The organism is Jeotgalibaca dankookensis (assembly GCF_002005405.1).
Taxonomy (GTDB): domain Bacteria; phylum Bacillota; class Bacilli; order Lactobacillales; family Aerococcaceae; genus Jeotgalibaca; species Jeotgalibaca dankookensis.
The window spans coordinates 922743-1038085 of sequence record NZ_CP019728.1; the positions used below are offsets into that span (position 1 = coordinate 922743).

General features: G+C 37.4%; 105 protein-coding genes, 20 tRNA genes, 3 rRNA genes, 2 pseudogenes, 1 riboswitch and 1 other annotated feature (2 of these 132 cut by a window edge). Of the genes and pseudogenes, 21 read left to right on the forward strand and 109 right to left on the reverse strand.

The genetic code is table 11. The features are described 5' to 3' along the window. Positions 1 to 169, reverse strand: the start of a protein-coding gene (locus BW727_RS04490) for a DUF2187 family protein (RefSeq protein WP_062471749.1). The gene continues 170 nt to the left of window position 1, outside the view; only the first 169 of its 339 coding nucleotides appear in the window; the start codon lies at positions 167 to 169; its stop codon lies off the left edge, out of view. A gap of 155 nt (positions 170 to 324) precedes the next feature. On the opposite strand from BW727_RS04490, the gene BW727_RS04495 reads away from it, so the two are divergent. After that, positions 325 to 398, forward strand: a tRNA-Arg gene (locus tag BW727_RS04495). Between the two features lie 305 nt (positions 399 to 703). Here the strand turns inward: BW727_RS04495 and BW727_RS04500 are convergent. From BW727_RS04500 to comGA, 21 genes are all read right to left on the reverse strand, one after another. Then, positions 704 to 1942, reverse strand: coding sequence for a methionine gamma-lyase family protein (locus BW727_RS04500; RefSeq protein ID WP_062471752.1), 1239 nt, complete (start codon positions 1940 to 1942; stop codon positions 704 to 706). Then, positions 1929 to 3155, reverse strand: a complete 1227-nt coding sequence (gene hflX, locus BW727_RS04505; RefSeq protein WP_233418550.1) for a GTPase HflX — start codon at positions 3153 to 3155, stop codon at positions 1929 to 1931. The genes BW727_RS04500 and hflX overlap by 14 nt, the downstream gene beginning before the upstream one ends. 41 nt (positions 3156 to 3196) lie before the next feature. Then, positions 3197 to 4126 carry a tRNA (adenosine(37)-N6)-dimethylallyltransferase MiaA gene (gene miaA, locus BW727_RS04510; protein ID WP_077795748.1) on the reverse strand — a complete coding sequence of 310 codons (930 nt, stop codon included), beginning with the start codon at positions 4124 to 4126 and terminating at the stop codon, positions 3197 to 3199. Further along, a complete protein-coding gene (locus BW727_RS04515; protein ID WP_159443129.1) occupies positions 4119 to 4856 on the reverse strand; it encodes a glycerophosphodiester phosphodiesterase in 738 nt (245 codons plus the stop codon). Before BW727_RS04515 ends, miaA begins: the two co-directional genes overlap by 8 nt. A 19-nt stretch (positions 4857 to 4875) precedes the next feature. Further along, on the reverse strand, positions 4876 to 6552 hold the full coding sequence (recN, locus tag BW727_RS04520; RefSeq protein WP_062471761.1) for a DNA repair protein RecN: 1677 nt from the start codon (positions 6550 to 6552) through the stop codon (positions 4876 to 4878). Between the two features lie 18 nt (positions 6553 to 6570). Then, positions 6571 to 7407, reverse strand: coding sequence for a TlyA family RNA methyltransferase (locus tag BW727_RS04525; protein WP_062471764.1), 837 nt, complete (start codon positions 7405 to 7407; stop codon positions 6571 to 6573). A 2-nt stretch (positions 7408 to 7409) separates the two neighbouring features. After that, a complete protein-coding gene (locus BW727_RS04530) occupies positions 7410 to 8324 on the reverse strand; it encodes a polyprenyl synthetase family protein (protein ID WP_062471767.1) in 915 nt (304 codons plus the stop codon). A gap of 16 nt (positions 8325 to 8340) precedes the next feature. Then, a complete protein-coding gene (locus tag BW727_RS04535; protein WP_062471769.1) occupies positions 8341 to 8565 on the reverse strand; it encodes an exodeoxyribonuclease VII small subunit in 225 nt (74 codons plus the stop codon). Beyond that, positions 8555 to 9901 carry an exodeoxyribonuclease VII large subunit gene (xseA, locus tag BW727_RS04540; RefSeq protein ID WP_062471772.1) on the reverse strand — a complete coding sequence of 449 codons (1347 nt, stop codon included), beginning with the start codon at positions 9899 to 9901 and terminating at the stop codon, positions 8555 to 8557. The genes BW727_RS04535 and xseA overlap by 11 nt, the downstream gene beginning before the upstream one ends. Before the next feature lie 9 nt (positions 9902 to 9910). After that, positions 9911 to 10756, reverse strand: coding sequence for a bifunctional methylenetetrahydrofolate dehydrogenase/methenyltetrahydrofolate cyclohydrolase FolD (gene folD, locus BW727_RS04545; RefSeq protein ID WP_062471774.1), 846 nt, complete (start codon positions 10754 to 10756; stop codon positions 9911 to 9913). A gap of 87 nt (positions 10757 to 10843) precedes the next feature. Then, positions 10844 to 11302 (reverse strand): transcription antitermination factor NusB, encoded by a 459-nt coding sequence (gene nusB / locus BW727_RS04550; protein ID WP_062471778.1) that lies wholly within the window; start codon positions 11300 to 11302, stop codon positions 10844 to 10846. After that, positions 11299 to 11721 carry an Asp23/Gls24 family envelope stress response protein gene (locus BW727_RS04555; RefSeq protein WP_062471781.1) on the reverse strand — a complete coding sequence of 141 codons (423 nt, stop codon included), beginning with the start codon at positions 11719 to 11721 and terminating at the stop codon, positions 11299 to 11301. The genes nusB and BW727_RS04555 overlap by 4 nt, the downstream gene beginning before the upstream one ends. 26 nt (positions 11722 to 11747) lie before the next feature. Beyond that, positions 11748 to 12308 carry an elongation factor P gene (gene efp, locus BW727_RS04560; RefSeq protein ID WP_062471784.1) on the reverse strand — a complete coding sequence of 187 codons (561 nt, stop codon included), beginning with the start codon at positions 12306 to 12308 and terminating at the stop codon, positions 11748 to 11750. 64 nt (positions 12309 to 12372) lie between these two features. After that, a complete protein-coding gene (locus BW727_RS04565) occupies positions 12373 to 13434 on the reverse strand; it encodes a M24 family metallopeptidase (RefSeq protein ID WP_062471787.1) in 1062 nt (353 codons plus the stop codon). Positions 13435 to 13556: 122 nt separating this feature from the next. Beyond that, on the reverse strand, positions 13557 to 13871 hold the full coding sequence (locus BW727_RS04570) for a hypothetical protein (RefSeq protein ID WP_062471790.1): 315 nt from the start codon (positions 13869 to 13871) through the stop codon (positions 13557 to 13559). Then, positions 13864 to 14304, reverse strand: coding sequence for a competence type IV pilus minor pilin ComGF (comGF, locus tag BW727_RS04575; RefSeq protein WP_062471793.1), 441 nt, complete (start codon positions 14302 to 14304; stop codon positions 13864 to 13866). Before comGF ends, BW727_RS04570 begins: the two co-directional genes overlap by 8 nt. Continuing rightward, a complete protein-coding gene (locus BW727_RS04580; RefSeq protein WP_062471796.1) occupies positions 14285 to 14599 on the reverse strand; it encodes a hypothetical protein in 315 nt (104 codons plus the stop codon). The genes comGF and BW727_RS04580 overlap by 20 nt, the downstream gene beginning before the upstream one ends. Further along, complete coding sequence (locus BW727_RS04585; protein WP_062471799.1) at positions 14580 to 15029, reverse strand: prepilin-type N-terminal cleavage/methylation domain-containing protein; 450 nt, start codon at positions 15027 to 15029, stop codon at positions 14580 to 14582. Before BW727_RS04585 ends, BW727_RS04580 begins: the two co-directional genes overlap by 20 nt. After that, entirely contained in the window at positions 15026 to 15310 is a 285-nt protein-coding gene (gene comGC / locus BW727_RS10840; RefSeq protein ID WP_062471801.1) for a competence type IV pilus major pilin ComGC, read from the reverse strand. The genes BW727_RS04585 and comGC overlap by 4 nt, the downstream gene beginning before the upstream one ends. Next, positions 15311 to 16366 carry a competence type IV pilus assembly protein ComGB gene (gene comGB / locus BW727_RS04590; protein WP_159443130.1) on the reverse strand — a complete coding sequence of 352 codons (1056 nt, stop codon included), beginning with the start codon at positions 16364 to 16366 and terminating at the stop codon, positions 15311 to 15313. It lies immediately after the preceding gene. Next, positions 16320 to 17369 carry a competence type IV pilus ATPase ComGA gene (gene comGA / locus BW727_RS04595; RefSeq protein WP_335617524.1) on the reverse strand — a complete coding sequence of 350 codons (1050 nt, stop codon included), beginning with the start codon at positions 17367 to 17369 and terminating at the stop codon, positions 16320 to 16322. The genes comGB and comGA overlap by 47 nt, the downstream gene beginning before the upstream one ends. 139 nt (positions 17370 to 17508) lie before the next feature. On the opposite strand from comGA, the gene BW727_RS04600 reads away from it, so the two are divergent. Further along, a complete protein-coding gene (locus BW727_RS04600) occupies positions 17509 to 18396 on the forward strand; it encodes a YitT family protein (RefSeq protein ID WP_062471807.1) in 888 nt (295 codons plus the stop codon). Between the two features lie 41 nt (positions 18397 to 18437). Here the strand turns inward: BW727_RS04600 and BW727_RS04605 are convergent, their stop codons facing one another. From BW727_RS04605 to BW727_RS04620, 4 genes are all read right to left on the reverse strand, one after another. After that, entirely contained in the window at positions 18438 to 19115 is a 678-nt protein-coding gene (locus tag BW727_RS04605; protein WP_062471811.1) for an ABC transporter ATP-binding protein, read from the reverse strand. Then, a complete protein-coding gene (locus BW727_RS04610; protein ID WP_062471814.1) occupies positions 19115 to 20239 on the reverse strand; it encodes an ABC transporter permease in 1125 nt (374 codons plus the stop codon). Before BW727_RS04610 ends, BW727_RS04605 begins: the two co-directional genes overlap by 1 nt. Before the next feature lie 86 nt (positions 20240 to 20325). Next, the gene (locus BW727_RS04615; RefSeq protein ID WP_062471817.1) at positions 20326 to 20904 is read right to left on the reverse strand and encodes a TetR/AcrR family transcriptional regulator; all 579 of its coding nucleotides are present in this window, start codon (positions 20902 to 20904) and stop codon (positions 20326 to 20328) included. Positions 20905 to 20975: 71 nt separating this feature from the next. Continuing rightward, on the reverse strand, positions 20976 to 21710 hold the full coding sequence (locus BW727_RS04620) for a YebC/PmpR family DNA-binding transcriptional regulator (protein WP_062471821.1): 735 nt from the start codon (positions 21708 to 21710) through the stop codon (positions 20976 to 20978). Between the two features lie 138 nt (positions 21711 to 21848). Here BW727_RS04620 and BW727_RS04625 point away from each other — a divergent pair, with 138 nt between their 5' ends. The 3 genes from BW727_RS04625 to BW727_RS04635 all read left to right on the forward strand — a co-directional run bounded on the left by BW727_RS04625 (position 21849) and on the right by BW727_RS04635 (position 27615). Then, positions 21849 to 23663: a M3 family oligoendopeptidase gene (locus BW727_RS04625; RefSeq protein WP_062471823.1), complete on the forward strand. Its 1815-nt coding sequence runs from the start codon at positions 21849 to 21851 to the stop codon at positions 23661 to 23663. 95 nt (positions 23664 to 23758) lie between these two features. Continuing rightward, positions 23759 to 24733 (forward strand): oxygen-dependent tRNA uridine(34) hydroxylase TrhO, encoded by a 975-nt coding sequence (gene trhO, locus BW727_RS04630; RefSeq protein WP_062471825.1) that lies wholly within the window; start codon positions 23759 to 23761, stop codon positions 24731 to 24733. Between the two features lie 125 nt (positions 24734 to 24858). Beyond that, positions 24859 to 27615, forward strand: a complete 2757-nt coding sequence (locus BW727_RS04635) for a transglycosylase domain-containing protein (RefSeq protein WP_062471828.1) — start codon at positions 24859 to 24861, stop codon at positions 27613 to 27615. Between the two features lie 67 nt (positions 27616 to 27682). Here the strand turns inward: BW727_RS04635 and ccpA are convergent, their stop codons facing one another. Beyond that, positions 27683 to 28696: a catabolite control protein A gene (gene ccpA / locus BW727_RS04640; protein ID WP_062471831.1), complete on the reverse strand. Its 1014-nt coding sequence runs from the start codon at positions 28694 to 28696 to the stop codon at positions 27683 to 27685. A gap of 193 nt (positions 28697 to 28889) precedes the next feature. Between ccpA and BW727_RS04645 the strand changes: the two genes are divergently transcribed. Then, positions 28890 to 30014, forward strand: a complete 1125-nt coding sequence (locus BW727_RS04645) for a M24 family metallopeptidase (RefSeq protein ID WP_062471834.1) — start codon at positions 28890 to 28892, stop codon at positions 30012 to 30014. Positions 30015 to 30064: 50 nt separating this feature from the next. Here the strand turns inward: BW727_RS04645 and BW727_RS04650 are convergent, their stop codons facing one another. Continuing rightward, on the reverse strand, positions 30065 to 30544 hold the full coding sequence (locus tag BW727_RS04650) for a YtxH domain-containing protein (protein ID WP_062471836.1): 480 nt from the start codon (positions 30542 to 30544) through the stop codon (positions 30065 to 30067). 29 nt (positions 30545 to 30573) lie between these two features. Next, complete coding sequence (locus tag BW727_RS04655) at positions 30574 to 31035, reverse strand: DUF948 domain-containing protein (protein WP_305067149.1); 462 nt, start codon at positions 31033 to 31035, stop codon at positions 30574 to 30576. 204 nt (positions 31036 to 31239) lie between these two features. Here BW727_RS04655 and BW727_RS04660 point away from each other — a divergent pair, with 204 nt between their 5' ends. Beyond that, positions 31240 to 32148 (forward strand): mechanosensitive ion channel family protein, encoded by a 909-nt coding sequence (locus BW727_RS04660; RefSeq protein ID WP_062471839.1) that lies wholly within the window; start codon positions 31240 to 31242, stop codon positions 32146 to 32148. A gap of 27 nt (positions 32149 to 32175) precedes the next feature. Here the strand turns inward: BW727_RS04660 and cbpB are convergent, their stop codons facing one another. From cbpB to racE, 4 genes and pseudogenes are all read right to left on the reverse strand, one after another. After that, a complete protein-coding gene (gene cbpB / locus BW727_RS04665) occupies positions 32176 to 32661 on the reverse strand; it encodes a cyclic-di-AMP-binding protein CbpB (protein WP_062471842.1) in 486 nt (161 codons plus the stop codon). Positions 32662 to 32717: 56 nt separating this feature from the next. Further along, positions 32718 to 33242: a YfcE family phosphodiesterase gene (locus BW727_RS04670; RefSeq protein ID WP_062471844.1), complete on the reverse strand. Its 525-nt coding sequence runs from the start codon at positions 33240 to 33242 to the stop codon at positions 32718 to 32720. A gap of 14 nt (positions 33243 to 33256) precedes the next feature. Further along, positions 33257 to 33850 (reverse strand): annotated as a pseudogene (locus BW727_RS04675) (XTP/dITP diphosphatase); the annotation flags it as partial. A 15-nt stretch (positions 33851 to 33865) separates the two neighbouring features. Continuing rightward, the gene (gene racE, locus BW727_RS04680) at positions 33866 to 34690 is read right to left on the reverse strand and encodes a glutamate racemase (RefSeq protein ID WP_227807227.1); all 825 of its coding nucleotides are present in this window, start codon (positions 34688 to 34690) and stop codon (positions 33866 to 33868) included. Positions 34691 to 34776: 86 nt separating this feature from the next. On the opposite strand from racE, the gene BW727_RS04685 reads away from it, so the two are divergent. Next, positions 34777 to 35079, forward strand: coding sequence for a P-II family nitrogen regulator (locus tag BW727_RS04685; protein WP_062471854.1), 303 nt, complete (start codon positions 34777 to 34779; stop codon positions 35077 to 35079). 259 nt (positions 35080 to 35338) lie between these two features. Here BW727_RS04685 and trxA read toward each other — a convergent pair whose 3' ends face one another. From trxA to BW727_RS04735, 10 genes are all read right to left on the reverse strand, one after another. Beyond that, complete coding sequence (trxA, locus tag BW727_RS04690) at positions 35339 to 35650, reverse strand: thioredoxin (protein WP_062471857.1); 312 nt, start codon at positions 35648 to 35650, stop codon at positions 35339 to 35341. A 70-nt stretch (positions 35651 to 35720) separates the two neighbouring features. Then, positions 35721 to 38099 (reverse strand): endonuclease MutS2, encoded by a 2379-nt coding sequence (locus BW727_RS04695; RefSeq protein ID WP_062471860.1) that lies wholly within the window; start codon positions 38097 to 38099, stop codon positions 35721 to 35723. 32 nt (positions 38100 to 38131) lie between these two features. After that, a complete protein-coding gene (locus BW727_RS04700) occupies positions 38132 to 38686 on the reverse strand; it encodes a CvpA family protein (RefSeq protein WP_062471863.1) in 555 nt (184 codons plus the stop codon). Between the two features lie 4 nt (positions 38687 to 38690). Continuing rightward, entirely contained in the window at positions 38691 to 39155 is a 465-nt protein-coding gene (gene zapA, locus BW727_RS04705) for a cell division protein ZapA (protein WP_062471866.1), read from the reverse strand. Between the two features lie 113 nt (positions 39156 to 39268). Then, positions 39269 to 41683, reverse strand: a complete 2415-nt coding sequence (pheT, locus tag BW727_RS04710) for a phenylalanine--tRNA ligase subunit beta (protein WP_062471869.1) — start codon at positions 41681 to 41683, stop codon at positions 39269 to 39271. 3 nt (positions 41684 to 41686) lie between these two features. After that, positions 41687 to 42736 (reverse strand): phenylalanine--tRNA ligase subunit alpha, encoded by a 1050-nt coding sequence (pheS, locus tag BW727_RS04715; protein ID WP_062471872.1) that lies wholly within the window; start codon positions 42734 to 42736, stop codon positions 41687 to 41689. A gap of 312 nt (positions 42737 to 43048) precedes the next feature. After that, the gene (locus BW727_RS04720) at positions 43049 to 43384 is read right to left on the reverse strand and encodes a winged helix-turn-helix transcriptional regulator (RefSeq protein ID WP_062471875.1); all 336 of its coding nucleotides are present in this window, start codon (positions 43382 to 43384) and stop codon (positions 43049 to 43051) included. A 28-nt stretch (positions 43385 to 43412) separates the two neighbouring features. Continuing rightward, positions 43413 to 43952 carry an HD domain-containing protein gene (locus tag BW727_RS04725; RefSeq protein WP_062471878.1) on the reverse strand — a complete coding sequence of 180 codons (540 nt, stop codon included), beginning with the start codon at positions 43950 to 43952 and terminating at the stop codon, positions 43413 to 43415. Positions 43953 to 44026: 74 nt separating this feature from the next. Further along, positions 44027 to 44767, reverse strand: a complete 741-nt coding sequence (locus BW727_RS04730) for a TrmH family RNA methyltransferase (RefSeq protein ID WP_062471881.1) — start codon at positions 44765 to 44767, stop codon at positions 44027 to 44029. 69 nt (positions 44768 to 44836) lie between these two features. Next, on the reverse strand, positions 44837 to 46162 hold the full coding sequence (locus BW727_RS04735; protein ID WP_062471884.1) for a peptidoglycan DD-metalloendopeptidase family protein: 1326 nt from the start codon (positions 46160 to 46162) through the stop codon (positions 44837 to 44839). Positions 46163 to 46470: 308 nt separating this feature from the next. Here BW727_RS04735 and BW727_RS04740 point away from each other — a divergent pair, with 308 nt between their 5' ends. Both BW727_RS04740 and BW727_RS04745 read left to right on the forward strand, forming a co-directional pair. Further along, positions 46471 to 46755 carry a DUF4298 domain-containing protein gene (locus BW727_RS04740; RefSeq protein WP_062471887.1) on the forward strand — a complete coding sequence of 95 codons (285 nt, stop codon included), beginning with the start codon at positions 46471 to 46473 and terminating at the stop codon, positions 46753 to 46755. A 4-nt stretch (positions 46756 to 46759) separates the two neighbouring features. Continuing rightward, the gene (locus tag BW727_RS04745) at positions 46760 to 47065 is read left to right on the forward strand and encodes a DUF4298 domain-containing protein (protein WP_062471890.1); all 306 of its coding nucleotides are present in this window, start codon (positions 46760 to 46762) and stop codon (positions 47063 to 47065) included. A 44-nt stretch (positions 47066 to 47109) separates the two neighbouring features. Here the strand turns inward: BW727_RS04745 and pepV are convergent, their stop codons facing one another. The 3 genes from pepV to BW727_RS04760 are packed head-to-tail and all read right to left on the reverse strand — an operon-like array spanning position 47110 to position 51018. After that, positions 47110 to 48513, reverse strand: coding sequence for a dipeptidase PepV (gene pepV / locus BW727_RS04750; protein WP_062471893.1), 1404 nt, complete (start codon positions 48511 to 48513; stop codon positions 47110 to 47112). Between the two features lie 46 nt (positions 48514 to 48559). Further along, positions 48560 to 49288 (reverse strand): pseudouridine synthase, encoded by a 729-nt coding sequence (locus BW727_RS04755; RefSeq protein ID WP_062471896.1) that lies wholly within the window; start codon positions 49286 to 49288, stop codon positions 48560 to 48562. 14 nt (positions 49289 to 49302) lie between these two features. Further along, on the reverse strand, positions 49303 to 51018 hold the full coding sequence (locus BW727_RS04760; protein ID WP_062471899.1) for a putative polysaccharide biosynthesis protein: 1716 nt from the start codon (positions 51016 to 51018) through the stop codon (positions 49303 to 49305). 241 nt (positions 51019 to 51259) lie between these two features. On the opposite strand from BW727_RS04760, the gene BW727_RS04765 reads away from it, so the two are divergent. Next, positions 51260 to 52459, forward strand: coding sequence for a LysM peptidoglycan-binding domain-containing protein (locus tag BW727_RS04765; RefSeq protein ID WP_062471902.1), 1200 nt, complete (start codon positions 51260 to 51262; stop codon positions 52457 to 52459). 46 nt (positions 52460 to 52505) lie between these two features. Here the strand turns inward: BW727_RS04765 and leuS are convergent, their stop codons facing one another. Then, positions 52506 to 54920, reverse strand: coding sequence for a leucine--tRNA ligase (gene leuS, locus BW727_RS04770; protein WP_062471904.1), 2415 nt, complete (start codon positions 54918 to 54920; stop codon positions 52506 to 52508). A 70-nt stretch (positions 54921 to 54990) separates the two neighbouring features. Continuing rightward, positions 54991 to 55185, reverse strand: a binding site (T-box leader). 44 nt (positions 55186 to 55229) lie between these two features. After that, positions 55230 to 56687 (reverse strand): LysM peptidoglycan-binding domain-containing protein, encoded by a 1458-nt coding sequence (locus tag BW727_RS04775; protein ID WP_062471907.1) that lies wholly within the window; start codon positions 56685 to 56687, stop codon positions 55230 to 55232. A gap of 85 nt (positions 56688 to 56772) precedes the next feature. Between BW727_RS04775 and mnmM the strand changes: the two genes are divergently transcribed. After that, positions 56773 to 57354 carry a tRNA 5-(aminomethyl)-2-thiouridylate-methyltransferase MnmM gene (gene mnmM, locus BW727_RS04780; RefSeq protein ID WP_062471910.1) on the forward strand — a complete coding sequence of 194 codons (582 nt, stop codon included), beginning with the start codon at positions 56773 to 56775 and terminating at the stop codon, positions 57352 to 57354. Between the two features lie 16 nt (positions 57355 to 57370). On the opposite strand, the gene metK is transcribed toward mnmM, so the two are convergent. Beyond that, positions 57371 to 58573 carry a methionine adenosyltransferase gene (gene metK / locus BW727_RS04785; RefSeq protein ID WP_062471912.1) on the reverse strand — a complete coding sequence of 401 codons (1203 nt, stop codon included), beginning with the start codon at positions 58571 to 58573 and terminating at the stop codon, positions 57371 to 57373. A gap of 205 nt (positions 58574 to 58778) precedes the next feature. Here metK and BW727_RS04790 point away from each other — a divergent pair, with 205 nt between their 5' ends. Continuing rightward, positions 58779 to 59594 (forward strand): hypothetical protein, encoded by an 816-nt coding sequence (locus BW727_RS04790; RefSeq protein WP_062471915.1) that lies wholly within the window; start codon positions 58779 to 58781, stop codon positions 59592 to 59594. A 215-nt stretch (positions 59595 to 59809) separates the two neighbouring features. Continuing rightward, positions 59810 to 61054 carry an ISL3 family transposase gene (locus BW727_RS04795; RefSeq protein ID WP_472382584.1) on the forward strand — a complete coding sequence of 415 codons (1245 nt, stop codon included), beginning with the start codon at positions 59810 to 59812 and terminating at the stop codon, positions 61052 to 61054. Between the two features lie 139 nt (positions 61055 to 61193). On the opposite strand, the gene BW727_RS04800 is transcribed toward BW727_RS04795, so the two are convergent. From BW727_RS04800 to BW727_RS04925, 26 genes are all read right to left on the reverse strand, one after another. Then, positions 61194 to 61264 (reverse strand) — tRNA-Gly (locus BW727_RS04800). Between the two features lie 22 nt (positions 61265 to 61286). Continuing rightward, a tRNA-Phe gene (locus BW727_RS04805) sits at positions 61287 to 61359 on the reverse strand. A gap of 9 nt (positions 61360 to 61368) precedes the next feature. Continuing rightward, positions 61369 to 61441: transfer RNA gene (locus BW727_RS04810), tRNA-Met, on the reverse strand. Positions 61442 to 61486: 45 nt separating this feature from the next. Further along, a tRNA-Ser gene (locus tag BW727_RS04815) sits at positions 61487 to 61576 on the reverse strand. A gap of 43 nt (positions 61577 to 61619) precedes the next feature. Beyond that, positions 61620 to 61691 (reverse strand) — tRNA-Glu (locus tag BW727_RS04820). 17 nt (positions 61692 to 61708) lie between these two features. Continuing rightward, positions 61709 to 61796: transfer RNA gene (locus tag BW727_RS04825), tRNA-Ser, on the reverse strand. Between the two features lie 12 nt (positions 61797 to 61808). Next, positions 61809 to 61882 (reverse strand) — tRNA-Ile (locus tag BW727_RS04830). 10 nt (positions 61883 to 61892) lie between these two features. Then, positions 61893 to 61963: transfer RNA gene (locus tag BW727_RS04835), tRNA-Gly, on the reverse strand. Position 61964: 1 nt separating this feature from the next. After that, positions 61965 to 62040 (reverse strand) — tRNA-Asp (locus BW727_RS04840). 41 nt (positions 62041 to 62081) lie between these two features. After that, positions 62082 to 62154 (reverse strand) — tRNA-Met (locus BW727_RS04845). Positions 62155 to 62169: 15 nt separating this feature from the next. After that, a tRNA-Met gene (locus BW727_RS04850) sits at positions 62170 to 62243 on the reverse strand. An 18-nt stretch (positions 62244 to 62261) separates the two neighbouring features. Beyond that, positions 62262 to 62334: transfer RNA gene (locus BW727_RS04855), tRNA-Ala, on the reverse strand. A 7-nt stretch (positions 62335 to 62341) separates the two neighbouring features. Continuing rightward, positions 62342 to 62415, reverse strand: a tRNA-Pro gene (locus BW727_RS04860). Positions 62416 to 62425: 10 nt separating this feature from the next. Next, positions 62426 to 62499: transfer RNA gene (locus BW727_RS04865), tRNA-Arg, on the reverse strand. 11 nt (positions 62500 to 62510) lie between these two features. Then, positions 62511 to 62582 (reverse strand) — tRNA-Gly (locus BW727_RS04870). Positions 62583 to 62586: 4 nt separating this feature from the next. Continuing rightward, positions 62587 to 62659, reverse strand: a tRNA-Thr gene (locus BW727_RS04875). A 6-nt stretch (positions 62660 to 62665) separates the two neighbouring features. Beyond that, positions 62666 to 62747 (reverse strand) — tRNA-Leu (locus tag BW727_RS04880). A gap of 30 nt (positions 62748 to 62777) precedes the next feature. After that, positions 62778 to 62850: transfer RNA gene (locus BW727_RS04885), tRNA-Lys, on the reverse strand. Positions 62851 to 62894: 44 nt separating this feature from the next. Continuing rightward, positions 62895 to 62967: transfer RNA gene (locus tag BW727_RS04890), tRNA-Val, on the reverse strand. 13 nt (positions 62968 to 62980) lie between these two features. Further along, positions 62981 to 63096 (reverse strand): 5S ribosomal RNA (rrf, locus tag BW727_RS04895). Positions 63097 to 63196: 100 nt separating this feature from the next. Then, positions 63197 to 66114 (reverse strand): 23S ribosomal RNA (locus BW727_RS04900). A 191-nt stretch (positions 66115 to 66305) separates the two neighbouring features. Further along, a 16S ribosomal RNA gene (locus BW727_RS04905) occupies positions 66306 to 67859 on the reverse strand. The 16S, 23S and 5S rRNA genes sit together here with 19 tRNA genes alongside, the layout of an rRNA operon. 403 nt (positions 67860 to 68262) lie before the next feature. Next, complete coding sequence (locus BW727_RS04910) at positions 68263 to 69609, reverse strand: glucose-6-phosphate isomerase (protein WP_062470069.1); 1347 nt, start codon at positions 69607 to 69609, stop codon at positions 68263 to 68265. A gap of 30 nt (positions 69610 to 69639) precedes the next feature. Next, complete coding sequence (locus BW727_RS04915) at positions 69640 to 70041, reverse strand: hypothetical protein (protein WP_062470073.1); 402 nt, start codon at positions 70039 to 70041, stop codon at positions 69640 to 69642. 26 nt (positions 70042 to 70067) lie between these two features. Continuing rightward, positions 70068 to 70460 carry a CvfD/Ygs/GSP13 family RNA-binding post-transcriptional regulator gene (locus BW727_RS04920; RefSeq protein ID WP_062470076.1) on the reverse strand — a complete coding sequence of 131 codons (393 nt, stop codon included), beginning with the start codon at positions 70458 to 70460 and terminating at the stop codon, positions 70068 to 70070. Between the two features lie 93 nt (positions 70461 to 70553). Beyond that, positions 70554 to 71141 carry a peptidylprolyl isomerase gene (locus BW727_RS04925; RefSeq protein WP_062470079.1) on the reverse strand — a complete coding sequence of 196 codons (588 nt, stop codon included), beginning with the start codon at positions 71139 to 71141 and terminating at the stop codon, positions 70554 to 70556. A 138-nt stretch (positions 71142 to 71279) separates the two neighbouring features. Between BW727_RS04925 and BW727_RS04930 the strand changes: the two genes are divergently transcribed. Genes BW727_RS04930 through BW727_RS04940 form a run of 3 tightly spaced genes read left to right on the forward strand, consistent with a single transcriptional unit; the run spans position 71280 to position 73309 of the window. Beyond that, a complete protein-coding gene (locus tag BW727_RS04930) occupies positions 71280 to 71768 on the forward strand; it encodes a divergent PAP2 family protein (RefSeq protein ID WP_062470082.1) in 489 nt (162 codons plus the stop codon). A 20-nt stretch (positions 71769 to 71788) separates the two neighbouring features. Continuing rightward, positions 71789 to 72778, forward strand: a complete 990-nt coding sequence (locus tag BW727_RS04935; protein ID WP_149025727.1) for an NAD(P)/FAD-dependent oxidoreductase — start codon at positions 71789 to 71791, stop codon at positions 72776 to 72778. A gap of 24 nt (positions 72779 to 72802) precedes the next feature. Next, positions 72803 to 73309: a phosphatidylglycerophosphatase A family protein gene (locus tag BW727_RS04940; RefSeq protein WP_062470085.1), complete on the forward strand. Its 507-nt coding sequence runs from the start codon at positions 72803 to 72805 to the stop codon at positions 73307 to 73309. A gap of 29 nt (positions 73310 to 73338) precedes the next feature. Here the strand turns inward: BW727_RS04940 and BW727_RS04945 are convergent, their stop codons facing one another. From BW727_RS04945 to BW727_RS04965, 5 genes are all read right to left on the reverse strand, one after another. Continuing rightward, positions 73339 to 73953: a TIGR01906 family membrane protein gene (locus BW727_RS04945; RefSeq protein ID WP_077795756.1), complete on the reverse strand. Its 615-nt coding sequence runs from the start codon at positions 73951 to 73953 to the stop codon at positions 73339 to 73341. Further along, entirely contained in the window at positions 73950 to 74729 is a 780-nt protein-coding gene (locus BW727_RS04950) for a TIGR01457 family HAD-type hydrolase (RefSeq protein ID WP_335617529.1), read from the reverse strand. The genes BW727_RS04945 and BW727_RS04950 overlap by 4 nt, the downstream gene beginning before the upstream one ends. Before the next feature lie 14 nt (positions 74730 to 74743). After that, positions 74744 to 75394 (reverse strand): YutD family protein, encoded by a 651-nt coding sequence (locus tag BW727_RS04955; protein ID WP_062470090.1) that lies wholly within the window; start codon positions 75392 to 75394, stop codon positions 74744 to 74746. Further along, positions 75391 to 76794 carry a bifunctional metallophosphatase/5'-nucleotidase gene (locus tag BW727_RS04960; RefSeq protein WP_062470094.1) on the reverse strand — a complete coding sequence of 468 codons (1404 nt, stop codon included), beginning with the start codon at positions 76792 to 76794 and terminating at the stop codon, positions 75391 to 75393. Before BW727_RS04960 ends, BW727_RS04955 begins: the two co-directional genes overlap by 4 nt. 61 nt (positions 76795 to 76855) lie before the next feature. Beyond that, positions 76856 to 77299, reverse strand: a complete 444-nt coding sequence (locus BW727_RS04965) for a MarR family winged helix-turn-helix transcriptional regulator (protein WP_062470096.1) — start codon at positions 77297 to 77299, stop codon at positions 76856 to 76858. A 185-nt stretch (positions 77300 to 77484) separates the two neighbouring features. Here BW727_RS04965 and BW727_RS04970 point away from each other — a divergent pair, with 185 nt between their 5' ends. Next, the gene (locus BW727_RS04970; protein WP_062470099.1) at positions 77485 to 78459 is read left to right on the forward strand and encodes an NAD(P)H-quinone oxidoreductase; all 975 of its coding nucleotides are present in this window, start codon (positions 77485 to 77487) and stop codon (positions 78457 to 78459) included. Between the two features lie 40 nt (positions 78460 to 78499). Here BW727_RS04970 and epsC read toward each other — a convergent pair whose 3' ends face one another. From epsC to ppdK, 4 genes are all read right to left on the reverse strand, one after another. Continuing rightward, entirely contained in the window at positions 78500 to 79291 is a 792-nt protein-coding gene (gene epsC, locus BW727_RS04975) for a serine O-acetyltransferase EpsC (protein WP_077795757.1), read from the reverse strand. Positions 79292 to 79296: 5 nt separating this feature from the next. Continuing rightward, complete coding sequence (gene cysK / locus BW727_RS04980; RefSeq protein WP_062470102.1) at positions 79297 to 80229, reverse strand: cysteine synthase A; 933 nt, start codon at positions 80227 to 80229, stop codon at positions 79297 to 79299. Between the two features lie 128 nt (positions 80230 to 80357). Beyond that, on the reverse strand, positions 80358 to 80798 hold the full coding sequence (locus BW727_RS04985; RefSeq protein ID WP_062470105.1) for a hypothetical protein: 441 nt from the start codon (positions 80796 to 80798) through the stop codon (positions 80358 to 80360). 102 nt (positions 80799 to 80900) lie between these two features. Next, a complete protein-coding gene (ppdK, locus tag BW727_RS04990) occupies positions 80901 to 83540 on the reverse strand; it encodes a pyruvate, phosphate dikinase (RefSeq protein WP_227807229.1) in 2640 nt (879 codons plus the stop codon). A 147-nt stretch (positions 83541 to 83687) separates the two neighbouring features. Between ppdK and BW727_RS04995 the strand changes: the two genes are divergently transcribed. Further along, positions 83688 to 84317 (forward strand): helix-turn-helix transcriptional regulator, encoded by a 630-nt coding sequence (locus tag BW727_RS04995; protein ID WP_062470107.1) that lies wholly within the window; start codon positions 83688 to 83690, stop codon positions 84315 to 84317. A 13-nt stretch (positions 84318 to 84330) separates the two neighbouring features. Then, positions 84331 to 85182 carry a pyruvate, water dikinase regulatory protein gene (locus BW727_RS05000; protein WP_062470110.1) on the forward strand — a complete coding sequence of 284 codons (852 nt, stop codon included), beginning with the start codon at positions 84331 to 84333 and terminating at the stop codon, positions 85180 to 85182. Between the two features lie 70 nt (positions 85183 to 85252). On the opposite strand, the gene BW727_RS05005 is transcribed toward BW727_RS05000, so the two are convergent. From BW727_RS05005 to BW727_RS05025, 5 genes are all read right to left on the reverse strand, one after another. Continuing rightward, positions 85253 to 86347: a glycerol dehydrogenase gene (locus BW727_RS05005; protein ID WP_062470112.1), complete on the reverse strand. Its 1095-nt coding sequence runs from the start codon at positions 86345 to 86347 to the stop codon at positions 85253 to 85255. Positions 86348 to 86429: 82 nt separating this feature from the next. After that, a complete protein-coding gene (locus BW727_RS05010; protein ID WP_062470117.1) occupies positions 86430 to 87173 on the reverse strand; it encodes an alpha/beta hydrolase in 744 nt (247 codons plus the stop codon). 85 nt (positions 87174 to 87258) lie between these two features. Further along, a complete protein-coding gene (locus BW727_RS05015; RefSeq protein ID WP_062470120.1) occupies positions 87259 to 87603 on the reverse strand; it encodes a zinc ribbon domain-containing protein YjdM in 345 nt (114 codons plus the stop codon). A 77-nt stretch (positions 87604 to 87680) separates the two neighbouring features. Further along, on the reverse strand, positions 87681 to 89510 hold the full coding sequence (locus tag BW727_RS05020; RefSeq protein WP_062470123.1) for a heavy metal translocating P-type ATPase: 1830 nt from the start codon (positions 89508 to 89510) through the stop codon (positions 87681 to 87683). Between the two features lie 96 nt (positions 89511 to 89606). Next, positions 89607 to 89710: riboswitch (NiCo riboswitch) on the reverse strand. 280 nt (positions 89711 to 89990) lie between these two features. Beyond that, positions 89991 to 91508 carry a SulP family inorganic anion transporter gene (locus BW727_RS05025; RefSeq protein ID WP_077795758.1) on the reverse strand — a complete coding sequence of 506 codons (1518 nt, stop codon included), beginning with the start codon at positions 91506 to 91508 and terminating at the stop codon, positions 89991 to 89993. A gap of 196 nt (positions 91509 to 91704) precedes the next feature. Between BW727_RS05025 and BW727_RS05030 the strand changes: the two genes are divergently transcribed. Then, positions 91705 to 92007 (forward strand): helix-turn-helix domain-containing protein, encoded by a 303-nt coding sequence (locus BW727_RS05030; protein ID WP_062470125.1) that lies wholly within the window; start codon positions 91705 to 91707, stop codon positions 92005 to 92007. Positions 92008 to 92077: 70 nt separating this feature from the next. Here the strand turns inward: BW727_RS05030 and BW727_RS05035 are convergent, their stop codons facing one another. From BW727_RS05035 to BW727_RS05120, 20 genes and pseudogenes are all read right to left on the reverse strand, one after another. Beyond that, the gene (locus BW727_RS05035; protein ID WP_062470126.1) at positions 92078 to 93739 is read right to left on the reverse strand and encodes an ABC transporter permease; all 1662 of its coding nucleotides are present in this window, start codon (positions 93737 to 93739) and stop codon (positions 92078 to 92080) included. Then, complete coding sequence (locus tag BW727_RS05040) at positions 93736 to 94821, reverse strand: ABC transporter ATP-binding protein (RefSeq protein ID WP_062470128.1); 1086 nt, start codon at positions 94819 to 94821, stop codon at positions 93736 to 93738. Before BW727_RS05040 ends, BW727_RS05035 begins: the two co-directional genes overlap by 4 nt. Positions 94822 to 94832: 11 nt before the next feature. After that, complete coding sequence (locus BW727_RS05045) at positions 94833 to 95873, reverse strand: ABC transporter substrate-binding protein (RefSeq protein WP_062470132.1); 1041 nt, start codon at positions 95871 to 95873, stop codon at positions 94833 to 94835. A gap of 93 nt (positions 95874 to 95966) precedes the next feature. After that, positions 95967 to 96734: a response regulator transcription factor gene (locus BW727_RS05050; protein WP_062470137.1), complete on the reverse strand. Its 768-nt coding sequence runs from the start codon at positions 96732 to 96734 to the stop codon at positions 95967 to 95969. 1 nt (position 96735) lies between these two features. Further along, entirely contained in the window at positions 96736 to 98385 is a 1650-nt protein-coding gene (locus tag BW727_RS05055; protein WP_062470140.1) for a sensor histidine kinase, read from the reverse strand. 243 nt (positions 98386 to 98628) lie between these two features. Then, complete coding sequence (locus BW727_RS10775; RefSeq protein ID WP_233418539.1) at positions 98629 to 99285, reverse strand: MFS transporter; 657 nt, start codon at positions 99283 to 99285, stop codon at positions 98629 to 98631. Continuing rightward, positions 99282 to 99479, reverse strand: coding sequence for a hypothetical protein (locus BW727_RS10780; protein WP_233418540.1), 198 nt, complete (start codon positions 99477 to 99479; stop codon positions 99282 to 99284). Before BW727_RS10780 ends, BW727_RS10775 begins: the two co-directional genes overlap by 4 nt. 58 nt (positions 99480 to 99537) lie before the next feature. Beyond that, positions 99538 to 99831: pseudogene (locus tag BW727_RS10785) on the reverse strand (MFS transporter); the annotation flags it as partial. Positions 99832 to 100019: 188 nt separating this feature from the next. Continuing rightward, complete coding sequence (locus BW727_RS05065; protein WP_227807231.1) at positions 100020 to 103121, reverse strand: glycoside hydrolase family 2 TIM barrel-domain containing protein; 3102 nt, start codon at positions 103119 to 103121, stop codon at positions 100020 to 100022. A 38-nt stretch (positions 103122 to 103159) separates the two neighbouring features. Then, on the reverse strand, positions 103160 to 104605 hold the full coding sequence (locus BW727_RS05070) for a sialidase family protein (protein ID WP_062470143.1): 1446 nt from the start codon (positions 104603 to 104605) through the stop codon (positions 103160 to 103162). 212 nt (positions 104606 to 104817) lie between these two features. Further along, complete coding sequence (locus BW727_RS05075) at positions 104818 to 105801, reverse strand: ribose-phosphate diphosphokinase (RefSeq protein ID WP_149025729.1); 984 nt, start codon at positions 105799 to 105801, stop codon at positions 104818 to 104820. 91 nt (positions 105802 to 105892) lie between these two features. Further along, positions 105893 to 107326 (reverse strand): bifunctional metallophosphatase/5'-nucleotidase, encoded by a 1434-nt coding sequence (locus BW727_RS05080; RefSeq protein ID WP_062470149.1) that lies wholly within the window; start codon positions 107324 to 107326, stop codon positions 105893 to 105895. Between the two features lie 115 nt (positions 107327 to 107441). Then, positions 107442 to 108440 (reverse strand): tRNA dihydrouridine synthase, encoded by a 999-nt coding sequence (locus BW727_RS05085; protein ID WP_062470152.1) that lies wholly within the window; start codon positions 108438 to 108440, stop codon positions 107442 to 107444. Positions 108441 to 108632: 192 nt separating this feature from the next. Next, positions 108633 to 109643 (reverse strand): LacI family DNA-binding transcriptional regulator, encoded by a 1011-nt coding sequence (locus BW727_RS05090; protein WP_062470155.1) that lies wholly within the window; start codon positions 109641 to 109643, stop codon positions 108633 to 108635. A gap of 6 nt (positions 109644 to 109649) precedes the next feature. Beyond that, positions 109650 to 110489: a carbohydrate ABC transporter permease gene (locus BW727_RS05095; protein ID WP_062470157.1), complete on the reverse strand. Its 840-nt coding sequence runs from the start codon at positions 110487 to 110489 to the stop codon at positions 109650 to 109652. Next, positions 110489 to 111331, reverse strand: a complete 843-nt coding sequence (locus tag BW727_RS05100; protein WP_062470160.1) for a carbohydrate ABC transporter permease — start codon at positions 111329 to 111331, stop codon at positions 110489 to 110491. The genes BW727_RS05095 and BW727_RS05100 overlap by 1 nt, the downstream gene beginning before the upstream one ends. Positions 111332 to 111442: 111 nt before the next feature. Further along, positions 111443 to 112804: an ABC transporter substrate-binding protein gene (locus tag BW727_RS05105; protein ID WP_062470162.1), complete on the reverse strand. Its 1362-nt coding sequence runs from the start codon at positions 112802 to 112804 to the stop codon at positions 111443 to 111445. Positions 112805 to 113226: 422 nt separating this feature from the next. Then, positions 113227 to 114621, reverse strand: a complete 1395-nt coding sequence (sufB, locus tag BW727_RS05110) for a Fe-S cluster assembly protein SufB (protein ID WP_062470165.1) — start codon at positions 114619 to 114621, stop codon at positions 113227 to 113229. Further along, on the reverse strand, positions 114618 to 115073 hold the full coding sequence (gene sufU / locus BW727_RS05115; protein WP_062470168.1) for a Fe-S cluster assembly sulfur transfer protein SufU: 456 nt from the start codon (positions 115071 to 115073) through the stop codon (positions 114618 to 114620). The genes sufB and sufU overlap by 4 nt, the downstream gene beginning before the upstream one ends. Continuing rightward, on the reverse strand, positions 115060 to 115343 hold the end of the coding sequence (locus BW727_RS05120; RefSeq protein WP_062470171.1) for an aminotransferase class V-fold PLP-dependent enzyme. 949 nt of this gene lie beyond the right edge of the window; 284 of the gene's 1233 nt are visible here — the last part of the coding sequence; the start codon falls outside the window, past its right edge — the gene reads right to left on this strand; the stop codon is at positions 115060 to 115062. The genes sufU and BW727_RS05120 overlap by 14 nt, the downstream gene beginning before the upstream one ends.

Sequence of the window (115343 nt, forward strand, 5' to 3'; positions counted from 1 at the left end):
GGATCTTATCGCCAACATCTGGACGAATGGATTCTTTAATGCGGTCTACTACCTCTAGAGCTTCTTCGTAAGAGACACCCAGTAAGCTTGCAATTCGTGAATTGCTGGTACCTTTACGCAACTGTGTTTCAACCATTGTCTTCGTTTCCGAAGAAATCTTTTTAGCCATAAGTCGATCTCCTCACTTTTCATATATGAACGCCAATCGTTATCCTCTTTTCATTATAGCATAGTTTTGTATATTTATGAAAACAATAAAAATAAGTGTTGACACTCAGTCAATAGTTTTATATAATTGTAATTGTTCTGGTTCAGGACTATATTGTCTCAGTAGCTCAGTAGGATAGAGCATTCGCCTTCTAAGCGAACGGTCGGGGGTTCGAATCCCTCCTGAGACGTAACGCAATCTTAAAGAACATTTAAGGTTATCCAAGTCATTGATTTAACAAGGTTTTCATTAACCTTTGTTAACTCGGTGACTTTATTTTTTTTAGTAGTTTTCTCAAATAAATTTTCTATCGAAGTAACCAAACATCTATACCAAAAAATCCTATCCACATATTACCTTGAGTATATCCTTTGTATTTGTCTCAAGATATTTATCTATATATGTGAGTTAAATATATAGATATAATAGTTGTTAACTTCAAAGATAAAAAATACGACCCAGATTTTTTTTAATCTGGGTCGTGTTTTTTAATATTTATAATTTTTCTGGAAAAACTTCTTCTACTGCAGCTGTTACAGCTAATTTAATATGTTCAAAAGTTAAGCCACCTTGTAGATAAAGGAGATAAGGCGGACGGATAGGACCATCGGCTGAAAGTTCTATACTTGCTCCTTGGATAAAGGTTCCGGCTGCCATAATAACTTGATCTTCGTAACCTGGCATTGCTGCTGCAATTGGAGTTACATTCGAATCAACAGGTGAATATTTTTGAATCACTTGGGCAAACCTAATCATTTCTTCTTTAGAAGGAAGTGCCACCATTTGAATGAGATCAGTACGAGGATCATTCCATTTTGGAGTGGATTCAATACCCAACTCTTCCAGTAAGGCTGCAGTGTAAACAGCACCCTTCACTGCTTCACCAACGACGTGAGGAGCCAAAAATAGTCCTTGATACATTTCTAAAAGACTATACAAGGTTGCCCCTGCTTCTCGTCCAATCCCTGGACTCGTTAAACGATACGCACACTTTTCTACTAGGTCTTCTCTACCAACAATGTAGCCACCCATTTTAACAATCCCGCCACCTGGGTTTTTAATGAGCGATCCCGCTATCAAGTCTGCTCCCACTTCTAGCGGTTCGCGTGTTTCTACAAATTCTCCGTAACAATTGTCTACAAAGAAAATAGCATTGGGTGCGTGTGGTTTAATTGTTTGAATAATTTTTTCAATGTCATCGATGGTAAAGGACGGACGATCCGCATAACCACGTGATCGTTGAATACCAATCATTTTAGTTTTTTCTGAAACCCGTTCTAGTACGGTATCAAAATCCACTCCGCCATTTTCTAAGAGGTCAATGTGTTGGTAACCGATATTGTATTCTTTTAAAGAACCAATGCCATTACCAGTCAACCCAACAATATCTAACAAGGTATCATAGGGCTGCCCCGTCACATACATGAGTTCATCATCAGGACGCAATACACCCAGTAAAGCGGTTGAGATAGCATGCGTTCCTGAAATAATTTGTGAACGAACTAAGGCTGCTTCTCCTTTAAAAACGTCCGCATAAAGGGCTTCTAACGTTTCGCGACCCATATCGTCATAGCCATAACCCGTACTTGGTGTGAAGTGATAGTCACTCACATTATTTTTACGAAAACCGTCAAGCACTTTCTTTTGGTTATCCAAGGCTATTTTTTGAATTCTTTTAAAGGTAGGTTGAATTTGTTGGTCTACCTTTTCTACTATATTTTCAATCTTCGTCATCTAAACCTTGCTCTCCTAACCATTTTGAATTTTCTTTCGCAAAACCACTCACAATGTATTCATTTGTTTTTTCATTTAACTCGAGTGATTCGACAAAAGTCTCTTGCTGAATCTGATTTAACTTGAATCCACCATCTAATAAAGAAACTGTTACTTGGTAAGGAACCAGCATTTTTTTAATTTCTTGCCATAGAAATTCTTTTAGTCGTTCAATATCTTCTGGATTTAAAGCAGAAATAACGATATTTGGATGTAATTTCGGTTGAAAATCTGGGTGCATTAAATCCTTCTTGTTATAAACCGTTACAATCGGAATTTCTTCCATCTCTAGTTCATCAATAAGGTTCATAACCGTTTCTTCTTGTTGACCAACGAACTCTTGTGAACTGTCAACAACATGTAAAAGTAAATCAACTCCTTTGCTTTCTTCTAGCGTCGATTTAAAAGCATGTACGAGTTGGGTTGGCAAGTTCTGAACGAAACCTACCGTATCCGTTAGAGTAGCTTGGAATTGGTTGGGAAAGGTCATTTTCCGTGTTAAAGGATCTAGCGTCGCAAACAAAAGATTTTCTTCATACGTTTCAGCATCGGTTAAACGATTTAACAAGGTAGATTTTCCAGCATTAGTATAGCCAATTAAGCCAATTTGGAAAACATGACTCTCTTGTCGTTTAATCCGCGAGCGACGACGATGTTTTTCGGTTTCAGCTAGTTCTTTTTTTATTTCTGTAATTTGTTTATTAATGTGTCGGCGGTCTGTTTCTAATTGTGTTTCACCGGGTCCACGCGTTCCAATACCAGCTCCCAAACGAGACATGTTCACACCCTGGCCCGTTAAGCGTGGGAGCAAGTAATTCAGTTGTGCAAGAGAAACTTGCATCTTTCCTTCTTTACTTGATGCCCGCATGGCAAAAATATCTAAAATAAGCTGAATACGGTCAATAATTTTGCAGTCAATGACTTCTTGAATATTACGCATATTCCGGGGGGAGAGCTCTTGTTCAAAAATAACTGTGGTTGGCTCTAACTCTTCCACTAAATGTTTTAATTCATCGAGTTTTCCCTTACCAATAATTGTGCGCGGGTCATGACGGTCTCTTTTTTGGGTGAGTGTTGCAACCACTTCTCCCTGTGCCGTTTCAGTGAGTTGCTTTAGTTCTTCTAGTTCATATTCAAATAACTCATTAGATTGTCTGGTTTGAACACTTACCAAGATAACTTTCTCTTTTTTATGTGCTGTTTCGATGATGTCACCTACTTTCTAAAATCTTCGATTAACTGTTCTACTTTCTCTAAATAATCATCATTACTTACGTCAAACCAATGAACTGCTTCCATTCGATTCCGGAACCAGGTTAATTGCCGTTTCGCGTAACGACGAGAATTTTGCTTGACATTTTCTAAAGCTTCTTCAAAAGAAATTTCTCCTGAAAAATATGGAAACCATTCTTTATAACCAATACCTTTATGTGCTTGATTGAGGTCACGATCAGCTAATTCATACAAGACTTTAGCTTCTTCTAATAAACCGGTTTCGACCATTTGATCCACTCGCTGATTGATTCGATTATAGAGAATTTGGCGGTCACTATTCAAAGCAATTAATAAAGCATTATACTTTGACGTTTTTACACTGTCAGTTTGACTTGAAAAAGGTTTACCACTTACGTGAATCGACTCTAAAGCGCGAACGACACGGCGGGAATTATTCGGATGAATATTGGCGGCTGCTTGGGGGTCAATTGCTTCTAGCTGTGACCACAAGCCATCAGCTCCTTTTTCGACCAGCTCTATTTCTAATTTTCGACGGTAATCCCTATCTTCACCACCTTGTCCAAATTTCATATCGTAAAGCAAACCTTGAATATACAAACCAGATCCGCCAACAAGAATAGGCAACTTCCCTTTTTTATGAATAGCGGCAATAGCTAATTCAGCTGCTTTTTTAAAGTCGCTAGCTGTATAAGGCTCATGTAAATCAACAATATTAATGAGATGATGAGGAACACCAGCCATTTCTTCCGGTGTCACTTTGGCGGTACCAATATCAAGATGACGGTAGACTTGCAATGAGTCCCCATTAATCACTTCGCCTTGGTATTTTTTCGCTAAATGAATGCTCAAAGCGGTTTTACCTACTGCCGTTGGGCCCATAATCACAACAACTTTTTTCTTTTCACTCACCTTGGACTCTATCCCTCACTCTCAATGCGCGATTTGGATAATCTGTTATAATCGCATCCACATTTTTATTTAAACAATACCCTAAATCGAATAACCGATTAACGGTCCATAAACGGATAGGAATTTTTCTTTTATTATTTTTTATCATATCATTCACTAGTCTATGGCTACCATGCCACGCTTGAATAGGATGACCGTTTGGTAAAAAGGCTTTTTGTGCACCACGTTTTTTTAATAGGATAGCAATTTCCGCATTTGGGACCAGTCCGATTACTTTCTGCAAACTTTGAACATTAAAACTTGAATAAACAACCTGATAATCTGGTTGGTAGCGTTCAACTAAGTCCACAACCGTTTCTTCAAGCAAAGGATAGGCGATTTTATCAGTTTTGAGTTCGATATTGAGCATCCCTTTGAAACGAGAAACCTTTAATAATTGAAGAACTTCTTCTAAGCTAGGGATTCTCGCACCGGTAAATCGCTTGTTAAACCAGCTACCGGCATCTAATTGCTGTAATTCTTGATAAGTCTTTCGATAGACATAACCTTCACCGTTACTGGTTCGATTAACTGTTTCGTCATGAATAACGACAGGAACTAGATCCTGTGAAAGATGAACATCTAATTCGATGCCATCACAATTCGACTTTAAAGCTGCTCGAAAGGACTCCAACGTATTTTCAGGAGCAGTCCCTTTACTGCCACGATGGGCGATAATTTTCGTTCGCACTAAAGGTCCCTCCTTCACTTTATTTTTTTGCTAAATCCAAGAGTTCTTCTGCATGTGCTAAGGATAATTCTGTTATTTCTGTACCAGCTAACATCCTAGCCACTTCATTGGTACGTTTTTTACCTACAATTTTGAAAACATGCGTAAACGTTCTTTCCTCAACAACGTCCTTTTCAATATAAAAATGATTGTCCGCAATCGCTGCGACTTGAGGGAGATGCGTTATACATAAAACTTGGGAGTGCTCAGAAACAAGATGGATTTTATTGGCAATAGCTTGAGCTACCCGACCGCTAACTCCTGTGTCTACCTCATCGAAAATGATACTAGTAATTTCCTGGTTCTGCGTGAAAATAGCTTTCATAGCAAGCATCATTCGCGATAATTCACCACCACTCGCTATTTTAGCAAGTGGTTTAGGTGGTTCCCCAACGTTAGGAGCAATATAAAACTCTACGGCATTCAAACCATCGGGATGAATCACTTCCTCTTCTTCAAAAACGACATAGAAAGTTGCTTTTTCCATATAGAGTGCTTTGAGCTGTTCTTGAATTTCTGTTTCTAAGTTATGAGCGATTTTTTGACGTTTGGTTTTTAATTGACGCCCTTTTGCATATAAATCTATTTCGGCAGCTTCATAACGTGTAGCCAATTTTTCAAGGTAACTTTCTTTATTGGATATCATATCTAATTCCAAAGAAATCTTTTCATAGTAGTCTTTAATTTCTTCAATAGAACTGCCATATTTGCGTTTGAGTTGTTTTAGCAATTCTAATCTGACTTCAATTTCATTTAAACGCGCTTCATCGTACGTCATTTCGTCTATCTCGTCACGAACCGTTGTGGCCACATCTTGTAGTTGAAAATAAGCTTCTGAAATACGCTTCGTTAAGTCTTGGTAAGTTGGACTTAGTGACTCAATACGTTCAATTGCTCCTAGTCCGACTCCAATTTGATCCAATCCATTGCCATCTTCGCCCTCAAGTGCATTATAAAGAGTGGTAAGTCCTTGTAAAATACGCTGATAATTAGCTAAAAGGTTTCTTTCTTCAATTAACGCTTCTTCTTCGGCATCATTTTGGAGATTAGCACCCTCAATTTCACTAATTTGAAAAGTCAGCAAGTCGATGCGTTGGATATTTTGTTGCTCATCTAAGAGTAAACGATCCCGTTCTTGTTTGACTCCAATAAAAATTTGATAGGTATCCTGATAACTAGCGATTAACCGTCCCAACTCTGAATCGCCAAATTGATCCAGTAAGTCTAAATGTTTAGCTGGGTTCATTAACTCTTGATGCTCATTTTGCCCATGAATATCAATCAAATGAGCAGCAATTTCTCTTAAAACTGATACAGTCACAATAGTCCCGTTGACGCGGGCAACGTTTTTTCCACTACTACTCAGCTCACGTTGAAGTAAAATTTGGTCCGGTTCATAACTAATACCGTATTCTTCCATCAAAGAGGCAAGCTGGGAGGATTCAGGCATTTGAAACAAGCCTTGAATGACTGTTTTATCTTCCCCGTGGCGAATGAAGTCCGCACTCCCTCGCCCACCAGCTAATAAGCCAACCGCATCAATGATAATTGATTTTCCGGCGCCTGTTTCCCCTGTCAAAACAGTCATTCCTTGCTCAAAACTGATTTGAAGGGTATCGATAATAGCGAAATTTTTTATAGATAGTTCTTGCAGCATGGCAATTCTCCTTTAATATCAATGAATACGAACGGTATGGTTCTTCAATTGACTATGAGCATCTTCGATGACTCTGGAAATAGAAACATCCGCTGCGATGCTTCCTTCGTCTTCCTCTACTGAGACAAAATGTGCAATAAATTCAATATTCCCTGTCCCGCCGGTAATCGGTGAAAAATCAATCCCTCTAACATCAAAACCAGTATGGTTAGCGAATGTTAATATATTTTTAAGGACCTCTTTATGAATCAGTGGATCTGAAACAATTCCTTTTTTACCTACTTTTTCTTTACCCGCTTCAAATTGCGGTTTAATTAAAGCAACGGCAGATCCACCAATTTTGAGGATTTGCTTTAAGACCGGTAGAATAATACGTAAGGAAATAAAAGAAACATCCATACAAGCAAATTCAGGTTGCCCCTCTTTAAAGTCTTCTAATTTACTATACCGAAAATTTGTCTGTTCCATCACAGTTACCCGGTCGTCGTTACGGATTTTCCAATCTAGTTGGTTGGTACCCACGTCAAGCGCGTAACAATGTTTGGCCCCATTTTGTAAAGCCGCATCTGTAAATCCCCCGGTTGAAGAGCCAATATCGAGGACAATTTTATCTGCTACCGAGATTTCAAAAACAGTGAGGGCTTTTTCTAATTTTAAGCCACCGCGGCTAACATATTTTAGTGTTTCGCCTTTTATATGTAGCTGTACCGTTACAGGTACTTTTTCGCCTGCTTTGTCATAACGTAAGTTATTTTGGTCGTAAATTTGTCCTGCCATAACCATCCGTTTCGCTTTTTCTCTTGAATCAGCTAAACCTTGTTGAACTACTAATAAATCAATCCGTTCTTTTTCCATATCTAGGCCTCTGTTTCTATTCTTACATAATCTAACATTTTAATCAGTGTTTCCAAACTTTCCATATTAAAAAGCTGACTATCCACTGATTTTTTAACTTGATTAATCTCATTAGTGGCTGCAACAATTTGTTTATTCAGTTGTGCCATACTCTCTTTTAAACCGAGCAAGGAAGGATAAGTATTCTTCTCAAGCTCAGCGTCATTGCCAGCTCGTTTACCTGATTCATCTTGACTATAGACAACGTCTTTTAAATCATTATGAATTTGATAGGCTAGCCCTAAGTGCTTGGCATAGTTTAATAAGGAAGTAGATGCATTAACAGGCACATCTGCTAACAAACTACCTGCGGAAATTGCATATTCAATTAAAGCACCCGTTTTTTGGACGTGAATATTTTCCAGTTCTTCTAGTGTTAATGTTTTTCTTTCTCCTTCAATGTCATTCATTTGTCCAGACACCATGCCTTTAGGACCGGAAGCAAAAGCTAGGTTCTTTGCTAATTGCACACGTTTTTTATTGGATAGCTCTTCTTGATTCAAAATCAAAGAAAAGGCAGCGGTTAACAATGCATCCCCTGCTAATATAGCGATTCCCTCGTTAAATTTTTTGTGTGTTGTTAATTTACCACGTCGATAATCATCGTTATCCATTGCCGGTAAATCATCGTGAATGAGAGAATAAGTGTGGATCCACTCTAAGGCTGCCGCAACTGGAAAGGCTTCTGTTAAATTTCCCTTTCCAAATTCAACTACAGCCAGAAGTAGCATGGGTCTAAAACGTTTTCCACCCGTAGACAAGGAATATGTCATAGCTTCTTTTAAAGTTAAAGAGTCATCTGCATAGTCATTCACTGCTTCTATTAGATACGTTTCAAAAACAGTCATTTGTTGTGCTAAACTCATCTTATTTTCCATCGTGTCAGCCCTCCTTTTATTCAACTTCTTCAAATGTTTGAACGGACCCATCGGGTGAAATCATTTTAGTTAATGTTTTTTCTGCGTTGTTTAGGGTGTCTTGACAATATTTACTTAATGCCATGCCTTCTTGAAATTGCTCCAATGCATCTTCTAAGGGAACATCTCCCGATTCTAATTTTGTTACAATTGCTTCTAATTTATTCATTGCTTCATCAAATGTTAAATCTTCAATCTTCATTATTTTGCTCCTTGATCTCTTTGACTTGTGTTGTAACTATCCCATCTGCCAGGTGTACAGCTAAAACTTGCCCTGGAGAAACATCTGTTACTGATTTTAAAATTCTATCTTCAAAACTAACATAGGCATAGCCGCGATTCATTATTTTTAAAGGACTTAATAAATCAAGAGAAGCCATTGTATGTGCAAGTTTTTGATTTTTATTTTTTAAGTAATCACGCATCGCAGTTGTTAACGTTTGATCTAAACTTTGCCATTCCTTTTGTAAAGTCATAACTTGGTTGATTGGATTCATACTGTGCAATTGAAGCTCCAATCGGCTATGGGCATGTCTTTCTTTCTCAAATTGTTTACTAAACGCATATTGGATTCTACTTGTATACTGGTCTACTTTCATAAGGTGCCCTTCATAAAGACGCTTAGGTTGTCTAAAAATATAAGACTGCATCATTCTATTTAAAGTTTCCCGACGGACGGCAACTTTATTTCGAATTGCTTGGTATAAGCGTTGCTCTTCTTTATTTATCGTTAGGAGAAGCTCAGTTAAAACTGGCACCGATAGTTCTGCAGCAGCCGTTGGGGTTGCTGCTCTGACATCTGCGGCTAAGTCAGACAAGGTGGTATCTGTTTCATGACCAACCGATGAAATAACTGGAATGGTCATGTCTACGATTTGACGAATAACCGCTTCTTCATTAAAGGACCATAAGTCTTCAATCGATCCACCTCCGCGACCCATAATTACGAGGTCGTAGTCAGCTTTTTCGTTCACACGTTTTAAGTTTGTAACGATACTTTGAACAGAGTCTTTTCCTTGTACAACTGTTGGATATAATTCTATTTGCACGATTGGATAACGCCTGTTAATGGTTGTCATAATGTCTCGAATGACGGCTCCACTTGGGCTCGTTAATACAGCTATTCTTTTAGGATAACGAGGCAACTGCTTTTTAGGTCGCGTAAACAACCCTTCTTTTGATAAACGCTCTCTTAACTCAACATAAGCTTGATAGAGAGCGCCCACACCATCTGGCTCTATATGTTCAATGATAATGTTATAGCTACCACTTGGCTCATAAACATTGATACGGCCGACTAAAAGAACCTTCATGCCATCTTCTAAATTAAATTTCAAGCGACTGAATTCGCGCTTGTACATCACAGCGGAAATAACCGCCTTCTCATCTTTAATATTAAAATATTGATGGTTGGGTCTTTTACGATAGTTTGAGACCTCACCAGTCAAATATACGCGTTCTAAATAAGGATCAGCATCAAATTTTCGTTTAATGTACTTGGTCAATGCTGTAACCGTTAAATATTCTTGTTCAGCCACTTAAACACCTCAATCTTTTTCAACTTTCTGAATGGTTTGCTCGAGTAACATGGTAATCGTCATAGGGCCCACGCCACCTGGTACAGGCGTTACATAACTAGCAATTCCATCAATCGCTTCTGTATTCACATCTCCTATTAATTTACCAGCTGCATCTCGATTCATACCAACATCGATTACTATTGCACCTTGTTTGACATAATCGGCGTCCACTAAGTGACCTTTTCCGATTGCAACTACCAGAATATCCGCTTCTTTTGCTAATGCTTTTAAATTTTGGGTATGTGAATGGGCAATCGTAACCGTAGCATTTTCATTCATCAGCATTAATGCCATTGGCTTCCCAACAATATTACTACGACCAATAACGAGTGCTTTTTTACCTTCAAAGGCAATATCATAACTCTTTAACAAAGTCATAATTCCATACGGGGTACACGGTAAAGTACTTTCATTTCCTAATAAAAAATTTCCCATATTCATTGGATGAAAACCATCCACGTCTTTTTCATAATCAATGCTGCGTAAGATTTTTTGTTCATCTATTTGTTTTGGTAAAGGTAGTTGTACTAAAATACCATGAACGCTCTTATCTGCGTTTAGTGTTTGAATAATTGTTAAAAGTTCACTTTCACTAGTCGTTTCAGGTAGACGAATTACGTCAGATTTAATTCCTACTTTATGAGCGCGTCTTTCTTTATTGCGCACGTACACTTGACTTGCTTTATCTTCACCAACTAGAACAACAGTCAGTCCCGGTACTTTACCCTCTTCTCGTAACCGGTCCACTCGATTTTTCATGGCTTTTTGCATCTTATCAGCCAAGTCTTTCCCTCTTAAGTATTGTGTTTGCATTCGTTTCACTCCCTGAACAATTTATCTTATTCTATCATATTAACCGGAGCAACCAAACTCCTTTAACCATAAGAAAAACCTTAATGATTAATCATTAAGGTTTTTTGCTTCTTTCATTAGATTTGATAAGACACCATTAATAAATTTACGGGAACTATCTTCACAATATTTTTTGGCCAATTCAATTGCTTCATTCAAAGCAACTGCTTGAGGAACTTCTTCGTTATTAGCAAATACCATTTCATAGGTTGCCATTTGTAAAATAATAACATCTGCTTTTGCTAAACGTTCCAATTTAAATTTCTTTAAATAAGGTTTGAAGGCTTCGTTAATAGCAGATTCATTGTCTAACACACCGTCAACCAAATTTCTTAAGTAAGGTTCATTCGGTAGGGCAGCTTGTTCATCCGTATCCTCTAAGTCACTAAGAAGTGCCATCTTGATTGCTTCGTCACGTTCTAATTCTGGGTTTGATCTTATTTGAAAGATTGCTTGGAGAGCTTTCTCTCGAATTTGATGGCGATTTAGTAAAGGGGAAAGACTCACACGCGCTCCTCCAATCCTTTATTGAAATTCATTTTTTCTTTTTCAATTTCACGAGGTGTCACTAACCCCAAGACATGAACATTGACCATATTAACTTCTAGCTCGCTCATGAAGAAAATTTGTTCCTTAATTTTTGTTTGCATTTTCAGAGCAACATTTGGAACCGATACGCCATATTTTAAGTAGCAGTAAACATCAACAGACAGTCCATGTTCGTCGGTATTTAAATGAATTCCCTTATTATGAGACGAGCGACCCAATAGTTCATTTACGCCACTCTTAAAAGACCCTTGCATCGCATAAACACCTTCAATTTCACTGACTGTAATGCCAGAAATAATTTCCAGTACTTCAGGTGCAATTTCAATTTTTCCAAGACCATCATTTTTTTCTTCTAATGGGATATTTACTTCTTCCACCCTATTCAGCTCCTCTTCTTTTTTGATTATTGGCCTCTTGATACATATGATCCATCTTCTGTGTTAATCACTAGTTTGTCACCAGCATTAACAAAGAAAGGAACGTTTACACTTAGGCCAGTTTCCATTTTAGCTGGTTTAGAACCACCAGATGCGGTGTCCCCTTTAATCCCTGGCTCCGTTTCAGCTACCGTCAAGGTTACTGTGTTTGGCAATGAAACACCTAGTGTTTCAGATTCATACATAATCAAATGAACTTCCATATTTTCGAGTAAGTAATTTAACTCATCTTTTATTTGTGCTTCATTTAGTTCAACTTGTTCATAATTTTCTGAGTCCATAAAGACATGGGAATCACCTGATGCATAAAGATATTGCATTTTACGATTTGAAATGTGAGCACGGCCAACTTTTTCTCCTGCACGGAAGGTTTTTTCTTGAATAGCACCGGTGCGGAGGTTTTTTAGTTTTGAACGTACAAAGGCTGCACCTTTACCAGGTTTAACGTGTTGGAAATCTACAACTTTCCATAGACCACCGTCCATTTCAATCGTAAGGCCTGTTTTAAAATCATTAACTGATATCATAATAAATCCTCCTGAGTCATACTTTTTCTTAGTTTACCACAGAACAGTGGCTTCTAGCTATCATTTATAGAATAATTAACTCTTTTGGTGAAAAGGTCAATACTTCATTTCCATCCTTAGTAATTAATAAATCATCTTCAATTCTAACGCCACCCAGCCCATCAATATAAATACCAGGTTCGTTTGTAATCACATTATTTTCTACAAGTACATGAGGTGACTTCATTGACGTATTTGGTCCTTCATGAATTTCTAGACCAATACCATGTCCATTTGAGTGTCCAAAGTTCTCTCCATAACCTTTTTTGGTGATGTAGTCGCGTGCAATCGCATCCACTTCAATACCGGTCATGCCAGCTTTTGCTTGTTCATTTACTCGTAATTGTGCTTGTAAGACAATATCATAAATTTCTTTTAATTTTGGATCAGGTTGGCCAACGGAGACCGTACGCGTCATATCAGATACGTATCCTTTATAGTAACAGCCAAAGTCTAGCGTTACAAAATCACCTTGTTCAATCAGTTTATCACTCGCAACACCGTGCGGCATCGCAGAACGGTAGCCACTTGCGACAATCGTTTCAAACGAGACACCACTTGCTCCTTTTTCTCGCATAAAAAAGTCAAGTTTGTTCGCGATTTCGATTTCTGAAATACCTGGCTTGATGTGGTCAAGAATATAGGTAAAGGCTGCATCAGAGATTGCACACGCATCCTTAATCAATTGTATTTCTTCTTCATCTTTTACTTGGCGAAGTTCTTCAATATAACCAGACGCAGGTACTAAGTCGCTCGCTAGCATACTTTCCAATTCATCATAATCTCTAAATGATACAAAGGCATCTTCAAAGCCAAGTGTTTCTATTTTATTTTCATCAACGATTTTTTCAACTTCTTTAAAAATAGGCCCCGCATTGCGAACGATTGTAAACCCCTTAGCTTGATCTGCTGCTTGTTTCGTATAGCGGAAATCCGTTACAAAATAAGCTTTTTCTTGTGTTACCACTGCTAAACCAGTAGTTCCAGTAAAATTAGAGATATAGCGTAAGTTATATGGACTGGTTACTAAAATCGCATCCATTTTTTCTTCTTTTAAAACCGCTTGTAGTTTTGATAGTCTAGTCATTTTCTACATCCTTTCTCTTTAAAAAATCATTCTTAACTATTATAACAAAGAAAGGTATGTTAAGGGGAAAAAATGATACTTGCTATTTCGAAATACTCACAAATGAAAAAGACTGATCGAAATCAGTCTTTTGGTACCATTTTTGATTCTTGATAGCCAGAGTTTAGGGTGCTTGTTAGCTCTATTGATGTTTTATCGCTTTTAGTTACTTCTACCTGACCCAGGTTATACTGTATTTGCTTGGTTTGGGGTAATTCTTTTAAATGTGCTTCACTTAAGGATAGCAGTGTTTGAGCTTGATAGTGATCAATTAATAACAGATACGATTCCATTTGGTTTTCATAGATACGGATTATACTAAAGACAATTATTTGAGTAATAATGAGAGTGACGAGAACAATTGGTAAGACAAATCCACCCTTGTATCTCCTATTCAAGTGCAATTGCTCCTCTCATGGTTTGTCCATTTACAAAATTTGTCTGAATTGAAAATCCATTAGCATTTTTACTAAAAGTTGTATTTTTTGTTTTAGTCAGCATGGGAACGTATCCTGTTTCATTTCGATAGCGTCTTAAAGTTGCGCCCCAAGGTTTATAAGTCACTTTTTCTTTACTTTGGAGCACTTTAAGTTGAACCTCGTTACGTTGAACACTTAATATTTCTTTGTCTTCTAAATCATTCTCTACTTGATTTAAAAAAACATGCCATTCAATATTTTTTTCTTTTATGTCAAAATAACGATTGACATGATAAAGTGTTTGGAATAGTCCAGTCACCAGCAAAAGTACTAAAGCATTGACCACGAGAGCCATTAGACTTTCTATCAAAGTAAACCCTTTCTGGTTATTTTTAAGGATACATTTCCACATGAAGCACCTCCATTCCCCTAGCATCACTTACCGTGACATAGTAATGATTTCCAGAAGAAGTCCATTCGAGAAGCTTTCCATCACTCACTTGAGTTTGAACAGGCGTACCAGCCTTCTCTAAAGCTGTTGAATCTTGGAAGTAGCGCCATCCTTCTACTTCTATTTGTTTCTGTTCTATTAAGGAAAAACTCTGATTAAAGGTAGGAACCAAGACCAATAAGGCTGTGCTGAGTATGCTTAAACTTACTAAACTTTCTAGTAAAAGCGAACCACTATTACCGTTTTTCTTCTTCAAGTACATACCTCCCAAAACCAAATTGAAACTTAACCGAAATTCTCAAACTATTATTATAAAATATAAGAGTTTCTGGCTGGATGTAGCCTGTAGCACCATTAATCCAGAAACTATCGACATATATTTGACTGCTTTTAGGAAAATAAATGCGATCAATTCTGCCTGTTGTATAAGATTCTTCTTTTCTAAAGCTGATAAGTGGTTGACCTTGATTGGTCTCTTTTTCTACTTTCACTGCTTTCTTAGTAATGACCGCATAGTTTTGAGCTTGCTCTATTTCACTTAAAAAATCATAAACTGCCATACGTAATTCGTAATCTTCTGTCTTTATTGAGTGAATCGGACTACTGATTAACGTTAAGGCACTTATAATGAAGAGTACGACTAGTGTTTCTAGGAGTGTAAACCCTAGCTTCTGTCTTCTTATCATTGAACGGTAATGCCCCAACCATCCGCTTTATCAAATTGTTCTTGAGTTATATAGTTATTATCTCGTAGTATAGTAAGTGTAGCCGTCCCGCTCGTTTCTAGATTATAAAGACTCGCTTGTGTTTGAATGACCTGAGTTAAAGCATATTTAGAGTCATCATTTACTTTCTTTGTGGTTTTGGTAATATTTGGGATAATCAACAGACTTAAAGCTGAAATAATAAACAGAACAATTAACATTTCCACCAAAGTGAACCCAGAACGCCATTTCTTTTTCTTCATTTAATATCCACCTCTCATCATACTTAGCATTGGTAACATCAAAATTAAATAAATTAATATTACAAGTAAACCGACAGACAAAAACATAACGGGTTGAATAATTTTAATCCACTTTTCCGTCTCAGCGGTGAACTCTTGAAAACACGTTTTTCCGTAATAATGAATTTTTTTACCTACTTGGCTTGTTAATTCGCCATGGTAAATTATCCAGCTCATCTCCTTATTAAAAAAAGGGATGCTTTCAATAAAATGAGGTAAGGTATGCCCATCCCGCAAGAATTTTTCCATTCTTAAAGCTAATTCCCGCATTAGTTGGTTAGCTTCTAGTGTCTTCATCGATACAATCATCTGATTAAGTGCTAATCCATTCAGTAAAAAGTAAGATATTTCACGGCAGTAGTAAAACGTGTAATAGTTTTTAGCTAACTTTCCTAATAAGGGTATCCTGATTACAAATGAAGCACGTTCGTAGGCTTCTTTATCTCTCCAGTAAGAATAAGTACCTACTATGACGATTAAAAGAAGTGAGAGTATTCCCAAAAACAAATGCGGTAAATAGGTTAAAAAATAAATGATTCCTGTCGTCAATCTATCGCTTTCCACTTTCATTGATTGGATTGTTGGTAACATGAAGGTTCTAACTGAAAACAACATCCCTGTTGATAAAGCAATTAAAAAAAGCGGGTATATCATAACTTTTTGTAGTTTTTCCTTTTGCATTCGGATGGTTTCAATATAATCGGCACAAAAAAAGAGCGTTTCAGTGAAGCTACCGTGGTTATTCGACAATTCTAATTGCGTCACAATGGATTTAGGAAAGCCATAGCAACCAATCGTTTGTGAAAATGGTTGCCCTGATTCTAACTGACTTAATATCATAACAAGATTTTCTTTTTGCTTAGGCATCATTATTTGTAAAAATTTAAGTGCTTCTCCTAAAGAAAACCCTTCGCTAATTAATTCGGCTAATCGGGTTAAAAATTTAGCTTGTACACTTGGACGCCAATGTTTAAAAGAGCTGGTAGTTTTTAAAATCTTTTTCAGTAATATAGCCATATCCATACGCTTTCCGCAACTTTACATTTAAAGATGTAAAAGTTTGGCTCCCCCCTTGCTTCTCCATAATAATTTTTAAATCATGATCAGTTAGTATTTCAAATAAAAGCGCTTTCTTTTGAGTCATCTTATAAAGATGACAATAGATGGAACAGGCTCCTTGACAAAGTGGACAGTACTTATTAATTAAACGCTGTGAAACAACCCCAATCAAGGACTGCTTGAGTTGTTGATGAGAAACACCCAATTCTAATAAACGTTCGATAACACCTGTACATTCTTTGGCATGAATAGTTGCTAAAACTAAATGACCAGTCAAGGCACTGCGAATGACCATTTTAGCTGTTTCCTCGTCTCTAATTTCTCCAATTACTAAAATATCTGGATGGTGCCTGAGAGACTGTTTGATAAGGAGCTCGTAGGAAAGGCCAGCCTTTTCGTTAACTTCTGCTTGTAAAAATTTAGGTTCTTTTATTTCCACCGGATCTTCCATAGTAATAACTTGTAAGGGTTCTTGGTCATATTTTTCTCTTAAAAGATGGTAAATCGTCGTTGTTTTACCAGACCCAACCGGACCTGAAAATAAAATTAGCCCATTTCGATAGTTAAGGAGTCTTTTTAAAACTTTATAATCATCTGGAAAAAAAACTTGCATCGTTTCTTCGTTTTGTCTTTCTTGATCGTATAAAATACGCATGACCATTGATTCTTGGAATAAATAATTTGATATGGTAGAAATTCTTAATTCGACTGATTGATTTTTAAGCTGAAATTGGCAAGAACCTGATTGAGGTTTTCGCCTTTCTCCAATATCCATATTTGCTAAGTATTTAAAATGCGCGATGTAGCGTTCTCCCATTTCCATGGACAATGTATTCATCCGCTGAAGACCAGACGGTACACGAAAATAAACAATATAGGAAGATTTATCTGGCAAAATATGAACATCATTAATCCCCATTTTTACAGCATGATCGAGCATTTCTTGTATCTTATTTTCCAAAAAAATTGCCTCCTCTCTTACATATAAATAAGCGAAAAACCTTTAAAAACTTTTTTTAGTGTATATTTTAAATTCTAAATATGAAAAATATTTTTTTATGGTTATAATAGACAAAGAAAAAAGAGAGGAGAAATTTATTTTGAATAGAAATGGTATGATATCCATAATTTGGTGTACTGTTGGGGCATTTATATTTTCGATTGCAATTAATACGTTCTCAATCCCTAACAGTTTAGGTGAAGGTGGCGTAACGGGTATTGGCTTGATGATTTATTATCTGACAAACTTACCCTTAGCTATTAGTACTTTTGCAATCAACGGAGTTGTTTTAGTCATTGGGTATCGTTACCTGGATAAAAAAACTATGGGACTTACAGTCTTTGCTGTTATCATGACTTCTGTTTTTCTGCAATTAACAAACGGTTGGACATACGTAATGGACTTACCAATATTAGCACCCCTTTGTTCCGGGGTTTTGATGGGGTTAGCGGTAGGAATTATCATGCAAGCAGGTGGATCTACTGCAGGTACAGATATCATTGCACTTATTATGAATAAATACTTAGGCTGGAGTACAAGTATTGCATTAGTTCTGCTTAATGTATTGATTGTTGCACCCTCCGTTTTTATTATCGGTTTAGAGAATGTTCTACTAACAATTGTGCATCTTTACATCCAAACAAAGGTCTTAAGTTTTATCTTAGAAGGGTTTAATCCAAAAAAATCTGTTCTTATTATCTCAAATCGTCACCAAGAAATTGCAGACGAAATCAATCGGGTAATTGGACGTGGTATCACTCTTTTCTCCGCTCAAGGATACTATCGTAAAGACGATAAGCAAGTCATTATGGTGGTTATTAACCGCCAACAAATTATGGCCATTAATAAGTTAATAACTGAAATTGATTCCAACGCCTTTGTTGTCTTTAGCGAAGTTCAAAATGTTGTTGGTGAAGGCTTTTCTTACATTGTTTCAGATGAAGAATATCAAACTAAAATTAACGAGTTCATTGAAAGCAATGAATAAAATCGACACAAAAACCTCAGACACAGTCTGAGGTTTTTCATTTATTTTTCTTCAGTTAATAGACCATCTTCAATGCGATAAACCCGATCACAATAAGGAAGCATCCGTTCATCATGTGTGACCATAATCGCTGCTTTGTTGCGCGATTTAACTTCTTTTGCAATTAAAGCAACCACTTCATGTGCACGTTCAGTATCCAAATTAGCAGTTGGTTCGTCAGCTAAAATAATACCAGGATCATTAATAAAGGCACGAGCAATAGCAGTACGTTGACGCTCCCCACCTGATAATTGGTGAGGGTATTTATTTAGTTTTTTACTTAGACCAATATCATCTAGTAATTCTTTAGCAAATTGGCGATCTTCTGGTGTGATGGTACCTGCCATTTTCTTAACTAAGAGTAATTGTTCTAGAACTGTCAGATAGGGAAGCAAATTTGATGTTTGTAGAATAAAACCAATTTGCGAAAGACGTACGTCTGACAGTTTCTTTTCACTCATTGAAGCTAAGTTCACACCGTTAATAGTTACCTCTCCCGATGAAGGTTGAAGGAGTGCACCTGCAATTGAGAGAAAGGTACTTTTACCTGAACCAGAAGGACCTACGATAGCAATAAATTCACCAAGCTCCACGCTTAATGAGAGGTTCTGTAAAGCAGTAGTAGAAAACTCTCCTTCTTGATAAACTTTGGTTACGTTTGATAACTCTAATCCTGACATTATTCAGCCCTCCTTAAAGCGGTTAGCGGATCAATTTTGATAATACTATTTATAGAGAATAACGTTCCCACCATACTCGTTCCTAATAAAACAAACGCATAAATCACTACCATATTCGGTAACAAGTTAAAGGGCATGCCGTCAGGAAGCACCAGAACGGTTAAATAAGTCAAGCCAATTCCAATTAAAATACTAATACTTGAAAGCAGGAAGACCTGTGATACAACGGACTTAATCACAAACCCATTGCTCGCTCCAATTGCTTTCATAACTCCAAATTGGTGAACTTTTTGAGTAGTCAGAACATAGAAAAAGATTGCAACCACAAAAGCTGAAATAAAAATGAGTAACCATAACATTAGTGAAATCGTTCCGTTTTCAGCTGTATAACCCGGCACACCATTTAATGTATCCTTTTTAGTTCCAACTTCTACTCCGGAAATTTTGCTACAAACACTTTCAACATCTAAATCGGTACCTTTTACAAAAATAGCATTAATTGGTTTGTTAATACCCATATCTGATCCCGGAACAGCATATTTAATTTCACGAAGCGTTTCTAACGGTAAGTAAACTGCTGGAAGATGATTTAATAATTGATTGTCTGCAAAACCTCCGATTAAAAGCTCCATATCAGATCCACTTAAACGAACGGTGTCTCCAACTGCATATCCTTCATCCATCAAACTGGAGTCCACAATAATCTGTGAATCATTACTTTTTGTTAATCCTTCCCCTAAAGAAACGTCCGGTTCTAAGAAACTATCTGGGTTAATACCAATAAAATAAACAGTTGTCTTTTTACCTGACTCTTCATCGCTATCACCCATTAAGATAGACCCTGTACTTGTTCCTACTCCAGTTACTTGCTCTACACCTGGAAGTGTAACTACTTCATCCATTATATCTTCAGATAAGGTAGATTTATTTAAACTAAACTCCGCTTCCTCTTCAAAAAGTGCAATATCCATATCTGAATAACGAATGGCAGCAGCACCTAAATCTGATAAGCCATTTCCCAATCCAGATAATACAAATACTAGCCAGGAGATCAAAACGATAATAAAGCCAATCAGTAAAAAACGTCCTTTGGAAAACCATAATTCTCTACGCGCTAAAAACATTATTTGCCTCTTTTCTTCTTTAATTTGTTAGTATACTTATAGTATACTTCAAAGTGACACATGTGTCACTTTGAATGTGAACAAATTTATTTTTTTCTATCAAGAATGCCATAAAGAACTATATTTGTAATATGTTCAGCGCGTTGTAATTCGGTTAATCCTGCTCTATTAGGAAGCAAAATACTATGAAACAACATCTCAATAATAATTGAAGAAGGAATTTCCTTATTAAGAACACCTTTATCTTTTCCTTCTTCAATCACCGATTCTATAAATGAAAAAAATTGTTGGTGTAAAGTGATTGCACGTTTAACCCCCGGGTCATTCCGATTTATTTCTGTCCATTTTACAGTGGATACCATATCAGAGATTAAATGGGTATCTGCGTATTCAAAAATAAGATGGATTAATTGAGAAAGTTTTTCACTGTAATCAGTCGGCCATTTGGCACTACTCATTTTAATGACCATTTCTTCTAGCTTTTCATTTAAATAATCGCGTAATAATTCATCTTTATTTTTATAATATTTGTATAAAGCTGAACGCGAAACCTGTAGTTCTTGAGACAGTTTTAAAAAAGAAAATTGTTCGTAACCTAAAATAAGCATGAGCTTATGCGTTGCTAAAAATAATTCTTCTTGAGTAAATTTTCTTTCTCGAGCCATTTTTATCACCTCATTTAATAAACTAAATAAAAACTTGTTTTCCTTATCATACTAGGAAAACAAGTTTTTTACTATTCATCATTTAAATGTGCGTTATGAAACACTTCTTGAACATCGTCGTCATCTTCTAAAACGGCAAGCATAGTACGAAATTGCTCTTCTTTGTCTGAATCAATGGTAACCATTGTTTGAGGAACCATAGTTGATTCTGCTTCCGCTAGAACATATCCTTCCGCTTCAAGTGCATCGCGAACGTCTTTGAAATCTGATGGACTTGTATAAATTTCAAAGACGTCTTCACTTGTTTCTAACTCTTCCCCACCAGCTTCTAACACGCTCATAAGCATGGTATCTTCGTCAACGTCTAACCCTTCACGCTCAATCGCAATATAACCGCGACGCTCGAACATATAAGCAACCGAACCAGACTCACCAAGAGAGCCACCATTTTTGTTAAAGGCAACGCGAATATTTGTTGCAGTTCGATTGCGATTATCTGTCAATGCTTCTACTAAAACAGCTACGCCATTTGGACCATAGCCTTCATATAAAACTTCTTCATAGTTATCGCCTTCGCCAGAGGAAGTCGCCTTTTGAATCGCGCGATTAATATTATCATTTGGCATATTTGCTGCCTTAGCTTTGTCAATTTTCATTCGTAAAGCTGCATTAGACGAGGGATCAGGACCACCCTCTTTAGCAACTATATAAATTTCTTTAGAAATTTTTTGAAAAACTTTTCCTCGTTGCTGATCGGCTACACCTTTAGAACGTTTAATTTTACTCCATTTTGAATGTCCTGCCATTCAAATCCCTCTTCTCTATTGAATAGTGTTATTTATTTATTTATATTAGCAATGAATTGCCTATCTTGCAATTCTCTTTTGCGTTTTTTGTATAATTAGTCTAAAGTTATCTTTATAAAAAATAAGAGGTGTTCATAAATGAAATATAAATTAACATGGGATTTAGAGAGTATCTTTCCTGGCGGTAGTCAATCACAAGCTCTACAGAATAAGCTCGCGTTAACGAAAGAATGGATTAGCGATTATCAATCACTTAATCAAAATTGGGACCCCCAATTGGATAAGCCAAACTATAAAACATTAGTCCGTATTTTAGCACTTGATGAAAAAATTACAAATGCTCTTTCTCAAGCCGGTAGTTTTATTAATGCGGTTCAATCTACGGATGTGACCGATACACATGCTAATGCCGTCATTTTTCAAGTAGGTAAATTGCGTGGCGACTACAATGTTGTCCAAACATCCATCATTAAAAAATTCGCTGCTATAACAGATGAAGACTTTTCATCTCTTTTGACACAGGCACCTTTTCAAGATATTGCATTTGCCTTAACTGAAATGCGCGAAAACGGCAGTCGCTTATTAAGTGAAAAAGAAGAAACAATTATCTCTAAATTAAGTCAAGATGGCTTTGAAGCTTGGAGTAACCATTATGACACGCTCGTTTCCTTGATAAAAATTCCTATTGAAGGTAAAGATGAAAAAATCCAAGAATTATCGGCAGGGCAAGCCATGAACCGGATGTATTCGGATCCAGATCCTTCTGTAAGAAAGAAAATTTTCGAAGAATGGGAAAAGGCTTGGGGAGAATTAGCACCGGCTTTCGCGGATACACTCAATCACCTCCAAGGTTTTCGTTTAGAAAATTATCACCTGCATGGTGAAGAAGACTTCATGGTGGAACCTCTCCGTTATAACCGCATCAAAAAAGAAACACTAGACGCGATGTGGCTGGCAATTAGTAAAAATAAACAACCTTTCTTAGATTTTCTAAACCGTAAGGCTACTTTGATGGGTAAGAAACAGTTGGCTTGGTATGATGTCGATGCCCCTATTTCTATTGGGGATTTTAATGCTAAAACTTTCACTTATGATGAAGCTGTTGACTTTATCGTAGCCAATTTTGCGAAGTTTGGACCCAAAATGGCTACATTTGCCCAAGAGATTGCTGAAAAAGAATGGATTGAAGCAGAAGATCGCTCCGGGAAACGCCCAGGCGGCTACTGTACTGGCCTTCCTGAGACGGAGGAATCACGTATTTTTATGACTTTTACTGGCTCTGCAAGCGACATGAGCACTTTAGCCCATGAAATAGGTCATGCTTTTCATAGTCACACCATGTGGGATTTACCACGTATGAATACAAATTATGCAATGAATGTAGCAGAAACAGCTTCTACCTTTGCTGAGACTCTCGTAGCTAGTGCTACTGTTGAGGCGGCTAAAACAGATGAAGAAAAAATTTCTTTATTAAATACAAACTTAGAAAATGCAACAGCTATGTTTATGAACATTCACTCGCGTTATCTATTTGAGAAATCTTTTTATTCTGAGCGACAAAAAGGACTCGTTTCGGCAGACCGTCTATCAGAATTGATGGTTTCTGCTCAAAAGGAAGCTTACCAAGAACAGTTAAGTGTTTACCATCCACATTTTTGGGCTTCAAAACTTCATTTCTTTATTTCTGATATTTCCTTTTATAACTTCCCCTACACTTTCGGCTTTTTATTTAGCCTCAGTATTTTTGCGGAATATAAAAAGAACCCTAATGGTTTCGAAGAAAAATACATTGCTTTACTCCGTGACACTGCGGTTATGAAAACTGAAGAATTAGTAATGAAACACTTAGGAAAAGATATTACTCAAGAAGAATTTTGGAATCAAGGGATTGCTATCATGGCCGAAGATGCAGAGTTGTTCCTTGAATTAACAAACCAATTTATTTCAGAATAATATTTTGCTACAAACTATTGAGTCTTTTTGTGGATAGATATACCAATTCGCGATATAATGAAACGTGATAATTAAATAGAACGGAGGAAATAGATATGACAGGAGATTACCGTGTCTTACTATTTTATAAATATGTAACCATTGAAAACGCTGAAAAATTTACGCAAGAACACTTAAATTTTTGTAAAAACTTAGGAATTAAAGGGCGGATTTTAGTTTCTGAAGAAGGTATAAACGGAACACTTTCTGGAACTGTTGCACAAACAGATGCTTATATTGCCCACATGAATGAAGACGCTCGATTTAACGATATTTTATGGAAAATTGATGTTGCAGAGGAACACGCATTTAAAAAAATGTTTGTTCGCTATCGCCCAGAGATTGTAACGTTACAACTTGAAGAAGATTTAAACCCAAATGAAACTACAGGGAATTACCTTTCTCCACAAGAGTTTAAAGAAGCCATACTAGATGAAGATACTGTAGTAATTGATGCGCGAAACGATTATGAGTATGATTTAGGACATTTTCGAGGAGCGGTTCGCCCTGAAATTCGTAACTTTCGTGAACTACCTCAATGGATACGTGAAAATAAAGAAAAATTTATGGATAAACGTGTCGTAACATATTGTACAGGTGGTATTCGCTGTGAGAAATTCTCAGGTTGGCTTGTTAAAGAAGGTTTCGAAGATGTCGGCCAGCTTCATGGCGGTATTGCAACTTATGGAAAAGATCCAGAAGTTCAAGGTGAACTGTGGGATGGAAAAATGTATGTCTTTGATGAAAGAATTGCCGTTGATATTAACCGTAAGGAACATGTCGTAGTTGGTAAAGACTGGTTTGATGGTCAGCCTTGCGAACGCTATGTAAACTGCGCAAATCCTGATTGTAACCGCCAAATTCTATGTTCCGAAGAAAATGAGTACAAATACTTACGTGGTTGCTCTCATAATTGTCGCATTGCAGATCGAAACCGTTATGTAAAAGAGCATGATCTTTCAACTCAAGAAGTTGTCAGCCGTTTAGCTGCAATTGGTGAAACACTAGAAACTGATCAGTCCATGTCTTAAAATATGTAAGGAATCAGGATTATTACATCCTGGTTTCTTTTTTATATCGATATCACTATATATTAGCTACATAGCAGTATTTTTGGTATAATATCCAAGAATATTGAAGCAGAAAGAGGGATTGAATGAATAATTCGAACGGAAACCAATTTAATAAGTTTTTAGAAGCTGTTTCTTCATTCTTTAAAAAGGGATATGCTTATATACGTTTGTTTCTGAAAAAAGCTTATACGAGTATCGTCACATTTTTCAAACGTAGTTATGCTTCTATTCTATTTTTCTTTAAAAACTTAAAAAATCCAACGCAATCAGAAAAAGAAAAAAGAATAGATATAAAAAAGATTGCTTCTAAAGGGATTTTTGGTTTTAATGTCGCTTATGGAGTGATTAAAACGGTCTTTATCTCCTTAGCCTACGTTCTGGGACTTCTTGGTTTTTTAGGAGCAGGACTGGGTCTTGGTTTTTTCGTATCATTAATTGATAAGGATGCTCCCCCATCGCGAGAAGTAATGGCAGAAGCAATTAATAGTGTCGAACTCGTTTCAAGTTTCCATTATTATGGTGGTGAAAACATATCTGAAGTTAGAACGGATTTACACCGTACGGTGATTGACTATGATCAAATTTCGCCACATATTATTGATGGTATAACAGCAACGGAAGATGAATATTTCTATGAGCACGATGGGATTGTTCCGAAAGCCGTTTTAAGAGCCTTAATTACACAAGTTACAGGCGCTGGTGAAACAACGGGCGGTTCAACATTGACACAACAACTAATCAAACAGCAGGTACTTACGGACGATGTCACCTTCTCTCGTAAAGCAAATGAAATTTTACTAGCTATGCGTTTGGAAAATTTCTTTGAAAAAGAAGATATTATTACTGCTTATTTAAATGTTTCACCTTTTGGTCGAAATAGTACGGGTGTCAATATTGCTGGTATCGAAGAAGCTGCACTAGGCATATTTAATGTCCATGCTAATGAAGTTAATATCCCGCAAGCCGCCTTTTTAGTTGGACTTCCACAAAACCCATATATTTATACACCTTACTCGAATGTGGGAGAAATTTATGAAGATAACTCAGAAGGTCTCGAACGTATGAAAACCGTTCTATCACGCATGTTTGAAGAACAAAAAATTACCCAAGAGGAATACGACGATGCACTTGCCTATGACATCCAAGCCGACTTCAAAACTGGAAAGGATCCAGAATTAGATAATCACAATTTCTTATATCAGCAAGTTGAAAAACAAGCGATTGAAACTTTAATGGCTGTTGAAGCCGAAAAGAACGGCCTTACCTTTGAAGAAATAGATGCCGATGTCGAATTGTATAATGATTATTATTTCAGAAACGAAAGTTATTTAACGACAGGCGGATTAAAAGTTTATTCAAGTGTTGATAAAGATATTTATGAAGCCATGCAAGAAGCTGTTGCTGGCTATGGGCCTTATATTGGGGAAACCTATATAGATACCTATCAAGACGAGGAAACAGGAGAAACAAAAGAAATTGTGGAACTCGCTCAAACTGGTAGTGTCTTACTTGAGAACGCGACTGGACGTATTTTAGGCTTTATTGGTGGTGTTGATTTCTCGACGGACCAAAATGACCATGCCTTTGATTCTCCACGATCACCTGCTTCTACTATTAAACCCTTAGCAGTTTACGCACCCGCTATTGAAATGAATCTTATTTCTCCAGCTAGCATGTTGCCAGATACTCCAATGGGTGAAGAGGCTTACGATCCTTCAACTGGAGAAACATGGCAAGTTTCTAACATTGGTGGCGTCATCTCTAACCAACTTGTTACTGCCCGAAAAGCACTCTACGACTCGATGAACAACCCTACTGGGAAACTCTATATCCATATGTTAAATAACGATATGGAACCTTATAAGTACATGGATATGATGGATTATAAATACATCGACGACAACAAGCAGTATCCAGCCTTTTCATTAGGGACGACAAATGTGACGGTAGCTGAACAGACGACTGCATTCGCAACGTTTGCTAATCATGGTGACTATATCCCTTCTTATTTGATTGAAAAAATAGAAGATAATGAAGGTACGATTATTTACCAACATGAAGTAGAAAAAAGAGAAGTCTTTTCTGATCAAACTGCTTATCTTACTCTAGACATCCTACGAGATGTTATTAATTTAGGCTTTTCAAACCGGATTAATAATTTCTTGAACTTTGATGCTGATCTTGCAGCTAAAACAGGTACTTCAGATGAAAATACAGATTATTGGTTCATTGGAAGTACTCCTACTGTTACTTTAAGCTCATGGATTGGCTATAATAACCAGATAGAAAAGCACCGGTTTTATGATCCAAATTTCACGGGTTGGCCTTCTTCAGATAATATGCAGTATTGGTCAGCGATAGCTAATAATATTTATGCAACTAGTCCAGAAACACTTGGAGTAGATCAAGTGCATGAGCGACCAGGTGGAATTATCGAAGAATCAGTTGTTGCGAGAACGGGTACCCTACCTGGCAATGTGACTTTGCCGGATAGCTCGACAACTGTTAAAATTGATGGTGAAAAACGAACTGACTTGTTTAAAGAAACAAATCCACCAAAAGAAATGACTTATGATTTTGCACCTGCGGCAACTTATACAGACTTACGGATTGCATTCTGGGATGCGGAAGAAAACCGTATAAGAGAAGCAGAAGCGGCAGCTAGACGAAAAGCTGAAGAAGAAGCACAAAGAAAAGCAAATGAAGCAAAAGATAATAGAGAAACAACAACCCCTGCTAAAGAAGATAAAAAGCCTGAAAAAGAAGATAAAGAGAAAAAAGAAGATGAAAAAAAGGAAGATAAAGAAAAAAAGGAAGATAAGGAAAAAGAAGATGAATAGTAATTATTAAAATAAAAGAAGGAAATCCCTAAAACGGATTTCCTTCTTTAATTTCTATTTATGAAAATTAATCTTCTTGCTTAACCGTTGTGCCTCGATAAGCAACTTTATATGGTAATGTAATGGTTTTTTCATCAATTTCTTCTTTATTCATAATTTTTGTCAACAAGCGCATAGCTACTGCACCGATATCATACAATGGCAACATGATTGAGCTTAATTTAGGACGAGCCATTTCAACTATTTTTGAATTATTACTTGTAATAATTTCAAAATCTTCGGGCACTCGCACACCAGCATTAATCACACCATTTAATAAACCAATGGCCAATTCATCATCAGTTACATAGGCAGCATCAATTCCCTTTTCAATTAAATGAGTTGCCATATTTTCACCGGGGTTTACTTTCGCTTTACTTTCAAAAACAAACTCTTCGTTAAAGGCAATGCCAGAAGATAGTAACGCATTTTTGTATCCTTTTAGTCGGTATTGCCCATTAATAGGATTTGCCAATGGTGGTGTCACAAATGCAATGTTTTTTCTTCCACCTTCAATTAGTTTACTAATAACATTTTCCGCCGCAGCAATATAGTCAATGTTAACACTACCTACTTGTTGATCGGGATCGACTGTTCCGGCCAAAACAACAGGCGTTTTTGAACGGGAAAACTCTGCTCGTAATTCGTCTGTGATTTTATTTCCCATATAAATTATACCATCTACTTGTTTCGCTAACAAAGTATTTAAAACTTGTATTTCTTTATTTTCATTTTGGTCAGAGTTGGCAAGGATAATGTTATACTTATACATTGTAGCAATGTCATCAATTCCTCTTGCTAAGGAAGCAAAGAAGACGTTGGTTACATCAGGAATAATAACTCCTACAGTTGTCGTTTTTTTACTTGCTAATCCACGTGCGACCGCATTAGGACGATAATCTAAGCGATCAATCACCTCTAAGACTTTCTTACGCGTTGACGGTTTAACATTGGGGTTGCCGTTGACAACACGAGATACAGTTGCCATTGATACACTCGCTTCACGAGCGACATCATAAATTGTGATTGTTTGTTTATCCACTTTTTTCTCTCCTCTTTATAATTATTTTTACTTAAGCCACTTAATAAAAATGATTTAATTATATTCACAATGAAAATCTATCATTATTCACAAGGAAATGCAAGCGTTTTAGTAAAGTTTTCATGAAAGTTTCAGGATTTCTTTCATATTTTTTAGAAGATGTTATAATAGCTATCAAAAAGGAGGAATAATAATGTCAGAACAGATGGAACAGATTATCGAACGAATGAAAAGTGATGGTATTGATATTGCTTTTTTTAATGACCCACAAACTGTTGAATACTTAGTAGGTTTTTCTAGTGAGCCACATGAGCGTATTTTAGCCCTTATACTCTTTCAAGATGCACCTCCAATCTTATTCACCCCTGCCCTTGATCAAGAGGATGCTAAGGCTTCAGTAGATGGTATAGATGTGTATAGTTATCTCGATACAGAAAACCCTTGGCAATCTATTAAAAACTTAATAGTAGATAAAAGTCTTCCAACAACCAATTGGGCGATTGAAAAAGAACAGCTTACCGTTGCAAAACGAGAAGCATTACAAAGCCAATTCCCCAACAGTCAATTTGAAAAAGACTACTCGAAATTACTCCATACGATACGTATGCAAAAAACTTCTGCTGAACTCGAAAAAATGAAAAAAGCAGGTTTTTGGGCAGATGAAGCCATTAAAATTGGCGCGCGAGCCTTAAAAGTCGGAATAACAGAATCCGAAGTTGTCGCTGAAATAGAGTATCAATTAAAAAAACGCGGTGTGGATCAAATGAGTTTTTCTACAATGGTTCTCTTCGGGGAAAATGCTGCTAGTCCTCACGGTGTGCCAGGACCTAACAAATTGAAAGAGGACCAATTCGTCTTGTTTGATTTAGGTGTTATTTATGAAGGGTATGCAAGTGACACAACCCGGACACTGTTTTTTGGCGATCAACCAACAAGCGAGCAAAAAGATGTCTATCAAACCGTTCTAAATGCACACGATACAGCGATGGATCAAGCCAAAATTAATATGACAGCATCTGAACTCGATACAATCGCACGTCGTATTATCAACCAAAAAGGATATGGGCCTTACTTCAATCATCGCTTAGGACACGGTATTGGTCAAAGTGTTCATGAATTTCCTTCTATCATGGAAGGAAACCAACTGCCCTTAATTGATAGCATGTGTTTTTCTATTGAGCCAGGAATTTATATTCCCGGAAATATTGGTGTACGGATTGAAGATTGTGGTTACTTAGACGATAGCGGTTTCCATTCTTTCACGTTTTTTCCAACTACGATTGATGCCTATCAAAATTTTATAAAGGAATCAAAATGAAAAAAACCTCAAAATCATCTAAGTGATTTTGAGGTTTTTTATTCTAACTATTATTTTTTGTTTGTATCTGTATTTGGTTTGTTTGAATTATTATTATTCATATGGTTATTTGCTTCTTTTTTTACTTCTTTTTTTGTTTCTTCAGCAACATCATCTGCCACTTTTTTTGCATCAGAAGCGCTATCTTTTGCATCTTTAACAGCTTCATTAACGTCTGCTTTTGCAGACTCTAAATCTTTAGACATTTTTTCTTTAGATTGTGCATATTGTGATTTTAGTTGCTCTGAAGTATCTTTAAGGTTTACCTTAATGTCTTCTGTTGCATCTTTTGCAACTTCTACTATTTCGCTACCTTTTTCAGTTGCGATATCTTTGTAGTCATAAACAGTATCCATGATATCATCGAATTCATTAGAAATGTCTTCACGTAACTCTTTACCTGATTTAGGTGCAAATAGTAGTGCTGTAATTGCTGCAGCCGCTCCTCCGATAATTGCTCCCATTACAAATCCGCCATCTTTTTTACTCATTATAAAATCTCTCCTTTTATATTATCTTTTTAATAAATAGTTATATCTGTATTTTGTAAATCTTTTTTCTCTTTTCTACGACGATTTAGAGCAGTAGCTGTTTTCCCTATTTTACCAATAGTTGAACTTTTACTTTTCTTGACCGCTTTTCCCGTAATCGAGTGTGCTAAATCGCGGGTAGATTGATTGACTTCTGAAACAGATACTCCAATATCTCCTATCGCTGTAAATAATGGATCAGTCTTACTAATTTTTCCGTTTACATCATCTACTAAAGTATTCGCCTTATTCAATAAGCCTTCTACTTCAATTGCTAGATGATCAACGTCTTTTGTTATCACAGTAATACTATTGTTCGCTTCCTCAGCAATCTTAGAAACATCATTAAGAATTTCTGTTGCTTTTCGGATGGCGATAATCAAAAATATTACGAGTGCAGCGAAAGCGATTGCTGCAATTAGCGCTGCTATTTCAACCCAACTCATATCCATTAACACTCCTTTATCTTTATTACGTCATCAATGAAAGGAATAAACTAGGGCCTTTCATGAAAACGTTTTGTTAATAAAATAATAACATAAGTATCTGCATTGCGCCATTCAAAACCCTTATTAGAAAAGAATTTCTCATCTTTGACGATTCCTTAAAATCATGATACTCTTTAAAAGTAACTATAAAAAAAAGGATGAATGAAAATGAAGCTACTTGTTGTTTCAACAGAAAACCCCATTGGCGAAACCGTTGATTCGGTTGTAGAAACTTCCAATCTCTTTATAGAATGGTGGCGCAATATTAACTGGTCAACTATCATTTCTTTCGTCATGACCCGTGCTATTTACCTCGTATTAACTGTTATAGCCTTTTCTATTTTAAAGAAAGTTATTAAACTCTTATTAAAACGTACCTTTGAAGGAAAACGAAAGAATATGAATATTTCAAGTAGCCGCAGAAGTACCATATATAAAATGCTTGATAATGCTGTATCTTATACCATCGCCTTTTTCTTCGTCTATACGATTCTCTCTATAATAGGTATTCCTGTTTCAACACTTCTAGCCAGTGCTGGAATTGCAGGGTTGGCCATAGGTTTAGGTGCACAAACTTTTATTAATGATATCGTAAATGGATTCTTTATTCTCTTAGAAAATCAGTTTGATGTGGGTGACTCTGTCACAATTGAAGAGTTTTCTGGTAACGTGGTTTCAATCGGTTTACGTTCTACACAAATTCAAGGCTTTGATGGTGTTCATCATTTTCTACCAAATCATACCATCAGCGTTATTAGTAATAATTCACGTAATAATATGCGAGCGAGAATTGAACTTATTTTAAATGCTAATACAGATTTTATTAAAGTACGAGAAATCATTGATGAAATAAATGACTTAATGGTTCCTAATTTCCCTGAAATTGTCAGTGGACCCACCTATTTTGGTCCTAATAATATTGGCAATGGCCTCGTCACATTAAGTATTAACTTTTATACACTGAACGGACAACAGTTCAATGTACATGACCATTTTTTAACTAGATACCTACTGGAGTTACGCAAAGCTGGAATCGAACTACCCAAACCAACTGTCGTCCATAATAATAGTAAATAAAAAACGGTCTCCTTAGTCGGAGGCCGTTTAATTGATTTTTGATGGTAAATTTTCTACCAAGCGGTAGTGATTATGCAATTCATGAACAAGATGGTTGACGCGACTAAGTATTTCTTTACGCGTCACAATCCCTTTAAAATAACCTTCGTTATCAACAAGGCACAGATAGCTATGATCGATTACATGATGCAAAATATCTTCTAAGTCACAAGTAGCGTCAATAATCGGTACATTTTTGTCCATAACATCTTCTACTCGCATGGTTTCTAATTCATCAAATTTGATAGCATCTAATCCCATAATAGCATTGATAATCATAGGCATTGAGATGAGACCTCTGATTCTAGAGTCATTATCTAAGACAGGAATAGAGGTATAACCTACCTTTGACAACACTAACAAAGCATGATTCAAATTATTATTAACATTTAAATTTGCAACATCTTCACTTGAGACAAAAATATTCCCATCTTCGTCCTGAAGGAGCATTTTTTTAACTTCTTCACTTATCATCTTTATCCTCCCAACTATTTTAAATATAGTATACACTTTATTTATCAATTCATTAATTAAATCTCACTTAATTTATTACTCTTAAATGACAGATAATCTAATTTTTCATGTTCATGGTTATAAACATCAATCATCAACTGATTAGCATGGGCAGATAAAATACAATAAGTTCGCTCTTTGAGTTCTCCGCGCGGTTGGGTAATGCTTCCGGGATTGATAAAAAAGACACCTTCTGTATAATCAAATTTTAATACATGCGAATGCCCATAAAAAACCATGGAAACCCTTTCCTCTTGTGCTAATTCTTTTAGTGGGTCGAGACTCCATTTAATATTGTGATAATGTCCATGTACAATTGCATAGTCGTACTCTAAATTGCGTCTCACAATAACATCTTGAAAACCATTATCAAAGTCACAATTACCTGCAACCGTATCAACAATATTCCAAACTGGATAAGCAGAACTTAACTCTGAATCGCCACAATGAACAAAAGCATCTACTTCTTCTACATACTTTTCAACTAGCTCATCCAGTATTTGACTATCTCCATGACTATCACTCACTAGCAACAACTGCATCCATCCCACTCCTTTTAATTAAACCAAGCTTCAATTTGTGATTCTAGTTTTTCTAGGGCTCGTGCCCGATGACTGATAGTATTTTTTTCTTCATCTGTCATCTCACCAAAGGTTTTATCAAGTTCAGGATAATAAAAGAGTGGATCATATCCAAAACCATTTTCTCCTCTTGGAAATTTAGCAATTTGCCCCTCTACCTCTCCTTCTACTACTAAACTGTCCTTCTCAGGGTGTGCCAATACTAATGTGCAATGAAAACGTGCTTGGCGGTTTTCTGGCTGAATCTCTCCTAACATAGCTAAGACCTTGGCATTATTAGCTGAATCATTTTTATCTTCTCCAGCAAAACGTGCAGAAAAAACACCCGGTTGTCCATGGAGCGCTTCAATCATAAGTCCCGAATCGTCTGCTAGAACAGGAAGTTGTAGGCTCTTGCTAATAGTTTCGGCTTTTAAACGCGCATTTTCTTCAAAGGTATAGCCCGTTTCAATTACTTCTGGTAGATCTGGATAATCAGCTAACGTCTCGATAACGAAACCAAGGGGCTCCAATAACTTTTTGAAATCACGCGCTTTTCCTTTATTGGCAGTTGCTATGATAATCTTTTTCAAATGAAACACTCCTTATAATCGAACTTCTTGAACATTTAAATCATTAACTTCTAACCATTCTTTAGCAATATTAAAGAACGGTTCTTTAGCACCCGTTGTATAAAAACAATATTCTCGACTTTGACGGTGTGAATAGTGAGCGGCTATTTCATAATAGTCCAATAAGGTACTCACTTCTGAAACAGCCTCAGCTCCTGAGTCTATCAAAATAACCTGTTCTCCCATCACATTTTGTATTTGGTGTCTGAGAATTGGATAGTGTGTACACCCTAAAATAAGGGTATCTAAATTTAATTTAGTCATGGGCTGAAGGGTTTCGTAAACAATTTTCTTCGCTATTGAAGAGTTTATTTGGTTGTTCTCAACTAATGGTACAAAATCAGGACAGCTTAGACTAGCTATTTGAATGGTTGGGTCTTTTGCTTTTAATGTTTGTTCATAAACCCCACTCTTAATCGTCCCTTCCGTTCCGATAACGCCAATACGACCATTGTCAGTATTTTTTATTGCTGCTCTACTACCGGGTAGAATAACACCAATAACTGGGATATCAACTCGTTGCCTTATTTCTTCTAAAGCAACAGCTGTTGCTGTGTTACACGCAATCACTAATAATTTAATATCTTTTTTTAATAAAAACTGTGTTAGTTCCCACGTGAATGCAATCACTTCATGAGCTGGTCTTGGACCATAAGGACAACGTGCGTTATCTCCAATGTAATAGATTGATTCATTGGGCAATTGCTTCATTGCTTGTTTGACAACTGTTAATCCACCAACACCTGAATCTAAAAATCCAATCGCTTTTTTATCCATAATAACGTCCCTTACATACATTTAGTTACTTCGTTTATTATAACAAAGATTCGGAAGTTTGGCTTGAATATGATACAATGAAGAAAATATGATCAGGAGTTGATTTTTTGGGCTATCAAGCAATCTTTACGATTATGGACCGAGGTTCTTGTGGTAAAGCAGTTGAGGCAGTTACTGAAACAGGATCACATTCAGGAACAGTATTAAAAGGTCGCGGGTCGGGTCTACATGAAAAACAAGTCCTCTTTGCTGCTGCTGTTGAACCTGAAAAAGATATTTTACTTCTTGTTACTAAAGATGAAGACACCGAAGAGATTATTCATAAAATAGATGAAAAAATTAAAATCACTGATCCAGGAAATGGTTTACTACTCAGTGTGCCGGTGAAACGTCTTCATGGGATGCGTTAATAGAAAAAACAGCGTTCAGAATGCCTCTGAACGCTGTTTTTTTACGCTTTTTTATCTTCTTCCTGCCAATTTTGAATGTACTTAATAACTGGTATCACTAGTAAAATCAGACCAATCCATTTTCTTGCTGTATGCATGAGCTCTACCACCTTTCCTTTGGTTTACCTATATATTTATTATGCACTAATTCGTACCAAATTACTATTTTAAACTATAAAAAAACTAGTCCAATTTTAATTGAACTAGTTTTTTTATAGTTTTAAGCGTATTGTTCTAGAACTTGTTCTAGTTTTTCTTTTGGAGAATAACCAACTAATTTTTCAACAACTTCGCCATCTTTTTTAATTAATAGTGTTGGGATACCCATAATTCCAAATTGTTGCGGTGTTTGTGGGTTTGCATCAACATCCATTTTAGCAAAAGTAACTTTGTCGCCAATTTCTTCATCCAACTCATCAATAATTGGTGATTGCATACGACAAGGACCACACCATTCTGCCCAGAAGTCTACTAAAACTAATCCTTCTTTTGTTTCTGATTCAAAATTTGCATCTGTTAATACTTTTACCATCTTTAAATCCCCTCTTTCTTATCTCTAAAACAATTATAACAAATTAAACCTTATACGACTATTTTATTGCTTAACCTTTAAACACCGCAATCGTTGCACCATTACCACCTGAACTAGCAGGCGCATAATCAAAAGATTTTACCTGCGGATGCTTTTTTAAGACATCTCGTACGCCTTGTCGAATAACACCTGTTCCTTTTCCATGTACAATAGTTACTTGAGCATAATTAGCTAATAAGGCTGCATCTAGGTAACTATCCAATTCCATCATGGCCTCTTCATAACGTAACCCTCGTAAGTCTAACTGAGTGGAGACGTGACTCGTTGACTCTGAACGCACACTCGCAATCTGTTTCTGTTTACGTCTGGTTATTTTTTCTGGTGACTCTTCTATCTTACTTAAATCTGATTCTGGTAACTTCATTTTCATGATTCCCATTTGCACAACCCATTGATTTTTATCTACAGGCTCAACTAATACGCCACGTTGCCCATAAGACGCTGTCATAACTTCGTCTCCTGCTTTTAGCTTTTTCTTTTCTTTCTCACGGCGTAGGACTTTATTCGTAACGACTGTCTCTTTTTGTTCGAGCTGATCAAATTGACGGCGTAAATCAATCAGTTCATGTTCTTTAACTTGACTATTCTTGGAAACATTCATCTGCATCTCACGTATTTCTTGCATGAGAAACTCTGCTTCTTCTTTCGTTTTTTGAAGTAACTGGTTAGCTTCTTGTTTAGCTTTTTCAACTAAGCTCTCTTTTGTGCTTTCTAATTCATGAGAAGCTTTTTTCAACTCATTTAATAGCTGATCAGACTCATTAATCTGTTTATTTAACTGTAGAGATTCTAACTCTGTTTGACGACGTTTCTTTTCTAAATCAGCAATCATTTCATTTAAACTTTGACTTTCTTCGTGTATAAATCCAGTCGCTTGGTCAATAATTTCTCCAGGTAAACCAAGCCGTCTCGAAATATCAAAGGCATTACTGCGTCCTGGTATGCCGATTTGGAGACGATAAGTAGGTGCCAAAGTTTCACCATTAAATTCCATACTCGCATTAATTGTTCCGGGACGGTTATAGGCATAGACCTTTAGCTCCGGATAATGCGTTGTTGCCATTACATAACTACCCTTTCCACCTATATAATCTAAGATGGATATGGCTAATGAAGCCCCTTCTTGTGGGTCGGTTCCTGAGCCTAGTTCATCAAAGAGCAGGAGTGAATTTTCATCTACATGTTCTAGGAAAGAAACAATATTTGTCATATGAGATGAAAAGGTACTTAAACTCTGTTCAATAGACTGCTCATCACCAATATCTGCAAAGATTTCATTAAAAATACCTATCTGGCTATTTTCACCAGCGGGAATTTGCAAACCTGCTTGTCCCATTAATTGAATAATTCCCATTGTTTTTAAAACAATGGTTTTACCTCCTGTATTAGGGCCCGTAATAATTAAAGCTTGATACTCTTCTCCAATTAATAAATCATTTGCTACTACTGTTTCCGGATCAATCAAAGGATGCCGAGCTGCCCAGATAGCAATGTGATTTTCTTTACTAATAGTAGGACGCGTAGCATGTATGCTTTCTGCATACCGTGCTTTGGCATTAATAATATCTAGTCTCGTTAAAACAGAGTGGTTTGACTTCAATTCTTGAATGTGTGGTTCTAATAAGGCAGAAAGTTCATAAAGGATTCGTTCTTCTTCATGTTTTTCATCTGCTGATAACGTTCGCAGCTTATTATTCATATCTAATACCGCTTGCGGCTCAATAAATAAGGTCTGTCCAGTTGAGCTTTGATCGTGTACGATACCGCCAAATGCATTACGATATTCTTGTTTAACTGGAATTACAAATCGGTCATTTCGTATCGTGACTAAAGCATCACTTAGGTAATTAGCTTTGGTTCGTATGATATCATCAAGTTTCGTACGGATAGCACCTTCAGTTGCTTTGATATTTTGTCTGATTCGAGCCAACTCCGGACTGGCATCATTTAATATTTCGCCATCTTCAGAGATAGATCGAGCAATACGTTTTCGCATGTCTGGTAAATCAATTAATTCTTCTACGATGGTGTATAACTTATAAAAGTCAACCTCGTACTCATAAAACCACTCAAAAAAACGCAACACTTCGTTAGTAGTTGTCAGGACACGTCCAACTTGAGAGACTTCTTTCCCATTCAGACTACCACCAATTTCTAAACGCTTCAGTTGCATCCGAATATCTTTTAGCCTTGGTACTGGCATGCCACCTTTTAAACGTTTTACTTTTCTACCATCATCTGTTTCATCTTGTCTTTCTTGAACATCTTGATAATCGGTAAGTGGCTCTAGTTTTAAGAGAGTCTGTTTCCCATTTTCTGTGGCAGCGTGTTGGGCTAACTGTTGCCTAATTTTATCAAATTCCAGTGTTGTGATTATTTTAGAATTCAACTCGTTCACCCTCTCTTAGAATTGATTCTTTCTTATTGGGAAGTGTTAACAATACCCAACCACCAATCATAAACGGTGGTTGATAAATATGGTGTGTTTTGAACAATCCAATTGGCTAATCCACTATTTGTGAATTGGTCTTGGACAAATTCAAAAGGAATAAAGGTTAAAAACTTTAAAAATAAGAAAATGGCTAAGTATTGCATAATAAATCCTAGCAACCCGCCTCCTAAGTAATTAACTTCTCTTAATAGTGGAAGAAAGGTCAATGAATTTAACATATAACCAATAATCCGAGTGATCAACCAACCAATCGCAATAATAAGGAGAAAAGCTAAAGCGTTATAAAAGGCATAATCTAAGTTTAACTTTTCAGCTGTGTTGTAATAAATCATGTTATCATCTATTCCGGGTTGGGAATAAGGGACGAGCATTTCAAGTTTTTCTGAAAGATTTAAATAATAAGCCTTTGCAACAAAAAAGGATAGGATATACCCGATCGTATAGACCACCTGTAAAACCAGTCCTCGCCGAGCACCGGCATATACCCCAATCAGTAATACCACTAAAATAATAAGTGTTAACATCTCATCACCTGTCTTCCCATTTACCCATACGATTTAACAACTTTTCTTTAGACGCATAAGGCATCCCATTTGAGGGTGTCTTTTTTGTCATTAAACGATGTTGAGCAGTTGGTTTTCTGTATGTCATTTTTGGAGGGACGTTTTGTGATTTCTCACTGGGCAATGTATTTGATCTAACTTCTTTCTTGACATAAGCCCTTCCACGTCCTCTTTCTTCTTTTAACCTTTTTATCTCTTCTTTTAATTCATTAATTTCAATTTGTTTCGATACTGCATCTGAAATAGCGTTAATACTCACTAATACCGATCTTTGTTCAATATCTAAATTAGGCATCACTGTTTTAATTTGCATAATTTTTTCATTGGTCAGTTCTGAAACCAATTTTAGATGATCGGTTGGTTTATTCGCTAAAATAGTGTAAGGCCTGCCCGCAATAATTGTTTTAAAACGACGTTTATCTTCACTCATTTTTATTCCTCCTTATGCTACATCCTCTGTATTTTAACACGTTTCCTTATCGTTTACAGTAAATTTGACGCAAGCAACCATCCAAGCACGTTCTGATTGGATGGTCGTTTATATTATCTAAATTCAGCTTGCAACTGGGTACTCAAAGCTAACTTAACATCTTCAAGTGCTTTGTTGATATCTTCATCAACTAGTGTTGCAGTTGGATTTAAGAAAGCTAAGGAATAAGCCATTGATTTTTTGCCAGCTTCTATTCCTTTACCTTGATAAATATCAAATAGGTGGATGTCTGCAAGGAATGGCCCGGCCTCTGCTCGTATTACCGAACGGATGTCGTTATGAGTGACTGTTTCATTGATTAAAATCGCTAAATCGCGGCTTGTACCTGGGTATCGCGGAATTAAACCTTGTGTGACCGTCTTTTTATTGACTGTTAACAGTGTATCTAAATTTAATTCAAATGCGTACGTTTCTTTTAAGTCGTACTCTTTAGCAACACTAGGATGCACTTGACCAAGGTAACCAATTACTTTGTCATCTAGGTAAATTTCGGCTGTTCGCCCTGGATGCATCCATTCAATAGCATCCGTGCTCGCATATTTGATGTGTTTAGATAATCCGAGAGATTCGAAATAAGTCTCTAAAATCCCTTTTACATGATAAAAATCAACAGCAACCGCATCGGTTTGCCAATTTTTTAATTGAACGTTTCCGGTTAATATACCAGCAAGGTGATCAACTTCTTTAGGAAGAGCATCTTGATTATGAGGTAGAAATACTTTTCCAATTTCATAAAATTGAATGTTTGCATTCTTACGTGCGACGTTATAACTTACATTTTCTAATAAACTTGCAAGAAGGTTCATTCGCAGTGTTGAACGATCTTCACTCATAGGCCAAGCTAATCGAATGGCTTCGCCTGGTTCATATGTGTAAGCTTTAGATTTTTCGGGAGTTGTTAAAACATAACTCATATTTTGTGTTAAACCAGTAGCTTGCATATCTTGGCGCGTTTGACGAACAAGCTTTTGTTTTGGTGTTAATTCGCCCAAAGTTGTTTGGATAATTGGAAGTGTCGCAGGTAAATGATCGTACCCGTAAATACGCGCAACTTCTTCAATAATGTCTACTTCCAGAGCTATATCCCATCTTCTTGGAGGAATTGAAACGTTAAAACTATTATTTGATAAGGTATGTTTAAACCCTAATTGATCAAATATCGTTGCAACTTCTTCACTCGTTATTTCTGTTCCGAGCGTTTGATTGATTTTATCGAGACTAATTGTAACAGAAACATCTTTGGCTTCGACTGTTTCCACAGAAGCGGTTCCGCTCATAATCGTTCCACCAGCTAATTCGCTAATCAATTGTGCAGCATAATTACCTGCTTCAGAAATAGTTGCCATATTAATGCCTTTTTCAAAGCGTGCACTTGCTTCACTTCTTAAATTAAACTTTGAACCTGTTTTTCGAATTGCTAATGGATTAAACAAGGCCGATTCTAACGCAACATTAACTGTTTTATCAGTAATTTCAGAATCTAATCCACCCATAATACCTGCTAAAGCAATTGGTTTTGAACCATTGGTAATCACAATATTACCGTTATCGAGTGTTCTTTCAGCACCATCAAGAGTTGTAAACAATTCTCCTTCTGATGCACGTCTAACGCGAATTTCTTTTGAGCCAATCTCATCGTAATCAAAAGCATGTAGAGGCTGTCCATACTCAAGTAAAATATAATTTGTAATATCAACGATATTATTAACAGGACGCATTCCCGCATGCATTAATTTTGTTTGCAACCATAAAGGACTCTCTTGTACTTTTACATCTTTAATGATTTGGATGTGATAAATAGGTGCATCTTCTGGATCATCAACAGATACTTGAATATAGTCATGAACATCTTCTTGGGTCACGGGAAGTTGTGGGGTCTTAAAGGTTGCTTCTTTGCCATAAATAGCAGCTACTTCATGCGCAACTCCGCGCATACTTAGAGCATCAGCACGGTTTGGGGTAATGTCCAATTCTAATATTTCATCATCTAAATTTAGTAACGAAGGCACATCACTACCAACTTCTGCTTCTTCTGGAAGAATGTAAATTCCCTCTGCATATTTCTTTGGAACCACGCTTTCAGGATAGCCTAATTCTTCCAAAGAACAAATCATCCCATTGGAAACTTCACCACGAATTTTACCACGTTTTATCTTTTTATTACCAACAATACGCGCACCATGTAAAGCAACGATAACTTTTTGATTTGCTTCAACATTTGTTGCGCCGCAGACGATTTGTACGGGTTCAACTTCACCAATATCAACCTGGCAGACGCGTAAATGATCTGCATCAGGGTGGTCGACTACTTTTAGCGTACGACCTACTATAATTTTGGATAACCCTTGCCCTAACGGAATCAAATTATCAACTTCAATTCCAGTTCGAGACATTTTTTCCGCTAATTCTGTTGCCGAAATATCTGATAAGTCTAAAAATTCTTGTAACCATTTATACGAAACTCTCATCGCTTATTGCTCCTTTGCCTTGAATTGTTCTAAGAACCGAATATCATTTTGATAAAAATGACGGATATCATCAATGCCGTATTTTAGCATAGCAACCCGTTCTGGGCCCATACCAAAAGCAAAACCAGAATATTTTTTAGAGTCAACTCCAGACATTTCTAATACATATGGATGGACCTGACCAGATCCCAATATTTCAATCCAACCACTTTGCTTACAAACGTTACAACCACTGCCGCCGCATTTAAAGCAGCTAACGTCCACTTCTACTGATGGTTCCGTGAAAGGAAAATAGCTGGGACGCAAACGAATTTCTCGTTCTTCTCCAAACAACTTTTTAGCAAAAATATCAAGCGTTCCTTTTAAATCACTCAGTGTAATATTCTCTGCAACAACTAATCCTTCAATTTGGGTAAATTGATGTGAATGCGTCGCATCATCATTATCACGCCGATACACTCTACCAGGACTAATCATTTTTAGGGGTCCTTTAGTAAAATCGTGCTTTTCCATTGTTCGTGCTTGGACTGGGGACGTATGCGTACGCAAAAGCAAGTCTTCCGTAATATAGAAAGTATCTTGCATATCTCGAGCTGGATGGTCTTTTGGCAAATTCATTTTTTCAAAGTTATATAAATCTAATTCTACTTCTGGACCATCAATCACTTGATATCCCATACCTAAAAATAAGTCTTCAATTTCTTCCATGATTTGAGTGAGAACATGTTTTGTTCCAGCCAGAATTTGCTTACCTGGTAACGTAACATCTATTTTTTCTGCATCAATTGCTTCATGCAAGGCTTTTTCTTCTAACAAGCCTTTTGCTTTTTCAATTTCTTCGGTCAGTTGATCACGAACAGCATTTGCAATACTCCCAATTATTGGACGCTCTTTTGGATCGACATCTTTCATGCCACGCAATGCTTCAGTAATCGGTCCTTTTTTACCTAAATAGGCAACTCGATAACTATTTAAAGTCGTCAAGTCCTCGGCGTCGTGTATTTTATTTAATGCTTCAACACGTAATTCTTCTAATTTTTCTTTTAATTCCATCCTTGATCCCTCACCATCTATATTTTTGCATAAAAAAAATACCTCTCCCTAAAAAGGGACGAGATATCGCGGTACCACCCTTGTTTTGCCTCAAAAGATGAGCACAACACTTCTTTCATTAACGACAAGATTGCCGGGACTTTATTCATTGCAGTCGCAAATTCCAAAGCCTGCTCTGGGAGTGAAATTCTTACCGTTTACGGCAATTTGCTCTCAGTCAAGGCAAATCTTCCTGTGGTCGTGATGCGGTAGGTGGTTCCCGTCAGTGCATTTATAATATTTATCATAATTTATCAATAAAACCAGTTATCGTCAAGTCTCTACTGTTATCCATTTATCTGACCAGTTCTGAATTTCTTTCATAACAACTTCTAAATCTTTTCCTTTTTGTGATAACCCGTACATTACTTTTACCAAGCCTTCTGTTCGTTCTGTTCGAATGACAATTCCTTTTTCTTCCAATTCTTTTAACCGCTCTACTAAAACACGGTCACTGACATCAGGAATTTCTGCTGCTATTTCTTTAAAACGTCGATCACCTGTCAAAAGTACTTCAATGATTAAACCGGACCACTTTTTTCCTAATATCATGAATGCTTTTTCAAACTTTGGACAGATGCATAATGATGTTTCTGCTGATTTTTCCATTTTCTGCACCTCGTTTATGTCATTTGCTTTATTTAATATTAGTAGGAATTGTATTTATAGATAGACTCTGTTTAACCCGTGACCATTGACTTGAAAAAGATTGTTTCATTTTTGTAAATAATGGCGAAATTGCTTCATCACAAGCACAGTATTTATCTACCATTGTAACAATATAGCTCTCTTTGTATTTGGGAAAGGCAATTGTTGCACCCCACATGTGTTTCACGATAATATCTTTTTCTAAATCAGATAATGCGGTTAACTTTTCAGCATTGTCACATGCAATTCGAGGATGCACATAAGCATGCGATCCTTCAGCAAATTTAGTTGAGCGCCAGTCGTAATAAAACAAATCATGTAATAAACCAGCTCGTGCTAAGGCACGTGTGTCACATTTAAGTTTTTTTCCAATAGAGAAACTGCGATATGCAACCGAAATAGAATGATCTAGGCGTGTACTATAATAGTGTTGAGTAATTTCTTTAAGTTGTTGTACTTCATCGCGATCAAGTAAATCACTGATAAGTGACATAAATTCTTTATCTTGTTCCCATTTTTGATAAGTCATTAGCTAGGCTCCTTTTAATCGTTCAAGAGTTATTATACATCAAATTAGATGATTGAGAAGCTTTTTTGCTTTATTTAGACAAAATGATATATTAAAATTCCCGCAGCAATCGCGACATTTAATGATTCCGCCTGTCCATATATCGGAATATAAAGGTTATGGGTCGTTTTACTTAAAATTTCTGTTGATACACCATTTCCTTCATTACCCATTACCAGAGCGATGTTTTTACTTTTTGCTACTTGACGGTAGTCTTTTGCTAAAGGATCAAGAGCAGTCCCATAGACATTCTCAAATTTTTCAACGACACTCAATAGATTTGTACGGTAGATAGGCAAATGAAATTGGCTCCCTTGCATAGATCTCACAACCTTATCGTTATAGGGGTCTACACTCCCGCTTCCAAAAATAACGCCTGTAAAACCAGCTGCATCTGCCGTTCGAACAATTGTTCCGGCGTTTCCAGGGTCTTGAACGCCGTCTAAAAGAATATACTTACCTTGATAAGTTATTGGTAGGTCTTGATCAGGTATTTCTACAGTACAATAGATGCCTTGTGAAGTTTCTGTTTGCGTAAGATTATTCATAACATCATCAGTGACTAATGTAGCTATTTCTTGATGGTTTTCTTTTAGTTTATACAAAAATTTTTCAGTAACAATTATCTCTTCAAGCTTTACTTGGCTCTTAACCGCTTCTAAATACAAATGCTCGCCTTCGATAACATAATATCCCATCTCTTTACGACCTTTTGCGGTATGTAATTTTTTTAACTGTTTTATTTTTTGGTTTTTTATCGAGGTAATTTTTTCCATTACAAACTCTCCTTAACGTTCAAAAAAGCCACTGTCTCTAAAAGAAAACAGTGGCTTCTATAGTATGCATTATAATGAGAAATAATTCAATGGATCAATTCGCACGCCATTTTCATAGACCTCTAAATGGAGATGAACGCCGGTTGATTCACCAGTTGTTCCCATAATTCCTAATTGTTGCCCTTGACTAACTGATTGTCCTGGCGCAACTGATAAAGATGGTGTCATATGAGCATAGAGTGTTTTAACATTATTCCCATTTATGGTGCCATGATTAATTACAACATGGTATCCCCATGAAGGACTAAAGGTTGCAACTTCAACTGTTCCTTCTTTTGCGGCTACAATAGCACCACTACCAGCAAAGTCAATCCCGCCGTGCAAACGGTAGGTGCCATCTATCGGATGGAGTCGCATACCAAATGGAGAAGAGATATAACCAGAAGCTGGATTTATAAATCCGCCAACAGAAACTTCTGGAGTAGAAGAAGTAGGCGCGGACGCGGAATCGACAGATGCCACAAGGTTTCCACTTGCTTGCTCACGGGCAGCAATTTCTGCTTGTTCGGCTGCAGCTTTTTCCTGTGCGATTCTTTCTTTTTCCAGTCTTTCTGATTCAATCCGTTGTTCTTCCGTTGCAATATCCTCACCAATAATTTGAGCTTGTGCTAAAACGTCAGATTGTGTAGCTTCTAAATCTTTTTTCTCAGCTTTCGTCAATTGTGTATTTTCTAGTACAAGCGCAATTTGGTGATTAAGTTCATTTTGTTGCGCGACGATATTGTTTTTACTGACAATGATTTGTTGTTTCAATTCTTCTGCTGCAACTTTTTCTTCTTCTACGAGTTGTTTGGAATCTTCAACTTCTTTTTTGTCATTTTCTTGTTGCGTGACAATTTCTTTGTTCGCTACAAGAAGATGATTAACTGTTGTTACTTTTCCCACTAGATCTGTCAAAGATTCAGCGCTTGCTACAATAGACACGACATCGGTTAAACTTGCTTGTGTTTGAATAACACGTGCTTGATTATTCAATTTTTCAGTCCGTTGTTCAATAATAATTTCTAAAGCTTCAATACGATCTTGTAATGCGTCAATCCGCTCTTCTATTTCATCAAGAGCTTCTTCTTGCGCTTCAAGGTCTAATAAAAGTTCATCGATATTATTTTGTAATTCTTGTACATTGTTCTCTAAATTCCTTTTTTCGTTTTCTAGGCTATTTAACGAGTCTTCTTTTTGGTTTATTTTATTTTGAATTTCTTGTGATTTTTCTTCTAAATGTAGCTTTTCGCTATTTAATTCGTCCAATGTATCTGCTTGTGCTTGGAACCCACCAGCAAATGGAGACAATAAAATAATCGAAGATGCTAAGGCAATATATTTTTTATGCTTCAATGTGTTCTCTCCTTCTTTTTTCAACAGTAATGAGTATAACATTGAAGAATTAAAAAATATGTAAACAGAGTATGACATTTTGGTTTCAAATTTTCGCACATATGTACGTGAATTGTCTTTTTATTGTCTACTTAAGTGAAAAAGTAAGAATTAAGATAGTAATAAATTGTTTTTTTATATTTTTTTCTTTATAGCATGTTACTTTTTGTTACATTTGTAATCTTTCTGTAACAAATATTTTGTATTCTGTCCGAACTTTTGATTATAATTAATGGATAAGAGCAATCTGATCCAAGGAGGTAGAGAAAATGGACGCATTAGAAAGAGTAAAAAGGATGCAGGGTAAACTTACCCAAGCACAAAAGACTCTCGATAACTTTGAAAACTATTTAAAAAAGTTCGAGTCCGAACAAACTAATATCCATTCTTTAATAGACTACTATGGTCAAGACGAATGGCATCAAGACCGGCAAATTTTTAATGATCCGGTTTTAGGAGAAGATCCGGTAAATGATCTCTTAATAGACAACCATCAACTGACAATTAAAATGCTTGAAATTGCTACAAAAATCATAAAAAACAACAGGGAGTGAGAAAATGGAATCAACCGAAAGAGTTAAAAGGATGCAAGCTGAACTTGTCCAAGCAGAACAGCATGTGAAGCAGTTTGAGGAAGCGTTAAAAGAATTTAAAGAGGGACAAGTAATTATAAAAAAAGTAGCGAATTATTACGGTAGCAATGATTGGTACGCAGATAGAGAAGCGCATGAAGGTAAAAGAATGGAAGTAAACTACAATACTTCTATTCTCGGTGAGGATGAACCCTATGATTTATTAATAACGAATCAACAATTAGCCATTCAGATGTTAGAAATAGCAACCGATATGATAAAAAATTTCTAAAAAAATCAGAGCCTCGCTAATATATTAGCAAGACTCTGGTTTTTCTATTTAATCAATTGATAAATAGCATCTGCATAAATCGCTGTGGCACGGAATAAATCATCCAAAGCTAAAAACTCATTTGCTTGATGCATGGTGTCAATACTGTCCGGGAACAAAGCACCGTAAGCGACACCTCTTTCCATCAATCGTCCATAAGTACCGCCACCTATGGAACGTTCTTGCCCTTTTTGACCCGTATGTTTTTCATAGACATCCAGTAACGTTTTAACCAAAGGATCATCAGCTGGAACGTAGTGAGGCTCTTTACCTAAACCCTCTTTTTTAACTGAAACACCAAGTGGTTCTAACGTTTCTTTTATCTTATCTTCTAGAGAGTTTGCATGTACACCTGTTGGATAGCGGAAGTTTAGAGCGATTTTACCCCCATCTTTTTCTGTAAAAGAAAAGATACCGGCATTCATTGTCAATTCTCCCATAATAGCGTCTGTGTGCGCCACACCTAAGTCTCGAGCAGCAAAATCTAAATGAATATAGTCCGTAATTAATTTAAAGTAGGTTGCTGCTTCTCCACCAAATTCAAATTGATTTAAGAAAACAGCTAAATAAGTCGCAGCATTTACGCCTGCTGCTGGGTTCATTCCATGGGCAGATTTACCCACTACTTCAATCGTCACTGTCTTTCCTTCTACAGAGAAAGAGCCAGTTATCGGGTTCGCTTCAATAAAAGTCTTCCAAGTTGTTTTTATTTTTTCAACTTCCTGACTGATAAACACAACTTTTGCATCTTGTGGTACCATGTTTTCACGCATACCCGCTTCAAAATCAATTAGTTGATTCTTTCCACCTTCAAGATTGTTACCTATAGTCACGTACAGAGACTGATTACCTTTTTCGCCGTTAATGATAGGAAAATCTGCATCTGGTGAAAAACCAAAGCCCGGTTTTTCTTCATGCTTAAGGTAATAGTCCATACATTGCCAACCGCTTTCTTCATCGGTCCCAATAATCATTCGCACACGTTTAGAAACGGGCAATTTTAGATCACGGATAATTTTAATCGCATAGTACCCTGCCATTGAAGGACCTTTATCATCACTAGACCCACGGGCGTAAACACGATTATTTTTAATAACAGGTTCAAAGGGATTAGTTTCCCATCCGGTACCAGTTGGTACAACGTCTACATGCCCGAGTACACCCATTAATTCTTCACCTTGACCAAACTCAATATGTCCGGCTAAGTTACCAACATTTTTTGTTAAAAAACCATCACGTTTCCCTATTTCTAAGAAAGCATCAAGAGCTTCTTTTGGTCCTGGACCAACTGGCATCTCAGGTGTCGCTTTTTTGTCATCTCTAACACTGTCAATACGTAAAATGGTAAATAAATCTTCTAAGAGCTCTTCTTTTCGACCCTCTACCTCTTTTGTCCAATTAATTTCCATTGTGGCACATCCTTTTCTAAAAAGTCATAAACTAAGTTTAGCATTTTTACTTGTCTTGTGGCAAAAATTCCTTGAGCTGATCTAGCTCTTCTTTATCCAACGGACGGTATTCGCCACTTTTCAGCGTTTCATCTAACTTTAAACTTGCCATTGATTGCCGTTTCAAATAATTGACTTCCTTCCCACATGCTAAAACCATTCGTTTCACTTGATGAAATTTACCTTCTTCGACCGTGATTAATACCTTGGAAGTCCGATCAGTTTGTTCAATAATTTGAAGTTCAGCTGGTAGACATTTATAGCCATCTTCCAAGACAATTCCTAGCTTGAATCGTTCTATATCTTCCAGATCCATCACACCCACTACTTCTGCGTAGTATGTTTTTTTGACGTGCTTTTTTGGTGATAATAAAAAATGAGCAAGCTCGCCATCATTCGTTAACAATAATAATCCTTCTGTGTCCTTATCTAACCGCCCCACTGGGAAAGGATTGAAATGCTGTTCTTCTGGCTGCAATAAGTCAATAACCGTTTTTTGAAAATTATCTTCAGTTGCACTTAAATAACCGGCTGGTTTATTCAACATCAGATATATGAATTCTTGATAAGTAATCGTTTCCCCGTTTACAGAAATATGGTCTTGATTTAAATTGAGAATGTAATCTCCTTTTTTGACTACCTGATCATTAACCCTGACAACTTTCTTTTTTAACAATTGTTTGACTTCTTTCCGACTCCCAAATCCCGTATGAGATAAAAATTTATCTAAGCGCATTTAAGAACCACCTTTTACTTTATTTTGAATTTCTCTCGTAAGGAACCGACACGTTCTCCCAAGACTTTATCTGCAATTCTTAACTTAAGAACGAGATAGATATAAACCGCTCCGCCAACAGCTGCGATAATGAGAACTAGAAGTAATGCAAATATTTTACGATCGGGAGTGATAAATACTTGTAAAAGACGATTTGTTACATGCGAAATGATATACATATAACCAGTAGCTAAACTTATTAAACCAATGGTTTTACTTGTTTCTCTTACGTTAAAAGGAACTAACCGATATACTTTAATAAAAGATAAGACCGCTGTTACAATAAAACCGATGCTTGTGGCATATAGAGCACCTGCTGAGCCAAATATAGCGAGTAGAGGGTATTGTATAATCAATTTTACACCTAGGCCTATAAGGAGGTAAATAATGGCTTCTGTGTGCTTTCCAAAAGACTGTAAAATGGAAGACACAATTGTGAAAGCTCCTAAAATAATCGCCATCATAGATGCAATTGATAACATGCGAACGCCAATTGGCGACACGTCAGATATCGCATAGAAGACGTTATAGATAGGACGTGATACAACCATCATTCCGAATGCAGCCGGGAACATCACAAACGAAAACAGCTCAAAGATTTGGCGAATTTGATTACCTAACGCACGTTTATTTCCTTTCACATAATTTTCTACTAGAAGTGGGATGGATGTTGCTGCCATTCCTACTGCTAGGGATATAATAATCATAATGAGTTTATCGGCATTGAAACTAAACAAACCGTATAAGGTACTAATAATTTCTTTATTATAATTTGTTGTCTGCAACATAATGGGTTCAAAGGTAAATTGATCAATTAGTTTCGCAAATGTGATACCAGATCCGATAATAATGAAAGGAATTGATTCACGCACCATTTCTTTAATAGCGTCTTTAACATTCACATTATCACCAGAGGTATCCGCCGCAATCATCTCTCCATATTTTTGCATATGTTTGCGATAATACCACATTAAGACTACTAAAGAAGCAGCAGCACCAACAAAAGCTGCAAAAGTAGAGTGCGCAACTGCAGTTGGAAATTGACCGTTTAATACTTGCATCACAATAAAGGTTGCTAAAAGGATGTAAGCAACCCGAACAAGTTGTTCCACAACTTGCGTAATCGCTGAAGGCACCATATTTTGATAACCTTGGAAATACCCACGAATTAAACTCATAACTGGAACAATCAACAAAGCAGGCGCCAACGATCGGATAACCAGTGCATTGGCTTCAACAGAAACACCTGGACTTCTCGCACCAATTATCGGAGCGAGTGCAAACATAATAATGGCACTGATAAGGCCGGTTATTACCATTAATAATGTGCTCTTTTTAAAAAGCTCCTGTCCCTTTCCATATTCACCTTTTGCATTATACTGGGCGATTTGTTTCGACATAGCTGATGGAAAACCAGCAATACCAATTGCTAAAAAAAGTTGGTATGGTGTGTAGCCAATTGCGAATAATGCATTCCCCATATCTGAGCTTGCGCCCATCATAGCAGTCCAAGGAATAATATAAAGGGCTCCTAGTAACCGCGAAAAAATACTTCCAAAAGTCATCCAGAAAGTTCCTTGAACCATCTTATCGCCGTCATCATTGTTATTTCTTGGCTCTTTATCGCTAGGTAGTTCTACTTGTGTTGTCTCTAAAGCTTTTTTTTGCTGTATTATTTCATCTTTTGGCATTTTACAACCCTCAATTTTTATTTTTTTATGGATTCATATCATTTTACCAGACAACACAGTGTTTTCAAATTACAATTCCAACGAATTGCAGTTAAGAATCATTAAAGATTGGTAAACAACACAATTAAAAAATGTGTTTAATAACTACCAAATAAGATGTATAATAAAAGTGAGGAAAGATTTGTTGTTCTTTTCTTAGTCTTGACGCGGGTATTAGTTCAAATAGAAAAGAGGGACTGACATGATTAAGCGTAGCTTGAAGTTTTTCGTTACTATTTTCTCATTCCTGACCTTTTTCCTTTATCTAAGTCCTATTGTGCAAGCAGCCTCCTCACAATTCATTATCCAAGGAAATACAAATGAGAAAATCATTGCCTTGACCTTTGATGATGGTTCTGACGGGACAAACTTTGGATCTATTCTAGATATCTTATCCCAGCATGGTATTAAAGCCACCTTCTTCTTAACTGGTTCTGGAGCTAGCGCGCATCCGCAGCATGTTAAAAAAGCTGTTTTTGCTGGACACGACATCGGCAACCATTCCTATGACCACCCCGATTTTACTACCATTTCAAAAACGGAAATACTTTCTCAACTTTCACAAACAGAAACTATTATAAAAAGTTTAACAGGCCAAACTACTAAACCTTATTTCAGAGCACCTTACGGAGCAACCAATGCGAGTGTTTTAAAAATTGTTGGTGACGCTGGTTATACCTACACATTCCACTGGACCATTGATTCTCTAGACTGGACGGGTAACAGTGCGACAACCATTCAAAATCGGGTCATGAATAACCTACAACCCGGTACCATTCTATTAATGCATACCGGATATGGTGCTACGGGAACCTTGCAAGCATTAAAGACACTTATTCCCCAATTGAAAAATAAAGGATACAAGTTTGTGACCGTATCACAACTGTTAGGTATCCAATCACCACCAGGAGTTGGAAATACCTACACCGTTAAAGCTGGTGACACCCTATATGCAATTGCGCTTCGCTATGGTGTAACAGTTACCCAACTTGCTAATGCTAACAAGATTACCAATCCAAACCTCATTCGCGTTGGACAAACACTTACGATTCCAGGCGGTACGAGCACACCAACTCCCCCTGCCACTCCAAGTCTTCCTTCAACTACTTATACTGTAAAAGCTGGTGATACCCTATATGCCATTGCAGTTCGCTATGGAGTAACGGTTACCCAACTTGCTAATGCTAACAAGATTACTAATCCAAACCTCATTCGCGTTGGACAAATAATCAAAATACCGGGAACAAGTAGTGCACCAATAACACGTACCTACACAGTTAAATCCGGAGATACCTTGTATGCGATTGCCAATAAACTAGGAACGAGCGTAGAAAATCTAGTCCGTAAGAACAATATAGCTAATCCTAATTTGATTCGTGTTGGACAAGTTCTTCAATATTAAAATAACAAGGAGTAGGAAAGCATATCCTACTCCTTGTTATTTTGGGTTAATTTGCGACGATATTTACGAGTTTACCAGGGACTGCAATGACTTTGCGAATTGTTTTATCAGTAATCATTGCTTGTATTTTATCATCTGCCATTGCCATTTCAGTTAGTTCTTCTTTTGTAGCATTGATGGCAACTTTTTTACGTGCACGTACTTTCCCATTTACTTGAAAGATTACTTCCACTTCATCTTCCTGCAAAAGACTTTCATCATATGTAGGCCAAGCGATAGTTCCGATGCTAGCGGTATGCCCTAATTTTTTCCAAAGTTCTTCTGCTATATGTGGCGCAATAGGAGCTAGTAATTGAAGGAAGCCTTCCATGTATTGAATAGGTAGCGCCTCCGCTTTATTAGCTTCATTTACAAAAATCATCATTTGTGAAATAGCCGTATTAAAATGTAATTGCTCGTAGTCTTCTGTAACTTTTTTAACTGTTTGGTGATAGAGTTTGTCTAAATTACCAGGATTAACATTGGTTATGCGGTCGCGAACCTTACCATTCTCATCAATCATAAGACGCCACACCCGGTCAAGGAAACGACGGCTAGCTTCAATTCCATTTTCACTCCAAGCAGTACTTGCATCTAGTGGCCCCATAAACATCTCATATAAGCGTAAGGTATCTGCCCCGTGTGATGTTACAATATCATCTGGGTTTACTACATTCCCTTTCGATTTTGACATTTTTTCATTATTTGTTCCTAAGATCATTCCTTGGTTAAATAATTTTTGGAATGGTTCTTTTGTTTTAACAATGCCAAGGTCGTAAAGGAATTTATGCCAGAAACGCGCGTAAAGCAAGTGAAGAACTGCGTGTTCTGCTCCCCCAATATACAAATCAACATTTTGCCAGTAATCCAATGCTTCTTCTCCAGCTAATGCAGAATCGTTACTTGGGTCCATGAAACGTAGGTAATACCAAGAGCTACCGGCCCACTGAGGCATAGTATTGGTATCACGACGTCCTTTCATACCGGTTTTGGGATCCGTTACATTCACCCACTCTTCTATGTTCGCGAGTGGTGACTCTCCGGTACCACTTGGTTTGATTTTATCGGTTTTAGGTAGTAAAAGTGGCAGTTCTTCTTCCGGAAGCGTAGTTGTCGTGCCATCTTCCCAGTGAATCACTGGAATTGGTTCTCCCCAATAGCGTTGGCGCGCGAATAACCAATCACGTAGACGGTAAGATACGACCGCTTCCCCGACTCCATTTTCAACCAACCATTCATTCATAGTCTTAATAGCTGTTTCTTTATCCATTCCATCCAAAAAATCAGAATTGATATGTGGACCATTACCGACAAACGCTTCTTTCGAAACGTCGCCTCCTTCAAGAACCGGTATAATTTCTAGACCAAATTGTTTTGCAAATTCATAGTCTCGTTGATCGTGAGCGGGAACAGCCATAATAGCACCGGTTCCATAAGTTGAAAGAACGTAATCAGATATCCAAATTGGAAATTCTTTCCCATTTACAGGGTTAATAGCATAAGCACCGGTAAAGACACCCGTCTTTTCTTTGGCTAGCTCTGTCCGCTCTAAATCACTCTTAGTAGCAATTGAATCAATGTAATCTTGGACTTTTTCACGTTGTTCATCACTGACAATTTCTTGTACCAATGGTAATTCCGGAGCCATAACAGCATATGTAGCACCAAACAAGGTATCTGGGCGTGTTGTAAAGACTTGGAAGGATTTATCTGTATTTTTGATTTTAAACGTTACATTTGAACCTTCTGAACGACCAATCCAATTACGTTGCATATCCTTAATGCTTTCTGGCCAGTCTACTAATTCCAAATCATCTAACAAACGATCTGCATATGCGGTGATTTTTAACATCCATTGCCGCATAGGTTTGCGATATACTGGATAGCCACCACGTTCGCTAACACCATCAACAATTTCTTCATTTGCCAATACGGTTCCTAGTTCTGGACACCAGTTTACAGAGACTTCTGCCTCGTAAGCTAAACCTTTTTCAAAAAGTTTAGTAAAAATCCATTGAGTCCATTTGTAGTAATGAGGATCCGTCGTATTAATTTCTCGAGACCAATCATAACTAAAGCCAAGGGACTGAATTTGGCGTTTAAAGGTTTGGATATTATGGGCTGTAAACTCTGCTGGATCATTTCCGGTATCAAGTGCATATTGTTCTGCTGGTAATCCAAACGCATCCCATCCTATTGGATGAAGAACGTTAAATCCCTGAGATCGTTTCATGCGTGCTAAAATATCGGTTGCTGTATAACCTGAAGGATGTCCAACATGCAATCCTTGTCCTGATGGGTAGGGGAACATATCTAAAATATAGTACTTCGGCTTATCAGAATGAGATTCTGTTTTAAATGTTTCGTTGTCACTCCAATATTTCTGCCATTTTTTTTCAATTGCTTGATGATCATAAGCCATTTTTTAATCTCCTTTAAAATTTTTTATTTGTGTAAACAAAAAAACCTATAGGCTCCCCCCCTTGGAGAGTCTATAGGACGAACATTTCGTGGTACCACCTATATTTAAACTTATCATGCCTATAACGTAGCGACACGGCTTTACTTACTTTTAATTCAGTATAGCGACTACTGAGGTGAGTTCAAAAATGTCATCCATGCATTTTCACCGACCATGCACTCTCTTGGGGAATCAATTGTTTACTAGTCCTAGTCAAAGTCTTTATTACTTTGTAATTATAGCAGTTTCATTCATTATTTTCAAATAAGGTTATTTAATGCGTAAGTTTTGGCCTGGATAAATCAGGTTACTCGTTACATCATTCCATTCAATTAACTGCGTTAAAGAAACATTATTTTTTCGTGCAATCGAGTACAGTGTATCTCCACTTGTAACGACATAGGAGAAGGTTTCTTGTACAGCATCATTCACAAGGGATTCTTCAGTCCTGTTTGACTGGCTAATTAATAAGGTTTGCCCTGGAACGATAAAATCAGTCGTTAACTCATTAGCTATTTTTAAATCTGATAATGATATTCCAAATCGCGCAGCAAGGCTATATAAAGTATCACCGCTTTGAATGGTGTAGGTCTGACCCATCTCAACGAGTTCATCGGGAACAGTTGGTTTAGCAGGTGGTTCTTCAACGCTGACTGCTTCTTTAATAAATAAGACTTGTCCTGGGTAAATAAGGTCTGAGTCTAATTGATTAATTTCTTCTAACTGAGATAAAGACATACCAAACCCTTCAGCAAGGCTATATAAAGTGTCACCACTCACAACCGTATATGTGCTTTCCGGAGAAACAACCGGATTTGAAGCACCCTCCTCTACGGAGTTATTTTCTATTTGATTGCTTACTTCTGTGGAAGCCAATGTAAGTAATTGACCAGGGTAGATAATATCGTTATCTAATCCGTTCCAATTTTTAATTTGTTCAATAGAAACACTATATTCTTGGCTAATGGCCCAAAGGGAATCATTTTCTTTGACTTGATAGGTATCTGAAATTTGTACTAAAACATCTGATTCTGGTACTGAGGGGATTGCTTGCTCTTCTTCGACGCTATCGTAAATGTCTAACTCATTTGTTTCAATAATTTGATTTAATTTAACATCATAAGCACTGTCGGTTGCATAACGACCAGTCAGATATTGTGTTGCATCTTGGTAAGTTTCAGTATTACTTTTCCAAGCACCGCTATAATAATTTGGATCCCAGCTTGTGCCATTTTTTAAAACTTGGGCATAATCTTCTAAGGACTCAGAATAAGATGGGTATTTTCTAAATCCAGCTTCAATTTGGTAATAATTTTGATTACCACTATCTTCTAAAGTCGGCATGATAGCCGTTTCTCCGTTATAATTACCTTTGATACCAAAGAGATTATAATTTGGTTCAGATGCTAAACTACTTTGCCCCCAACCACTTTCAAGAATCGCCTGTGCCATCATAACCGAAGCATATAAATCATTCTCTGCTGCAATTTCAGTTGCAGGCGAAGTAATCGAATCTAAAAAAGGATGAACCGTACTCACCTTCAGCGGAGATGGAAACTGGCTACTCGCCGCTACTTCTGGTACCGAGGCGACTATAGTTGAGACAAGAACAGAAACGCCCACCAGAGAAACAACCTTCATTTTCCTTTTTTTAATAATATCTAACTGGTTTTTTGATATTTTCAAGTTAACAATCCCACCTAACTGATATTTTTTATACTTTTCCATTATAATAGTTCTAAGTGAATAAAAGCATGACTTTTGAAAACTGTTATAATTGTCATTGTTTTGTAATATTTAAGGAGGAAGATTCGTGCTAGAAAAAGCCATCGATTTTAGTCATTCTTTACTAAAAAAAACAGTTGTACCAGGAGATATAGTGATTGATGCTACCGTCGGAAAAGGCAACGACTCGCTACTATTAGCAAGTTTAGTTGGTCCTTCAGGTAAAGTAATCGGATTTGATATCCAAGAACAAGCGATAAAGCAAACAAAAGAAAAATTTCTACTAACAGGTTTAAGTGAGCGTTTAGAATTGCATCAAACGAGCCATGAACATGCACATACCTTTATTCCAGAAAACAAAGCCATTGGAGGTGTTATCTATAATCTTGGTTATCTACCGGGTGGAGACAAATCGATTACAACGACCTACCAGTCGACTTTAACCAGTATAAAGCATTTGTTGCCTTTATTACGCGTTGGTAGTCTAATGGTACTGGTTGTATATAGTGGGCATCCAAATGGCCTAAAAGAGAAAGAGATGCTCTTAAACTACGTTAGTGGCCTAAATCAAACGGACTATACCGTTCTTTCATACCAATTTATTAATCAACAGAACCACCCACCCTTCGTTATTGCAATTGAAAAACGTAAAAAGAAGCACCCTATTTAAAAAAGGATGCTTCTTTCTATGCTAATCCAAGTTCTTGTTTCAGAACGTCAATTTTGTCTGTTACTTCCCATGTAAACTCTTCATCATTACGACCAAAATGACCATAAGCTGCTGTCTTTTGGTAGATGGGGCGACGTAAATCCAACATTTTAATAATGCCCGCTGGTGTTAAAGAGAATAGCTTGCGAATTGCAGCAATCAATCTTTCTTCTGAGATTTCACTTGTTTCAAAGGTATCGACAGAAATAGAAACTGGTTCAGCAACACCAATAGCATAAGCTAGCTGGATTTCACACTTAGTTGCAATACCTGCTGCTACAATATTTTTAGCAATATAACGTGCTGCATAACTTGCAGAACGATCCACCTTTGTGGCATCCTTACCTGAAAAAGCCCCACCGCCATGGCGTGCATAGCCTCCATAGGTATCCACAATTATTTTACGACCAGTTAAACCAGAATCTCCTTTTGGACCTCCAGTTACAAAACGACCAGTTGGATTAATATAGTATTTGGTTTCACTGTCCAATAGATTTGCTGGAATGACTGCTTGGATAATTTTTTCCATAGCATCGTATTTGAGTGTTTCGTAAGTGACTAACTCGTCATGTTGTGTACTCAAAACGACGGTGTCGACACGAAATGGCTTATCATTTTCGTCATATTCAACTGTTACCTGTGCTTTGCCGTCTGGGCGTAAGTAGTCCATCGTGCCATTTTTTCTAACTTCAGCTAAACGTCTTGTCAATTTGTGACTCAAACTGATTGGGAGTGGCATAAGTTCTTCGGTTTCATTAATAGCAAAACCGAACATAAGTCCTTGGTCACCTGCACCAATTGTTTTTTCATCTGTTTGTAAAACAGTTTCGTCATCTCTTGTTTCTAATGAATGATTGACACCTACAGCAATGTCGTCAGACTGTTCATCTAGTGCGACCATTACCGCTAGATTTTCAGCGTCAAAGCCATACTTACCGCGTGTATAACCAATTTCGGTTACAGTATCACGGACAACTTGCTGGATATTCGCATAAGCGGTTGTGGTCACTTCACCAAATACAAAAACAAGTCCAGTTGTCACAACTGTTTCACACGCAACGCGTGCTTGTGGATCCATAGATAATAACTTATCTAAAATTGCATCACTAATTTGATCAGCGATTTTATCTGGATGTCCTTCTGTTACTGACTCTGATGTAAATAATCTTTTTTCTACCATTTATATTCCCCCATTTTTTTGGTTACAAGGCTCTCCTTTTACTGGATCCTATCGGGATATTGCTCTCGGCCTTTAAAATTGCAATAGTTATACTATACGCTTTTCAAGTAGAAAATGCAAGACAGAATCGCTGATTACCTTGACAATTCTCTAGCAATTTTTTATGATGACTTGTACAGGTATAAATCTGGTAAGGAAGTGTAGCATGAAGAGTATCTTATTAAAAATCAGAAAAAAAATAAACCACCCTGCTCTTTTTTTTACTATCTTATCACTCGCTCTAATCACTTTTGGAACTATCTTGGGAATTGATCAAGATGCAATCCAAATTTTTCCTTTTATATTACTTTATTTATTTGTTTTACTAAGCAACTTATTAGAAGTTACCTTGATTAAAAAACTTAATGCGGATTTCGATCCCCCTGCTTTTTTGAAACAATTCTTTTGGATTAGTATGGTGACAGTGCTTTTACTTTTCTTTATTTTTGTAAACTGGCTTAGTACCAGCTTATTAATACTCTATATAGTGTTTATACTAAGCTCTCTTCACCCAAAAATAAAAATGGAACAAACAATTTTTTATCCACTTTTACAATTATTTTTTAAAGTTATTATCATAAATATACTTGCTTACTATGTTCAGACTGGCTATTTAGAAGGAAAAATTTTACTGGCACTATTCCCACTCTTTTTCTTTTTTATACCTTTCCTCTTATATAGTCAGAAAAATATTTTCCAAGAAAAAAATAATTGGTTTCAAAAAGTAGTAATTAACTACTTTACCAACATAATAACCTTGAGCTATTTAACAGGAGTTATAGCAGTTTTGTTATATTTTAGTTTCATAAAGTTATCACTCATCTATTCGATTGCTTTTATTCTACCTATTATAGCATCTATACTAGCAGTTTTACTTAGGAAAAAAGCGTTCATTAATCATCCGTATAGTTTTTTAACTATTTTCCTTTTTACAACTATATTATTATATGCAATTTTACTAAAAATACCAGCCATTTTGTGATCCTTTGTTAAGGAAACAAAATGGCTGGTATTTTTTCGGTTCTAGAATATTAAGTGTTGATGGGCCCATGGCCCTTTTGTGAAAACACAAAGAGACAAATGAATTTTTCCGTTAAAATGAAGGTATCGAGTCTTTATTTTAGGGAGGAAATTCATTTGTCTCATAAACATTCTATATTAAATCTGCTGGGAATAAAAGATAAAAATATTAAAGTGATGGATAAGGATTGGCTGAAGGAAGAAGTTAGAAATGGCCTGCATTGCAAAATCATCTCCGCCAAGCTGACCTATACACCAGAGGCTTGTAAGTGCTGCGGCTGCGTAAATGAGGGATCGATAGTCAAAAATGGGACAAAACTGACTCATCCTCTACTCCTCGATATGGCGGGATGTCCCACCTACTTGGAACTGAAGAAACAACGATTCTTATGCCGGGAATGTGGTCAAACGTTTATTGCGGAAACGTGTATCGTAAAAAAACGTTGCCATATCACGAATGATGTGAAGCGTTCTATCGCCGTCCAAGGGACGAGGAACATATCTGAAAAGGATCTTGCGCTTGAACACCGTGTTTCCAATAACACCGTCAAAAGGGTTTTTGGAGATTTTTATGATACATTCCGCCAAGTCTATACCCATCTTCCTGAGAACTTGGCGATTGATGAATTTAAGAGCGTAAAAAGCGCTGAGGGGGCAATGAGCCTGATTATTTGTGATTCCGACAACAAGAAAATTTTTGATATTCTTGAAGATCGCCGTAACAAATCAATCATGGATTACTTTATGCGTTTTCCACAAGAACAACGAGCGAAGGTCAAGACGGTGGTAGTAGACCTTTACGGTCCTTATCAAAAACTGTTTCAGGCCCTCTTTCCTCAGGCAGAGTTGATCATTGATCGTTTTCACATTGTCACACAGGTGAACCGAGCTCTCAATATGGCACGTGTCAGTTTTATGAATACCCTGAAGAAATCGAAAGACTTAAAGGCTAATCGAGATTACAGGAAGCTGAAAAAATACTGGAAATTAATCCTGAAAAAGGAAGAGACATTGAATAGCACCGAATACCGTTATCACCGGCTTTTTAAGGGTCTCGTGACGGAGAGGGGAATCATTGACTATCTCCTCTCTTTGGACGAGGGGTTGCGCCTTAATTATAACGCCTACCAAACCATCATCTTCACGGTTAATCACCGGAAACCAAAGCTGTTCAGCTCTTTCGTTCATGAAAAACAACAGGGGCTGACGGTCAAAATGGACCAGGCTTTGAAGACATTCCGTCAATCCGAAAAAGCAATTATCAACGCACTGAACTATGATTACTCGAACGGCTTAGTGGAAGGAATCAATAACAAAATCAAGGTTATTAAGCGGACAGCCTATGGTTATCGTAACTTTTCTAATTTCCGTAACCGCATCTTTATAGAATATAAATTGCTAGAAATAAAAACAACAGCTTAGGAACCGTTCGGTTCCCAGCTACTGCTTCATAGATTGTGAATTTTAAACTTCATTCAATCGGAAAAATACACTATCAACACTTCTTGACAAAGAGCCATTTTTTCAAAGAAAAAAAGACATCCATGATGTCTTATAGAAAAGCGGGTGAGGAGAATCGAACTCCCGACGTCAGCTTGGAAGGCTGGGGTTTTACCACTAAACTACACCCGCAGACTAATATTAATTATCAAAATGGCTTGGGACGGAATCGAACCGCCGACACCTTGAGCTTCAATCAAGTGCTCTACCAACTGAGCTACCAAGCCTACTAAAGATTGCGGGGACAGGACTCGAACCTGTGACCTCCGGATTATGAGCCCGACGAGCTGCCAACTGCTCTACCCCGCGATAATAAAATAAAAGATACTGACATATTGTCTATCAAACAATATAAGGAGGATAAGAGATTCGAACTCTTGCGTGCTTTTACACACCTGACGGTTTTCAAGACCGTTCCCTTCAGCCAGACTTGGGTAATCCTCCACAACAATTATATGACTTTAAGTATAATCAATAAGTTATACTATGACCCGTACGGGACTCGAACCCGTGTTACCGCCGTGAAAGGGCGGTGTCTTAACCGCTTGACCAACGGGCCAGAATAAAAAACAAATACGGAGAAGGAGGGATTTGAACCCTCGCGCCGCGTTAGCGACCTACACCCTTAGCAGGGGCGCCTCTTCAGCCACTTGAGTACTTCCCCTTAAAAACACAATGGGCCTAAATGGACTCGAACCATCGACCTCACGCTTATCAGGCGTGCGCTCTAACCAGCTGAGCTATAGGCCCATTAAAAAAGAGCGGGTGAGGAGAATCGAACTCCCGACGTCAGCTTGGAAGGCTGGGGTTTTACCACTAAACTACACCCGCGTGGCGGTCCCGACGGGATTTGAACCCGCGATCTCCTGCGTGACAGGCAGGCATGTTAACCCCTACACCACGGAACCATTATAATTACACTCTATCTTTAAAATATGCCTAAAGGCAATTGCGGGGACAGGACTCGAACCTGTGACCTCCGGGTTATGAGCCCGACGAGCTGCCAACTGCTCTACCCCGCGATAATAATATTCAAATAGCGGCGAAGGGGATCGAACCCCCGACCTCCCGGGTATGAACCGGACGCTCTAGCCAGCTGAGCTACACCGCCAATAAGGAAAAATAAAAATGGAGACTAGCGGGATCGAACCGCTGACCTCCTGCGTGCAAGGCAGGCGCTCTCCCAGCTGAGCTAAGCCCCCATAAATATCGGGAAGACAGGATTCGAACCTGCGACCCCTTGGTCCCAAACCAAGTGCTCTACCAAGCTGAGCTACTTCCCGATTATAAAAATGCAGCCAGTAGGAGTCGAACCTACAACCGCCTGATTCGTAGTCAGGTACTCTATCCAATTGAGCTATGGCTGCAAAATTTCAAAAGCGGAAGACGGGGTTCGAACCCGCGACCCCCACCTTGGCAAGGTGATGTTCTACCACTGAACTACTTCCGCAAAGTGCCGGCTAAAGGAGTTGAACCCTCGACCCTCTGATTACAAATCAGATGCTCTACCAACTGAGCTAAGCCGGCAAAAAGTGCGGGTGAAGGGACTTGAACCCCCACGCCTTGCGGCGCTAGATCCTAAATCTAGTGCGTCTGCCAATTCCGCCACACCCGCGTTATCTACTCTAATAAATTACAATAGATATGAGTCATGCAGGATTCGAACCTGCGACCCTCTGATTAAAAGTCAGATGCTCTACCAACTGAGCTAATGACTCAATGACTTAATACTGTCATATTTCTATAATTTAAAATATAACAATGGAGGTTGACGGGATCGAACCGCCGACATTCTGCTTGTAAGGCAGACGCTCTCCCAGCTGAGCTAAACCTCCAAAAAAAGAAAATGCGCGGCAACGTCCTACTCTCACAAAGGGAAACCCTTCACTACAATCGGCGCTAAGAAGCTTAACTTCTGTGTTCGGGATGGGAACAGGTGTGACCTTCTTGCCCTTGTCACCGCACATTTTTTATTTAATTGAAGAAACATTGCGTTCCCTCAAAACTGAATCCATAACACAATGAACAGCTGACCAAAGCCATTACAACCACCTTGTTTTATTCGTGGTTAAGTCCTCGACCGATTAGTACTAGTCCGCTCCATACATCGCTGTACTTCCACTCCTAGCCTATCTACCTGATCGTCTCTCAGGGGTCTTACTCATTCTAGATGATGGGAAATCTCATCTCGAGGGGGGCTTCACGCTTAGATGCTTTCAGCGTTTATCCCTTCCACACATAGCTACCCAGCGATGCTCTTGGCAGAACAACTGGTACACCAGAGGTGTGTCCATCCCGGTCCTCTCGTACTAAGGACAGCTCCTCTCAAATTTCCAACGCCCGCGACGGATAGGGACCGAACTGTCTCACGACGTTCTGAACCCAGCTCGCGTGCCGCTTTAATGGGCGAACAGCCCAACCCTTGGGACCGACTACAGCCCCAGGATGCGACGAGCCGACATCGAGGTGCCAAACCTCCCCGTCGATGTGAACTCTTGGGGGAGATAAGCCTGTTATCCCCAGGGTAGCTTTTATCCGTTGAGCGATGGCCCTTCCATGCGGTACCACCGGATCACTAAGCCCGACTTTCGTCCCTGCTCGACTTGTCTGTCTCGCAGTCAAGCTCCCTTCTGCCTTTGCACTCTACGAATGATTTCCAACCATTCTGAGGGAACCTTTGGGCGCCTCCGTTACTCTTTAGGAGGCGACCGCCCCAGTCAAACTGCCCAACTGACACTGTCTCCCCACCCGATTAGGGTGGCGGGTTAGACTGGTCCTGCTACAAGGGTAGTATCCCAATGATGCCTCCATCGAAACTAGCGTCCCGACTTCTACGGCTCCTACCTATCCTGTACGTGTAGCAGAAACAATCAATATCAACTTGCAGTAAAGCTCCATGGGGTCTTTCCGTCCTGTCGCGGGTAACCAGCATCTTCACTGGTACTATAATTTCACCGAGTCTCTCGTTGAGACAGTGCCCAAATCGTTACGCCTTTCGTGCGGGTCGGAACTTACCCGACAAGGAATTTCGCTACCTTAGGACCGTTATAGTTACGGCCGCCGTTTACTGGGGCTTCAATTCAAAGCGTCGCCTTGCGGCTAACCTCTCCTCTTAACCTTCCAGCACCGGGCAGGCGTCAGCCCCTATACGTCATCTTTCGATTTAGCAGAGACCTGTGTTTTTGATAAACAGTCGCTTGGGCCTATTCACTGCGGCTGACCATATGGTCAGCACCCCTTCTCCCGAAGTTACGGGGTCATTTTGCCGAGTTCCTTAACGAGAGTTCGCTCGCTCACCTTAGGATGCTCTCCTCGACTACCTGTGTCGGTTTGCGGTACGGGCAGTTGATTTCTAACTAGAAGCTTTTCTTGGCAGTGTGACATTGGGAACTTCGGTACTTGATTTCCCTCCCCATCACAACTTGTCCTTCGCAGCGGTAAGCATTTGACTCACCACTAGACGTGTTGCTTGGGCGTGCTCTTCCGATCGCACGCTTTCCTTAGCCTCCTGCGTCCCTCCATTGGTCAAACAAAATCAACTGGTACAGGAATATCAACCTGTTGTCCATCGCCTACGCCTATCGGCCTCGGCTTAGGTCCCGACTAACCCTGGGAGGACGAGCCTTCCCCAGGAAACCTTAGTCATACGGTGGACGGGATTCTCACCCGTCTTTCGCTACTCATACCGGCATTCTCACTTCTAAGCGCTCCACCAGTCCTCACGGTCCAGCTTCAACGCCCTTAGAACGCTCTCCTACCACAGAACCAATGGTTCTGTCCACAGCTTCGGTGATCTGTTTAGCCCCGGTAAATTTTCGGCGCAGGGTCACTCGACTAGTGAGCTATTACGCACTCTTTAAATGATGGCTGCTTCTGAGCCAACATCCTAGTTGTCTATGCAACCCCACATCCTTTTCCACTTAACAGATACTTTGGGACCTTAGCTGGTGGTCTGGGCTGTTTCCCTTTCGACTACGGATCTTATCACTCGCAGTCTGACTCCCGGACTTAAATCAATGGCATTCGGAGTTTATCTGAATTCGGTAACCCGAGAAGGGCCCCTAGTCCAAACAGTGCTCTACCTCCATGATTTATACGTCCGAGGCTAGCCCTAAAGCTATTTCGGAGAGAACCAGCTATCTCCAGGTTCGATTGGAATTTCTCCGCTACCCACACCTCATCCCCGCATTTTTCAACATACGTGGGTTCGGTCCTCCAGTGCGTATTACCGCACCTTCAACCTGGACATGGGTAGATCACCTGGTTTCGGGTCTACGACCACATACTTCTTCGCCCTATTCAGACTCGCTTTCGCTACGGCTCCGCCTTTTCAGCTTAACCTCGCATGGGATCGTAACTCGCCGGTCCATTCTACAAAAGGTACGCCATCACCCATTAACGGGCTCTGACTACTTGTAAGCACACGGTTTCAGGTACTCTTTCACTCCCCTTCCGGGGTGCTTTTCACCTTTCCCTCACGGTACTGGTTCACTATCGGTCACTAGGGAGTATTTAGCCTTGGGAGATGGTCCTCCCGGATTCCGACGGAATTTCGCGTGTTCCGCCGTACTCAGGATACTGGTAGGGTGACGGTCAATTTCGCATACGGGGCTTTTACCCTTTATCGCGCAACTTTCCAGTTGGCTTCTGCTATCTCACGCCATCCCACATGTCCCAGTCCTACAACCCCAAAGAGCAAGCTCTTTGGTTTGGGCTTTTCCCGTTTCGCTCGCCGCTACTCAGGGAATCGATTTTTCTTTCTCTTCCTGCAGGTAATGAGATGTTTCAGTTCCCTGCGTCTACCTCGTACACGCTATGTATTCACGTCTACGTCATATCCTATAACAGATATGGGGTTCCCCCATTCGGAAATCTCCGGATCACAGCTTACTTACAGCTCCCCGGAGCATATCGGTGTTAGTCCCGTCCTTCATCGGCTCCTAGTGCCAAGGCATCCACCGTGCGCCCTTATTCACTTAACCTGAGTCAAGTTTCGGCCATTGCTGGCCATCATAGGGAATAATCCTCTATGAACGCGGTATAAATGTTTTGGTCTTTCTTTGTTACTTTCATGTTATGGTATTCAGTTTTCAAGGAACAAGTGTAAAATGAGAGTTGACCTCTCAAAACTGAACAAGAATGAACGAACCGGCAGGTTCCGATTTTTCCTTAGAAAGGAGGTGATCCAGCCGCACCTTCCGATACGGCTACCTTGTTACGACTTCACCCCAATCATCCGTCCCACCTTAGGCGGCTGGTTCCCCTAAGGGTTACCCCACCGACTTCGGGTGTTACAAACTCTCGTGGTGTGACGGGCGGTGTGTACAAGACCCGGGAACGTATTCACCGCGGCGTTCTGATCCGCGATTACTAGCGATTCCGGCTTCATGCAGGCGAGTTGCAGCCTGCAATCCGAACTGAGAATGGCTTTAAGAGATTCGCATGCCCTCGCGGGTTAGCGGCTCGTTGTACCATCCATTGTAGCACGTGTGTAGCCCAGGTCATAAGGGGCATGATGATTTGACGTCATCCCCACCTTCCTCCGGTTTATCACCGGCAGTCTCATTAGAGTGCCCAACTAAATGCTGGCAACTAACAATAAGGGTTGCGCTCGTTACGGGACTTAACCCAACATCTCACGACACGAGCTGACGACAACCATGCACCACCTGTCACCTTGTCCCCGAAGGGAACGGCCTATCTCTAGGCGTGTCAAGGGATGTCAAGACCTGGTAAGGTTCTTCGCGTTGCTTCGAATTAAACCACATGCTCCACCGCTTGTGCGGGTCCCCGTCAATTCCTTTGAGTTTCAGCCTTGCGGCCGTACTCCCCAGGCGGAGTGCTTAATGCGTTAACTGCAGCACTGAAGGGTGGAAGCCCTCCAACACTTAGCACTCATCGTTTACGGCGTGGACTACCAGGGTATCTAATCCTGTTTGCTCCCCACGCTTTCGAGCCTCAGCGTCAATAACAGACCAGAGAGTCGCCTTCGCCACTGGTGTTCCTCCATATATCTACGCATTTCACCGCTACACATGGAATTCCACTCTCCTCTTCTGCATTCAAGTTCCCCAGTTTCCAATGACCTTCCACGGTTGAGCCGTGGGCTTTCACATCAGACTTAAAGAACCGCCTGCGCTCGCTTTACGCCCAATAAATCCGGACAACGCTTGCCACCTACGTATTACCGCGGCTGCTGGCACGTAGTTAGCCGTGGCTTTCTGGTCGGGTACCGTCATGGTAAGCGCAGTTACTCGCTTACGTGTTCTTCTCCGACAACAGAGTTTTACGATCCGAAAACCTTCTTCACTCACGCGGCGTTGCTCCGTCAGACTTGCGTCCATTGCGGAAGATTCCCTACTGCTGCCTCCCGTAGGAGTTTGGGCCGTGTCTCAGTCCCAATGTGGCCGATCACCCTCTCAGGTCGGCTACGTATCATGGTCTTGGTAGGCCTTTACCCCACCAACTAACTAATACGCCGCGGGTCCATCCCTCAGCGACAGCACAAAGGCCGTCTTTCCTTCTCTTTCCATGTGGAAAAAGAACCTATGCGGTATTAGCACCCGTTTCCGGATGTTATCCCCCACTGAAGGGCAGGTTACCCACGTGTTACTCACCCGTCCGCCACTCACTTCCAAAGAGCAAGCTCTTCTTCCGTTCGTTCGACTTGCATGTATTAGGCACGCCGCCAGCGTTCGTCCTGAGCCAGGATCAAACTCTCATTAATAATGGATTCTTGTACAGAGATCCATAATGATACGTTTAATTGCTCATTTGTTGCTGACTTACTTGTGTTGCGACAGTTACCTGTCGACTAATTGTGCATCCCGAAGGATGCCCTGCACGTTTGGTTCGTTCATTCTTTGTTCAGTTTTCAAAGGTCAATAGGTTATCACGTGTTACGTGTGGTGCTCTCTGTGACAACTTCTAAATAATAACATGTGTTGTTTTATGTGTCAACACTTTTATTTTTTATTTACATTGGCATACTATTAAATAAAAAAAGATTTATTAATCTGCCTCCGTAAAACATAGATTAGCATAGTTTACTGTTTGCTGTCAACATTTTTTATTAATTTAATAGTAAATAAACAAGACTAGGAAGCCCCAGCCTTGTTTATTTACTATTATTATAGACGTTTGTTTAATTCTTGCTCTAATTCTTCAAATCCTGGTTTTCCTAATAGCGCAAACATATTTTCTTTATAGGCTTCTACACCTGGTTGATCAAAAGGATTAACACTGTTGAGATACCCTGAAATAGCAACAGCAATTTCAAAGAAATAAACCATATACCCTAAGGTATAAGCATCCATTTCTGGAATAGTTAACAATAGGTTTGGAACATCGCCATCCGTATGTGCAAGTAATGTACCTTGGAACGCTTTCGTATTAACAAAATCAATTTCTTTTCCTTCTAAATACTTTAAGCCATCCAAGTCTTCTGCCAACTCAGGTATTTTAATATTTTTTCTAGCATTTTCTACTTTAATAACTGTTTCAAAAATATTACGTTGGCCATCTTGAATATATTGACCTAATGAATGTAAGTCTGTCGAAAAGTTCGCACTTGATGGATAAATGCCTTTTTGGTCTTTCCCTTCAGATTCACCAAACAATTGCTTCCACCATTCAGAAAAATATTGCATTCCCGGTTCGTAATTTATTAATAATTCAGTAACCTTTCCTTTACGGTAAAGGATGTTACGTAAAGCAGCATACTGATAGGCACCATTTTCTGATAAGTCGGAACTAGAGTAAGCTTCTTGAGCGTCTTTCGCTCCGGCCATCATTGCATCAATATCTGCTCCGCTAACGGCGATAGGCAACAATCCAACAGCTGTTAAAACAGTAAAGCGTCCACCAATATCGTCTGGAATGACAAAGGTTTCATATCCTTCAGTATCTGCCTCGTGTTTTGCTGCACCACGGGATTTGTCTGTAGTTGAATAAATACGTTTACGCGCTTCTTCTTTTCCATATTTTTTAATCAATAATTCCTTAAAAACACGAAAAGCAATTGCTGGTTCAGTCGTTGTCCCAGATTTAGAAATCATATTAATTGAAAAATCGCGTTCGCCGATTACTTCAATTAAATCAGCCAAGTAAGTGGAGCTAATGCTATTCCCCGCAAAGAAGATTTGTGGTGTTTTTCGTTGATCACTGGTCTGGACATTATAGAAGGAATGGTTTAAAAATTCAATCGCCGCACGTGCGCCTAGATAGGATCCGCCAATACCGATTACTACCAGAACCTCAGAATCAGTTTGAATTTTTTTAGCTGCTTCTTTAATTCGAGTAAATTCTTCTTTGTCGTAGTTAGTAGGCCAATCGACCCAACCGATGTAATCACTACCCGGTCCTGTACCTTTTCGTAAAGCTTTATCCGCCGTTTCTACTTGCGCCTGCATATAGTCTAACTCGTGGTCGTTAAAAAACTGCAAAGCTTTTGAATAATCAAATTTAATGTGTGTCATTAGATCTCCCCTATCTACTTTACCTATTATTTAATTTGAATCGCTATTATAAACTGGAACCCCAGCAAATTCACAAGTATCTAAAAGCGTTTTTAGTTCTAGCGACCGGCGCCACTCAATATTTTCAACTCCAACTAACAAGTCGTCTTGATTGTCAGGTCGCTCAACTAAATCGAATACAAATAGCGGGATATTGATTCTTTCTGCTTTTAAATTTGTCAGGTCCATCAATCTAAGAGAATCTGAATTCGTATCCACATTCTTTAACAAAGCTTCCATTATGATTCCCATTGGAAACTTATCTTCTTTTTCAGTCTTATCATGTACAAATGAGATTGAATCACCATTATTTTCTACAAGAAAAAATGATTCTCCCCGCTGATTTGTTACCATGATTGTACCGGCAACAATTTTTAATTCTGTCGTAGTCATGCGCCCACTTCCCTTTAAATGATAAGCTACCTGTCACTCATTTCTGCAATCCGTATTTGTTCGTCTTGCTGCGCTTCAGCAATCCACGTTGGCATCATTTTACTGAGTGTTTCAAACCCAATTTGTGGTGTGTACCGTCTCCGTCTGTGTCTCTTGGGCTTAATATTTGCGGGGATTGGCAAATGCTCTGTCGCCCTTAGAGATAGACTAATCTTTTGGGTATACTCATCAATATCAATGATTTTTGCTTCTACTTCATCACCAATTTGCACCATGTCCTCAAGATTGGTCACATACCCATGCTTACATTCAGAAATATGAATGAGACCTTGCGTTTGCTTATCAAGAGCAACAAATACACCATACGATTGAATACCAGTTATGGTACTGGTAATTGTGTCTCCTATTTTGTATTTCATATATTGTTACATCCCTTCTTAATAAACATTGTAACATGGAATATAAAAAATATCGTTAATTATGGCTGATATTTACCTATCCGTTACGACAGTTTAAAGGATTTCAATACCCGTAATAACAACGTCTTCTACAGGTTTGTCATTTGCACCTTTTTCAACATTTTCTATTTTATGAACAACATCCATCCCCGAACGCACTTGTCCAAAAACAGTATGACGTTGATCTAGCCATGGTGTTCCACCTTTTTCAGCATAAGCTTCCACGATTTCTGATGGCCAGCCACCTTTTTCTAATTGTTCTGGTTTTGTTGGTTCAATTGATTTCTTTGTCACAATAAAAAATTGACTGCCGTTTGTATTTGGACCAGCGTTTGCCATTGACAAGGCGCCTTTAATATTGAAAGCATCCATACTAAACTCATCTTCAAATGAGTCTCCCCACAAACTTTCGCCGCCCATACCTGTACCGGTTGGATCGCCACCTTGAATCATAAAATCTTCAATGACGCGATGGAAAATAATGCCATCATAATAACCTTTTTTAGCTAATCCTAAAAAATTCTCGACTGTTTTTGGTGCTACATCCGGGAAAAGACTAATATGGATGTCACCTGCGGTTGTATGCATAATAATATTTTTTTCATTTTCTGCTTTTTCTACTAATTGTGGTAATTTTGACATTGTAACTCCCCCTTTTCATCAATTCTAACATAGGAAAGGGAAAGGTTTCTACAAAGATAACTTTTTTTGTTAGCAGGCATCCTCCGTTTCGTGTTATCATTGCTTTAAACATATTACGAATGCGAAAGGTGTTTGCGGATGATAATTTTTAATAATTTTCCTTTGATAAGCGCGTTAAGCGCAATTTTCTTTACGCAAATCATTAAATTTCCAATTGCTTTTTTGTTAAAGGATAGTAAAACATCTTTATCTATCGTTACCACAACAGGCGGAATGCCTAGCTCACATTCCGCCGGTGTGACTGCTTTAATTACAGCACTAATTTTAGAATATGGTTATGCTTCTGGATACGTCGCGATTGCAACGACATTTGGCGTGATTGTTATGTTTGACTCGATGGGTGTGCGTCGTCAAAGTGGTGAACAAGGAATTGTTCTAGCGGATATGTTTGCCGAATTAAAAAAGCTAAGTCATCAGCACAATTCCGAAGAGACACCCATTGATAAAAAAATGATTATCAAAAAGTACCTAGGACATAAACCAACTGAAGTAATCGTAGGGTTATTAACGGGTATCTTTATTGCCTTTATTGTTAATCTTATTTATACTCACTTTGGTATTTTGTAAAAAACACGGGAGGAATACATTTGTTAGAAGAAGATATTTTTGATATCACCATCATTGGTGGTGGACCTGCCGGTATGTTCACAGCTTTTTACGCAGGCTTAAGACAAGCGAAAGTAAAAATTATCGAAGCCTTACCACAACTTGGCGGACAACCTGGCATGCTTTATGCTGAAAAAGTCATTTATGATGTGGCGGGTCTCCCTGCTGTTACTGGCGAAGAACTCGTCCATAATTTATTTGAACAACTCAATCGATTCGACACAACAATCTGTTGTAATGAAGAAGCATTTGATTTAACTAAGCGTGAGGACGGTATTTTTGAGATACAAACCGCCAAACAAAAACATTTTTCTAAAGCCGTTATCATTTCTGCTGGCAATGGCGCTTTTAGACCGCGAAAACTTAAAATCGATCATGCCGAACTTTATGAGAATAGTAATCTGCACTATTTTGTTAATAATATTGAAAGTTTTAGAGATAAAACAATTGCTATTTGTGGTGGTGGCGATTCAGCTGTTGACTGGGCATTAACGCTAGAACCAATTGCTAAAAAGGTACTGTTAGTTCATCGTCGTCCTCAGTTCAGAGCGCAAGAGCATAGTATCCATCTCTTGTCACGCTCATCCGTAGAGGTCCTAACTCCTTATGTTCCTACTTCTATTAATGGAGACGGTGACCGATTATCTAGTGTGACGTTGCAAGAGGTACGTAAAGATAATTATATAGATATTGATGTTGATGATTTTTTAGTGAATTATGGTTTCTCTTCTTCAATTGGGGGCATGAAAAAATGGGGGTTTGATGTTGAAGGAAATGCTATTACGGCAAATTCTAAAATGGAAACAACGATCCCAGGGGTTTATGCTGTGGGGGACGTCAGTACCTACGAAGGAAAAGTTAAATTAATTGCAACAGGGTTTGGCGAAGCACCGACGGCAGTTAACAACGCAATGGTATACATTAACCCAGATACAAGGGTCCAGCCCATGCACAGTACATCTTTGTTTTAAACCACTAGGAAGGAACGTGAGATAATGATAAAAAGTGCAAGCGAACTACATGAAAAAGCAGTTAGTCTAATTAAAGAGCGTGGTGTTGAAATTGAGGACATTGCATCTTTAGTTTTGTTTCTACAAAAAGATTATGTTGACGATTTAACCTTAGAATTTTGTTGTGAAAACGTTGAGGCTGTTTTATTAAAACGAGAGGTTCAAAATGCTGTTATTACCGGCATTGAGTTGGATATGTTGGCGGAAAAAGGGCTACTTTCTCAACCACTTGCCGATATTTTACTAAATGATGAAGGCCTTTATGGTATTGACGAAATCATGGCACTTTCGATTGTTAATGTGTACGGTTCTATCGGGTTTACGAACTATGGATACATCGATAAACTTAAACCAGGTATTTTAAAAAAATTAAACGATAAAAATGATCCATCTTGTCATACTTTTTTAGATGATATTATCGGCGCAATTGCTGCTGCAGCCGCAAGCCGAATCGCACATGACGATCCCAACAAATCGTATATCATGCAATAAAAAATAGGATTATCCCTTTAGGGGGTATCCTATTTTTTTGAGTAGATGTGTAAACTTAACAACCCGGCTTCTAGAATTGCAAATACTAGTATAAAGCAGTGCATAAAAAATGTTTGTGGTAGTGCCATAATAATTGGGTCTGTTCGGTAGTCAAACAGCCAAGCATCATTATTGAAAAACAATTCATGAAAAGTAATAAATAACTGATCAAAATTAATAAATATGAGAAAAAGTAAAACGATAGGAATAAAAATTAATAAACGCGTTGGTTGAATTAATTCCCATAAACGACCATTCTTCTTTTTAATGCGTAAAAAAAAGAAAGAAAGAAAACCTGTTACAATCAAAATAAAGTAGTCCAGTAAAAAAAGAGTTTTTACTTCTTGAAAGTGGAAAAGACCATTAGCAGAAGATGGAAAATCAGGCATTTCTAACTGCTCAATCCACGGGAAATTCAAGTAGTTTATCAATATCCGATAATTTTCTAAAATGACTTCTTTCGATATACCAATGCGTTCGGGTATATTAAAATAAGCAACATCAAACGCATATAAAGGTGTAAAATTTATCGTAATTGCGATTGCTAATGACAAGATAAACAAAAAGGCTGCCAAAAGTCCTAGGCTATTCTTTACTACTTTCATTCTTCAAACCTCCATTCGCTTAAATCTTTCACGATATAAGTAGGTTTTTTGATATATTGCTCCAAATCTTTTGCTTTTGTAATACCAGTTAGGGTCATAATCGTATCCATGCCATAATCAATCCCCGCTAATATATCGGTTTTATAATTATCACCCACCATTGCAACATCACTTTTCTCAAGCCCTATCCGTTTTAGTGCCCCGTCCATAATATAGCCAAAAGGTTTACCAATAATGATTGGTTCTTTTTGCGTACTGGTTTTTAAAAAAGCAGTAATGGCTCCAGCACCAGGCATAAAGCCCTTTTCTGTTGGCAAATTAACATCAGGATTTGTAACAATAAATGCGGCTCCGTTTCGAATAGCCGTACTTGCTTGTGCTAGTTCATTATAGGTAGCATTTCTATCCAACCCTTGAATAACGACTTCGATATCCTGATCTGTATATTTCAAACCGGCATCTTTAACTTGTTGAATAAGCGCATCCTCTCCTATAACATAGGTGCGTGCTTGTGGATAGTTTCGTTTAACATAATCAACTGCTGCTAATCCACTCGTATAGATTTGCTCTTCGCTCGCTTGAATATTGCAGACATCTTTTAAATGCGAAACAACATCAAGAGGTGTTTTCGTTGCATTATTTGTTACGTATAGATAGGGGATTTTCAATCGATCTAATTGATTAATAAATATTTTCGCTGTTTCGATAGGTGCCGTCCCATTATACATAGTACCATCTAAATCAATAAAGTAACCTTTATAATTTTTAATTGTCAGTCACTTCCTTTTGTCTAATCTTCCAATTTATGAATTTGAAAACTTGTTTTAGGTGTATCAACCTTTTTTACCGATTTCGTTTTCGGTTTTGTATTTGCTTGCTTTTGTTTGTCAGTGTTTTTAATAACAAATTCTTTTTTTTGTTCTATTTTATCCGTTTTTTTAGGGGTTTTCTTTTTACTTTTATTTTCTGATACAGGTGACTCTTGTGGTTCTTTATTACGTTTGCGTTTGCGTTTATTCCGTGTTTTTTTGCGGTCACTTGCTTCTTTCTCCAAAACAAAGTAAGCACAACCAAAATTGCAATATTCATACAAATAATCTTCTAGAAAACTAATCTTTTTGTCAAAGCCTGCTCGGTTATTACTGTCTTGGTAAAAACCCTTCAGACGCAATTGATCATAACCCCAATCACCAACGATGTAGTCATATTTACTTAATATAGAATTATAGCGTTTAGCGATTCCTTCTGTATTAACTGCATCACGATAGTTTTCGACGATATGATACGTAACACCTTCAATTTTAATTTTCCCTTCATCAAGCAACTCAACCTGACTTAAATTTTGTGGCTTGTCTTCAGTTGTATCATCAATATTCCCGTCGATTAAAACGTCTAATTGCGATTGAACTTTTTCTTTGATAGAATCCTTTTTCGGCTTCATACTTTCACCTCGTTATTTTCGGAAATTGGATATTGTTTATTAAAATAGAGCGAGAAAATCTCCCTTAAAAAATAGGGGGTTAGTAGCTTAATGCTACCTTTCTCTTCAATCAAGGGAAAGAAACTGATATAACGGTAATGATCTACGGTTACAAACTCTATCAATTGATCGTCTCTGATAGGAAGCCCTTGGTGGTAAATAAGCGCTTCTTCTTGGTTAACCTCAATCCCCTTATAAACTAGCTCTCCAAAAATTTTACCACGAAAACCCATTCCAGTCACTGGCCTAGTCAAAAGATTGTGACGCATCTCTTCCATTCCCCAAATAAGCGCTTTAAATGCTTGACCTGTCATTCGGCAAACAATCAAACGCATTGGATGTGGAAGAATGCGGTGTATCGTTTCTTTCGTTACTGTTCCAGCTGGTAAATCTTCTAAAAATAGACCTGAATTTAATATGCCAATCTCACTACACGCATAATCGCAAATAGCATCCAAACCTAAATAAACCAAGTCTGTAGCAAAAAGCCAATCGGTTCTAAAAGTAAAAGGGATAGTAGCAATTTCTTGTTTTGCTAATAAATTATTTCCCTTTTGCCGTAATTGGTTTACACGATTGAGATCTTCTTTTTCTTGAGGAAGATTTGTACACGCGATTAACTCGGTCGTTTTATTCTTTACTTGTCCTTTTATATGACTGATTACAGTATGACCAATATATTGCCCCCATTTCCCGCCACCAGTCAATAAGGTATCCTTAATCATATCACCTTCTGGTAAAACGTGGTGGGTATGAGCGCCTAAAATTACATCAAATTCAGGATACCTTTTAGCTAAACGCTCGTCTTCTCGAATACCCATATGGGAAAGCAGAATAATAAAATCACTTCTTGAACGTAATTCTGCAAGAATTTTTGGTAATACATCATCAGATTCTTTAGGAACCCAACCGTTTGGAAGGTAACTGAGATAAAGAGGAGCAGTTAGACCGACAATCCCCACTCGCATATCATTTTTTGTTTTTAAAACAAGCCACGGTTCAGCCCAATCTGGTCGTTTCCCGGTTTCTTCATCAAATAAGTTCGCTACAACAACTGGGAAATCGGCCCTATCATATAAATGATTGAGAACGTCTTTTCTGTTACCAATCCCTTCATTATTTCCAATCGTAACAGCATTTAAAGGAAGGGAGTCCATCATATTAACATTTGCGCGTCCATCTGTTGCCTCAGTAAGTGGATGTGAGCGATCCATGAAGTCTCCAAGGTCAAAAAATAAAACATCTTCGCCTTTTTCTTCATGAAAGTGTTTTTGCTCATTCATAAACCGTTGCGTTTGAGGCCAGTTTTTAAAGTGTGAATGTAAATCATTTATATGGTAGATATGGATATCTTTATACATTTTATCCCAACTTTTTAGGTTATTAAAAAAGCCTCAAGAAAATACGAGGCTTCATCTCAATTTATTTTTTATTCCATTCTTCGGCATGTAAGCCTACTTTTCTTACGAGCTCAATGTAGGTCGACAGCTCTTCGGGACTTAAGGCAGAAAATATATTTGATATATCTGCCTCATTAATTGGAAATATTTCATCCATTAATGCTCGCCCTTCATCTGTAATACTTGTATAAATAACGCGACGGTCTGTTGCACATGGTTTACGATGAACGAGCCCTTTTCCTTCTAATTTATCAATAACATAAGTCAAGCTACTGCTAGCAAGCAGAATCTTTTTACCAATACTTTGAATTGGTTGTTCACCTTTGTTATATAAAAGTTCTAATACACCAAATTCAGAACTGTTTAATCCAAATTTTGAAATACTTCTTTTAACACTCTCTTGTACATGCTGTGATGAACGTAATAAGACAGTGAGTGCTTTTAAAGCGCTGGCTGAATCCCCCATTTACTTCTCCTCATTTCGTTTGAATTCAAGCTAAGATTACCACTTCACTAAAATGATGTCAAAACAAATAATATTAAAAAAATTAAACGGAATAAAAAATCTCGGTATAGAGATACGTGAATCGTTGCTAATTTTCTTAGACTGTTATAAAGTAACGTTAAGAAATGACGAAAGGAGTTTTGTCAATGAAGGCAGTAGGAATCAAAGCAGCAGGAGACTCAAGTCAATTAGTGCTTGTTGATAGAAAGCAACCAACCTTATCAAAAGGTGAATTATTAATTGAAGTCGAAGCAGCAGGCGTAAACAGAACCGATATTTTAACACGAGAGCGTTCTACCCCTACACCTGAACAGGTTGAACTAGGAATTGAAGTAGCTGGACGCGTCTTAGATACTAATGCATCGGATAAATTTTCAGTTGGGGACCGTGTGATGGGACTTGTAAATGGCGGAGGTTATGCAGAATTAGCAAAGCTTCCAGCTGATCGTGCTATTCCTTTACCACACGCCCTATCTTATATAGAAGGAGCTGCCATTCCGGAAGTATTTGCAACCGCTTATCAAACTCTCTTTTGGATTGGCGGTTTAAAAGAAAATGAAACGGTCTTAATCCATGCCGGCGCAAGTGGTGTTGGTACCGCAGCTATTCAGCTTGCTAAACAACTAAAACATGCACGCGTTATCGTGACTGCCGGTTCTCAAGAGAAACTTGATTTTTGTAAACAACTAGGAGCTGATGTTCTAATTAACTATAAAGAAGAAAATTTTGCTTCTGTTATCTCAAAAGAAACAAAGACAAAAGGTGTTGACCTGATTCTCGATTTTATCGGAGCCAGCTATTGGGAAAAAAATCTAGAAAGTATTGCGATAGATGGTCGCTGGGTTCTCATAGGCACTTTAGGTGGTTATGAACTCTCAAGTTTCAATATTTCATCCTTGTTACAAAAACGTATTCAACTGACAGGGACACTCTTAACACCTCGTAGTGATAGTTACAAAGCTAAATTATCTCAAGAATTAGCGTATCAAACCCTTCCGCTGTTTGAGAATAAGACCTTAAAACCAATTGTTGATACTATTTTTCCGATTGAGAAAGTGAAAGATGCACATGATTATATGGAAGCGAGTAAAAATATTGGTAAAATCATTTTGAGTGTATAAAAAAACAGATGAGCACCTAACCAGGTGTTCATCTGTTTTTTCATCCTCTTTCCTCTATAGGCTGAGGAGCGACAATCGTTTTATTCTTTTCAATTGAATGGGTTAACCAAACATTTCCACCAATTACACAGTGGTCTCCTATGTGAGTATCTCCACCTAATATAGTAGCACCTGCATAAATAACAACGTGATTACCAATGTCGGGGTGGCGTTTCTTTCCTTTTATTAAACTACCATCCGTACTCACTTCAAAGCTTTTAGCCCCAATTGTAACACCCTGATAAATCTTTACGTGTTCCCCAATCGTGGCCGTTTCACCGATTACTACTCCTGTTCCATGATCGATGAAGAAAAAAGGTCCAATCTGAGCACCAGGGTGAATATCTATACCAGTAATAGAGTGGGCGTATTCTGACATCATCCGTGGTAAAATAGGAACTTCCATTTTATAAAGAACATGCGCCAGGCGGTGTACACTCATGACTTCGAAACTTGGATAAGCGAGCAGGATTTCTTCATGGGAATGGGCAGCGGGATCTCCTCGATATGCTGCTTGAATATCGGTTTCCAACATTGCTTTTATGCTAGGTAATTTACCTAAAAATGCATCAATAATAGTCTCAACTTTATCATCTGGAACGCCCACACGATTTAAAAGTTTGATAAATAGTAATCTTTTTTCTTCTGTAAAAACTCCCGGCTCTCTATCGCTATCTATAGAGGGGCCAAAAATATGCGGATACATGGTACTACGAAAATGACAGACTAAATTGACTACTTGGTCTTTAATGCCACAGTAATTTGAGACGCTTATACTTGGTTGTATTTTCATAATCTCTACTCCATAAAGCTTTTAATGGAGAGATAGCGTTCACCATTATCTGGTAATAAAACGACAATGCGTTTTCCATCATTTTCAGGACGTTTAGCAACTTCAATAGCCGCAGACAGAGCAGCTCCAGAAGAAATTCCAATTAAAATCCCTTCCTCTTGTCCAACTTGACGCGCCATATCATAAGCTTCTTGATCGGTAACTGTTAATACTTCATCGTAAATATCAGTATTTAATGTTTGAGGAACAAACCCCGTACCAATTCCTTGGATTTTATGGGGTCCCTTTTCACCTTTAGATAAAATAGGTGAAGTTGCTGGTTCCACTCCAATAATTTGGATATCTGGATTTTTTTCTTTCAGATATTTACCTGTTCCCGAAATAGTTCCACCTGTCCCAATTCCAGCTACAAAGATAGCAACGGTTCCATCGGTATCTTCCCAAATTTCTGGTCCAGTTGTATCATAGTGAACCTTTGGATTAGCTGGATTTGAAAATTGGTCAGGCATAAAGGCGTTATCATGTTCCTTAACAAGTTCTTTAGCTTTATTAATCGAACCAGTAATACCTTGGTCACCAGGCGTCAACACAAGTTCAGCCCCATAACTCTTCATAATTTTACGTCTTTCAAAAGACATGGTTTCCGGCATAACTAAAATTGCTCGGTAACCGCGTGCAGCAGCAACGGATGCAAGGCCAATTCCGGTATTTCCAGAAGTCGGCTCAATAACTAGACCACCCGGTTTTAAAAACCCTTTTGCTTCTGCATCATCAATCATTCCTTTAGCGATTCTGTCTTTAACTGAACCACCAGGATTAAAATATTCCAATTTTGCTAAAATCGTTCCTTTTAAGTTTAAGTTTTCTTTTAGTCTTGTTAATTCCAGTAAAGGTGTTTTCCCAATTAACTGATCAGCTGAATCATATATGTTTGTCATAAAATATCTCCCTTCAAATATAAAACATATGAACCGCACATCATATATTGTATCACTTTTTTATAAACGAAAACATTAAAAGCACTTTATTCTCAAAAAAAGCGACTCACCGAGTCGCCCAAGCAATACTAAGAAATATCTTTAACGGGTCTACCTTGTTCATCATATATAAACTGACGTGCTTTTTGGATGTCTGCCATCGCCATCATAATCAAATCTCGATAAGGCTCTGCTAACTCATCAAAAACATAGAAATCATCGTCTAAAAGGTATTTCATACGCAGCGCTTCAGTTTCTCCAGAGCTTTTTAAACGATAGCTACGTTTTGGTAACGGTTCTTCTGTTTCTCTTTTTTCAATTCGGTAAAATGAATTTTCATCTCGATAGATCATTTCCAAAGCACCTGTATTGGTTCGGTTAAATTTTACATTTGGATAACTTTCTCCATGAAGTTCCCACCAGGCTTTGATGCCATCAATTGCCTCTTCTTCAGTTTTATAACTACCATGTTCTTTACGGACATCGCCAATGCGACTGACCCAATAATTTGTATATACCGTTTTTGTCATACGATCACTCCTTCGTCTTTTTTAATGCTACTCTCATATTAACATATCTTATAAAAAGAAGGCACGCATTTAGGGCGGGCCTTCTTTTTATAAGATTCTATATTAACTTATGTTCAGTTTAGCAATGGTTAAAAGAGCTGCGGGGATACGATAAGGTGAACATGATACATATTGGATGCCTTCATTAAGTAAAAACTCAATTGATTGTGGGTCGCCTCCAACTTCCCCACAAATACCAATTGAAACATCAGAGGATTCATTCTCTTTGACAGAATTTATCGCAATCTTCAATAATTTTCCAACACCATCTTTATCTAAATGCTGGAAAGGATCACTTTCAATGATTTGCTGTCTTTCATAATCATTGACAAATTTACCAATATCATCACGAGAAAATCCAAAAGTTAATTGCGTAAGGTCATTGGTACCAAAACTTATAAAATCAACATGTTTGCTGATTTTGTCAGCTATTAAACAAGCTCTTGGAGTCTCCAACATCGTTCCAATTAGATATGGAATTTCCTTCCCTTTTTCTATGAAAGTATTTGAAATTATTTTCTCTAATTTTTCTTTGATAAAAACAATCTCTTTTTCAATTGAAACAAGTGGAATCATAATTTCCGGTTGAATAACAGACTCGTTTCCCAATTCTTCTGTTACTTCAATAGCCGCTTCCATAATTGCCGCCACTTGCATTTCATAAATTTCTGGGTTTGTAATGGCTAAACGGCATCCTCGGTGGCCTAACATCGGATTATTTTCCGCTAAATTAGCAATTCTTTGATTCACTTCGGCTTCAGATATTCCTAATATCGTCGCCATCTTCGCAACCTCTTTTCCAACGGGAATAAATTCATGCAGCGGTGGATCTAACAAGCGAATCGTAGCAGATTTTTCCTTAGCAAGTCGGTAAATCACTTTAAAATCTTCCTTTTGGAAGGTTTTTAAATTCATTAATGCGGCTTTTTTGGCAGTAGGGTCTGGTGATAAAATCATTTTGCGCATTTCCACAATACGCTTTTCTCCAAAAAACATATGCTCGGTTCGAACCAGTCCCATTCCTTCTGCCCCAAGTTGGAAAGCTTCGGCAATTTCTTTTTCAGTTTCAGCATTTGCCATTACTTTTATTGTTCCTATTTCTTTAGACCAAGAAACAATTTTCCCAAGAGCGGTTGATTCATCTGTTGGTTTTTCTTTTGCAATCTCTCCCATGTAAATACAGCCCGTAGAACCATCTACTGAAATAACCGTTCCTTCTTCAATTGTATGTCCGGCTACAGTGGCTTTTTTACTTCCTTCTTCAATTTGTAGTTTTTCACACCCCACTACGCAACAAGTTCCCATTCCCCGAGCTACAACGGCTGCATGAGAGGTCATCCCCCCGTGAGCAGTAACGATTGCTTCACTAATAGCCATCCCTTCGATATCTTCAGGCGATGTTTCTTTTCTTAATAGAACGGTTTTTTCGCCTGCCTGATTGGCTTTCTTAGCAGCTTCGGCTGTGAAATAAACCTTCCCACTTGCCGATCCAGGACTAGCAGGTAATCCTTGCGCAAAAACTTCATGCTGAGCTAGCTCCTTTGCAACAAAGGTAGGGTGTAGAAGTTGCTCCAGCATCTGTGGAGTCAAACGTTTAAGTGCCTCTTCTTTAGAGATAACACCTTCTTCAACTAAATCAATCGCAATTTCAATGGCTGCTCGAGGAGTTCGTTTTCCATTACGAGTTTGTAAAATAAAGAGCTGACCCTCTTCAATCGTAAATTCGATATCTTGCATATCATGATAGTGAGCTTCTAATAAAGCTGCTAAATCGGTAAATTTTTGGTAGGCTTCTGGCATAATTTTAGCAAGTTGTGAAATGTCTTGAGGCGTCCGAATTCCTGCAACAACATCTTCACCTTGCGCATTTATTAAAAATTCCCCGAAAAGGCCTTGTTTTCCATTAGAAGGATTTCTTGTAAACGCTACTCCTGTTCCACTCTTCATACCTGTATTACCAAATACCATTTCTTGCACGGTTACAGCGGTTCCTAAATCATCTGAAATAGCATGCATCCGTCTGTAAGTTTTTGCACGCGGATTGTTCCAAGATTTAAAGACTGCTTCAATTGATTCTAAAAGTTGTTTTTCTGGCTCTTGAGGAAACTGTTCATTCACTTCATTTGCATATATCTCTTTGTATAGTTGTGTAATAATTTTCCAATCTCGTTCTTTCATTTGCGTATCGTATTGATAACCTTGTTTTTCTTTATAATAAGTTAATTCTTGTTCGAAAAGTTGGCGGTCCACTTCTTTAACAACGTCACTAAACATTTGGATAAAGCGGCGATAACTATCATAAGCAAAGGCACTATTTCCTGTGATTTTTGCTATTGTTTCAACCGTCACATCATTCATTCCTAAATTTAAAACAGTATCCATCATTCCCGGCATAGAGAACTTAGCTCCGCTTCGGACAGACACTAATAAAGGAGACACTAAATCATTAAATTTTTTATTGGTTTTTATTTCTAACTCTTCTGCTTTTTTTTCAATTTGAAGAATAAGCTCTGAGTCCAGCTTGTTATTCTTAAGATAATTTAAACAAGCTTGGGTAGAAATTGTAAAGCCACTGGGAACCGGCAAACCTAATCGTGTCATTTCTGCCAGATTTGAACCCTTTCCACCCAATAAGTCAACCATTTCTTTCTGTCCTTCTTCGAAAGCATAAACGAATTTAGTATCCTTTTCTGTAACAATCACTTTATTACCCCCTATTAGTGTGTATCAATCAAACATAAATTCATTATATAGTGTTTCACATTAAGATGTCAACCCTTTATTGAGCTGATTGATTCTTATTAGTGTATCCTATATAATAAATGTAATCATGATAAAGAGGTTATGCTTATGAACTTAACAGAAAGACAAAAACAGATAATTGAAATTGTTAAAGAAAATGAACCTATTAGCGGTGATCGAATCGCTAAATATTTCGGGCTAAACCGCGCTACTTTACGTAGTGATTTAGCAGTTTTAACGATGATTGGGATACTAGATGCACGAACCAAAGTTGGTTATTTTTACACGGGTCAAGATGTTAATCCTTTAGTTTTCGACCAATTATTTGCAATAAAAGTTAAAGAATTGATGGTTCCACCTATTTTAGTAGAGCAAACTCTATCGGTATACGATGCCATTACTAATCTATACCTGTATGATGTGAATTCTTTATATGTTAAAAATGAGGAGAACCTATTAATCGGTGTCATTTCTCAAAAGGATTTACTACGTTTTTCAATTGGAAATGCTAATGCAGAACAGACACCGGTTGCTATGATTATGACACGGATGCCAAATATTATAACGGTTACTCCTGAAACGACTCTGCTAGAAGCAGGAAATTTGTTAATGCAGCACCAAATTGATTCTTTGCCTGTCATTGATTTAAAAAATAAACAAAGTGTTGTTGGTAAACTAACAAAAACACATGTTATGAACCACTTCATCTATGCTGGTAATGACAGTAATCACATTTAAAGGAGTATCTTTCATGAATAACAAAGCCAAAAAACCAATTAAGCCTATTTATATTATTTCAGACTCTGTTGGCGGGACGGGGTTAAAAATTACTTCCGCTGTTTTAGCACAATTTCCGAATCTCCAATCTTCTGAAATCAAACGGTTCCCTTTTGTTACTGAATCCGGCCAGATTGAAGATATTTTAGCAGATGCTAAAGTTGAACAAGCGCTAATTGTTTCAACTCTTGTAAACAAGGAATTGATTGCATTCATTAATAATTTCACTAAAAAAATAGGATTAAGACACGTTGATCTCATGACTCCACTTACTTCTTGTATTGAAGAACAATACCAAGAGAAATCTCTACAAGAACCAGGTGCCTTACATAAATTAGATTCTAGTTATTTTAACCGCGTTTCTGCTATGGAATTTGCAGTTCGATATGACGATGGAAAAGATCCGAAGGGCTTCCAAAAGGCTGATATCGTCATTTTAGGTGTCTCACGAACTTCTAAAACACCATTGAGTATGTATCTAGCTAACTTAGGTTATAAAGTTGCTAATTTGCCCATTATTCCGGAGGCGCGTGTTCCGGAAGAGTTATTTAAAATATCACCTAAAAGAATTATTGGTTTAACGACCGAAGCATCTACTTTAGCTAATATTCGTCAATCTCGTTTGGCGTCTTTAGGTTTAAAAAGTAGCTCGTTATATTCGGATCGACAACGTATTCAGGAAGAACTCGCCTATGCTTCAGATTTATTTGAACAACTGGGCGTTTTAACAATAAATGTCGAAAATCGTTCGATTGAAGAAACAGCCGTTTTGGTAGAAGAGTATTATCGGGAAAACTTTCAATTAGCCTTCAATCATTTAATTTAAATGATTAATTAATTAAAAAAGTGAGTAGGAAACCAGTACATATGGTCTCCTACTCACTTTTTGTATATATTTATTGTAAAGCACGCACATACGCATCGACTGCTAATAATGCATCTGCTACTTCTTCTGCTGTTACTTCAAAGGGCATCTCGTGAATGGTCTCTCCTTCAATCGTAGCCTGCTTACCAACTTTTAGCAGTTCTTCATAAGAAGCATCACCTAGTTGTAAAGCTTCTAGCGTCGTTGGAAGCTCTAAAGCTTGATAAAAACGAATAAACTTATCTAGTCTTTCTTTTGGTTGATTTTCTAAAAATAATTGCGTAAGAGTTCCATAAGCGACCTTTTCACCATGAGTCATATCATGAATCGGACCATCCAAAGCTGTAAATCCATTATGGATGGCATGAGCTGCCGCCAGTCCACAACTTTCAAATCCTATCCCACTCAATAATGTGTTTGCTTCAATAACTGCATCCAGTGCACGAGTTACTACCTTCGCACGATTGGCTTCAATTGCCTGAATCCCATATTCAAATAATACCGATTCACATTTTTCAGCAATTGCTATAGCAGCAAGGGTTTGTGTCCCACCAGCCATTGTTGAACCATTTTTTTGAATAACAGCACTACTTTCTACCCAGGTTGCCATTGCATCAGCAATACCAGAAGCGAGTAATCGCGTTGGTGCTTGGCTGATTACTTTTGTATCGACTAACACCAAATCTGGATTCTTTTTATAAAATAAATATTTTTCAAAAGAACCATCTTCCGTATAGATAACAGACAACGCTGATGTAGGAGCGTCAGTGGATGCAATTGTTGGGATAATTACTGTTGCAGCTGCTAACTGATCACTGATCGCTTTTGCCGCATCAATTGTTTTACCACCACCTAAGCCTAAAACCACGTCACACCCTGCTTTTTTACCAATCGCCGTTACTCGGTCAATCTCAGCGGTAGAAGCTTCTCCATTAAAAGGAATATGCTTTACGGTCAAACCTTGTTCATTTAAATGGTTAAATAATTTTTCGCCGGCAATACTCCAAACTACATCGTCACATAATAATAAGGGGTTCATGCCCAATTTTTCAATATAACTAGCTGCATTCGTCAAAACATCTCTTCCTTGCACATAACGTGCTGGACTTGCAAAAACTTTTACCATAGCCGATCGCTCCTTTAAATTTAACTTGCTCACTTATTCACTAATTATAACAGGAGCCAGTCATAGATACAAGCAAAGACGATTAATCGCTTCCATTTGTATCTATAAATGAATAAATTTGTTCAATAGTTATCTTTTGCTGTTTCTGACTTGTAATAGTCGGTTTGCCATCCCCTTTTTGTGGCCCGTAATTTCCGAACTGCGCATGGTTTCCGCCTTGAATAACAATTTCGACGTGATTATCCGGTAACATATCACGGTATTCTAACAATTTATCACGTGCAATCACCTTATCCTCACTTCCATAGAGAGATAAAACAGGAAAGTTTGCTTGGGACAAATCGACCGTAGAGTAAGCTGCTAACAAAACTAAACCTGCTAGCTCTTTGTCTGTTTTTTCTGCAAAAATAGCCGCCATTGATCCACCAAGTGAGTGACCAACTAGATACCATTCATTAATATGGGAGTTCGTTTCAATAATATCTTCTGCTGCATCAATATCGAAAACAGCTAAATTGAAAGGCATATCAACTAAAAATACAGCATAGCCCTTTTGCGATATTCTATTTAGAAATAAACTATAGGCATCTGATTCTACTTTACCACCAGGATAAAAAATAACACCTGCATTCGGTAACTCCTCATTTTGTGGGTAAAAAAGAGTTGGGTCTTCTCCCGAGACTTCTATGGTTGCTGTCGATTGCAATCCGAGGAGCGCTTCTTCAGTTGCTTTATAATAATCATTTATATATAGAAAAAACGCACTAGAAATAACAATAATTAGAATTAAAAAACCTATAAGAATCTTCTTCCCTTTAGTTTTCATCTCCAAACCTCCTTTTGAAAGACAAAACCAAAGAATCAAGCTGCGCTTCTATGCAGGGGGTTGATTCTTTGGTCGTTTTATTAATTTAGCCTTTTTTTACAAATTCAGATTTTAATTTCATTGCTCCAAAACCATCAATTTTACAATCAATATCGTGTCCATCTCCGGTGTCTTCAATGAGACGAATGCTTTTTACTTTCGTTCCTTGCTTGATTGCTTTCTTACTACCTTTTACTTTTAAATCCTTGATAATAATCACAGAGTCTCCATCGAATAGGGGTACACCGTTTACATCTAGGGTCCCTTCTTCAGAATTTTCACTCGCTGATCCCGGCACCCACTCGTGGCCACATTCGGGACAAACCCATAACGCCCCATCTTGATAAGTATAGTTTGACTGACATTTCGGACAAGCATGTACTTCTTCCATTTTGTATTCTCCTTTAGACAATTATGAGTAATTGGTTCTCATCATTAATTATACCAAAGTTGTTGTTAAATATCTGCTTATTTTTGTTCTCGGGATCGTAACAAACGTAAACCGTTTAATATAACTAGTATAGTCGACCCTTCATGAAATACAACTCCCAAGGGTAAATCTAATAAACCTAGTAAATTCAACACAATCAAAACGACAATGACTCCTAGGGCAAAGACGATATTTTGTTTAATAATTCGATTAAGACGTTTACTTAAACGGTAACTATATAAAAGTTTACTTAAATCGTTTTTGACAATTACAACATCCGATGACTCCATAGCAACGGAAGAACCACTTCCCATCGCGATACCAATATTAGCATTAGCTAAAGCTGGGGCATCGTTAATTCCATCACCAATCATTCCGACCACTTTATCTTTTGCTTGGCTTTCTTGAATAAAAGTGATTTTATCTTCTGGTGAACAAGAAGATTTATACTCATCTACTTTCACTTCCTGAGCCACTAATTTTGCAACAGCTTCATTGTCCCCTGTTAACATAACCACCCGAATACCTTCTTCTTGGAATCCTTCTATCGCTTCAACCGCTTCATGTCGAATTTGGTCACTCAAAGAAAAGTAGCCGACAACATCATTTCCTTTAGAAACAAAAACAGTTGTATGATCGAGGGAGGGTTTATCACGATATGCTTGTGGATCGTTGAAATTAGCAAAGGCACTGGGTTTTCCTACACGAATGTCTCCCTTTTTCAAACCTGATCCAGCAATCTCTTCCACAGGAATTGAAGCATCCACGGCTTGCAAGCTTAACGAATCAAAATGAGAAACAATGGCACTTGCAATCGGGTGTGTTGATTGTTGCTCCATAAAGACAACTTCTTTAATAATTTCTTCAGAAGCTTCATACTCTACTACATGAAAATCTCCAAAAGTAATCGTCCCCGTTTTATCGCTATACAATTCGTCCATCGTCGCTAAAGCTTCCATAGCAGCACCACCTTTAACCAAGACACCATTTTTAGCGCCATTACTAATCGCACTCAAGGTCGCTGGTGTTGCAGCGGCTACTAGGGCACATGGACTTGCCACGGTTAACAAGACCATGCCGCGGTAAAAAGCTTCTTGGAAAGTAAAGTCATTAAAATAAAAGAGGGCGGCGATGAAAAGAGGGACGGCAATTAACACACTAATGACATAAGGTTTTTCAAAACGATCAATAAATTTTGAAATTGTAGAAGGACGTGTTTGCGCCTCTTCAACCATTCGGATGATATTTGAGAACACCGTTTGATCACTTGTTTTCATAACTGTTAAATGAAAAGCATTTCCTTCATTAAACGTACCAGCAAAAACTTCTTCTCCGCTTCTTTTATCTACCGGTAAAGATTCTCCTGTTAATGCTGCTTCGTTTACTTGGGTCTTTCGATCGGTACTCCCATCAATAGGAATTTGGACACCTTTAGAAACAACAACGATATCACCAATAGCTAAATCTTTTGTGGCAACTTCAACAACGTCACCATTTGGTTTTAGCACTTGGGCAACGGCAGGAACTTGAGCCATTAGTTCTTTAATGGCACTGGAAGATTTATCGTTGGCATATTCTTCTAGGAACTCAGCACCTGCAAAAATGAGGAGTAAAGTAGCACCTTCAGATTCATAATTAATAAGAACAGCTCCTAAAGCTGCTAATATCATCAATAAGTCTACGTTAGGCGATTTTGATTGAATCGTTTCAACTAAAGCTTCTTTAGCTGCGAAAAAGCCTAAAAAGAAAATCGAAATATAAAAGAATAAGCGACTAGAGGTACCCGTTGTCACAAAACCTAAAATAATAAAAACAATTCCAATAGCTAAAAACTGTCCTGGTCTTTTTTTCAATAAATACTCCAACATAAAAATCGATCCTTTCTTAATATGTTTTTTGATACCTAATAAACCGTTACCCTCCTTTTTATAAAATAAAAAAAGGCACACCTATAGAACAGTAGATACTGTCCCACAGGTGTGCCTTTTTGCACAACGCTGCTACCACACAAAGGTGGACCGGCTGCATAAACCTTTGTGTGGTTTACCGCCTGTTCAGATTTAATGGGCTCTCTTATAAAAAGAGCGAATTAAATTAAGTTTTTATACTTATATTCTACCCTATTTTATAGTTTTGTCAATTCTGATAAAACTATATTTTTAGCCTGAACAGTTTATGTGGGCAATAACCTTTTTTCTAGAAAAGAATTATTCTAATCTATCACACCCTATAGAGATGCAATCAACAAGAAAAGCTAATAAAAAAAGAACAAGATTTGTTTACCTTGTGATAAACAAATCTTGTTCTTTCCTATCTTTATTTTTGAATGGTTTCTTTTCTAATAATTGTTAATTCGTTTGCTTTTTTAAAGAGGTTTCTACTGTAACTACCAACTTGAACGAGAGTAATTTTTTTCCTAATAAATCATACTTTTCGACCATCGCATTAATGGCTTCTACACCCGAGTAATCCATCACTTTTGCATTTTCAAAGTCGAAAATGACAACTTCTGGATCTTGATTGGGGGTAAATAAATCTTTAAAGTTTAAAACAGATCCAAAGAAAATGGAGCCACTCAGTTTATAAGTTCGTGAGCCATCTTCATTATCAATAACTTGTGCATCTGCTTCGCTTCCTTTTTTCCAAGCAAAAGCTAAGGCAGAAAGAATAACGCCTGCAATAACCGCTGTTGCTAAATCAGAAAAAATAGTAATTCCCGTAACAGCTAGCATAGCAACGATATCTTGTTTGGGAATTTTCCCTCTATATTTAAGACTTTCCCACTTAAATGTACCTACAACAACCATAAACATAACACCCACTAATGCAGCAAGTGGGATAAGATTAATTATACTTGATCCAAACATAATAAATAGCAATAAAACAACTGGAGCAACAAAGGCAGATAATCTGGTTCTACCACCTGATTTGACATTAATAATAGATTGCCCAATCATAGCATCGCCACCCATTCCGCCGAAGAAACCATTGACTAAGTTAGCTAATCCTTGCGCAACAATTTCCTTATCTGTATTTCCTTTCGTATCTGTCATTTCATCAATTACACGTAAGGTTAAAACCGCTTCTGTTAAACCGACGAGACCTGCTATAAATGCATAAGGAAAAATCACTTGTAAGGTCTCGAGATTAAGCGGAAGTTGTGGGATATAAAATTTAGGAAGACCACCTTTTAGTGTCATACCTGCGAAATCTTGAACCGTTTGTAAATGATAACCAGTAAAGTTATCCAAAGAGACCGCTATTAGCGTTAAAATGATAATTCCTGCTAAACTTGGAGGGATTGCTTTTGTTAATTTTGGGAAAAATTGAATAATTCCCATTGTCAAAAGAACAAGCGCCAGCACAATTGCCATATCCAGGCCTTGAATCCATTCTCTGCCACTTGTTGTATTTAACTTAAACAATTCAAATTGTGACGTAAAAATAACAATTGAAAGACCATTTAAGAAACCAAGCATAACGGGATAAGGAATCATCCGAGCATATTTTCCGAGTTTCAATACCCCAATTAATAGTTGGATGAGTCCCATTAATATAACTGCGCCAAATAAATACTCTAACCCATGTGAAGCAACTAAAGCAGCCATAACAACTGATATGGCTGCAGTAGATGAGCTGATCATACCAGGTCTACCAGTAAAAATCGCTGCGACGACTCCGATAACCACCGATGTTTGTAAACTTAAGATTGGGCTGACACCCGCCACAAAAGCAAAAGCTACTGATTCTGGGATGAGTGCCAACGCAACCGTCAGACCTGCTAATAACTCGTTTTTTATATTTACATTTTTAAACTCTTCTGCTAATGTCATGCCGTCCACTAACTGTGACTTTTTCTTACTCATAACTTCCTCCTTATAAAATGTTTGCTCCAAACATATTAACACTTAACTGAATAAATACAAGACATTATTAACCTTAAGCTGAATTTAAATACAAAATATAAGGGTTTTTATCATATTATTCATTAAAATAGTAATGGTTCTAATGCATTTTTATGTTAATATATAAAGGAACTATATGCGAGAAAGGAATAATCATATGGACATAGGGACTCGTATTCAAAACTTGAGAAAAGCATCTCATATGACCGCCAAAGAGTTATCACAAATAATTGAGGTTTCCCCTTCTTTTATTTCAGCCATAGAAAATAACTCAAGCAAGCTATCCTTACCTACTTTAGCTAAAATTTGCGATGCACTCGGCGTCACTTTATCTGAATTTTTTAATACAGAAGCTAGTGTCGTTGATACTAAACTCTCTTCTGCTATTTCAACCTTACCAGAAGAAAAAAAGTGGCAACTACTTAATTTCTTAGAAGGGTTATTCCCACATAAAACTTAAAACACCTCCCAGAAGTTAAGGCTTTAGCTTAACTTCTGGGAGGTGTTTTATTTAACTTCCATTTTTCATTCTACATTGAAATATCATCGCTCTTTGTAACTTTCATAAAAATTAATAAGGAAATAACAGTAAATGCTGTCAGTATAGTTGAAAGAGCAGCAGCAATGCCGTAATTCCCACGGATAACTTCCGTGTATATTGCAACTGTCATTGTACGTGTTCGAACATTATAGAGAAGTATAGATGTAGAAAGCTCTGAAAGCATTGTAATCCAACTTAAAATGGCACCGGCAATAATTCCAGATAACATCATAGGTACTGTGATTTTAAAGAAAGTATTTACTTTTCCACTACCTAGACTTGATGCTGCCTCTTCAATTGATGTTGGAATTTGCATAAGTGAAGCTACAGATGACCTGATTGTATATGGTAATCTTCTGACAGACATAGATATTACCATTATTAAAGCTGTACCAGTAATAGCTAAGAATCCACTTCCACCAATACCTGTATTAAAAGAAGTTAGGAATGCAATACCCATTACTGTACCAGGTACAATATATGGAATCATGCTTAAGGAGTCAATAACTGAAGTAACTGCACTCCGTTTTCGCACAACTAGGTAAGATATAAAAATTGCAAAGATAATAACAATAACCATTGCCATAAGTGGAATACGTATCGTGTTAAATATGGCAGATCCCATTCGATCAAATGCTTCTCTATAGCTATCTAGCGAATAACCCGACTGAAAGACCATTCCTTGTGTATTTTTGAATGATGTATAAATTAGATATCCTTGTGGAAGAATAGCTAAAAAAACGATACCGTAATTAATAACATATACAATTACTTTTTTAATCCCACTAACTGGTTTAGCTGCGACAGGATGTAAAGAACTCATCGTAATTGATTTGCGATTAGCTACATACCTTTGCCCTAGAAAAATAGAAAGTGCAATAATAATAGCGATAATCGCTAGAGCTGATGCAAATGCAGCATTTCCGCCTACCTCACTCATAAACTCTGAATAAATTAGTACTGGAAAAGTCCGGTAACCCTCCCCGATTAACATAGGTGTTCCAAAGTCAGAAAAAGCTCTCATAAAAACAAGCAAGGCACCCGCTAATAGTGTTGGGATTAACAAAGGTAAAATCACTTTAAAAAACCGATTAAATCCTGTGCTTCCCATGCTTTCTGCCGCTTCTAAAATAGAATTGTCAATACTCTTAAATGCACCGTTTACGTATAAAAATATTAATGGAAATAGTTGTAACGTAAAAACAAGCGTAATTCCCGTAAACCCATAAATATCTGGCATTGTAATTCCAAATATATTTGAGAGGAACTTAGTTATAACACCGCTTCTACCCAAGAGAAGAACCCAAGAGTAGGCACCAATAAACGGTGCAGACATTGACGCAATGATAATCAAAATTCTTAGAGTTTTCTTTCCTTTAAATTGATACATAGCAAAGCAATATGCTAAAACAACACCAATAATTAAAGAGAAAAATGTTGCTGTCATTGAAACTTTAAAACTATTAATAAGTGTAGTCGAATAGTAACTTTTAGAAAAAAATGTAATGAAATTATCAAAACCAAACCCAGTATCTGTTATCATTGCTTGTACTAAAACATTTCCCACTGGATATACAAGAAAAATTAAATACGTAAGTAATATAATAAATGATGATCCATTCCATAAATCTAATGAAAATTTCTTTTTCATTCTGACACCCCCAAAAGGTTGCGTCCCCCATCTGAAGTAAAAACATTTATTTTTTTTGTATTAACTTTCAAATTGACTTTATCTCCAGAATTAAGGTTCTCATAAAATGTTGATTCTTCACTCATTTGAACATTTTCTCCATAATTGAGTTCTAAAAAGTATTCCGTATTTAGTCCCAGGTAAATACTATCTTTTATTATCGCCTCAAAATCACCTTTTTCTTCTACTCGAATAAACTCTTCGGGGCGAATACTAATTCTTACAGGCTGCTCTTCCTCTTTGTTAAGTAAAGGAAAGGCAAGTTTAAAACCATCTTTGAATTCTAAATATGCTATTCCATCTACTTTGATTAAATTACCATCCATTATGTTAGTGCGTCCAATAAATGTAGCTACAAACTCGTTACTTGGCCGATGGTATAGTTCCTTTGGTTTTCCAACTTGTTGAATAATTCCAGCCTGCATAACAGCTATTTTATCTGATATAGCCATAGCTTCTTCTTGATCATGCGTGACGTATACAGTAGTAATTCCAACTTCTCTTTGGATCTCTCGAATAGCCTGACGCATATCTACCCTTAATTTCGCATCTAAATTGCTCAATGGCTCATCCATTAATAAAACGTCAGGATTGATTGCAAGTGCCCTGGCCAGTGCGACACGTTGCTGTTGTCCACCACTTAACTGGTCTGGTTTTCGATCTTGATATTCAGCAATTTGCATTAAGTTTAAATACTTATCCGTATTTTTTTTAATTTCATCTTTTGAAAGTTTACGTTGTTTTAAGCCAAACTCTACATTCTCACGGACTGTTAAATGTGGAAATATAGCGTAATTTTGAAAAACCATCCCTATGTTTCTCTTACTTGGATCCTTGTCATTAATTCTATCTTCATTAAAGTAAAAATCTCCCCCTTCGATTGTGTTGAACCCTGCTATCATGCGCAGCAGGGTTGTTTTTCCACAACCGGATGGACCAAGTAATGTAAACAATGTACCTTCAGGAATCGATACTGATAAGTCTGGAATAACTGCTAAACCATTATATTCTTTACGTGCATTATTTATTATAATCTCGCTCATATTAATTCCACCTATCTATTAGACTCAATATCAACAAATATTTCATTATATTTAGAGACAATATCATTTTTATTTGAAATAACATAGTCCATATCTTCTTCAATAATCTTAATATCATCTAATTCCTTCATATTTTCGCTTGTTTCAGCATCTTTTCGAACAGGTCGGTTTGTTGTTGTTGTCCCTAGCACATTTTGTATTTCTTCAGAAATAACAAAGTCTACAAACAGTTTTGCATTTTCTGAATTATTAGCATCTTTAATTACAGCAACACTTGCTGGTAAAAATACTGTTCCTTCTTCTGGATAAACAATTTCAATATTTGCACCATCATTAAGAAGCTTTACAGCTGGATCTTCGTAAGTCAATCCTACTGCCATTTCTCCATCAGATACTGCCTTATAAACATTGCTTGAGCTTGAACTAATTTTCCCATCAATTAATGTAAATAGTTTTTTGACATAGTCCCACGAGGATTCGTTTTCATAGCCACCTTGCGCTGCTAACATATTAGTTAGTTGTGCAAAAGCACTTGAAGAATTTGCCGGGTCGGCAGTAGCTATTTTACCTTTAAGTTCTTCATTCAGTAAATCACTGTATCCTTCTATATCTAAATCACCTACTAAATCGGGATTAACCACGATAACACTTCCATCAATTGTATATGGTGTGTAAAAACCCGATTTATTTTGGTACTCTTCAATTAATTGGTCATTTTCACTGGGAACATACTCCTCAAATAACTCTGTACTTTGTGCATATTGCGAATACGCACCACCGAAAATAACATCTGCTATAGGTGCATTTTTTTCACTTTCTAACTTTGTAAAAAGCTCTCCTGTACCTGCTTGGATAAGTTCAACCTTAATATCATATTTTTCTTCAAATGCTGGAATTGTTGCATTTATTAATCCTTCTGAATTTGGTGAGTAGACGACCAGTGTATCTGATTCCTCCACCATACCGCTACTAGAATCTGATCCATTTCCACATGCTGTTAAAGCTAGTAAAGAAAGACTCGCTACCGATAATATTTTTTTGAATTTATTCATTTCAAACACTCCTTTTCTTCTTTGATTAACTTTATCAACAATGTTAACGTTTTCATATACTAAAATATTACTTTTTTAGAGAAAATCCTTCATTTATAATCTTTCTATAAAATCACTGACACTCATATTTACGTATTTTTTAAAAACTTTGTTAAAGTACTTATAATCACTGAAACCACACATTTCTGCAATCTCATATAGTTTAAATTTTCTTTCCTTTATATATGCAATTGACTTCTGGATACGATAACGATTTACATAGTCATTAAATGTCATATTCATGTACTCTTTAAAGCGATTATGAAGGAGTGTTGAACTATATCCGATCTCTTCCGATACATTTTGAAAAACAAATCGCTTATCATAGTTTTCATTTACAAATTGAATCATTTTATTAATTATTTCATCATGAATAGTTGAAAAGTCTTTATCAATCAATTTTGTATTGATTACCAAGTCGTTTCTTTCTTTTTCATTGTTATACGTTTGTATCATTTTACATTGCTGCTTTGCACGTTCTAGTGCATGGCTAAATTGCTTCATTTCGATAGGTTTAACCAGAAATTCACTGACACCATATTTAATCGCTTGGTGTGCATTTGAAAACTCATCATAGCCTGAAATAATTATTGTACTATACATATAGTCTATAGTTTCCTCTAACATATCAAATCCATTTTTTATAGGCATATTAATATCAGTAATAACTATATCAGGCACTAGTTCTTTAATCCTCTCTACGCCCTCTTGTCCATTACTTGCCTCACCGACTACCACGCAACCAGATTGTTCATAATTAAATCCAAATATTAGACCCTTCCTAATAATATGCTCATCTTCTACTATCAGTATGCGATACACGTCATTGGCCTCCAATCCTTATTTCTACAATGGTATTTTTTTCTGTTGTATATATATTAAAAGTTGAATTAGGGTACATTAGTTGTAGTCTTCTCTTGCTATTTGATAATCCGTGGTGATTCCACATAGGTTGGTTATCTTGTAATTGAGTATTTATTTCCTGAGCTTTACTTTTTTCTAGTGCTCTACCATCATCTAAAACTTTAATTATATAATAATCCGTTTCTATTCTTCTGCTAATAATGGTTATTTTCAAGTCATTCCGAACTTTAAAACCATACTTCAAACTGTTTTCAATAATAGGTAACAAAAATAATTTGGGAACAGGTAAATCGTAAGTATTATGCTCAATTTCTAAGTTATAATTAAAATATTCAAATCTGGATGCATTGATTTTAAGATAATCTTCAATATATTTGATATCATTTTCTAAGGTTACTTTCTTATTCTTTTCTTCAATACTGTACCTTAGTATTTTTGTTAAATGTATAATCAATTCATTCGCTAAATTCTTATCAAATTGAATTGACGCTCTAATTACTTCTAAAGTGTTATATAAAAAATGAGGATTAAATTGTGCTTCTAATTTTTTCCGCTCAGCCAAATGGTTTTCTTGTAATAATGATATATTTTTATCATGAGTACTAGATAGTTCTTCTAACATTACATTGATTTCTTTAGAGACCATCTCAAATTCATCTTTTGTTTGAAGTGATAACCGATGTTTATTATCCTTTTTTACCATTCCCATTTCTTCTTTAAGTATTTCTACTGATTTCGCGTTCTTCAAAGAAATTTTCTTAGAAAAGAAAAAGGCAAATATAAATAGTAAAAATGTAATGATTAATACTACTAAAATACTTATATTTAAAAGCGAAGGATATAAATCGCTTTTTCGAAAAACAGTGAGCATTAATGTTTCGCTTAATTTAGTTTTCTTTGAGTAGTAAAGGTTACTATCTATAATAAACCTTTTTGATATTGTATTTGACTCTACTTTTTCTAAACTTCCAGATATAAACTGGTTAGAACTCGATGCGAAAACGTTATCATATTTATCGGAAATTATAAATTGTGCAGGTACCTGATTAAATTCCGAACGGATTTCTTTTCCATTAATAAGATACGCAATATATCCACCTAATTCATCACTTTTATTGACTTCAGTCATTAAGAGCAAATAATGTTCCCCGTGTATGTCTTTATAAATACGCTGCGCTACCTCATTTTTTTCTATTTTTGAACCAACTAATTTTAAAAAATTAGATGGAGTATTCTTTTCTTGCCAATTACCACTGGTTGAAAAAATGATATTCATAGAGGAATCAAAAATTAATAGATCACTTTTTAGCTTTTGTTTGGAGTTAATATTGTAAAAATTTGAGTATATCTGAGGATCATCTACTTCATTATTAAAAAACTGTTTATATAATTGATTACGATTTGTTAGAAGATCCTTTTCATAAAGTGAGATATCTTTGGTTACTAAAGCATTTATAACATCTTCAGTACTTGTTAAATACATATCAATAGAGAATCTATTAAAACCTACTATCATCAAGCTAAGTATCACCGTAATAATAGTAATTAAGGCAATTGAATAAATTAATATTTCTTTTCTTAATTTTTTCCGAAAGGATTCAATTTTCATTTCATATTCTCCCTTATGAATGAGATAGCTACAATTTTATATATAATTATACGGTAATAATTCTATTTAGCGAGATTCCATTGTAACAAATTTTTACAGCTATTCTTTAGGTATGATAAATAAAGTTCATAAACTCAACTAAAGTAAAAAGTAAATTTATGGATCAAACTCAAATACATATTTTTTTATTATCTAAATTTTTGTATTAAAAAACCTTCCTCACTTTTGAGGAAGGTTTTTGCTTTAGCCTTTTGTTGCGTACTCGTAATTCTTTTCTAAACGTTTCATATACCAAAGAATCATAGTAGCACCAATTACAGCCATTCCAGCTGAAATGACTAGAGCCATTGAGTAAGAACCGGTTGACTCTCTAATGGATGATGCAAGTGATGGACCAAATATGGCTGCAATCCCATACGCGGTAAACATCCAACCGTAGTTAGATGCTGATTTGGAAGCTCCCCAGTTTTCGGCTGTTATACCTGGGAAGGAACCTAAGAAACCACCAAAAGACAAGGCAATGAAGATTAACCCCAGAATTCCTGCAAACTTCCCTAACGTAGTTGTAAAGTTTAATAACATGGGACCTGTTCCTGAAACAACAAACATCATCATGACAGTTTTATATCTACCTAGCTTATCTGAAACAGAACCCCAAAATATTCTTCCTAAGGTATTTGCCAAACCGACAACCATAACAATTATAGCGCCTGTTCCCAAAGAATAGTAACTTGCTAAGTTTGCTGCATGCCCAATTACCATCATGCCACTTGTTGCCACAAACGCATAAACTGCCCACAAGATCCAAAAATTAGGTTCTTTTAACATCTCTTTATAGTTTTTACCGGTTTGTGTCGCTTCACCTGCTAGAGGGACATTGACCGGTGGATTTTCCATCATAAAGGAAGCACCGCAAAAATGACAACTAGTAAAACAATTCCTAGAATCTTGAAGGTCGTATTAACGCCCACACTCTCAATCATCCGTGTTGCAATAGGTGCTAAAATAATTGCTCCTGACCCAAATCCCGCTGCGGTTAGTCCGCCCGCTAATCCTTTCTTGTCTGGAAACCATTTGACAGTCAGTGCAGTCACTGTCCCGTAACCAGCGCCAATCCCTAAACCTAATATAATTGTATGTAAGGTATAACATTATGATGCTACTTGCAAAACCTGTTAAGAACATTCCTAATCCAAATAATATACCTGCTACTAGGACGACTTTCTTTCCACCGTGCTTATCAACAATGGGACCGCATATAATCATTCCAACTGGCACCATGGCAAAAGAAATACTAAATGCTAGAGATGTTTCACTCAATGTCCAACCAGTATTGACTTCTAGTAAAGCAGTTTGAAAAACAGACCAAGCATAGCCTGCTCCTAAGGCTAAGTTTGTGATAATGGATGCTGCTAAAATAAACCACCGATTCTTCTGTTTCTTCACTCGTTTTCCTCCTATAATTTACATTAATATGTATACCGATATAAAGCGCTTACAATTGCTATTTTATACGGATACCCTTATTTATACCACCACTACAAATTTAACATATCTATAAGTAAATGTTATAGGTTTACGCAAAAAACACGCCCCGCCACGAATAGAATGGGAACGTGTTTTTTTATTGGTGTTTATATTTTAAAACTAAAATCAAAAGTAAACCTTACTGGATCTAGTTGATATTTCTCGTAAAGTGCAGGTCCACAAGCATTACTTCCCATACCGCTTTGTTGGTAGTCAATATGCAAGTAACTGATTGGCTCAACTTCGAGCAAATCTCTGTGTGTCACTTCTGTTAATTGTTGGGTTGAGTACTGAGAAAAATTAAAGGACATACCTTTTTCACTAATAAATTCTATTTCGGACTCTTTGTCGCTTCTTATAGTGAGTTTACGTACACCATTATGGCTGCCATTTTCTTGTGGCGTTACATATGGCTCATAAAAATCACTGATATCCCCTTCAAAATAAGCAAGGTAATTAGCATGGTATTTGTCAGGATAGCTTTCGTAAGGGCCATTCCCAAAATAAGAAGCATGATTGAACACTTCTTTTAATGGTAAACAGAGTCCAAATCTTGGCAAGAATGGGAATATTCCATTTTTTTCCCCGTGAAGACTGAGATCAATCTCACCATTATTTTTTATACGCCAGACAATTTTCATATGTAAAATATTTTGTCTTGCTACCGAATTCAAAACGGCATCAAAGGTTAATTTTATCCCTGTTTCTGTTTCTTCAACGTGGTACTCATGGACTCTTGTCGCTGTTCGATTGTAATTTGCTTGGTACCATTCATATTTAATGCGGCGATCATTATCGACGGGCGCACGCCAAATGGTCCAATCACCTGGTTTTTCAAGTAATTCTTTGCCATTTGAGATGATTTGCGCAATAGCACCATTGCCTTTATTGATTACAAGGCTACCATTTGGTAAAGAAACTTCAAAATTTTCTAGTGTTTCTTTGTAAGTAACCGGTTGTGTTGTATCAGAGTGATCGAATTTTGATTGGTAATGTTTAAGCTCAATAAAATCCGCACCCAGTTCAATCTCACTGTCTTTTTTATAATAAACAAAGCGTATTCCTCGAACCTGTTTTTTCTCTTCGGGACTGAAGATATGAATCGGTACCGTTTTTTTCTCTTGTGGATTGATAACTGGCGTCGGCAAGTCTAACGTATCTACAATTTTTCCTTCCAAATCATAAACTTCCACTTTCAAAGTCAATGCTTTATCAGTTGTGATAAAATCATAACTACTAGCAAATGTAAATACGCCTTTATCAATGTTGTGTGATGCTACGCGCAGCGGTCTAAATATTTGGCGGTGCTCGTATACACCGGTATGGGGGGTTCTATCTGGATACATCAAACCATCCATACAGAAGTTTCCTGCGTGTGGGAATTCTCCAAAATCACCACCATAACGGTAGACTGGTTCTTTGTCGGTTCTTCTGTTTAAATTAACGCTATGATCTGCCCATTCCCAAACGAAACTTCCAATAAACTCGGGATGACGAGCCATGCACTGTGCATACTCGTAAATATCACCAGGTCCATTTCCCATAGCATGGACATATTCACACAATATAAAGGGACGATCTAAGGGTTCGCTGAAATAAATGGCTTCAATCTCCTCAACCGATGGGTACATTCTACTCCACATATCAATATACTGATCATCAAATTCTTTTGTACGATCACGATACCAGTAGGCTTCATAATGTAAAGGGCGTGTCTCATCAAGGTCTCGAGCATGTTTAAGCATGGCTTCAATGCTGCTACCATAGCCAGACTCATTTCCACCTGACCACATGATAATAGAAGAATAATTCATAAATGGAACCATACTAGAATCCATGCGATCAACGAAGGCCGCTTCAAAATGAGGGTCATCTGCAATCAAATTATAATTATCATTTCCGCCTACCCCATAAAGATCTACTACTCCATGGCATTCCACATCTGCTTCAGACATCACATAAAAGCCAACGCGATCGCATAACTCATAAAACTCAGCCGTTTTAGGATAATGGGCAGTCCGTACAGCGTTGAAGTTATACTGTTTCATTAACAGTAAATCATTCAATTGATTTTCGAGTGTAACGGTAGCCCCAGTTTCCGGATGCGTATCATGGTGATTCACCCCAATTAACTTAATCGATTGATGGTTGACATACAGTTGATTGTTTTTAATTTCAACTGTCCGAATACCAATTTCCTGTCTGTACACTTCTTCACCTGTATCAAGAATCAACTCATATAAGTTGGGAGTTTCTGCATTCCAAAGTTTGGGATTCTCGACTTCTAGTCTTAAAGGTTGGTCAATACTTGCTTGTGATTGGGTCACAATTTTTCCGGACGGGTCGGATAATTGATACGAATAAGAAGTGATATTTTGTGACTCTTTTATTGCTAGTGTAATTTCCGCCTGGTTTAAATCTTCTTCTAAAGAGATATTAATAGTAAAGTGATTTATACGTTTATTTTTCCTAGTTAAAAGATAAACATCGCGGAAAATACCACTGTATCGGAATTTATCTTGGTCTTCTAAGTAAGTCCCATCCGACCATTTTAAGGCTAGGACTACCAAATCATTTGTTCCTGTTTGTAGAGCATCTGAGATATCAAATTCTGTATTGCTGTGTGCAATTTGACTATATCCAATAAATTGATCATTCACCCAAACGTAAAAAACTGAATCGACACCTTCGAAATTCAAATGGTAGTCGGTTTCTGGATCTAGCTCATTTATTTCAATCTTACGTCTGTAGAGGCCAGCAGGATTCTCGTATGGTACATACGGAGGGTCATAAGGGATCGGATATTCCGTATTGCTATACATAATTTGACCGTATCCAGATAATTGCCAACAACTGGGAACAGTCATGGTATCGTATGAAAGTTTCTCCGCATACTCTTGAAGCCAGTAAGGGCTTTCAATTAAACGAACATTAGGAAAATAGTGGAAGTTCCAGTCACCATTTAAGTCTTGGTAGCGATTAGAGTCTCTCCGGTTTTTACTTTCTCTGGCTTCTTCCACACTTCCATAAGAAATAAAATAGTTTCTGCGCGGCAAGGTATTCACATGCAAAGTTTTTAAATCTTCAAAATAATTAGGTATTAACAAGTTAATCTCCTCATTCTTATCTAAGATTTTTATCATATTATTCTTGTTGATGTTACTATTTTTCAGCCCTACTCCTTCCCTATTTTTAATTATCTCTATCATATCATTAATCTTTCGAAATTTTTAATCGTTCTTTATTTTTACTCTTTTTTCATATCTATTAAAAAGTCCCAATTAAATGATTTAAAGACAAGGCAATATTCATTGTATGGGTCAACCGCATGTTCATATAAAATACCAAAGCGATCTTCACCGATTTGTTGCAAGGCATTATACGCAAATTTCCCTTCTTGTATGAGTTTATGGTTAATCCAAGTTAATGAGTTATCCTTTTCTACTCGTGCGAGCCTTACGTAGCCGTTTACACGTTTTGGTCCATTCGCATTAGTCAAGACAACATATTCTTGCCCATCTTGGACAGTTTGAATACTTGAAAGCTGTACATAAACATCGTTGACTTCTTTATAAGTTTCTACCGTTTTATCCCAAGTTAGCCCACCATCATAGCTCGTAGCAACTTGCAATTTTCCTGTCAAGTTTCTCATAAAATATTTTATAACACCACTATTTAATTGAATGACCGTTGACTCCGTGTTTTGAGCTTCTTTGTGATTCATCGTAGAAGAATGAATCACTGATCCATCATCTAATATTCTGCCATCGTTAACAGCATTTCCTGAATGCCAAGTTTCTCCGTGATCATCTGAATAAATGACTCGAGCAGATTGAGAACCGTCTAGTTCATTTTCATGATTAGTAGAATAGGTAGGAATAACGATTCGTCCTTTATAGGGACCAGCGTGTAAAACAATGCCGGTTCCAGGCCCAATACCATAAAATTGCATCCAATCCTCTTTTACTTGGGCAGTAATATCTTTAGGTGTGGACCAAGTGATACCATCATCATCACTATGTGATTCCCATAAATAAATTTTATTAGTAATCCGAAACGGACTGGAACTGTTGGTTCTAAAATAGATATTTCCAATCAATTCGTTTCCTCGATAAATATCTCCTAAGTCACGATAGGGGGAAGTGGTTGAGTTCACAATCACCTGATAGTCGGTTTCGAGACCTTCCGGAGAATAAACTTTTCCTTGCTCTCGAACGGTATATGGCGCTTCTTCTTGGTCTTTATAAAGATTTAAATAACTCTGCCCATTAATTTTCGTATACTGCTTCATTTTTTCTGGAGTTTCTAACATTCCAAAAACACCACGTTCTTCTCCAAACATATCATAAAGCGCAAAGATTCTATCGGTTACAGGATCTTGGACCAGTGCCATGTCTATATTATAAGCGGCGTTATAATCTTTATTTTGTGCTTGTTCATTTTCCTTAAGATCAACTAACTTAATAATCGGGCCCCAGGTTTTACCTTGGTCCTCACTTCTTCTAACTACCATATCGATATTTCCCCAATCATAATGGTGGTCGTGACGTTGATCTGCTCCTGCTATGATTGTTCCCTTATTTGTATATAAAAGAGCGGGAATACGATAACTTTTTATCCCGTCTTCATTTTTTTCGTTATTAATCCCACTCTCAAAAACATTTATTCCTCTTGAAAGATTTGGTTTAGACACATCTATCTCTCCCTTTTTATGTGCTTTAATAAATTGGAGTAATTAAAATAAAAAAATACGAGTTGCATTACTAGTAAACAGAATTACTTAAAACTAACTGTTATTTTAGTACAACGCGTATTTCTAAATTATGCTAAGACGGTCATATGTATTAATTCGTATGCCATACTGACGCACTATTTTTAAACAGTTCCAGTTTCTTTAATATTAAACTATTTCCAACGTCCTTCATATTTCTTCTCAAACAAAGGACTCACAGATTTATTATGGTAAACACGGCTAATAGCATCTGCAAATAGTTCTGAAACAGTAACTTGATCTATTTTATCAATTTGTTTTTCTTCTGGTTGGTAAATAGAGTCCGTAACAACCAATTTTTTTATAGCAGAGTCCTCAATTATTTTCACGGCATTTCCTGATAAAACAGCATGTGTCGCAGCAGCATAAACTTCCTTTGCTTGGTTATCAATTAACGCTTCAGCAGCAGCCGCTAAGGTTTCGCCACTGTCAACAATGTCATCAACTAAAATACAAATCTTATCGTCTACATCACCAATGATATTAACAATTTTAGAGCCATCGCGCATGGATTTCCGTTTGTCGACAATCGCGATGGGTGCTGACAGATATTTAGCGATTCTGCGGGCACGTGAAACACCGCTATGGTTTGGTGCGACGACAACGACACTATCTCCAACAATACCGCGTTCAATAAAATAATCTGCTAGCAAGGAGCCACCTAATAAATGGTCCATAGGAATATCAAAGAATCCTTGAACTTGATCAGCATGCAAGTCTAGTACTACCAAACGCGTGGTACCTGCTCGTTCAAGTAAATTCGCAACTAACTTAGCTGTAATAGGTTCACGTGGACGTGCTTTACGGTCTTGACGCGCATAGCCATAATAGGGTAGCACGACGTTAATGGTCTGTGCACTGGCACGTTTTAAAGCGTCAATCATGATTAATAGTTCCATCAAATGGTTATCGACTGGAGCAGACGTTGATTGGACAATATAAACATGTGCACCCCGGACACTATCTCCAATATTAATGCATGTCTCTCCATCCTTAAACTTCGATACTTCTACGTCTCCCAAATCTATTTCTAAATATTTCGCTATTTTTTCCGCTAAAGGAAGGTTAGAATTAAGTGCAAACACTTTAAGTTTTGAATTTGATTTATTTTCCAATATATACGCCCCCTCTTAATGATGCAAAAAAATGCACCTACTCTCTCATTATGCAACATTCTAGCTAAACTATCTATTGTATTTCCGTTTTATTTTAAACTAAACGAAATGTTCCATTGAGTGATTGGTTATAAACCCCACTATCTAACAAATAGTCTTGCATAGCCTGTACAGCTTTAATATCTAAGTCTCGATGATTTTTGCCGTACTTTTTGGGAACACCTTGATTGGTAACATAGCTAGCTGTATAGGTTTTTTGAAGATTTATTTCATGGTGACCGATAAATAAATTTTGTATTCGTAAACCTTTAGGATTTTCTACTTTAAAGTAACAGTGTAAACCCAATGCTCGCTTTACATACCCACCCATCTGACTGTAAGGGTCATTGGCATACGTATTTTCTAAGTTTTCTTCCAACATTTCCCATATTTCAGCACCTGTTAATTCTACTCTTGATATGGGTGGATTCATGGGAATAATTTGGTAGAGTTCTCTTAAGGTAATATCCCCTTCTACAATAGGAGCGCCATACCGCCAACCATTCGAAAAGGCTACATCTGTTTTTGTATGATGAAGCATGGCTTCTAATAAAAAATTATCCATAGGGGTTTCTAAATTAAATCCACGGTGCAAAATTGTTTTCGTTTCTCCTACCTTGACCGCTAATTTTTGGCGAAAAGGACTGACGGCTTCTTCAATTTTTTCTTTCATAAAAGAATCATCTAAAATGGCTTCCGTTATAGGAATTAACTGGTGATCGACTTTTTTTATAGTGGAGTCTTCATAGGATAAAGTCAGTTTTCCAATAAAGGATCCTTGTGCACCCGATTGAATAATTGTCGTTTGACCGATCTGAACTTTTTTAGCAATGCGATTATGAGTATGGCCACTTAAACAAATATCAATTCCTTCTACTTCAGAAATAAGCTTAACGTCTTGAGGAAAACCTAAATGAGATAAAAGAATAATCGTATCTACACCCTTCCTACGGAGTTCATCCACGTAAGTAGGTAATTCTTGGTTACCCAAAGTAAAATAAATACCTTTACTAAAATGAGCGGGCATTGTTTTATCCACAATGTTACACGCAATCCCAATAATTCCGATTGTAATTCCATCCACCTCAATAATTCGGTAAGGGTCAAAAACGAGTTTGTTTGTCTCTTCATCATAAACATTGCCTGCTAGAACCGGATAGTTCAATGCTTGGTTGATTGCTTTTAAATTTTCCGGACCATAGGCAGTGTCCCAATGAAAAGTCATCGCAGAAAAACTCATATCATTTAAAATAGGAATCATATTCCAACCTTTTGTTGTAACAGCTTCGTAAGTCCCATGAATCGTATCTCCGTTATCGAGGGCAACGACTGGTCCTTCATTTCGAAATTCTTTTAATAAGGTTTGGATTTTCGCATAGCCACCAGCTTTTTCAATCGTGATGCCCCTATCTGTATAAAAAAATTCATTGTGCGTTTCTAAATAACTATGGGTATCATTCACTTGAACAATCGTAATTTTTTTAGCCATTTTTATGCTCCTCTACACTCATTTTATTTCTTTTACTTTAGCACAAATATGTAGCGGTTACGAAAAAATAAAGAACCAAAGAATCCTTAGTCGGATCTTTGGTTCTTTATTTGACTCATCTATTTTCTGTACCCACGAGGGCGCTTTCTTGTAAATGATTTTTCTCAAAATCAGCTAGAATTTCACGTACTTCGTCGGTTGTTTGTGTCTCCATTAATTGTATGCGAAGTGCATTTGCTCCTTTAAATTCACGTAAATAGATTTTGAAAAAGCGACGTAAAGGTTTGAATACGCGCGGTTCTATCACTGAGTACTCATCGAATAAATCAAGATGATATCTGAATAAGTCGATTAATTCTTGTGGACTGTGTTCCCTTACTTCCGGTTCAAATGCAAACGGATTGTGGAAGACGCCACGACCAATCATAACACCGTCTACACCATATTTTTCTACCAATTCCATTCCCATTTGGTGATTTAAAACATCCCCATTTATGGTCAGTAAAGTTTGTGGCGCGATCTCATCTCGCAATTTTTTGATTTCAGGAATTAATTCCCAATGCGCTTCCCCTTGGCTCATTTCTACTTTGGTACGCAAATGAATCGACAGGTTCGCAATATCTTGTTTGAACAAATGGGTTAACCAACCACGCCACTCGTTAATGTCCGCATGGCCTAAACGTGTTTTAACACTGACTGGCAGCCCGCCTGCTTTAGCTGCTTGAATTAACTCTGCGGCGACGTCAGGGCGTTTAATTAAGCCAGCACCTCTTCCATGTTTAAAAACATTTGGTGCCGGGCATCCCATGTTGATATCAATCCCGCGGTAGCCCATCTCAGCCATACCAATACTCATTTCTCTAAAAAATTCCGGTTTATCTCCCCAAATGTGAGCCACAATAGGCTGTTCATCTTCTGTAAATGTTAAGCGACCACGTACACTCTCGTTTCCATCAGGATGGCAATAGCTTTCACTATTGGTAAATTCTGTGAAAAAAACATCAGGACGTGCCGCTTTACTAATCACATGACGAAAGACAACATCCGTCACATCCTCCATCGGTGCCAATATAAAAAATGGTCGTTTTAATTCTTGCCAAAAATTATCTTTCATCTCATATTCCTTTCTTATAAAAATCAAAAAGCAGCAAGCGCCGCTCCTTATTCCTTACATATCTATATGTTTAAATAAATTCATTTAGCAATTATGAATAATACCACACTAATATAAAGGATTAAAGTAACTTGTTTGATAAATAAAAAAATTCTAAGTGATTATAAAATCACTCAGAATTCTTATAGGGTACTAACAAGAAGAACGAATAACAATCTCGTAAGGGATAATACTATGACTGACTGGTTCTTCAGGGTTTTTTATACGTTTAACAAGTTGACTAATCGCTTCTAAGCCCAAATCAAAGATATGAATATCCACCGATGACAAAGGCGGGTTTGATAAAACCGAAAATATTGTGTTGTTAAAGCTGAGTATGGCAACATCTTCAGGAATACGTAAACCCTCTTCATTTAAACTTTGCATCACTCCCATTGCCATTAAATCATCTGTTACAAGAACCGCTGTTGGTAGTTCCTTTAAAGCTAGTAGCTTTTCAACCGCGTGTTTCCCTCCTTCGATTAGAAAATCATCAAAAATAATATAATCTTCTTGAATAGGGATATTGGCTTCTTTCAATGCTTGTTTATAACCGGCTAAACGCTTATTGGTTACCATTAAGCCATTGACACCACCAATAAAAGCAATTTTTTTATGGTTCAGGTGAATCAAACCCTCTGTTCCTTCTTTTGCCGCTAAACAATTATCGTTGTCTACATAGGTAATATGATCCGGTTTACTAGTAGGTTGACCTACTAAAACAAAAGGAATATTTTGTTCTAGTAGATAATCAATGATAGGATCGTCCTGTCTGGAGTACAAGAGAATAAGCCCATCCACTCGTTTCCCTTGAACCATTTGAACCACATCGTTCAAAATCTCTTCTTCTGTTTTACCAGTCGTTAATTGGATGCCGAATTTTTCGTCATGTGCGCCTTCACTGATGGCACGTAGGACTTCCGTAAAGAATGGATTTTGAAAGGCAGTATCCCCAGAACTTGGAAAAACTACACCAATAACACTGGTGCTCTGATTCACTAAACTACGTGCAATAAAATTAGGATGGTATCCCAGTTCTTTCATAGCTAACCGCACTTTTTCTTTAGTTTTTTGACTAATTCTCGGGTTATCCGAAATTACGCGTGAAACAGTTGAAGGAGAAACATTGGTAGCGTCTGCTACGTCTCGAATAGTAACTGCCATCAAAAATCACCCTTTCACAGCACCAGAACTGATACTCTTAATGATGTGTTTTTGACTGGACAAGTAGAAAATGACTACCGGAATGATTGCGAGTACGAGTAAGGCCATCAAAGCACCATAGTCAGTATTTCCGTATGATCCTTGTAGGTATTGGATTGCTACTGGAATTGTCTTATACTCTGTACCCAGCAAGAGATAAGGAAGCAAATAGTCATTCCAAATCCACATCGCATTTAAAATCGCAACGGTAATAACGGTTGGTTTTAAAATTGGTAAGACGACTAAGAAGAAAGTACGAATCGGTCCACAACCATCGATAATCGCTGCTTCTTCGATTTCTTTCGGCACAGATTTGATAAACCCTGTAAAGACAAAAACCGATAAACCAGAACCAAAGCCTAGATATACAAAAATGATTCCAAGCGGATTATCAAGGTGTAACTGATTTGAGAACCAAGTTAAAGTGAACATAACCATTTGGAAAGGAACAATCATCGAGAAAACAAACAAATAGTAAAGCGATGTTGTAAATTTATTTTTGACCCGGACGATAAACCAAGCAGTCATAGATGTTAATAAGACGATGGTTCCAACGGAAAAAACAGTTATAAAAATGGAGTAAGCAAATGCTTGCCAGAAATCAACGGTTTCAATTCCTCTGATATAGTTTTCAAACCCTACAAAGGTTTGGGCGTTTGGCAATGAGAAAAGGTCTTCACTAATATATAGTTTTCCTTTAAAAGAGTTTATAGCAATCAAAAATATCGGTGCTAAAAACAAGAGTGCCAAAAAGAATAAGACGATAAACCAGATAATATTACTACGTTTTTTTAGTTTTGTTTCCATTAATTTTCGACCTCCCGACTACGAGTCAGATACACTTGCGTGATGGATATAATTCCCACAATAATAAAGAAGATAACAGCTTTGGCTTGTCCAACGCCTTCCCAGCCCATACGACCATAGAAGGTCTTATAGATATTCAAAGCTACCATGGTAGTCTGTTCTGCTGGAGCACCATTTGTTAAAGCCAAGTTTTGGTCAAAGAGTTTAAAGGAGTTGGTCAAGGTTAAGAACAAGTTAATCGTTGCGGATGGAAGGACGAGTGGCAAAATAATACTTTTTAAGGTTTGAAATTTGCTGGCACCATCAATTTTAGCAGCTTCTAGTAAATCATTTGAAATGTTTTGAATACCGGATATATAAATAACCATCATGTACCCAATCATTTGCCAGTTCATCATAACAACGAGTCCCCAGAAACCGTAATCCGGATTATAAGTAATAGTTACTCCAAAACCATAAAGAATAGTATTAATGATAGCTAACCAAACATAACCCAGAACAATCCCACCAATAAGGTTAGGCATAAAGAAAACGGTTCGATAAAGCTTGGTGCCTTTGATAGTACCTGTTAAAAGGAGTGCCAGTAAGAACGCTAACACGTTAACAGAGATAACAGAGACAACCGTAAATTTAACTGTAAACCACAACGCACTCATAAAACTAGGATCTGCAAAAGCTTTGCGGTAGTTCTCAAACCCTACCCAAGAAGCATCCACAACCGTTTTAAATTCAGTAAATGATAAATAAAGGCCTAACAAGAAAGGGATTAAGAAAGCTAATACAAAGGCAATGAGTGTCGGCCCGACAAAAATTGGAAAATATTTTTTTAGTGACTTATGCAAGATAATTCCCTCCTATACAAAACAAGCTAAACATGTGACTGCCTTATAATAAGATTAGTCCTCCCAGATATATCTAAGAAGACTAATCAAAAAGGCTATTTAATTAATCGTTTATTGTGCAAATGAAGCTTCTCTTGCCCATGACTCAACCATGGTATCTTTTACTTCTTCCCATGAAGTTTGACCTTGTGCATACATCAATAGTGCATTACCAAAATCATTCTTAAATGTTTCACTTGGGAAGGTTGTAAATGTCCAAGGAATATTTGTTTTAGAATCATCAGCCATATAGCTTAAGATATCTTGTGCCAATGGATCTTCTGGATATTCGTCGTCGCCAAAGGTACTAAATGTTGGAATAAATCCGAATTCATTCACAACATAGTCTTTTCCTTCGTCTGAGTTATACATCCATTCTACAAAGTCTAGAGATGCTTGGATATCTGCTTCGTCAGCTTTATTGTTAATTGCTAAGAAGTTTTCAGTCCCAACCGCTAACCCTTGATCTTCTTCACCTTCAACACCTGTATAGATTGGCATGAATTTCACGTCTTCTTCATTTACAACGTTTCCTTCTGTACCTTCAATTTGACCCCAGCCCCAGTTACCATTTTGAACCATTGCAGATTGTCCAAGAGCAAATTCTGTCATAGAGTCTGTTGTTGTTTTACTACCTAATAAATTTGGTTCGGTTGTAGAATTGTTAAGGTATAAGTCGAAGATATTTTGGAATTCATCTGAATAAGTAAATTCAAGGTCATCCAAAGCTTTTACATCTTTGTCTTGATATTCATAGTGGATTGGCATGTTAGCCAAGTGCGTTTGCCATCTCCATTGCTCACCAGACGCAAGTGATGTAGATGAGAAGACACCTTGAATGCCGAGTTCGTCTTTAAGCGTTGTCATATCTTCTGTTACTTCTTTTAGCGCTTCAAAATTATTAATTTCTTCCATAGAGTTGTAATCAGTAGTTTTATTATCAGAGGCAAAGTAATCTTCCATAATTGCTTCGTTATAAATAATACCATAGCCTTCTACTGTTACAGGAACACCGTAAACGCCATCATCTTCGCCAGTGATTGCTAATTCTTTATCTGTTAACCAATCGTAAACCTCTGTATCAGATAGATCCATTGTATAGTCTTTCCAGTTTTCATAACCAATTGGTCCATTAATGAAGAAAACAGTTGGTGGTGCTGATTTAGCAATTTCAGATTTAAGCGTTTGCTCGTACGTTCCACCTGCTGCTGTAACCATCTTAACTTCGACACCTGTTTCGTCAGTATATTGTGCTGCTAACTCTTCAATTTTGTCAGCAATTTCAGGTTTAAAGTTTAAATAATAAACAGATCCATCAGCAGTAGAAGCTGTTTCGCCACTTCCAACTGTTTCATTTTCAGCATCTCCAGCACATGCTGCTAGTAATGTCATAGCACCAACAGTGGTTAATAAAGTTAGGAATTTTTTATTCATTCAATATCGCTCCCATTCATATGTTTTTTATTTTAAATAAGATAAAAACAAATCTTTTATACTTGATTGTCCGATCGCTCTTTACAACCTCCCTCTCTTTTTGTGTATACCAGTAGCGACGTATATTCTTTGTAATCGATTTCATAGTTACCTGAAAAATTTGAGCAAGCGTTTGCACTACACCCATAGAATAGCATGTTTTATTTTATTGAGCAACTACATTTAGATTAGAATTTTATCATTTAGTAGAAACTCGCCTTACTGTAAGAATAAAGCCGCCACAGAAATTTGTGTTCATTTGTTATTATTTGTGCTTTATTTATGAATAAGTACTTAGTTCATTTGCATATTGTGCGTTTTTAAATCATTATCAAACAAAAGACTCAGAAATATTTTCCTATTTCTGAGTCTTATTTATAAATTTATCCTACTGACCCTTCCATCTCATAAGAGATGAGACGGTTTAATTCAACGGCATACTCCATGGGAAGTTCTTTAGTAAAGGGTTCGACAAACCCCATGATAATCATTTCAGTTGCTTCTTCTTCGGAAAGTCCTCTACTCATTAAATAATAGAGTTGTTCTTCTGATACTTTAGAAACTTTTGCTTCGTGTTCGAGTGAGACATTACCATTATGAATCTCGTTATATGGAATGGTATCAGAACTAGATAATTCATCCATAATAATGGTGTCACACTCAATATGGGAAATCGATCCAGCAGAGTTTTTCCCAAACCGTACAAGTCCGCGGTAGTTAACGGCACCACCATCCCGAGCAATGGATTTTGAAACAATTGATGACGAGGTATTAGGTGCATTATGAATCATTTTAGCCCCTGCATCTTGAATTTGGTCTTTACCGGCAAAAGCTGCTGATAACATGGTCCCGCGCGCACCACGACCATTTAAATGAATACTTGGGTATTTCATAGTTACTTTCGATCCAATGTTCCCGTCGATCCATTCCATCGTGGCGTTCTCATAAGCATGGGCACGTTTGGTCACCAGGTTATAGACATTTTTAGACCAGTTTTGAATGGTTGTATAGCGACAATAGGCATTTTTTTTAACAATAATTTCAACGATTGCGGCATGCAGGGAGTTAGCTGTATAGGTAGGTGCGGTACATCCTTCAACGTAATGAATACTTGCGCCTTCATCTACAATAATTAATGTGCGTTCAAATTGACCAGATCCTTCATTGTTCAAACGGAAATAAGTCTGCAAGGGTACATCACAACGAACACCTTTAGGCACATAAATAAAAGTTCCACCAGACCAAACGGCTGAATTTAGTGCAGCTTGGTAATTATCGGTTGGAGGGACAATCGTTCCAAAATGTTCTTTAAATAACTCGGGATACTCTTTTAACGCACTATCCGTGTCCATAAAGACAATTCCTAACTTAGAGAACTCTTCCTTCATATTGTGATAAACAGCCTCTGACTCATACTGGACCGCTGCTCCTGCTAAGTAAGCACGCTCGGCTTCAGGAACCCCGATTCTTTCGAAGGTATCTTTAATTTCTTGAGGGACATCATTCCAACTGCGGGCTACTTGGTCGGTAGCAGTTTGATAATAAGTAATATCATCAAAATCTAAACCGGATAAATCAGGTCCCCAGTCTGGTTTTTTTGCTCTTTGGTAAGCTTCAAGAGATTTTAATCGGTAATCCAGCATCCATTGAGGCTCTTCCTTTTTCTTAGATATCTCACGAACAACTGCTTCAGTTAAGCCTTTTCCTGTTGTATAGAGAATTTCTGCATCATCATGAAAGCCAAATTTGTAATCATCAACGATAGGTACTTCGCTCATTTACTCTCCTCCTTTGCATTTTGAGTGGGATTTAGTAGCATCCGTTCTAGAGCCTTCCAAGAAAGAGTCGCACAGCGAATACGTGCAGGGAATTTAGCTACACCACTCAAAACTTCCGCGTCACCTAAGTGCGAGTCTTCTAATTCAGCACCTTGAACTAACAAGAGAAATTCTTCAATCATTTGTTTGCTTTCATCTATGGTTTTGCCTTTAATTTGTTCGGTCATCATACTAGCACTGGCGGTACTAATTGAACAACCGTGTCCAGTAAAGCTCACATCCTCAATCCGATCATCCACCAGGCGTAGGTGTAAATGAATGACATCCCCGCAAGTTGGGTTGTCTAATTCAAGCGAGCCTGTTGCTTGATCCAAGGCACCAAAGTTTCGGGGGCGGGAGGAGTGATCGAGAATTACTTGACGGTATAAACTTTCTAATCTAGATAAAGCCATTTGTAAAAAACTCCTTTACACGAACGAGAGAGGTAAGAAATTGATCTGCTTCTTCTAAAGTATTATAAAAGTAAAAACTTGCACGCGTCGTAGCGGGAACATCTAAATAGCGCATTAAAGGTTGGGCACAATGATGGCCTGCCCGAACCGCTATTCCTTCCATATCAAATCCAGTTGCGACATCATGGGGATGCACACCATCGATATTAAAGGTCACAATCCCACTATGTTTTTTAGGGTCTTCTGGTCCAAATATCGTAATGCCTTCTA

Coding starts and splice junctions, on each gene's coding strand:
- BW727_RS04500 (WP_062471752.1), bottom strand. CDS start 1,942: ATGACGAAGATTGAAAATATAGTAGAAAAGGTAGACCAACAAATTCAA.
- recN (WP_062471761.1), bottom strand. CDS start 6,552: ATGCTGCAAGAACTATCTATAAAAAATTTCGCTATTATCGATACCCTT.
- BW727_RS04525 (WP_062471764.1), bottom strand. CDS start 7,407: ATGGAAAAAGAACGGATTGATTTATTAGTAGTTCAACAAGGTTTAGCT.
- BW727_RS04530 (WP_062471767.1), bottom strand. CDS start 8,324: ATGGAAAATAAGATGAGTTTAGCACAACAAATGACTGTTTTTGAAACG.
- BW727_RS04535 (WP_062471769.1), bottom strand. CDS start 8,565: ATGAAGATTGAAGATTTAACATTTGATGAAGCAATGAATAAATTAGAA.
- folD (WP_062471774.1), bottom strand. CDS start 10,756: ATGCAAACACAATACTTAAGAGGGAAAGACTTGGCTGATAAGATGCAA.
- efp (WP_062471784.1), bottom strand. CDS start 12,308: ATGATATCAGTTAATGATTTTAAAACAGGCCTTACGATTGAAATGGAC.
- BW727_RS04565 (WP_062471787.1), bottom strand. CDS start 13,434: ATGACTAGACTATCAAAACTACAAGCGGTTTTAAAAGAAGAAAAAATG.
- comGF (WP_062471793.1), bottom strand. CDS start 14,304: ATGTGGAAATGTATCCTTAAAAATAACCAGAAAGGGTTTACTTTGATA.
- BW727_RS04585 (WP_062471799.1), bottom strand. CDS start 15,029: ATGATAAGAAGACAGAAGCTAGGGTTTACACTCCTAGAAACACTAGTC.
- comGC (WP_062471801.1), bottom strand. CDS start 15,310: ATGAAGAAAAAGAAATGGCGTTCTGGGTTCACTTTGGTGGAAATGTTA.
- comGB (WP_159443130.1), bottom strand. CDS start 16,366: ATGGCTATATTACTGAAAAAGATTTTAAAAACTACCAGCTCTTTTAAA.
- BW727_RS04605 (WP_062471811.1), bottom strand. CDS start 19,115: ATGTCAGGATTAGAGTTATCAAACGTAACCAAAGTTTATCAAGAAGGA.
- BW727_RS04610 (WP_062471814.1), bottom strand. CDS start 20,239: ATGTTTTTAGCGCGTAGAGAATTATGGTTTTCCAAAGGACGTTTTTTA.
- BW727_RS04615 (WP_062471817.1), bottom strand. CDS start 20,904: ATGGCTCGAGAAAGAAAATTTACTCAAGAAGAATTATTTTTAGCAACG.
- BW727_RS04620 (WP_062471821.1), bottom strand. CDS start 21,710: ATGGCAGGACATTCAAAATGGAGTAAAATTAAACGTTCTAAAGGTGTA.
- BW727_RS04625 (WP_062471823.1), top strand. CDS start 21,849: ATGAAATATAAATTAACATGGGATTTAGAGAGTATCTTTCCTGGCGGT.
- trhO (WP_062471825.1), top strand. CDS start 23,759: ATGACAGGAGATTACCGTGTCTTACTATTTTATAAATATGTAACCATT.
- BW727_RS04635 (WP_062471828.1), top strand. CDS start 24,859: ATGAATAATTCGAACGGAAACCAATTTAATAAGTTTTTAGAAGCTGTT.
- BW727_RS04645 (WP_062471834.1), top strand. CDS start 28,890: ATGTCAGAACAGATGGAACAGATTATCGAACGAATGAAAAGTGATGGT.
- BW727_RS04650 (WP_062471836.1), bottom strand. CDS start 30,544: ATGAGTAAAAAAGATGGCGGATTTGTAATGGGAGCAATTATCGGAGGA.
- BW727_RS04655 (WP_305067149.1), bottom strand. CDS start 31,035: ATGGATATGAGTTGGGTTGAAATAGCAGCGCTAATTGCAGCAATCGCT.
- BW727_RS04660 (WP_062471839.1), top strand. CDS start 31,240: ATGAAGCTACTTGTTGTTTCAACAGAAAACCCCATTGGCGAAACCGTT.
- cbpB (WP_062471842.1), bottom strand. CDS start 32,661: ATGATAAGTGAAGAAGTTAAAAAAATGCTCCTTCAGGACGAAGATGGG.
- BW727_RS04670 (WP_062471844.1), bottom strand. CDS start 33,242: ATGCAGTTGTTGCTAGTGAGTGATAGTCATGGAGATAGTCAAATACTG.
- racE (WP_227807227.1), bottom strand. CDS start 34,690: ATGTATGTAAGGGACGTTATTATGGATAAAAAAGCGATTGGATTTTTA.
- trxA (WP_062471857.1), bottom strand. CDS start 35,650: ATGGTAAAAGTATTAACAGATGCAAATTTTGAATCAGAAACAAAAGAA.
- BW727_RS04700 (WP_062471863.1), bottom strand. CDS start 38,686: ATGTTAACACTTATTATTTTAGTGGTATTACTGATTGGGGTATATGCC.
- zapA (WP_062471866.1), bottom strand. CDS start 39,155: ATGAGTGAAGATAAACGTCGTTTTAAAACAATTATTGCGGGCAGGCCT.
- pheT (WP_062471869.1), bottom strand. CDS start 41,683: ATGAGAGTTTCGTATAAATGGTTACAAGAATTTTTAGACTTATCAGAT.
- pheS (WP_062471872.1), bottom strand. CDS start 42,736: ATGGAATTAAAAGAAAAATTAGAAGAATTACGTGTTGAAGCATTAAAT.
- BW727_RS04720 (WP_062471875.1), bottom strand. CDS start 43,384: ATGGAAAAATCAGCAGAAACATCATTATGCATCTGTCCAAAGTTTGAA.
- BW727_RS04725 (WP_062471878.1), bottom strand. CDS start 43,952: ATGACTTATCAAAAATGGGAACAAGATAAAGAATTTATGTCACTTATC.
- BW727_RS04730 (WP_062471881.1), bottom strand. CDS start 44,767: ATGGAAAAAATTACCTCGATAAAAAACCAAAAAATAAAACAGTTAAAA.
- BW727_RS04740 (WP_062471887.1), top strand. CDS start 46,471: ATGGACGCATTAGAAAGAGTAAAAAGGATGCAGGGTAAACTTACCCAA.
- BW727_RS04745 (WP_062471890.1), top strand. CDS start 46,760: ATGGAATCAACCGAAAGAGTTAAAAGGATGCAAGCTGAACTTGTCCAA.
- pepV (WP_062471893.1), bottom strand. CDS start 48,513: ATGGAAATTAATTGGACAAAAGAGGTAGAGGGTCGAAAAGAAGAGCTC.
- BW727_RS04755 (WP_062471896.1), bottom strand. CDS start 49,288: ATGCGCTTAGATAAATTTTTATCTCATACGGGATTTGGGAGTCGGAAA.
- BW727_RS04760 (WP_062471899.1), bottom strand. CDS start 51,018: ATGCCAAAAGATGAAATAATACAGCAAAAAAAAGCTTTAGAGACAACA.
- BW727_RS04765 (WP_062471902.1), top strand. CDS start 51,260: ATGATTAAGCGTAGCTTGAAGTTTTTCGTTACTATTTTCTCATTCCTG.
- leuS (WP_062471904.1), bottom strand. CDS start 54,920: ATGGCTTATGATCATCAAGCAATTGAAAAAAAATGGCAGAAATATTGG.
- BW727_RS04775 (WP_062471907.1), bottom strand. CDS start 56,687: ATGGAAAAGTATAAAAAATATCAGTTAGGTGGGATTGTTAACTTGAAA.
- metK (WP_062471912.1), bottom strand. CDS start 58,573: ATGGTAGAAAAAAGATTATTTACATCAGAGTCAGTAACAGAAGGACAT.
- BW727_RS04790 (WP_062471915.1), top strand. CDS start 58,779: ATGAAGAGTATCTTATTAAAAATCAGAAAAAAAATAAACCACCCTGCT.
- BW727_RS04795 (WP_472382584.1), top strand. CDS start 59,810: ATGGATAAGGATTGGCTGAAGGAAGAAGTTAGAAATGGCCTGCATTGC.
- BW727_RS04910 (WP_062470069.1), bottom strand. CDS start 69,609: ATGACACACATTAAATTTGATTATTCAAAAGCTTTGCAGTTTTTTAAC.
- BW727_RS04915 (WP_062470073.1), bottom strand. CDS start 70,041: ATGACTACGACAGAATTAAAAATTGTTGCCGGTACAATCATGGTAACA.
- BW727_RS04920 (WP_062470076.1), bottom strand. CDS start 70,460: ATGAAATACAAAATAGGAGACACAATTACCAGTACCATAACTGGTATT.
- BW727_RS04925 (WP_062470079.1), bottom strand. CDS start 71,141: ATGTCAAAATTACCACAATTAGTAGAAAAAGCAGAAAATGAAAAAAAT.
- BW727_RS04930 (WP_062470082.1), top strand. CDS start 71,280: ATGATAATTTTTAATAATTTTCCTTTGATAAGCGCGTTAAGCGCAATT.
- BW727_RS04940 (WP_062470085.1), top strand. CDS start 72,803: ATGATAAAAAGTGCAAGCGAACTACATGAAAAAGCAGTTAGTCTAATT.
- BW727_RS04945 (WP_077795756.1), bottom strand. CDS start 73,953: ATGAAAGTAGTAAAGAATAGCCTAGGACTTTTGGCAGCCTTTTTGTTT.
- BW727_RS04955 (WP_062470090.1), bottom strand. CDS start 75,394: ATGAAGCCGAAAAAGGATTCTATCAAAGAAAAAGTTCAATCGCAATTA.
- BW727_RS04960 (WP_062470094.1), bottom strand. CDS start 76,794: ATGTATAAAGATATCCATATCTACCATATAAATGATTTACATTCACAC.
- BW727_RS04965 (WP_062470096.1), bottom strand. CDS start 77,299: ATGGGGGATTCAGCCAGCGCTTTAAAAGCACTCACTGTCTTATTACGT.
- BW727_RS04970 (WP_062470099.1), top strand. CDS start 77,485: ATGAAGGCAGTAGGAATCAAAGCAGCAGGAGACTCAAGTCAATTAGTG.
- epsC (WP_077795757.1), bottom strand. CDS start 79,291: ATGAAAATACAACCAAGTATAAGCGTCTCAAATTACTGTGGCATTAAA.
- cysK (WP_062470102.1), bottom strand. CDS start 80,229: ATGACAAACATATATGATTCAGCTGATCAGTTAATTGGGAAAACACCT.
- BW727_RS04985 (WP_062470105.1), bottom strand. CDS start 80,798: ATGACAAAAACGGTATATACAAATTATTGGGTCAGTCGCATTGGCGAT.
- BW727_RS04995 (WP_062470107.1), top strand. CDS start 83,688: ATGAACTTAACAGAAAGACAAAAACAGATAATTGAAATTGTTAAAGAA.
- BW727_RS05000 (WP_062470110.1), top strand. CDS start 84,331: ATGAATAACAAAGCCAAAAAACCAATTAAGCCTATTTATATTATTTCA.
- BW727_RS05005 (WP_062470112.1), bottom strand. CDS start 86,347: ATGGTAAAAGTTTTTGCAAGTCCAGCACGTTATGTGCAAGGAAGAGAT.
- BW727_RS05010 (WP_062470117.1), bottom strand. CDS start 87,173: ATGAAAACTAAAGGGAAGAAGATTCTTATAGGTTTTTTAATTCTAATT.
- BW727_RS05015 (WP_062470120.1), bottom strand. CDS start 87,603: ATGGAAGAAGTACATGCTTGTCCGAAATGTCAGTCAAACTATACTTAT.
- BW727_RS05020 (WP_062470123.1), bottom strand. CDS start 89,510: ATGTTGGAGTATTTATTGAAAAAAAGACCAGGACAGTTTTTAGCTATT.
- BW727_RS05025 (WP_077795758.1), bottom strand. CDS start 91,508: ATGAGTAAGAAAAAGTCACAGTTAGTGGACGGCATGACATTAGCAGAA.
- BW727_RS05030 (WP_062470125.1), top strand. CDS start 91,705: ATGGACATAGGGACTCGTATTCAAAACTTGAGAAAAGCATCTCATATG.
- BW727_RS05035 (WP_062470126.1), bottom strand. CDS start 93,739: ATGAAAAAGAAATTTTCATTAGATTTATGGAATGGATCATCATTTATT.
- BW727_RS05040 (WP_062470128.1), bottom strand. CDS start 94,821: ATGAGCGAGATTATAATAAATAATGCACGTAAAGAATATAATGGTTTA.
- BW727_RS05045 (WP_062470132.1), bottom strand. CDS start 95,873: ATGAATAAATTCAAAAAAATATTATCGGTAGCGAGTCTTTCTTTACTA.
- BW727_RS05055 (WP_062470140.1), bottom strand. CDS start 98,385: ATGAAAATTGAATCCTTTCGGAAAAAATTAAGAAAAGAAATATTAATT.
- BW727_RS10775 (WP_233418539.1), bottom strand. CDS start 99,285: ATGATGGAAAATCCACCGGTCAATGTCCCTCTAGCAGGTGAAGCGACA.
- BW727_RS05065 (WP_227807231.1), bottom strand. CDS start 103,121: ATGATAGAGATAATTAAAAATAGGGAAGGAGTAGGGCTGAAAAATAGT.
- BW727_RS05080 (WP_062470149.1), bottom strand. CDS start 107,326: ATGGCTAAAAAAATTACGATTGTTCAAGTGAATGATACCCATAGTTAT.
- BW727_RS05085 (WP_062470152.1), bottom strand. CDS start 108,440: ATGAAAGATAATTTTTGGCAAGAATTAAAACGACCATTTTTTATATTG.
- BW727_RS05090 (WP_062470155.1), bottom strand. CDS start 109,643: ATGGCAGTTACTATTCGAGACGTAGCAGACGCTACCAATGTTTCTCCT.
- BW727_RS05095 (WP_062470157.1), bottom strand. CDS start 110,489: ATGGAAACAAAACTAAAAAAACGTAGTAATATTATCTGGTTTATCGTC.
- BW727_RS05105 (WP_062470162.1), bottom strand. CDS start 112,804: ATGAATAAAAAATTCCTAACTTTATTAACCACTGTTGGTGCTATGACA.
- sufB (WP_062470165.1), bottom strand. CDS start 114,621: ATGAGCGAAGTACCTATCGTTGATGATTACAAATTTGGCTTTCATGAT.
- sufU (WP_062470168.1), bottom strand. CDS start 115,073: ATGGCTTTATCTAGATTAGAAAGTTTATACCGTCAAGTAATTCTCGAT.